Source organism: Rheinheimera mesophila (assembly GCF_000986865.1).
GTDB classification, from domain to species: Bacteria; Pseudomonadota; Gammaproteobacteria; order Enterobacterales; family Alteromonadaceae; genus Pararheinheimera; species Pararheinheimera mesophila.
Window position 1 is genome coordinate 1 of sequence record NZ_LAVS01000010.1, and the last position, 104,449, is coordinate 104,449.

Genomic DNA, 104,449 nt, shown 5'->3' on the forward strand with positions numbered 1-104,449 from the left:
TTCGGTCAAAACCGTCAGGTTTAAGCTTTTTGCCACCTGCGCTAGTTCCAGATATTCCAGGTCGTTCAGCACAGAGAGCATCAAAAGCACTGCATCTGAACCTTGTAAACGGCCAAGGTAAATCTGGTAGGGGTCGATAATAAAATCTTTATGCAGCAGAGGCTGATTGACTTTAGCCCGCACTTTGGCCAGGTAGTCGTAGTTGCCCTGAAAAAACTTTTCGTCGGTCAGCACCGAAATACAGTCGGCGTAGCGGCCATAAGCGGCGCAAATTTCGTCCAGATCAAAAGGGCTGCGGATTAAGCCTTTGGATGGCGAGGCTTTTTTACATTCCAAAATAAAACGTGGACCTTTTTGCTGCAGTGCTGTTAAAAAGTTACGCTGGCTGGGTTGCACCAGTGGCAGAAACTGTTCAAGCGGTAGCTGCTTTTTACGCTCAGCCACTTCCAGCTTTTTGTGGTCGATAATAGTGGATAACACATTAGCCATGACTAAGTTCCCTTAACTGCGTCAATGTCGAAAAAGCCTGTCCGGACGCTAAATGCTCTAGCACCGACTGGGTAAGTTGTTTTAAATCCTGCTGTTTTGGCAGGCCCTGGCTTATCGCCAGCATAGCGGCTACGTTGGCGGCGACTGCCTGATTGTGCGCCGGCTTGCCTTTGCCTTGCAAAATAGCCAGTGTGGCGGCAGCGTTATCGGCTGCTGTGCCCCCTCTTAATTGCTCCAGACTCAGTGTGGGTAAGCCAAAATCGGCTGGTGTCAGCTCAAAGTATTCAATAGCACCGTCGCCAGAAAAGGCGCTGACCTGAGTCACGCCGTGCAGGGCGATTTCATCACAACCACTGCCGTGCACCACCCAGGCTGCTTTTGCTCCAAGTTGCTGTAGCGCGTTCGCCATCACGGGAGTTAACGCCGCATCGTACACACCAAGCAATTGATAATCGGGTTTTGCCGGATTGATCAGCGGCCCAAGCAAGTTAAAGATGGTACGACTTTTCAGCGCTGTGCGCACGCCCATCGCATGCTTGATACCGGCATGATACAAAGGCGCGAATAAAAAGCTGCCATTGCTTTGGCATAACGCCTTGGCTGCTGTGGTTGGGCTCATTTGAATATTAATGCCCAACTGCTCCAGTAAGTCGGCAGAGCCAGACTGAGACGATACGCTTCTGTTGCCATGTTTGGCTACAGGCAACCCCATGCTGGCCGCGACTAAGGCGGCAGTGCTGGAAATGTTGATGGTATTAGCGCCATCGCCACCCGTGCCGCAGCAATCTATCGCACCCGCGACAGTGGCCGGAAAGGCAGTGGCTGCTTCACGCATGGCTTGGGCTGCACCTGCGATTTCATCCGCGGTTTCGCCACGCATTTTCAGCGCCACCAAAAGCGCCGTCAGTAGCACAGGCTCTACTTCACCGCGTACCACGGCACTGAAAAACGCATGGCTTTGCTCAAACGACAAAGCTTCACCTTTCAAGCTGTGTTGCACCAGACTTAAGATGGATGGGCTCATGCGGTGGCTCCTGCTTGCAGTGGGTTTTGCATTAAGTAATCCAGACTTTGTTTTAAAAGTGGTTTACCTAAGGTGGTCAGAATAGATTCCGGGTGGAACTGATAGCCCAGCGCCTTGTGCGCTTCGTGCACTATCGCCATAGGAATATGCTGATAAGCAGCGATAATCTGCAGGCAATCTGGTACTTCGGTGGCCATTAACGAGTGATAACGCGCCACCGGGAATTGTTTGGGTAAAGCGCCAAACACCGGATGGTCGTTCAGGCTGATAATGGAGGTTTTGCCATGCACCGTTTCACCGGCGCGACCGACCACACCGCCATAATGCTCGACCAATGCCTGATGGCCTAAACAGATGCCCAGCATCGGAAATTTGCCTGCACACAGGCTAATCAGCTCCGGCATCGAGCCAGCCTGTGACGGCGCTCCCGGGCCTGGCGATAACAACAGCACCACAGGTTGTTGTTCCTGTCGCATTTTCTCGAAAATAAACGAGGCAGGCACCGTATTGCGATACAGCTTCAGGCTAAAACCTAGCTGAGCCACTTCGTCCACCAGGTTGTAGCTGAACGAATCTAAATTATCTAACAGATACACAACACTCATGCTGATACCCCTTGTGCAGCAACTCCTGCAGATTGAATGGCATTAATCACCGCCTGCGCTTTGCTGCGGGTTTCATCGGCTTCGGCTTGGGCCACACTGTCGTACACCACACCAGCCCCAGCCTGAATGTAGGCCATACCGTTTTGGACATAAGCCGAGCGAATCACGATGCAACTGTCAAAATCACCATTGCCAGCCAAATAACCGACGGCGCCACCATAACTACCACGGCGTTTTTGCTCGACACCACGAATAAGCTCCGCCGCCCGCACTTTAGGAGCGCCAACTAAGGTGCCCATATTCATGCAGGCCTGATAGGCGTGCAAAGCGTCCAGCTCAGGTTTTAAGGTGCCGACCACGCGCGAGACCAAATGCATCACGTAGGAGTAACGGTCAACTTTTAATAGTTCTTTGACATAACGGCTGCCTGGTATGCTGATACGGGCCACATCGTTACGGGCTAAATCGACCAGCATTAAATGTTCGGCTTTCTCTTTTTCGTCCTGACGCAGTTCCAGTTCAATCCGGCTGTCTAAATCAGGGTCAATACTGCCATTGGCAGCAAAACCGCGACGACGTGTGCCGGCTATGGGGTAAATTTCGACCTGAGCTGTTTTGGCTTCATATTTCAGGGCAGATTCGGGCGAAGCACCAAATAAGCTGAAATTTCTGTCCTGCAGGTAAAACATGTAAGGGCTTGGATTTTGCTGCTTGAGTTTGGCATAAGCCGCTTGTGGATCAGGGCAGGGCAAACTAAAACAGCGTGATGGCACCACCTGAAATACATCGCCAGCCACTATGTTTTGTTTCAGGCTTTCGACCTGAGCCACAAAGTCGGCATCGCTGATATCCACCTTCACTTCAGCCTTTTCGACGGCTTGTGGTGCTGTGGGTTGAGCGCCTTGCTGCAATAACTGCTGTAGTTCAGACAAACGCTGGCCTATAACAAAATACTGCTGCTGGGCATTGTTGCCACAAAACACGTTGCCAATCAGCCGACTGGTACCCGTCTGATGATCGACCACTAACAGCGTTTCGGCCAGATAAAACAAATAATCCGGGCACTGGTTTTCAGCCGTTGGCACTTCTGACAAGTCTTCCACCATAGCCACTAAATCATAACCAATCACACCCCCTAAAAAGATGGCTAATGGCTCGTCGCTGTTGTTGTGCAACTGCTGTTGCAGCAAACGTAATACAGTCAATGAGTTTGGCAACAACAAACGGCTTTCTTCATCCAACAAGGGGTCGGCTTTGGCAAACTGCACCTGCAGCTCGCTGTCGGAGAGTTCAAGCTCTGCTTTGCCTTGCAGTAAAGACGCCAGATAAGGCAGCAGGGTTCTTCCGTTTTCTGTTAAGGCCTCGACGCTGACGCTTAAGGCGTTGCATTCAATACGTAGCGCGGCGTCTATCAGCATCAGGCTTTTTAAGCTGTTTTTACTGTCAATTTCTGCCGACTCCAATAACAACGCCATCTGCCCTTGATTGGTTAAGGCTCTGAAACTTTGCAGCGGATCAGGCTGCATAGTCAGGGGCTGACTGAAACTGGCCACTTGTCCTGTGGTGGTGGTGATCTGTTGTAAATTCATGGTGTTTCCTTAATGCAAAAAAAAGCCCGCAACAAGCGGGCTTTTTGGCTGAATTCGGACAATAGTAGTCCGGCCCGCTAAACAGGAAGTCGCCACCAGTGCCAACGTACTATTTGAGAATTCATCATGATTTTCCTGCTGTTAAATTTTTATTAGCTCCACCGAAAATTGCTTCTGCATTTTCGGTGTACCGTCCATTCATGCACATAAAATACAAAAGGCCCGCATCTTTCGAAACGGGCCTGGTTTTATAGCGAATACAACGCCTCCACACGCCCGTTAAGGAGTATGCCACCACCAGATGTGAGTTTGAGATGTTGTTTGAAATTGCATTGGCTATAAACCCATAGTTCATGTTGCTTTGAAACCATCGCTATAAAAACCCGAAATCAACCTCTCGTCAAGCCCTGTTTTGGTTATAACTGCAAATAAAAACGTATAAGCGGATGGAAGGCTGGAGTGATCTACTGTTTTCTAGGCTGAGAAAACCAAGCTCAGTGTGCTCTTTTATGGCACAATACGCATCGTTTATTCAGGTAGCCAGCTCCGATGAAGATTGATTTACACAGCCACACTTATTGCTCCGATGGCGTTTTAAGCCCAACCGAACTGGTGGAACGCGCCGTTAGCAAAGGCGTTGATGTGCTTGCCATTACCGACCATGACACTATTGCTGGTCTGGCTGAAGCCCGTGCTGCTATTGCTGAAAAACAGCTGCCTTTAACCCTGATCCCCGGTGTGGAAATTTCTACCCGCTGGTATGAGTTTGAAATTCATATTGTCGGTTTGCATATCAATACGGACTGTCCGGTGTTTTTACAGCATTTAGCTTCGCAGCAGCAACGTCGGGTTGAGCGGGCCGAAGAGATGGCCCGGCGTTTAGAGAAAAACAAAATTCCGGATGTACTGGAAAACGTATTAAAAATTGCCAATGGCGCAGCCTTAACCCGCACTCATTTTGCCCGTTATCTGGTGCAAATTGGCAAAGCCAGTTCGATGAATACTGTATTTAAAAAGTACTTAAGCCGTGGCAATACAGGTTATGTGCCAAATAACTGGGTGCCTATGCAGGAGGCGGTGCAGTGGATTTTAGCCGCAGGCGGTATTCCTGTGCTGGCGCATCCTTTGAAGTACAAGCTCAATGGCCGCTGGTTAACCCGTTTAGCTGACGAGTTTGCCGCAGCAGGTGGCAAAGCCATTGAGGTGGCATCCGCGCAGATGACGCCAGTGCAAAAACGCCAGGTCTGGATGCTGTGCCAGAAGTTTGGTTTAACCGCCTCTGCTGGTTCGGATTTTCATCAGGAGACGCCCTGGAATGAGCTCGGCCGTCAGTTGTATTTTACCGACGACGTGATCCCTGTCTGGTTTGACTGGAATTTACCAGCCAAAGAGAGTGCGGGGGTAAGCGCTTGAATTTCAGCCTGATTATTGCTATCTCTAATACAAAGTCAGAATAAAAAGAATCACTTATGAGCCAATTTTTTTATATTCATCCTGAAAATCCACAGCAACGTTTAATTAAACAGGCTGTGCATATTATCAAACAAGGTGGGGTGGTGATCTACCCAACCGACTCAGGGTATGCGCTGGGTTGTCATATCGGCGATAAAGCCGCGCTGGAGCGTATTTTACAAATCCGTCAGATGAGTACAGAGCATCACTTTACCCTGATGTGTCGCGATTTTTCTGAATTGTCTGTCTATGCCAAAGTCGAGAACAGCGCTTTTCGTTTAATCAAAAACCATACGCCTGGCGCTTACACTTTTATTTTGAAAGGCACTAAAGAAGTGCCTAAGCGTTTGCTCAATGAAAAGAAAAAGACTGTAGGTTTACGTATTCCGCAAAACAAAATTGCGCTGGCGCTACTTGAAGAGCTGGGTGAGCCTTTGATGTCGAGCTCTTTGGTGTTGCCAGGCAATGATTTTGCCGAATCCGACCCGGAAGAAATGCGCGATCAACTAGAGCGTCAGGTCGATTTAATTATCCACGGTGGCGTGATTGCGGAAAACCACACCACAGTGATTGATTTATCTGAGGATAGCCCCGTGCTGATCCGCCAGGGTGCGGGCGATAGCCGTGCTTTCATCTAACTTTGGGGTTGGGTGTTTAGCCAATGTCTGAGCCTTTAGCCGACAGCTATGCCAGCCTGACCATACAGCAGCCTTTACCGTTGGCATTTGTCCGTGGCGAGGCTGTGCTGGATAAGCCGGAAGATTTGTATATTCCGCCTGAAGCCCTGTCGGTGTTGCTGGAAAGTTTTGAAGGCCCGCTGGATTTTCTTTTGTATTTAATTCGTCGTCACCGTTTTGATATTGTTGATTTGCCGATCAACGAAATCACCCTGCAGTATATGGAATATATTGATTTAATGCAGGAGATGAACTTTGAACTGGCCGCCGAGTATTTGTTAATGGCCGCTATGTTGGCGGAAATTAAATCGCGTTTATTGTTGCCACAGCACGACCATAAATCCGATGAAGAACTGGACCCCCGTGCCGATTTAGTCCGGCGTTTGCAGGAATACGAAATTATCCGCAAAGCAGCGACAGACATAGATTTATTGCCACGTCAGGAGCGGGATTATTTTCCGGCCAAAGCGGGATTGGACGATAACTTCGAACCTTATGTAATTTTGCCTGACGTGTCTTTGCAGGAAATTCTGCTGGCACTCAAAGACATCGCCAAACGTGCCAAAGAGTTTCAGCATCACCAGATTAAAAAAGAGCACTTATCCACCCGTGAGCGCATGAGTAAAATTCTGGAGCTGCTTCAGGGCCGCTCTGAGTACCTTGAGTTTGCCGAATGTTTTGACTTAGCTGAAGGCAGGCAAGGAGTAGTGGTCAGCTTTTTAGCGATACTGGAGCTGGTGAAAGAAAAGCTGATACAAGTCATTCAGGTAGAAGCTTATGGTCAAATCCATATCAGATCTTCATAATAGCGACCTTATTTGAAGCGACAGGCAAAGGAGAGGGCATGGCGAAAAAAATTAACGAGCAACAACTGCTGCAGTTAGTCGAAGCCGCTATTTTTGCCTCTGATAAACCTTTGTCTGTCAGTGATTTACAAAGCACTGTGCTGGAAAGTTTTGAGTTAAGCCGAAAGCGGGTGCAACAGGCCTTAGCGCAATTGCAGCAGGATTATTTAGGCCGCGGCATTCAGTTGATTGAAACGGCCTCTGGTTTTCGCTTTCAAACCCGTGCTGATTTAAGTGAATATCTGGCGCTGTTGTGGCCGGAACGTTCACCGCGCTATTCCCGCGCTGTACTGGAAACGTTGGCGCTGATTGCCTATCGTCAGCCTATTACCCGTGGCGAAATTGAAGAAGTACGGGGGGTAACGGTCAGCAGTCAGATTATGCGTACTTTGCTCGACCGCGGTTGGGTCAAAGTGGTCGGGCATAAAGAAGTACCGGGTCGTCCTGGTTTGTACGCCACCACAGCCGCATTTTTAGATTATTTTGGCTTAAAGGATTTAAGCGATTTACCTGCTCTGGCCGAGTTTCAGACAACGCCGGATTTTTTTAACCCAGTCGTGATGACTGAAGAGATACATTAAATCATGAGTGAAAAACTACAGAAAGTGCTGGCGCGATCCGGTGTTGGATCCCGCCGCGAGATGGAAGAATACATCAGTGCTGGACGTGTGACTGTGGATGGCAAAGTGGCGCATTTAGGCGACCGCATTCATGCCAACCAACAAGTGCGGGTCGATGGTCATCCGGTGAAAATTGCCGCTGAAGCTGAGCAGGTGTGCAGGGTGATTGCCTATCATAAACCTGAAGGTGAAATTTGTTCCCGCACCGACCCTGAAGGTCGTCCTACTGTATTTGACCGCTTGCCCAAAATTAAAGACTCCCGCTGGATAGCCATAGGCCGTTTGGATATCAATACCAGCGGTTTATTGCTGTTTACCACAGACGGTGAACTGGCGAATCGTTTAATGCATCCAAAGTTTGAAGTGGAACGTGAATACGCAGTACGGGTGTTTGGTGATGTCAATGATGCGATGATCCAGAAACTGCGCACCGGAGTTGAGCTTGAAGACGGTAAAGCCAACTTCAAAAAAGTGAAGTCGATGGGCGGCGAGGGCATCAACCGCTGGTTCCATGTGGTGCTGACGGAAGGCCGTAACCGCGAAGTGCGCCGGATGTGGGAATCGCAGGGCGCTGTGGTGAGCCGGTTAATTCGTATCCGTTACGGTGATTTGTTACTGCCTAAACATTTACCAGCAGGTGGTTATGCTGAATACCCACTGGAAGAAGTAAACTATTTACGTAAATTGGTGCAGATGGCGCCAGAGACAACCAGTTTAATGAAACCGGAAGACCGCGATGAACGTCGCCGTCGTATGGCGGGCATTAAACGCGCAGTGCGTAAGCATCAAATTATGGTGCAGTCAGGTGTGAAGCCTGAGGTAGTCAAGGCCGAAAAAGCAGCGGCAGTTGACAAAGCCAAAGCGAAGAAGCCAAAACAAACCCAGAAAAAACGCACCCGTATCTGATTTTGTGCTGTTTCGGGTCAGGGAAACACTCTGACCCGAACTAAATTTCACCTTATTTCATTCAGTTAGCATTAATTTTTCTGGTCGGACATCAAAATGACATCTTTGATCGTCTAACTTAGCAGACATGTTAAGTAGCGAAGCCTGAGGAGAAGTAAGATGAATGTACTTGAGCTGAAATTAGGCATGGTGTGCCAAACCAAAAAAGGTGTGGGTGTGGTGAGCTGGATTGATGCACAGGACAGGGCTGTGTATTTGTCTGATCTGGATAATAAAGATCAGCATATAGCCGTCTCCTTTGATGATCTGCAGGACGAGCCTCAGTTGCATCAAAAAGCGGATATTTATTACTGAGCTTTATCTCCTTCTCTCCCTGAGCAAAACCCGTTGCAGTCGTCAACGGGTTTGTTGTTTATAGTAGCCGGCCTTGTTACTGTAACCCCGTCATTAGCCTCGAGAACTTTCAATGAAAACCATAGGTTTACTGGGCGGGATGAGTTGGGAGTCAACTATTCCTTATTACCGTCAGATCAATCAGCGCATTAAACAGCAACTGGGTGGTCTGCACAGCGCCAAACTCATTGTATACAGTGTCGATTTTGCCGAGATTGAAGCCTTACAACGCAGTGGCGATTGGGACAAAGCAGGTGAATTATTGGCAGAAGCGGCGGTGAAACTGCAAGCCGCCGGTGCTGAGTGTATAGTGCTTTGCACTAATACCATGCATAAGGTGGCTGCAGCTATTGAAGCTGCTGTGACTATTCCACTGTTGCATATTGCGGATGCAACAGCCGAAGCTATCCAGGCTGCTGGTCTTCACAAAGTCTCTTTATTAGGTACGCGCTTTACCATGGAGCAGGATTTTTATAAAAAGCGCCTGACAGATGGCTATGGTTTAACCGTGCTGGTGCCGGACGAAGACAGCAGAGCCTTAGTGCATCAGGTGATTTATCAGGAATTGTGTCTGGGCGTGGTGAAGGACAGCTCACGGCTGCAGTATCAGCAGATCATGGCAGATTTGGTGGCGCAAGGTGCTGAAGCTGTTATCCTGGGTTGCACTGAAATAACTTTGTTGGTCAGTGCTGAGGACTGCGCTGTGCCGTTATTTGATACGACTTTTCTGCATGCACAAAAGGCTGCAGACTTTGCCTTGGAATAGGAAAACCAATGATAGTGTATTTATACCTCGAGGTGGATTTATCGGATGACGATGCCGACTTAGAAGACGTAGCGCGGGACTGTGGTCATACCTTGAGTCATCCGCAGCTTTTGGATTGGGATTTATTAGGTGTAACCAACTGGCATGGTCATGCTTGCCTGGAGTTTCAACTGCAGATGAAAGCAACTGTTGCAGAGTCAGATCTGCATCAGTTGATCAGCGACATTCAGGTGCAAATTTCGCATCCGGCAGTATCCTCCAGCCGCACTATGCTGGTCAGTGATACGAGAGAAAGTTAGCTTTTTAAATCAATACGCTGGTGAATATTGTGCCACTGCTCCGGGAATTTACCCTGTAGCACATAAGAGAAGGCGATAAGCTCGGCGATAATAATATAGAGCTCTTTTGGGATATCCGTACCCAGCTCAATGCGTTGCAGTACTTTGACCAGCTCTTCATCTTCATGCACCAAGACCCCATGCTCTTTGGCGGTGGCAATAATGTCCTGTGCCAGTTCGCCATGGCCTTTGGCCACTATTTGGGGGGCATTTTTGCCATCGTAGGCCAAAGCGACAGCACTGGCGTCTAGGTCTATCGCATCGGAATTTTTCGTCACGTCTTTCATTGGTTCTACACCCGAATGGCCAGCAAGCTGGTGGTTTTTGGCATTAAGCTCTCCGGAATTTTGCCGAGCTGACAATGGGCTTCTTTCACATCAATGCCCTGAGCTTTGCATCTGTCTTTTAATAGTGGCAGGTATTTTTCTGCCAGCAGTTTTAGCATGCTGGTGTCGGTATACAACTGCAACGACAAGGACGAGCCGGATAACTTACTGATCGCCAACAATTGTCCCAACTGTTTTAAATCAAATTTCATCGACAACTGCCAGGCCGCAGACTTACCTTTGCCATTTTCCTGCTCTTCTTCCTGCTGGCTGATGGCGATCTGACAAAAGTCTGAGACTTGCTGGTTTTGGATCGGTAAGGTCAAGAAAATCTGCTGCAACGGATCTTTACTTTGTTGCTCCAAAGTCGCAAGCTGAGCGTGTTGCAAGGACGAGCTATGGCTGGAGAGCTGTTTCAGTAGTTGGCTACTTTGAGTCTGATCGAGCTGTGCCACAAAGTCTTTGAGCTTATGATCTTTATTCGGTCCCTTGTCATTTTGCGGCAAGGTCTGTCCTAAACGGCCTAATAATAGCTGAATAGCCACCGCCAAAGTACCGGCTGCCGTTTGTGGCATAGTGACGTTTTGCAGCGGGTTGAACTGCAACAGAGCCTGCAACTGAGCAGGCAGTTGCGCCAGATTAGTCAGCTTGCTGGCATCCGGCTGGCTTTGACGGACCAGTTGCAAAATAGCTTTGACTGCCGGCGGTAGCTCCGGAGTCTCCGCCAGATTATCCCACTCAGGGTCCAGCATAGGTAATAACTGCCGCCAGGCCTGATTCAAAGCGGCTGGTTCTAGCTGAGGTTTAATCAACCTTGCCGGGTCCAGTTGGGCTGCAGTCCCCTGATGGGATTCGGTTTTAGAGCTTTGTAGCTGAAACACTTTAGGTTGGGCGTCTATCAGTACGGTTTTTTGTTCCGGTATAGCTTTTAGCTGTAATTGCCCCTGAGGTGTGAGCTGGAGCTGATACTGTGGATCGGCCAGTTGTTGTTTGGTGGCTGCAGGTAAAGGCAACTGCTTTAACTCATTGATACTCAGCACTGTGCCTGAGAATGTCGTGGTCAACTGCGGCAATACCAGAGGCAAAATACGTTGCTGCACTGGTGCTGATAGCGAAATGATACTTTGTGGTGTTGAAGTGGGGGCTGGCATTTTTATCTGTGTTGCAGTGTGTCCCGCTGCCACCGGCTGATTTTTTGGCGATGGGGAGCTGGGCTGCATTTTAAGCGGCACCGTCAGCAGCTCCGATGCAGCTTTCGGATCCACAGTGGTTGGCAATAAGGCCGCTTTGGGCAGCATGAGACTGAGCTGTCCGGCTTTGAATTGCAGTGTGGCATCCAGCCACTGGCTGGCCGCTAAGCTTTGCAAGGCGGCTGGTAACGGCAACTGCACTTTCGTTTGTCCCACTTGCAACAGCAGTTGCTGGTCCTGGCGCTGAATTTGTACCTGCACCTGCACAACTTTCGCCAGATGAGTACTGGATTGTGTTTGCAGTTGTGTCGCAAGCTGAGTACTAAGTTGGGAGTGGGATGGTGTTGCAATGTGCGCACTGAGTTGGGTGAGCACTTGTTGCAACTGTGGCTGAGTCAGTTGCACAGGCATAGGCGGAGGGCCGTTTTGGCTTAGCTTGACTTGCAACTGGCCTGATAACGCCTGGGTCAATTGCACCATTAACTGGCCCTGCAGCGCAGGTAAATTCAGTTTTGCATCCTGGATCAGTACCATACCCGATGGGCTTTGCAGCTTTAACTGACCCATGCCATCTTTGCCAATATTTAGCAGCGCCTGATAGTTATGTTCCTCCACCAGCACAGCAGCAGGTACAGCCCCCTTGGTTTGGGCACTTAACGCGCTATCGAGAGTGATCTGGTTCACGTGAGTTTACATCCATTGGTTGGCATCAGGGCTCCGTTTTATTATATCGGCGCTGGTCGCTTTGATCTAAAACATTAATTTCTATAAAGCCCACTGTTTCAAGGTTATAGCGCATTCGTATTCTATTACCAATATGCTAAGATGCGGCGACTTTTTTTGGGAGTTTGCCCTTTGTCGATAATTTTGGCCGCCGAAGCATTAAGCTGTGTCCGCCAGGACAGAGTGTTATTTGAAAACTTGAGTTTTCAGTTAAGTGCAGGGCAAGTACTTTATATTCAAGGCAAAAACGGTGCCGGTAAAAGTTCGCTGTTGCGATTGCTGGCCGGTTTAACTTTGCCTGAAGACGGTCGGATTTTATTCCGTGGTAAACCGCTGAGCGAGCAAGCCGAGGTTTTTGCGGAGCATTTGCTGTTTATCGGCCACCACAGCGGTATTCACCCGCAACTGACGGCGTTGCAAAATTTAGCCTTTTGGGCGGCTATCTCTGAGCAGGCCGTGGCCGACCCCTACCAGTTGTTAGGTTCCTTAGGCCTGGCTGGTCTTGAAGATATTCCTTGTTTTATGCTCTCGGCTGGTCAGCAGCGCCGGGTTTCGTTAGCCCGCTTGTGGTTCAGCAGTCAACTTCTGTGGATATTGGATGAGCCTTTTACCTCTTTGGATCAACAACTCATCGCCAAACTAGAACAGCATTTTTTACAGCATCTTGCCAAGGGTGGGGTTATTGTATTGACCAGTCATCAGCATTTAGCCGCAGAGTATCCGGCGCTTCAGGCGATAGAACTGGAGTACAGATGGTGATGTGGCGTGCTTTAGTACAACGTGAGTTACAACTGTTAGGCCGGCAAAAAGCCGATTGGCTCAATCCATTGGTGTTTTTTTTACTGGTGCTGAGCCTGTTCCCATTGGGCATAGGCCCTGAACCTGGCATGTTAAAACAAATAGCGCCCGGACTGGTCTGGATAGCTGCGCTGTTAAGTGTGCTGTTATCCGCTGAACGCTTGTTTAAAGACGATTACCGTTACGGTGTGATTGAACAACTCGTGGCGCGTCGTCAGGGCTTATTCAGTTATGTTACGGCAAAAATTTGTTGTCACTGGTTATCGACCGGAGTGCCTTTAGTGCTGGTGTCTCCGCTGATCGCGGTGCTGTTAGGGCTGGACTGGCAAAGCTGGCAGGTTTTGTTGGTGACCCTATTGCTCGGTACGCCCGTATTAAGCTTACTGAGTGTGCTGGGGGCTGCACTGACTATGGCTGCTGATAAAGGCGGCATATTGCAGGCGCTGATTATTTTACCTTTGTATATTCCACTGCTGATTTTTGCCAGTGGTGCTATGGAAGCTGCAGCCACAGCCTTGCCTTACACAGGGCAGTTGGCTGTCTTGGTCGCCTTTTTATTATTTGCCTTAGCGCTGGTGCCTCTGGCCGTGCGTCAGGCACTTCGAATGAATGTGGGGTAGTATGTTCCGTTGGTTAGATCCTTACGCTAAACCTGAAACGCTGTACCATTTGTGTGGCCGTTGGTTACCTTATCTGATGACGCTTGCCATAGCCACTTTGCTGCTGGGAAATATCTGGGGGTTAGCGTTCAGTCCGCCGGATTACCAGCAAGGTGACAGTTACCGTATCATTTACATCCATGTGCCTTCGGCTATTTGGTCCATGGGAGCGTACAGCAGTATGGCTATTGCTGCTTTTATCGGTTTAGTCTGGCAAATCCGGGTTGCACAGTGGGCTGTCTTAGCGATAGCGCCCATCGGCGCTGTGTATACCGCCATCGCGTTGATTACCGGAGCCGCCTGGGGCAAGCCCATGTGGGGGACCTGGTGGGTCTGGGATGCGCGTTTAACCTCTGAGTTGGTGCTGTTGTTTCTTTATTTAGGTGTGATTGCGCTGTCAGGTGCATTTTCTGAAGCGGCTCGTGGCATTAAAGTGGCGTCTTTGCTGGCGATCGTTGGGGTCGTCAATCTGCCTATTATTCATTACTCAGTTGAGTGGTGGAACACCCTGCATCAGGGCGCGACCATCACCAAATTTGCCAAACCTTCGATTGACCCTTCAATGCTGTGGCCTTTACTGATTAGTCTGTTAGGTTTGGCTTTGCTATTGGCGGCTTTAACCTGCTTACGGTTGCGTAGTCAGATTTTAATTTTTGAACAGCACAGACCCTGGGTCCGGCAGTTGGTCGAGCAACAACACGAGGAGCAAAGCTAATGGCGTTTACATCCTGGGCAGACTTCTGGGCCATGGGCGGTTATGCACTTTTTGTTTGGTTATCTTTTGGCACAACCTACGGATTGTTGCTGGGCTTGTGGTGGTACAGCAAGCGACAACATCAACAGATACAACAACAAATCCGCGCCAAAGCAGCGCGGGAGCAACGGGTGCGGCAACATCAGGAGAGAGAGAAGTAGATGAATCCGAGACGTCAAAAACGCTTAGTGGCCGTGTTGGCCTTTGTGGTGTTGTTAGGTGGAGCCATTGGCGCCATGTTGTATGCATTGCAGCAAAATATTGACTTGTTTTACACCCCGAGCCAACTCATTGAAGGTTTGGGGGATGACAAAGTAAAACCTGAAATTGGTCAGCGTTTACGAATTGGTGGCATGGTGGTGAAAGGTTCGGTGCGTCGTGACCCGAATTCACTCAAAGTCAGCTTCGATTTAGTCGATACTGGTCCTCTGGTCACAGTCGAATATGAAGGTATATTGCCGGATTTATTCCGTGAAGGGCAGGGCATCGTCGCCCAAGGCGTGTTGGTGGATGAAAAAACCATTCTGGCCTCTGAGGTCCTGGCAAAGCATGACGAGGAATATATGCCGCCTGAAGTGGCTGAAGCCGTCAAAGGTATTAAGCATGTCGCGCCGAAAGATATGCCGTCTTATGGTCAGCCAAACACTGCTGAGCCTGAAACGGTAACGCCTGAACAGAGCAAAGCTGCAGGTCAACAACCATGATTGCAGAATACGGTCAACTGGCGCTGACCTTTGCGCTTTGTATTTCTCTGGCCTTGGCCATAGTGCCTTTGTATGGCAGCTTTAAAGGCCATCAAACAGCCTTGCAACTGGGTAATCCGCTGTCTTATGCCTTGTTTTTACTGACTGCCTTTTCGTTCTGGGCCTTGTCTTATGCTTTTTGGTCGAATGATTTTACTGTGGTCTATGTGGCGACCAACTCTAACTCCTTGTTGCCCTGGTATTACCGCCTGACCGCCGTTTGGGGTGGACATGAAGGCTCGATGCTGTTGTGGCTGTTGACCTTGTCGGGTTGGATTGCCGCTGTGGCGCTGTTTTCCCGCAGTTTGCCTCTGCAGTTTCAGGGCCGCATTTTAGGGGTAATGGGCTTAATAGCTGTAGGTTTTTATGCCTTTGTACTCTTTATGTCTAATCCCTTTATGCGCAGTCTGCCGTATTTCCCTGTCGATGGACGCGATCTAAATCCATTATTACAAGACTTTGGCATGATCATCCATCCGCCTATGCTGTACATGGGCTATGTCGGTTTTGCCGTGTCTTTTGCCTTTGCAATAGCGGCCTTGATGGGGGGCAAATTTGATAGCACCTGGGCGCGCTGGGCCAGACCCTGGACTCTGGCCGCCTGGATGTTCTTAACTCTTGGCATCATGCTTGGAAGCTGGTGGGCTTATGCAGAATTAGGCTGGGGCGGCTGGTGGTTTTGGGACCCGGTGGAAAACGCCTCTTTTATGCCCTGGTTAGTGGGTACTGCACTGATCCACTCTTTGGCTGTCACGGAGAAACGCGGCACCTTTAAATCCTGGACTGTGCTACTGGCTATCGCCGCTTTCTCGTTAAGTTTACTGGGCGCCTTTTTAGTGCGTTCCGGTGTATTGGTGTCCGTCCACTCATTTGCTGCCGATCCGGATCGTGGTTTGTATTTACTGGCGTTTTTACTGGTGGTGGTCGGTGGGTCATTGTTGCTCTATGCGCTTCGAATGCATTCAGTGCGCAGTCAAGCGCGTTATGAGTTGTTCTCCCGCGAGGTCCTGTTGTGGGGCAACAATATTTTCCTGCTGACCGCAACGCTGGTGGTGCTGCTGGGTACTTTATTCCCACTGGTGCACAAAGAGTTGGGTTTGGGCTCTATCTCTATCGGTGAGCCGTTTTTTAATCAGCTGTTTTATTATCTGGTGATCCCTTTTTCTCTGTTGCTTGGTCTGGGCCCCTGGGTTCGCTGGAAACAGCAGCACGTGCAACCTTTACTCAAGCCCATGAGTTTAGTGGCGATAGCAACTTTAATTCTGGCGCTGGGCACGCTGGCGGCGACACAAAGTGTTCAGGCCAATTTAGCCTTGTTAGGCCTGTTACTCGGTGCCTGGGTCGGGTCTTCCGCTATTTTTGAATTGTTGCAGCGCTTGCAGCAGTTTGGCTCGGTCAAACAGGGCCTCACTAAGCTTAACGCCAGCCATTTTGGCATGACGCTGGCGCATATTGGTTTTGCGGTGCTGGTGGTCGGTGTGGCGATGACCAAAACCTACAGCGTGGAAACTCAGGTCAGAATGAAAGCAGGTGATCAAGTCGAGCTGGCGGGTTATCAGTTCAGACTGGTTGAAGTGTATCCACTCAATGGCCCCAATTACACAGGTGAAGCGGCTGAGCTGGATGTGAGTTACCAGGGCGACTATGTCACTCACTTGCATGCAGAAAAACGTTTTTATACGGTGCAGCGTACTGTGATGACAGAAGCTGCTGTGCATGCCCGTTTAAGCCGGGATTTGTATGTGGCATTAGGAGAATCCCTGTCGAATGACAGTTGGGCATTGAGTTTGTATGTGAAGCCTTTTGTGCGCTGGATTTGGCTGGGCGGGTTATTAATGGCGCTGGGCGGTTTCATTGCGCTTTGTGATAAACGTTATCGTCGTGCCGCACCAAACAAAGTGACAGCAAAACAGCAGGAGCCTGCGGATGCGTAAATTGGCATTTTTTATCCCATTTGCACTTTTTATCAGCCTGTCGGTATTTTTGTTTCATGGGTTGTTCTCCAATCCGATGGAGCGGGAGTCTTCGGTGCTTAATCAGCCCTTACCTGCGTTTGCTTTGCCTGATTTACAACAGCCTGAGAAAATCTGGACTCCCGACAGTATCAAAGGCAAGCCAATGCTGCTGAATGTCTGGGGCACCTGGTGTGTGACCTGTAATGCCGAACTGGCTTATTTAACAGAACTGAGGGAGCAGGGGGTGATGATCGTCGGCTTGTATTATCAACAGCCTGCGGACGCTGCTTTTGGTGAGGTGTTTAACCTTGCCGCCTTGCAACAGGAAGTAGCATTAAAGCTGGAGCAACAGGGCAATCCGTATCAGTGGAATATTCTGGATAAAGACCGCACGCTGATTTTTGATTTAGGCGTGACCGGTGCTCCGGAAACCTTCTTAATCGATGCTCAGGGCGTGATTCGTTACCACCACATAGGGGATATCAATCCGCAGGTTTGGCAACAAAAGCTGGCTGCTGCTTACCAGAGTCTACAGGAGTAGGGTATGAGGTATTTTTTGATCAGCCTGCTGCTATTGACCGGGACAGTGCAGGCCACTGAAGTCCTGATCGAGTTCAAGGATCCACAGCAACAGGCCTTATTTAAAGAGCTGACTCAGGAATTGCGCTGTCCTAAATGTCAAAACCAAAATATTGCCGATTCAAATGCGGTGGTCGCAGTGGACATGCGGAACAAAACATTAGAACTGGTGCAGCAGGGACAAAATAAACAGCAGGTGCTGGAGTATATGAAAAGCCGTTATGGTGACTTCGTGCACTACCTGCCGCCAGTAAACAAGTTTACCTTGATTTTATGGGTGCTGCCGGTCGTGATGGTGGTTGGGCTTATGCTGTTATTACTGTTTCGCCGCAGGGTGCAGGCGCATTCTGGTGCTGCACCTGAGCTCAGCTCAACGCAGCCGCCTGAATTAGAACAGCAACTTGATCAACTGATTGAGCAGTACAGGAGAAAAAGCTGATGCTGATGTCGTTAAGTTTTGCCGCCGCCCTGATGCTGGTATTGACTCTGGTGCTGCTGCTGTTTTTTCGCCGTAGCGGGACTGAGGTGCAATTAAATCCAGTGGCGCAGTTTGAGGACAAATTACGGTTATTGTCTCAGGCCAGGGATAGTGGCGAATTGGCTGAGCAGGATTTTGCTGTGGCCGCAGCCGAGTTAAAAGCTCAATATCTGCAGGCAGAGCAAGCACAAAAAAGTACAACGAGTCCGGCGACGGGCTGGGCCATTGGCATCAGTTTGCTGGTCGCTGTGGCAACTGCTGTGCTTTACAGCCAGACCGGGCATTACACAGCACTGACAAACTGGCAGATAGCTCAGCAGCAGCTTCCTGCTTATGGGGAGCGGGCTCTACTGAATCAAGGCGAGCCGCTTAGTGACGAAGAAATTGAGTTGTTTGCTTTAGCTCTGCGGACAAAAATCAGCAAGGAAGGTGATGATGCGGTGGCCTGGTTTGTGATTGGCCGTATCTGGTTGTCCAAAGGCATGGTGGATGATGCCATTGAAGCTTTTGAAAAGGCATTGGCCCTGACACCAAACCGCGTCAATGTATTGATCAGCTACAGTCAGGCGTTATTGGTCAGTGGGGGCGATGAACATCTGGCCAAAGCGGCACTGAGCTTGTCCAAGGTACTGCAGCAGGAACCAGACAATACGGATGCACTGTCTATGCTGGCGATGGTGGCTGAAGAGCGGGGAGATAAAGAACAAGCCCGCCAGGCCTGGCAATTACTGCTACCCAAGCTGGAGAACACCGATCCACGTTATGCCTTGGTACAACAGAAGCTTGGACTGGCGCCAGCAGAACAGACCGTCGCTGCCAAGCACAACAGTGCAACTGCTGTGTCTGGTCGTCGCGTCCAGGTGCAGCTTAGCATTAGCCCAGAGTTGGCCGAGCAGTATAAAACAGGGACTCTATTTGTGTTTGCTAAAGCGGTGGATGGGCCGCCTTTGCCTCTGGCCGTGCAAAAGCTGGCTGTGTTTCAGGGGACTCAAACCATAGAGCTCAGTGAGGCACAGGCGATGCAACCGGGTTGGACCTTAGCTAATGCTGAACGTATTCAGATCAGTGCCCGTTTATCATTGTCGGGTCAGGTTCTGAATGATGAAAAGGGTCCACAAGTGCAGTCTGAAGTGCTGAGTTTTCAACAGTCAGAACTGAGCCTCAACTTGAGCCTCCAGCCTTAACGGCTGCTGAAAGTTCATAGAAAAAAATCGCAGAACTGTCGATTAATTAAGCAAAAGGCCAGGCTCTGGCCTTTTGCGGTCGCCTTCTGTCCCTTTGCCTCTTTTCATTTGCTGGCCAATACGCTATAACACGGCAACTTTGACACGTCTGTCCGGTGTTTGGGCCTGCGATCTTCGGCCTGCATCTGACGGTCAATAAGCGTTAACCATAATTACAATAAACCCACAATCTAGGATCACGTTATGAATCAACCGCCAGCTTCGGGGACTTTATTTGGTCATCCGAAAGGACTCTTCCTGCTTTTTTCCACGGAAATGTGGGAGCGTTTTTCCTACTACGGGATGCGTGCTTTACTTATTCTGACTTTAGTTGCAGCCACTGAATCCACTAACCCCGGTTTTGGTATGAGCAATGGCGATGCCTTGCTGTTGTATGGCTACTACACAGGTCTGGTGTATGCCGCCACCTTATTTGGTGGTCTGATCGCAGATAACCTGCTGGGGCAGCGTAAATCTATCATCTTAGGCGGTACCTTAATGGCCATAGGCCAGTACACTTTATTTGCTGCCACGCCTCACAGTATGTCGCTGTTTTATGTTGGTTTAGGCTTTATTATCGCCGGTAACGGTTTATTTAAGCCTAACATTTCAGCCATAGTGGGCGATTTGTATCCACAAGGTGACGCCCGTCGTGATGGTGGTTTTACCATTTTCTACATGGGGATAAACTTAGGTGCTTTTATCGCACCATTAGTCACGTCGTCTTTAGGCGAAAGTGATGCCTTTGGCTGGCGCTACGGTTATCTGGCTGCAGGTATTGGTATGACCTTATCCGTAGTGATCCAGTTATTGTTTGCACAAAAGTACTTAGGAGATTTAGGTAAAGTGCCGGGGCGTATTGCGTCGCGCAGTGCAGCCGGCACTCCGACGCCACTGACTAAGGTTGAATTTGATCGCCTGCGTGTGGTGTTATTCCTGTTTATTTTCGTCACTATGTTCTGGCTGGCTTTTGAACAGGCTGGTGGCTTGATGAGTTTATTTGCCTCTGAGCACACAGACCGGATGGTCGGTTCTTTCGAAGTACCAGCGGGCTGGTTCCAGTCGTTAAACCCATTGTTTATCCTGATGTTTGCCCCTGTGTTTGCCTGGTTATGGGTGAAACTCAATGCAATGAACAAACAGCCTGATGCGCCAATTAAGATTTTATTCGGCATGCTGTTAACCTCTATCGGTTTCCTGTTCCTGATCGTGGGCGTATTTGAAATGCAGGTGAACCCTTCTGCCAAATCCAGCATGATGTGGTTAACTTTGGCCTTTTTATTCCACACTTTAGGCGAGCTGTGTATTTCTCCTGTGGGCTTATCACTGATGACTAAACTGGCTCCGGTGAAACTGGCCTCACTCATCATGGGGGTCTGGTTCCTGATGCCTGCTGTGGCACACTATCTGGCAGGTTTTGTCGGTGCGTATTCTGACACCGCCGGTGATAATCCTGCTGTGGTTGAGTTTGCCGCATCTTTTGGTGTTCAGGCCGCGCACGCTGGTTTATTGGTGGTGTTTGGTGGTATAGCTGTCTCTCTGGTATTTTTTGCTGTGGTGCTGTGGATGTTATCCGGTACTTTAGTACGCTGGATGCATGGTGCGGAGCGTATGCAAAGCTAATTGATGCCGCATACAGAAAAGGGCCAGAGGGTGCAAACCACTGGCCTTTTTTTATTGTTTTAACAGGAGTAAACCAATGAAACTGATCCTGATACTCTGGGCTGCGCTGAGTTTCCAGCTCCAGGCAACGCCGCTGATTTGGCAGAAAAAAGCAGATTTATTGCAGGCTGTGCAGGAGATTTATCCGACGGTCTTTCAGGGAGAAATTTATGTGGCTGGCGGTTTAAGTTCCGAGCTGCCACAACAGCAAGGTCACATGACGGCAGCAGTACAGATCTACAATCCAAGCAAGGATCAATGGCGTTACGGCCCGTCCTTGCCAGAGGGGCGTCATCATGCTCAATTGGTTGCTGTGGCAGACGAGCTGTTTTTACTGGGCGGTTTTGTGCAATCAGAGTCAGGTTGGTGGAGCGCCAGTGCGGATGTGCTGCAACTGGATCAAAAAGCCGGACGCTGGGCTAAAGTGGCCGAATTGCCAGCGCCTATCAGCGAGACTGTGACCTGGGTACTGGATGGCAAGATCCATCTGATCTCGGGCCGCTCGCCAAGCAGCAGTGCCAATGGCCAGTGGGCGGATCAGCGTGATGTCAACAGCCATTGGGTGTTTGACCCTCAGAGCCTGAGTACCAGCCAGGCCGCAGCGCTTCCTGTTGCAAAAAATAGTGCGGCTGGTGTCAGTACGAAGGCGGGCGGCTATCTGCTTGGAGGCCGTCAGGTGAAAGGTGGTAACCAGGCACAGTTGCATTACTTTGACGCCAGAACCGCACAGTGGCGGACTTTAGCGGCTATGCCAAAAGCTCAGGCGGGTTTAGCTGCAGCCTGGCTTGGACCACAGCTTCTGGCTTTCGGTGGTGAGTTTTTTGAGCGCGGCGGTGGAGTCTTCAGTCAGGTCTGGTCTTATGAGGCAGATTCAGACCTCTGGCAGCAACGTGGTCAGATGCCGCTGCCACGCCATGGTTTGGGTGCCGTGACGCTGGATAATGCGATTTATCTGATAGGAGGCGCCACGGCGGCAGGATTAAAACAAACCAGCGCAACTGTGGATCGGGTATCCGGGCGTTAACACTGAAGGCCTGGCTTATTTCTGTTATTTTTTAGCATGATGCAAAGCTGAAGTCTAAGCTCAGTCGTAGTATCTGTGTCGGAAAAAAAGTAACGCAAGGAGTGAACAACGATGAAATACCCGCTGAATCTGCTGTTCGGTGTACTGATTGTCTGGCTTGGAGCCCTCATGACTCCGGCTTCAGCCTGCACCCGCCTGGTGTACCTTGGTCCCGAGAATAACGTATTAACGGGCCGCAGTATGGATTTTTCCATCGATATTCCGGCTAATTTATGGGTATTTCCCCGCGGTATGCAGCGCAATGGTCAGGTTGGACCTAACTCTATTTCATGGCGCTCGAAATATGGCAGTGTAGCAGCCAGTTCCTGGGATATTGCCACTCCGGATGGCATGAACGAAAAAGGTTTGGTGGCCAATCTGCTTTGGCTGGTGGCTTCTGAGTATCCTAAATTTGATTACCACGGTGACAAGCCGGGACTGACCATAGCGGCCTGGGCTCAGTATGCTTTGGATAATTTTGCAACGGTCGAGCAGGCCGTGACTTTCTTTCGCAAGGACAGCTTTGCCATCGTCTCTGATTTTATTCCTGGCACAGACAAATTCACTACAGTGCACTTATCATTGTCCGACGCCACAGGAGACAGCGCTATCTTTGAATACATAGGTGGCAAGCTGGTGATCCATCACAATAAAAAATATCAGGTGATGACCAACGATCCACCTTACGAGCAGCAACTGGCAGTGAAAAGTTATTGGGATTCAGTCTCAGGCCAAGCCTTTTTACCCGGAACTGCGCGCGCATCTGACCGTCTGGTCAGGGCCTGGCATTACCTGACCATGATCCCACAAACCACGGACGCGAAACTGGCTGTCGCCAGTGTGTTCAGCATAGTGCGTAATGTCTCTGTGCCTTATGGCATAGGCACAGCCGACCAGCCGCATTTGTCCAATACCAGATGGCGGGTTGTGGCTGATCAACGTAATCTGGTGTATTACTTTGAAAACGTCTTGTCGCCTAATGTGGTCTGGCTCGATTTTAACAAAATAGAGTTTAAACAAGGGGCTCAGGTTAAAAAACTCAATCTGGACAAAGGCCAGATTTATGCTGGCGAAAGCAGTGCTTTTTTGGTCAACGCTGAACCTTTCCAGTTTAAAGGCTTAGATCCGGCGGAGTAAAACGGTAACCAAGCATAAAAAAGGCCAGCTTAGCGCTGGCCTTGTTGCTTTAACCCGCTGTTTAAGGCAGGTATTCATCCAAATACTCTTCGTCTTCTTCTTTTTGCGGAGGGTTGCCATCGTAAATCTGGAACTCGACCCGTTGGAAATAAGCTTCCTTGATGAAAGCGTATGGATCCACAGACTCGTTCAGCAATTGCTCCATCGACATCAACCGCTCTCTGCCATCCAAGGCCGATACCGTGAAGCGGGTGATGGTCAGGTTAGAGTTTAATAAGCCCAGAGGGAAGTACAGGCCATCAACAACGCCGCCAACCAATCCGCGGGTGGTGGTAGGGCCCATAGCCGGAACCATCAGATAACCGCCATCACCGACCCCCCAGACTGCCAGAGTTTGATTAAAGTCCTCATCTTGTGCTTTGAGGTCAATCCGGGTTGCAACATCAAACAAACCGAACAAACCCAGGGTACTGTTCAGCACAAAGCGTCCGAGGCTAATAGCTGCACTACGTGGTTTGGCCTGAAGCAAGGCATTGACAAAGCTGGCTGGCTCATTCAGGTTATTCACCACATTGGCGATACCGGTTCGGGCGGGTTTAGGGACCACCGTCATATAGCCTACCGTTACGGGCCGCAGTATATAAGCATCCAGAATGTCATAGTTAAAATCCCAGATGTCCCTGTTTATGGACTCTAGGGGATCCCGCGGATCCTGATAGGTGGTTTGAGCTTGTTGCTCGTCTGCGGTTTTTTTACTGGCACAGCCAGTCAGTGCCATTAACAACAGGCACGCTATGAAAACAGGCTTCATGGGTAAGGCCATAAATTTGCATCCGTTAAGGGGAAATAACATATTGATTATTATACTGGTAAAGCATGACTCGGATCATCCGCTTTACAGCAATCATTTGTCTGAAATAGTTGAGAAAAGTTGCATCACGTGGTCGAACGGCTCGAAAAAACGCTAGCACAGTACCACAGGTAAGCCTGTGGCGAGCTGCTGTTGCTCTGCTGCGAAAATTTCTTTTTCAATACGCAACCAACTCTGGCAATAATCCCAGTCTGAACTTAGGGGTAACCAGTTCATGCCATCAAGCATACAGTTTAAGTTAAACAGAAAAGGATGTGCACCTTGCAGGCGCTCTATGCTGTAGGTTTCGCTGGCACTACTTAACAGCGCTATACCTCCAAAAGAGATCGCCCAGTTGGCAAAGGCCATCAGATCGATAGTGGCTGCTTGTTTTGGCTGTAGCTCATTGGCTTCAATGGCTTGTTGCAACAACAGATCCACCATTTGTGTCACTTCTTTCTCCAGCTCCTGCTGCACTGTTAAGCGCGCTGACGAGCTTTTTTCCTGCACCCAGGGAGATTTAGCTGTCAGCAAACAACTAAACAAAATAGGTTGCATTTTTGCAGACAACAAATAGGCCTGATGCAAAGCCAGCGCCTTTTCTCTGCTGCTGCCGGCAAACAATTGAGCTTTTTTAAACAAACTGATTTCATGACGTAAAGCCGAGTTACACAGTGCGGTGATCACATCTTCTTTACTGGAAAAATGATTGTAAATTGTGCCTTTGGAATAAGGACTGGCTGCAGTGAGTTTATCCATAGTCAAATTAGCGTAGCCTTCGGCTTTTACTAATTGATGGGCGATATGCAGCAATTCCTGCTCCCGATCTGCTATGGCTTGCTGTTTTTTGCTAAATCGCTGCTGCAAAGGGCAATTGCGCTGCTCTTTATTTGCAATATCACACAAAAACTTCAGCATTGAGTCAGTCCTGTTTGCTGCGCTAGAGCTGTTGCTTTGCTCTGGCCAGCGCTAAGTGCGGTCGGCACAGTGCGAAGGTCAGGGGTCTGGTTAGTAGCGGATAGGCTGCTAACAACAGCAGTATAGTGACGGTATGCTGCCAGGATTCCCACTGAGCTATAACCAAAAATAATGGGATCAGAATGGCCAGTTTAACTAAGTTCAGCAACAGCTTTTGTGGCGTAGGGATCTGTTCGGTGGCGGCCCGGATCACTTGCATCCGCTGTGCAAATTTCAGCCCTTTCAGTTCCGGAATAGAGTGACTACCAAAATACATCAAAGACTCCTTAAAAAAGCAGGCCCTGCCAAAACAGGGCCCGGTATACTGGTTTGGATCTCAGAAGGATTTGAGTTGGGCCACTACATCAGACAAGGACAGCATCAGCTTTTCACCGCTCAGGCGGTTCTTCAGCTCTACTTTCTGCTCATCCAGATTACGCTCGCCCACTATGATCTGATAAGGTACGCCTAGCAGCTCCATATCCGCAAACATCACACCCGGACGCTCTTTTCTGTCATCAAACAGCACTTCAAAACCAGCGTCAGTCAGCTCTTTGTAAAGCTGTTCTGCGGCATCCTGAATACGCACTGACTTGTGCATATTCATCGGCACTATCGCTACCTGAAACGGCGCTATCGCCACTGGCCATTTAATACCGTACTCGTCGTGATTTTGCTCAATAGCGGCAGCAACAATACGGGAGACACCCACACCATAACAACCCATGGTCATGATCTGGTGTTTGCCTTCTTCGTTCAGTACACCAGCTTTCATCGCCGCCGAATAACGCTCACCCAACTGGAAGATATGACCCACTTCAATACCACGACGGATCACTAACTTGCCCTGACCGCATGGGCTTGGATCGCCCTCGACCACGTTGCGTAGATCAGCCACCTGATAGGTCGTGATATCACGGTCAAAATTGACGCCAGTGAAGTGGAAACCGTCTTTGTTGGCACCTGTGACAAAATCTGCTAAATGCGCTGCTGCATGATCAACAATCACAGGAATAGTTAAACCGACAGGGCCTACTGATCCAGGTTTTGCACCTGTTATGGCCTGCACTTCATCTTCTGATGCAAATTGCAGTGGGGAGGCCACCAGCGGGTGTTTCTCCGCTTTGATTTCGTTTAATTCATGATCGCCACGCAGGACCAGCGCGACCAGCGTTTGAGGTGCTTTATCGTCGGCTTTACGGCCATACACAATTAAGGTTTTGGCGATAGCGGAGGCGTCAACTTTTAACAAGGCCGACACTTCGTCAATGGTCTTGGCGTTTGGTGTCGCTACTTCAGCTTTGGCCTGAGTTGCAGCCGGGCGTGTACCTTGAGGTGGCAGAGCTTCGGCTTTTTCGATATTGGCGGCGTAGTCGCTGCTGTCTGAAAATACAATGGCATCTTCACCTGAGGCAGCCAGTACATGGAATTCGTGTGACATGCTGCCACCTATGGCGCCTGTGTCGGCTAATACAGGCCGGAAATCTAAACCTAAGCGGGTGAAGATATTGCAATAGGCCTGATACATAGCGTCATAAGTTTGCTGCAAACTTTCCTGACTCAAGTGGAAGGAGTAGGCGTCTTTCATTAAAAATTCGCGCGCACGCATCACGCCAAAACGAGGACGACGTTCATCACGGAATTTAGTCTGAATTTGGTATAAGTTAATCGGCAGTTGTTTGTAGCTGCTGATTTCTTTGCGGACTAAATCGGTGATTACTTCTTCATGCGTTGGGCCAAGCACAAAATCACGCTGATGGCGGTCTTTAAACCGCAACAATTCAGCGTCCATTTTTTCCCAGCGACCAGATTCCTGCCATAGCTCGGCATGTTGTACCACCGGCATTAATACCTCAATAGCACCGGCTTTGTTCATCTCTTCGCGGACAATTTGCTCGACTTTGCGTAAAACCCGCAGGCCACTGGGCAACCAGGTGTACAAACCTGAGGCCAGACGACGCACCATACCGGCACGTAACATCAACTGATGGCTGATAATTTCGGCATCAGCCGGGGTTTCTTTCATCGTAGAGAGTAAATACTGACTTGTCCGCATAAATAAATAGTTCCGTGATTTTTAAGTTTAATTGCGCCTTACACTGGCCGCTCTATCCGAATACGTTTGCCGATAGTGTATCAAGGCTACTGGTTTGGCAGTAGCTTAATCTGATGTTTTATCCATTCAGTGGTCAGATTTTGCCCTGCAACCATGCCCCCTAAGCTGTACAGCTCGTTGTTGATCGTCACTAAAGAGCGTAAATCCATCACTGCAGTGGTGTTTTCAGCCTTGAGCCAATTTTTGTCGGCGATTGAATACACCCAGACTTGTGCGGAAGGTTCGGCCGGTGTACCGTTGTAACCTATACCGTTGTAGTTGTAGGCGGTTTCGCTGCCACCAATAAATACAATCAGGTCTTTGCCATCCTGTTTGATCGCCGCTGCTGCCATCCGGTAACGGGCTTTGCCTGTGGGGTGGGGAAGCTGTTGCCAACTGATGCGGTTGGCGTCAGTTTTATTGATTTCGCCTAACCAGCACTGGGCCTGGGTTTCATACTGTCGCGGCAAGGTTTGGTAACTGACTTTTACCCCATCACAAAGCAGCATATGCCGGCCGGATAAAGCGCCGGCCAGACCAAAGGTCGGAGTGCCCGGAAAAGGCGTAGCCTGACTCCATTTCTGAGTGAAGTTATCAAAGACCTGTACCAGATTGACATTGCCATCCTGCGACCAGCCGCTGGCCAGATAAATGTATCTGTTGTTGTAGGCCAAAGCCACGCTGTCATCGACAGCCACCGGCATATCCGGCAGCTTATTGTAAGCTTTGGTTACAGGACTGTAGCGATAGCCTTCGCTACTTGATACCTCGGTGCCATTGGCTGCTACTGTGTAACCGCCAAAGATAAAAAAGTGATTTTGTAACGACACACCTGAGCTTGCCAGTCGGCCACTCAAACGCTGGCGACTGGGCACGGCCGGGGCTTTTAGCCAGGTAGGTTCACCGACAGTCCATTGCCAGACTCTGTTATGCACATCGGCATGGGTCTTGCCCGCAGACAGTCCCATAAAGCTGGCGACATAAGTGCGACCCGCCACCGTGGTGCTCATCACCAGGTTGTTGCTGACCGCTTCAGGTAAAGAAGGCAACTCTGCCGCCGACAGCCATAAAGGCAGGCTAAGAGTCAGACCGAGGCTGAACTTCGTGATCCTGTTGTTTATGTTGAACATGCCTGATCTCTGTAACATGATTGTGTACTCCATTCACTGTCCATTTGATATTAAAGTGATACAGCGTCATGCCATAACTCTGTTGTTCCGCTTTTTGCTTTTTATAAGGAGGCCGCGGATCTTGTTTTAACACCTTTTCTATCAACACTGCTAATTCGGGCTGATCTTTTTGCCGCTGACAGAATTCCAGCACGGCAGGTTCGAAGCTGACGGTCATGTCGGTTTCAGGTGCTGCATCGGCAAAACCACCTGCTGCATCTGGTATCGCATCGGCGTAGGGCAGGTAAGGTTTAATGTCCAGTATTGGCGTACCGTCCAGCAGATCGACCCCTGACAGTTGAATAATCAACCGGCCCTGTGTACGCACCACGCCTTCGAGTTTTACGACAGAAAGGCCAATTGGGTTTGGTCGGAAAGTTGCCCGGGTTGCAAAAACTCCTTTTTTTTCATTGCCACCCAAACGTGGCGGCCGTACCAGCGGTGACCAACCTTTATCTGCGGTTTGATGAAATACAAACACCAACCATAAATGGCTAAAGGCCTCAATACCCCGGACTATCGCGTCATCGTCATAACCCGGCTCTAAAACCAGCTCAGCTTTGGCTTCAGCAATCAGACCAGGCTGCCGCGGGATAGCGAACTTTTGTTTGTAGGGCGAGCGGATGGTGCCCAGCACCTGCATTTGATAAGAGGGCATCAGTTCCTCAGAGAATATCTGGATAAAAAAAACAGCGGTCATTATGGCGGTGCAGGTAGTAAAGGACAAGCAGGGCGCTTTTCAGCGGGCCAGTGAAAATTGCTTTACAACAGGTTCAAAACTTGGGATTAATAGAGGCTACCGTCTGAAGTTACAACTCAGCGGCACACCACAAAGAGCGATTGCAATCGCCAGTGAGTACCAACCAAACCACCTAAATCCATGTTCTAAGCCTTGTACCGGCAGTTGCTGCCTGGTTGACTGCGCCATTGTGCTCCGCCACAGGCTAACTGTGTGGTGCCTGGCTGGCTGTCGCTGCAGCTTCGGGTCATTGTATGGTGTTTGCAGCAGCTTTGCTGTGTGTTTGTAAGAGTCTGACGAGAGCGTATGATGGAAAAGAAAGTTTTATTAATTGAATGCCCGGATTCAAAAGGTTTGATAGCCCAGATCACCAATATTTGCTACAAGCATCAGCTCAACATTATCCGCAATACGGAATATGTTGATCCGGACTCAGGCCAGTTTTTTATGCGGACCCAGTTGGAGGGGATTTTCAACGATAGCACGCTGATGTTGGATTTAGACCGGGCTTTACCTCAGGGGAGCAGCCGGCAATTGGTCGCGGCTGGGCGAAAAAAAGTGGTGATCCTGGTGACCAAAGAGGCGCATTGCCTCGGTGATATTTTAATGAAAGTTTATGACGGCTCGTTAAAACTGGATATAGCGGCTGTGGTGGGTAACCATCCTGATCTGCAAAGTCTGGCGGAAAAATTCGACATTCCCTACCACTTGGTCAGTCACCTGAATCTAAGTCGCGAGCAGCATGAAGCGGCGCTTCGGCAGGTGATAGACCCTTATCAGGCAGATTATTTAGTGCTGGCCAAGTTTATGCGGGTATTAAGTCCGGCTTTTGTTGCGCATTACAAAGAGCGCATCATCAATATTCACCATAGCTTTTTACCGGCTTTTATTGGGGCCAATCCCTATCATCAGGCGCATAAAAGAGGGGTGAAAATTATTGGGGCAACCGCCCATTTTGTCACGGACGATCTGGATGAAGGCCCAATTATCAAGCAGATGGTAACGCCAGTGGATCATACCTACAGCGCTATGGATATGGTAAAAGCCGGTCGGGATGTGGAAAAAAACGTGTTGAGTAAAGCCTTGCAACTGGTGCTGGAAGACCGGGTTTTTGTACATGGCAATAAAACAGTGATCCTATAAAAAATGATTGATATCAGTGTCTTGGTTCGTTTTTTTTCGAAAAACAAACTATGCTGATGTAAAAAACAACAAGGATAAGATGTTATGTCGGGTAAAAGGACAGTCGAATTCCGCTTTTTAGCTGAACCCACCCATGTCAACTTCGGCGGTAAAGTGCATGGTGGGATGGTGATGAAATGGATTGACCAAGTGGCATATGCCTGCGCCGCGGGGTGGAGCGGTTTGTATTGTGTCACTGTCTCTGTCGGGACTATACGTTTTCGTCGACCTATTCTGGTCGGGCATCAGGTGGAATTGATAGCCCGTATCGTCTACACCGGCACCAGCAGTATGCATGTGCTGGTGCAGGTGCGCTCAGGCGATACTAAAGGCGATGAGATGCTGGAAACCAATCACTGCATTATCAGTTTTGTGGCGTTGGATGCACAAGGCAATACCGCAGCAGTGCCCGCCTGGCATCCTCAGACCGCAGAAGATGAATTTTTGCAACAGTATGCGATGAAAACCAAAGCGTTTTCGCAGGAAGTTGAGCAGGATATGCTGAATTATTACCAGGAGAATAGCCAATGAAATTAGTCTGTTTCCTCACTCTGTTTCTTAGTTTTGCCTCTGTTGCGTCACCGCCTGCATTGCATCCGGAACTGGAGATGTTCCGGCCTTTTTTAGATAGCCACTGGGAGGGCGATTTAACAGAGCCGGGTAAAGAGAAAAAAATGATCGACAGGTCAGTCTGGAGCCGGGCGTTAAATGGTCAGGCGATTAAAACCCTACACTCTGTGAATGACGGTGACTATGGTGGTGAGACCATGATTTTCTGGGATCAAAAGCAGAAAAAAATTGCGTACTACTATTTTACCACCGCAGGTTTTTATACCCATGGCACTATGACCTACAATCCTGAAACAAAAAGTATCGAAGCCCTGGAAAACGTCGAAAACAATGCACAAGGCATTACGCAAGTGCGCTCGCATTCAGTACTGGACCCAACAGGCAGACTTCAGATCAGTTCCGAGTATTTGCAACATGGAAAATGGGTAAAAGGACACAGCGCCAGCTATAAACGAGTGCCCCGGACCGAAGTAAAGTTTCGCTAAGCGCGACTACTTCTCACTGATAAAATCTTCTACCGGCTCCAGTGCATAGATATCGTCAATCTGAGTGGCACTGGAGTGACTGACTCGTAAATCTTTAATGTGACCGTTACGCAGACTGTATACCCAGCCGTGTACCGTCAACTGCTGGCCCCGCTCCCAGGCATCCTGCACGAAACTGGTGTGACAGACATTACGCACCTGTTCCATCACGTTCAGCTCACACAAACGGTTGACACGTTGGCCGTCGTCCTCGAAGCTGTCCAGCTCTGCTCTGTGCAGCGCATAAACATCTTTGATATTGCGCAGCCAGTTATCGACAAATCCAATGCGTTGTTTGTTCATCGCAGCAGCCACGCCGCCACAGCCATAATGACCGCAGACAATAATATGTTTAATTTTCAGAATATCGATGGCGTATTGCAACACGGACAAACAATTGATGTCAGAGTGCAACACCATATTAGCCACATTGCGGTGAACAAACAGTTCACCCGGCAATAAGCCGACTATTTCATTGGCCGGAACCCTGCTGTCAGAGCAGCCTATCCATAAGTACTCCGGAGCCTGCTGCTCTGAGAGTTGCTTAAAAAAGCCCGGAGCTTCCTGCTCAACCCGCTCAGCCCATGCCCTGTTATTGGCAAATAAGTGTTTGATAGAACGCATTGAATCACCTTATAAAAAACTGCCGCTACGATAACAGATCTGAGTGTGGTGGGAACACCGACCAGCCATAGCGTGACCAGCTAGCCCAACCAACACATTCAGTAGCGGTAAATCTGTGTGGCTGCTTACTGAGGCTCAAGGTATGATAGAACAATAAGTTAAGATTTTTCTGAAGGAACCATAGTCGATGGTGAAGTTAAAAAAAGCAGTGATCCCAGTGGCAGGTTTAGGCACCCGAATGTTGCCAGCAACCAAAGCTATCCCAAAAGAGATGTTACCTGTAGTGGACAAGCCGTTAATCCAGTACGTGGTGGAAGAGGCGGCTGCAGCGGGCATCACAGAGATAGTGCTGGTGACCCATTCCAGTAAAAACTCGATAGAGAACCACTTTGATACCAGCTTTGAATTAGAAAACCAGTTAGAGAAGAGGGTAAAACGTTCTTTATTGGACGATGTCAGGTCTATCAACCCAAAAAATGTCACCGTTATTTCTGTGCGTCAGCCAGTGGCTTTAGGCCTGGGGCATGCGGTGTTATGCGCAGCTCCTGTGGTTGGCAATGAACCTTTTGCGGTGATTTTGCCAGATGTGTTAATTGATAAATATCACGCAGACGCACGTATTCATAATTTAAAAGCCATGATCCAGCGTTTTGAAACAACGGGCGCCAGCCAGATCATGGTTGAGCCCGTACCAGCGCTTGACGTCAATAAATACGGCATAGTGGATATATCAGGCGAAACTTTAGTGCAGGGCCAATCCGCTTTAATTCGTACCATGGTTGAAAAGCCGGAAATTGAAGATGCACCTTCGAATCTGGCTATTACCGGACGTTATGTATTGTCTGCCAAAGTATGGGATTTATTACGTCATACAGCTCCGGGCGCGGGTGGTGAAATTCAACTGACCGATGCTTTACATCATTTATTATTAATAGAACAGATAGAAGCTTATCATTTACAAGGCAAGTCACATGACTGTGGTAGTAAGATTGGTTATCTTAAAGCTGTAGTGGAATATGCACTTCAGGATAAAAAGCTAGCAGACGAGTTTCGTAACTATCTGAAAAATTTAAGCCTGTTAAAAGACTGATCAGGGGGCAATAGCGGCCTTTTTGACAGGGCATATTATTTTGTTGATTAAATAAGATTATATTTGCTCTTTAATTTGTAGAAATGATTCTGTAGTATCAGGTGTAGTATATATCCACGGGAGATTTTCATGTCATTGTTACTTGATAAAAAAGAACTGAAAAAAGCCGCAAAAGAAATCACTACCGTAAAGTTACATGAAGTGATTGAGATCTTAAATGCAGTATTGGCTGAACGACAAAAAGAAACAGAAGTATTATCTCAAATCCGTGCACTAGCCAAAGCCCAGGGCTTTACACTGGAGCAGTTGGGTTATCAACTGAATGCTGATGTAGTCGTCAGCCATGATGATGATTCAGAATCAAAAGGCAAACGTCCGGTTAAACCTAAATTTAAAACCATCAATAAAGAAAGCCAGTTTTTTTATGTGGATGCAGGTAAATTACACTTACTGAAAACGCATACGATGAAAAAGTCTTTAGTAGACCGTGGTATTAAAGTGGTGCCATTTCATAAAGTGGATGCCAAATACAGCAAGGACATTGAAGCATTATTGGCAGAAGCTGGTGCTCAGGCCATAGAAAACTTTAATAGCAAAGTGGACGTGTGGAACGCTTATGCTCAGGCCCATGGCGAAGAGATCCTGTCGAAGAAGTAATAGTCTCTGAACAAAAAAACCGCCAGTTTCAGCTAGGAAATGGCGGTTTTTTCTTTTTGTAGCCGTTATTTTTGCTGTGCATCCAGCGACTGGCCGTTCACGGCTTTGCTGTCATCACTCATTAAATACAGATACAGCGGCATGATTTGCTCTGCGGTCGGTAAACTCAGCTGATCTTCGCCAGGGTACGCTTTACTACGCATTTTAGTGCGGGTCGCTCCGGGATTAATCGCATTGACCCGCAGCGAGGTCCCTTCGTATTCTGCGGCCATTACCTGCATCAAGCCCTCGGTCGCAAATTTAGATACGGCATAACCTCCCCAGTAGGCTCTGCCCTGACGACCGACACCCGAGGACGTAAATACAATAGAAGCCTGGGGCGCCAGCTTTAATACCGGCACCAACGCCTGACTCATCAGCATGGCTGCCGTGACATTGACCTGAAGGATATCCTGCCAGGTAGGCAAATCCAGATGTTCAAACGGACTCAAGACGCCAAGCATACCTGCGTTGTGCAGCACACCATCGAGCTTGCCAAACTCAGCTTTAATAGTGGCGGCCATATCCTGATAGTGCCTGGCAGTAGCTCCTTTTAAGTCCAGTGGCACAATAGCGGGTTCAGGCCAGCCTGCTGCGACTATTTCATCGTAGACTGCGGTCAGTTTAGCGGTCGTCTTACCCAATAAAATCACTGTAGCGCCGTGTCGGGCGTAACAAAGTGCTGCCGCTTTACCTATGCCGTCACCGGCGCCTGTCACTAAAATAACTTTCTCTGCCAATGCCTGAGGGGCTGCTTGATAATTGAACATAAATAGGGGTCCCAGCCGTTTAAAAACGGCGGCAGCATACCTGCTCTGTATTAATTTTGCACCTTTCTTCAACAAGCTTGATTTTGAGCTAGCGAATTTTTTCTGATTGGGTTAAGTTTAACTGGTCGTAGCTGTTAAAAGCTAACATCACAAAAACGAATGACCTCTTTAGGTAACTATCGGGGCAGAATAAGAAAAATACAGGACACGGGGAGAAGATATGAACAAGCTTTTGCTTAGCTTTGCTGTTGCCAGTGCATTAGGTTTAGCCGGTTGCGGTGGCGAATCACTGGACGAAATTAAAGACGATACCCAAACAGGTGGTGAGGTTCAGATCCCTTTATCACGTGTGGTGTATGACCCTGCCAACGGTGTGTTATCACCACCTAACGATTTATTACTGCAAGGTACTACAGACGGTACTTTGTTTATGCCGGGTGAAAAAGATGCAGCAGGTGCTCACCTTGATGCACCAAATTATGCAGACCCGTCCACAGCCCTAGGTGCATTAGACGGCTGGTCTACTCAAAACCCATTTACTATAGCGCTGAACCTGAGCTCTGGCGTCACCTTAGATGCGGGCAGTGTGCAACAGGCAGGTTCTGTCTATTTGGTTGAAACCCTGATGGGTGACCCGGCATCCTCTGACGCAGATTGCCGTGCAGTTCCCCGTGGTGCGGCCTGTAAAGCGGTCGGCAGTCTGACCTTTGGTGAGGACTATATAACCCGTGCCAGTGGCAATAACATTGCGGTGATCCCGTTAAAGCCACTAAAACCAGCGACTACCTATATTCTGGTGTTTACTAATAATTTAAAAGACAGTGAAGGCCGCTCTGTTGCTCCTTCGACAACCTACGAGCTGGTGAAACAAGACATCACCACTAAACCGTTGGGCACCGCTGCTCAGTTAGCATTACAAGGCGTGATCAATAGTTTTGAAAATGCAGTGTCTGCAGAGTCTATCAATAAAGACGATATTATTTACACTGCAGCTATTACCACTCAGTCAACAGCTCCGGTGTTTGCAACGATCAAACAGTTAATGGCACCAAGCGCGTTAAATAACAATACTCCACCTTCAGTGCAGTTAACCAATACTGGTGCTGTGGTGTCCGATGTATTATTCCCGGGTCAAACAGTAGCTGACAGCCTGGCCGATCCACGTTTTATTTTTAAACTAGCCAAACTCTACACTGGTACTATCAACCTGCCTTACTATCTTGGTGCTGCAACGCCTGCCAATCCAACCGCGCCGTTAACCACGCGCTGGACAGCACGTTGTGACTCAGGGGCTATTATTGCCTCTTTAACTGATGCGCAAAAAACCGCGCTCGAAGCTGCTATTACCGATCCTGTACAGGCGGGTAATGATGCATTTTGTAAAGCAGCGTCCAATGGCGCTTTACGTGACTTTGGTTTAGATAAACAACGTCACCTGACCAAGTTTAACGTCATTCCTAAAGTAAACAGCACTCAGACCCTGGCTGTACAGGTGACAGTACCTGATGAAGTGCGTGGTGCCGCTTTAGGTTTAGTCAAACCTGCAGCAGGCTGGCCTGTGGTGATACTGCAACATGGTATTACCTCGAAGAAAGAAGATATGTTAGCTATCACAGGCGCATTGTCTGCCCGTGGTTTTGCCACCATTGCGATTGACCACCCATTACACGGTAGCCGTGGTTTTGGTGCGTTAAACGCCAGTAACGGCAATGCAACTGTCTACATGAACCTGTCCAACTTATTGGTAACCCGCGACAACTTACGGCAAAGTATCGCCGATATGCTGGGCTTGCGTTTAGGTCTGAACTTTACCAATCAGGCCGGATTGCTTAATGCTCAAGATGTCCAGTTCTTAGGCCATTCTTTAGGTGCGATTTCTGGTACTGCAATGGTGGCTTTAGCGAACAGCACCACGGGCAATGCCCAACTGGATGCCTTGTATAAAATTCAGTCTGCTACCCTGGCTATGCCTGGTGGCGCTGTGGCTAACTTCCTGCTTGAGTCCGCTTCTTTTGGTCCTACCATTAAAGCCAGCGTACTGTTAGGTGCTGGTGGTACTACTGCAGCGGCTTACACCGAGTTTGCGACAACAAATAGCTGTGGTACGGGTCAAAGTGCGCCTTACGCCGCTTGTTTTAACTCTTTTGTTGAAGCTCTGGCAGCCTCTAACCCGGCCGCTCTGGCCGCGTTGAATGCGTCTTTTGCATCTTTTGCGTTTGCGGCACAAACAGTGACGGATGCCGGTGACCCTAATAACTACGCATCTATGCTGGTGGCGTCTGAAACTCCAACCTATATGATTGAAGTCGTAGGCGATCAGGCTGAGCAATTACCGGACCAGGTGATCCCAAACCGTGCTGCTGGTATGCCTCTGGCTGGTACTGAACCGTTAGCCGCCTTATTGGGTGCATCAGCGGTAAATAACGTTGCTGGTACTTATCCTGTTACTGGTACCGCATTAAGCCGCTTTATTGCCGGTGGCCACAGTTCAATTCTGAGCCCTACAGCAAGCGCGGCGGCCACTGCTGAAATGCAGGGGCAGAGTGTCAGCTTCTTTATCAGCCGTGGTGCTGGTGTGGTTGTGACAAACGGCGCTGTCATGGCTCCGGCGAACTAAAGTTCAGCAGAATTGCAAAAGCCCGGCTCTGATGCCGGGCTTTTTTTTCCTGATGGCATCAAGCTACAATGCCTGCAGTTTTTCTTGAAAAGGACTGGACGTGGAATTTTTATATCAGTATGGGTTATTTCTAGCCAAAACCGCCACTGTGGTGGTTGCCATTGCGGTGATTATTGTTCTGATCGTGTCAGCAAAACACAAGGCAAAAAAAGGCGAACTGGAATTTAACGAGTTGTCAGAAGACTACCGCACTCTGACGGATGATTTACAGCAACAGCTATTGGATAAAAAAGCTTATAAAGCCTGGTCTAAACAGCAAAAACAGCAGGACGAGCCAAAACAGCGGCTTTTTGTACTGGATTTTAATGGCAGCATGGATGCCCATGAAGTCGAAGCTTTACGGGAAGAAGTCACCGCTGTGCTGGCTGTCGCGACAGCGATAGATGAAGTACTGATCCGGCTGGAGAGCCCGGGTGGGGTAGTGCATGGCTATGGTTTGGCGGCCTCGCAACTTGACAGAATTAAGCAGCAAAACATTCATCTGACTGTAGCTGTCGATAAAGTCGCTGCCAGTGGCGGTTACATGATGGCCTGTATTGCCGACCGGATTATAGCTGCACCTTTTGCTATCCTGGGTTCTATAGGCGTAGTTGCTCAGTTGCCGAACTTCCATAAATTGTTAAAGAAAAACCATATAGACGTTGAACAATTCACGGCAGGTGAATTTAAACGTACTGTGACTGTGTTTGCAGAAAATACCGACAAAGGCCGTGAAAAATTCCAACAGGAGCTGGAACAGACTCATGTCCTGTTTAAAAATTTTGTGCATAAACACAGACCTGCGCTGCACATCGATCAAGTGGCAACAGGTGAGCACTGGTTTGGTTATCAGGCGCTGGAATTAAAGCTGGTGGATCAGTTGCAAACCAGTGACGATTATTTAGTGCAGCAATTTCGCTGCAAAAAAGTTGTGCAGGTAAAGTATCAGATCAAACGTAAGCTGGCAGAGAAAGTGGGGTTAGCGGCCAGTACAGCCTTCACCAGCAGTTTGAACACCTTATCTAACCTGAGTTTCTGGCGTTAGCTATGCAATCTGAATTCTGGCTCCAGTGCTGGCAGCAACAACGTATTGGTTTTCATCAACAGGACATTCATCCGCTGCTGCCAGTTGTATTCTCCCAACTGAACTGGCAACCGTCAGGCGCCATTTTTGCGCCTTTATCTGGTAAAAGTCTGGACCTGTGGTGGTTGTCTCAGCACGGCAAGGTGTTAGGGGCAGAGCTTGCCGAACTGGCGTGTCAGCAGTTTTATCAGGAGCAAACTCAGTCATTTGTAGTCACAACACAAGGCCAGCACCAGAGGTTTAGTCATCCCGCTGTGGATATTTGGCAAGGCGACTATTTTGACCTGAAACCAGAGCAACTAGGTGATATAGGGCTGATTTATGACAGGGCTGCGTTGATCGCTTTACCTTTGCCCATGCGCATTGACTATGTAAATCAATTAAAACGTCTATGCCCTGGACCTGTTTCCTTGTTATTGCTCAGCTTAGAGTATCCACACCAGCAAATGTCTGGCCCGCCGTTTTCGGTGACAGAGTGTGAAGTCAGACAGTTGTTTGATTTCGCGGCCTCTGTTGAGCTGCTGGCGATCCGAAATCTGACCGGACGAGCTTTTGCGCAGCGCCAGTTTAATGTCAGTTATCTGATTGAGAAGGCATATTGGATCTGTTGGTGAGCGAAGACGATAAAAAACGCCGCATCAAGCGGCGTTTTAAGTCCATGGAGGAAGGATATGTCGCAACTGTCGGGAACGTTATTGCGACGATTTGCTTTATTAACTGTTTCTACCCGCGTCCGGATTGTTAAAACAAGCTTCATCAAACTGATTTTCGCTTTTGGCAACCAGACAAGAGACCATGGCATCCCCCGAGATATTCACCGCGGTTCGGGTCATATCTAATAAACGGTCGACACCTATGATCAGTGCGATACCTTCGACAGGTAAACCCACCTGTTGCAATACCATCGCCAGCATGATTAAACCCACACCCGGCACGCCAGCCGTGCCTATCGACGCTAATGTCGCCGTCAGGATCACCATCAGGTAATCCATAGTAGTTAACTCAATCTGAAACACCTGAGCAATAAAAACAGTAGCCACACCCTGCATAATAGCGGTTCCATCCATATTGATGGTGGCGCCTAAAGGGATAGTGAAGGAAGCGATATTGTTGCTGACTCCGAGTTTTTTGGTGGTGGTTTCCATATTGACAGCTAGCGTGGCATTGCTGCTTGACGTACTGAATGCAAACAAAGCTGCATCTTTCATTTTGCGGAAAAACATCAAAGGGCTTAAGCGGCCAAAGACTTTTAAGAAGGTGCCATAAACCACAAAACCGTGGAACACTAAAACAAACAACACAGTGGCAAAATACCAGACCAGGCTGCCCATATCTTTCATATCCAGGGTAGTGAATAACTTCGCCATCAGGAAAAATACCCCATAAGGGGCCAAAGCCATCATAAAGCCAACCAGCTTCATCACCACTTCATTTAAATCATTGAATAAATTGCGTACCCGCATTCCGGCTTCACCACTCATGGCAATAGCGAGGCCGAATAATACAGAAAACACTATGATTTGCAGCATTTCGCCTTTGGCCATAGCATCAACCGGATTACTTGGGAACATGTTGATAAATACTTCGGCAATAGAAGGTGCTGTTCCGGTCTGGAAGCTTGAATCTGCCACCATATTGACGCCAGCCCCCGGCGACACTAAAACCGCAAAGAAAATAGCCAGCGCTATGGCTATCGCTGTGGTTAAGGTAAATAAACCCATGGCTTTGGCCCCCAAACGTCCCAGCGTGTTTGGGTCACTTAACGAGCTGGTGCCGCAGACTAGCGAAACAAAAACCAAAGGCACAACCAGCATTTTTAAACTGGCAACAAAAATTTGTCCGCCGACATGAAATATACCGTCGACAAAAAATGCCCGCAGGCCCAGTTCTGCACCAAACAAACTTAAGGTGCGTTCGGCTTCGCCAGCCAACAGCAATTTAAACAATGCACCGACCAGAATACCCAGTGCCATGCCGATCAGAATACGTGGAGTCAGACCTAATTTCTTTTTTGCAGTCATTTTTTATCTTTTGTTTGCCCGAAAAATGCCGCTTAGCCTACCAGTTTGTGAGTCAAAAGAAAAACTGCAATGGACTGAATTATTTTACGTCTTGGCTTAGCCCGTTGTGCAGGCTTGGACTAAGCTAGAATAATTACAATAAGTTAGCGCATCGAAGGGAGAATCCAGATGCAGAAAATTCGCTGGTACCTGATCTGTACGGTTTTAGCCTTGATCAGTGCATGTGGCGGCGGTGGCGGTACCATCAGCGATGATGGCGGTGGTGGCGGAACTGCTGAAGTGATCAATATCAGCCTGGCGTTAACGAATGCCTCAGGTGCAGCCTCGTCTGAGCTCAGTAAAGCACAAGGCTTAACCTTAACTGCGACTTTATCCTCCTCCACCGGTCGTTCTATGGCCGGACAATTGGTAACCTTCAGTCTGAATGACGAGCTCTTGGCGGGTTTTAACAATGATGCAGGCACAGCTCAGACCAACACCAATGGTGTGGCAACTCTGGGGGTGCGTGTGGGCACCAAAAGTGGCGCGGGTACCATCACGGCGGCGCTGACCGGGGGCCAAACTGCAACGATCAGCTTTGTTTCGGCAGGTGATGCAGATGATGTAGAACCCGAAAAGCCTGTCGGGTCGCTGCGCCTGATCGCGGACAACCTGCAGTTAGGCTCAGGAGAAACGGCACAAGTGGCATTATCTGCCTTAGTGCTGGATACCAATAACATAGTACAGCCCGGTGTTGCTGTGCAGTTCAGTGCCAGCTCTGGAGAATTGCAGGTGCTAAGTGCAATGACCGAAGCTGATGGTGTTGCTAAAGCAAGCTTATCCAGTAGTGTAGATCCCTCGCTGCGCACTATCACTGTGACGGCGTCTGTCGGTGACAACATAGCGACGTTGGATATCAGTGTGGTGGGTACGTCACTCTTCATCAGTGCGCCTGGCTCTATGGTGTTAAACGATGAAGTGGCGATCACAGCGGATCTAACCGACTTTGATGGCAAAGGTATTGAGGGACAAAGCCTAACTGTCAGCTCCTCGTTAAATAATCCGATCACCAGCACTTCTCTGGTAACAGCCGGAAACAGCGGCAGAATAACCTTTCTCTATAAAGCTGTGACAGGAGGTACAGATGAAATTCGTGTTACGGGCCTGGGCGCCAGCGCCACTGCAACTATTCAAATTCAGCCAGACCAGTTCCGTTTTCTAACGACTGAAGCAGTGGAAGTTCCATTAGGTTCTGAGCAGTCCCTGACACTAGAGTGGCTGGTCAATAATTTACCTAACGCGAATAAAGTGCTGAACTTCACCACGACCCGAGGCACTGTGGGTGTGTTGAGTGGAAATTTGACTCAGGTCTCAGTTGATCAAACCACCAATGCACAGGGCGCAGCCACTGTCTTGGTCACCTCTGATTTTGCCGGTTTTGCCAATATAGCGGCTACTGAAGTTCGTCCCGGCGCTACAGATTTGTTGACCACCCAAACTCGAATTGAATTTATTGCTACCATGCCCAACAAGGTCGAGGTTCAGGCTTTCCCGGCGCAATTAGGGCCGGGAGAGCAGAGTGTGGTTCGTGCTGTGGTACGCGATCAGAACAACAATCCGGTGAAAAATCGCTCTGTCGCCTTCACACTCAATGGTGCGGCCGGAGGACAAATTAATCCTGCCACTGCAGTGACTGATTCACAGGGACTGGCCAGTACCGTATTGACGGCAGACAGTACGACAGGAGCAGCTACAGGGGCTAATTTGAATATACAGGCGACAGTGCTGAATTCAGCTCCTGTTATCAGCAGCACTGCTGCTGTTTCTGTTGGCAAACGCACTTTATTTTTCCGCTTCGGCACAGGCAACAACATACAGGAGCCATCCGCATCATTGTTCAGTAAAGAGTTCGCGGTGCTGGTCACAGACTCTTCAGGTAATCCGGTGGCAGGGCAGGATCTGAATGTCTCTGTCTTGCCTGTCAGTTACAATAAAGGGGTGTGGCAGCCAGTCCCGGATTTGATTGATTTTGAATACTGGGATGCCGTTGTGACATTAGCTGACAGCAATCCTGCCAGCCCCGGAATTGAAGCCTGTATCAGTGAGGATCTGAATAACAATGGCCTGATGGACCCGGGCGAAGATACCAACGGTGATGGCCAGTTAACTCCGGGCAATGTCGCCTCTGTGCCACGGACGGTGCAGGCCGACGAAAACGGTATAGCGACCTTTGATTTAACTTATCCGCGAGATATAGCCCCCTGGACCACGGTCTTGTTAACCGTATCAGGATTTGCTGATGGTTCTGAGAATGTAGTCAGCCAGGAATTTAGAACCATAGTTTCAGGCGCTTATGTGGCTGATGAGACATCAGGGCCAGCCAGAAATCCTTACGGCGAGGGCACTTCTTGTTCTGACACGCTGTAGCCTGTAAAAATGAGCTAAATAAAAAGGCGGAATTCAATCCGCCTTTTTGCTGTTACACACGAGTTTAGTTACGCTGGAACTGATACACCGACCCTAATTTTAAGATTTGAGTCAGTTCATCAAGAGCCTGGCGGCTTTCAATCAGCAACTGTGGGTCGGCTAAATCATCTTCACAGATCTGGTCGCGGTAATGTTTGTCCACCCACTGATTTAACCGGACAAATAAGCTGTCGTTCATCAGAACTGCAGGATTGACGGCCTGATGTTCAGCTTCGCTCATTGCCACGCGCAGGCGCAAACAGGCTGGGCCACCGCCATTTTGCATACTTTGTTTAACATCAAAATAATGCACCTGCCGAATGGGGGTGCCCCGTCCTGTCAGTTGTTCCAGATAAGCTGATACCGTATCGCTGTCCCGACACTCGGTCGGTGCAATAATCGCCATGTCGCCATTGGCTAAGGTCACCAGTTGGGTGTTAAACAGATAGGTTTTTACAGCCTCGGCCACTGACACTTCAGAGCTTTTTACTTCAATAAAGTGCAAGTCCGCAGCAGTACCAAACTTACGACGAATTTCATCCAGTTTAGCCTGAGTATCCACAAAAGCCTGTTCATGGAAAAACAGCACGTTTTGGTTTCCGACAGCAATCACGTCATTGTGAAATACACCCTGGTCTATCACATCCGGGTTTTGCTGCATCATCACAGCACCATGTTCAGACAAACCATGCAAACGGGCCACCGCTTCACAGGCTTCCAGCGTATGCCGGGCCGGGAAGCGTTTAGGTGCCGGCTTAGACGCATCAAAGGCATAACGGCCGTATACAAACAGCTCTACACCAGCCTGACCATAATCGCTGCACAAACGGGTATGATTGGCGGCACCTTCGTCGCCAAAGTGGTCGTTATCCGGCAAATGCTGGTGATGCGCAAAATACTTTTCATCACTGAACATCGCCTTAAGGATACGACCTGTGGTCAAAGGTTCCAATGAGCGGTGAAACTTATTGGTTAAGTTGGCAGGGGTAAAGTGAATTTTACCGTCTGCTGTATCTGCACTGGGTGAAATAGTTGCAGCGTTCGCTGTCCACATACTGGACGCTGAGCAGACGGCTTTCAGCACTGCCGGTGCTTGTTTGGCGGCTTTGCTGATCACGTCGCTGTCTGTGCCGGTAAAACCTAAACGTCTTAAGGTGTAGACATCAGGTCTTTCCTGTGGAGCCAATACCCCCTGTATCAGACCCAGCTCAGACAAAGACTTCATCTTCTGCAAGCCCTGTTTAGCCGCTTGTTTTGGGCTGGAGGTATTTTTGGCGTTATTAAGTGAGGCAACGTTACCGATGGATAATCCGGCATAGTTGTGCGTTGGCCCGACCAGGCCGTCAAAATTTGCTTCAAAGAACTTCATTTTTGCTTTATTCCTTCATTTTTTGGGAAGGGGCACTGCTTTTATTGTTATTGCGGCCGTTTTTTGTTTGCTTCATGTTCCCCTGCGTACTTCAAGCTACAGCGGTGTTGGCAGCGCTACTCACACCGGTCACATAGGCTAACTATGCTCCCGGAGATTCGCTCGCTTGCCGCCTGGCTGTAACTTCAATTACTTTGGGAGTATCCCTGCGTACTTCAAGCTACCGCGGTGTTGGCCGCGCTACTCGCACCGGTCACAGAAGTGAACTATGCTCCCGGAGATTCGCTCGCTTGCCGCCTGGCTGTAACTTCAATTACTTTGGGAGTATCCCTGCGTACTTCAAGCCACAGCAGTGTTGGCTGCGCTTTGACTACTTTATGCAAGGCCCGCTGTTTTATTCAGCGAAAAGTCACTAAATTGTGACCTTCTGGCATAATAATGAACTTATTCTCTTGTCACAACTTGAGTTTACGGATATACGTTAAAAAAGAAGTGCTCTGTGGCACGCTAAAAGGTCAGGGATCTCAATCATAAAATGGCGAAATCACTAGTCATAGTCGAATCACCAGCGAAAGCTAAAACCATTAATAAATACCTTGGAAATGACTTTATCGTTAAATCCAGCGTCGGTCATATCCGCGATCTGCCAACGAGCAGCAGCAAAGATAAAGTAAAAGAAGATAAAACCAAGCTCAGTAAAGAGCAAAAAGAGTACCAGGCTTTGGTTGAGCGTATGGGCATCGATCCGAACAACAACTGGCAGGCCCGTTATGAAATTTTGCCCGGCAAAGAAAAAGTCGTCAAAGAGCTGAAAGCGCTGGCTGAAAAAGCAGACACTGTTTATCTGGCAACGGACTTAGACCGGGAAGGGGAGGCGATCGCCTGGCACCTTCAGGAAATTATTGGCGGTGAGCATCAGAAGTTTAAGCGGGTGGTGTTTAACGAAATCACTCAAAACGCCATTAAAAATGCTTTTGTTGAACCCGGTGAAGTCAATCAGCACAGAGTCAATGCCCAGCAAGCCCGTCGCTTTTTAGACCGGGTGGTGGGTTTTATGGTCTCGCCATTGCTGTGGAAAAAAGTGGCCCGGGGTTTATCGGCAGGTCGGGTGCAATCTGTGGCTGTGCGTTTGGTGGTCGAGCGTGAGCGCGAGATTAAAGCTTTTGTGCCGGAAGAATACTGGACTGTGGCTGCTGACACCCAGACTACACTGGGCAGCAAATTGCAACTGGACGTGGCTAAACAGGCCGGAAAAGCCTTTCGACCTGAAAATAAAGCACAAACTGACGCTGCTGTAGCTTTACTGCAAAAAGCCAGTTACACAGTCACAGAGCGCGAAGACAAGCCATCGAGCAGCAAGGCTCAGGCGCCTTTTATCACCTCAACCTTACAGCAGGCTGCCAGTACTCGTTTAGGTTATGGTGTGAAAAAAACCATGATGCTGGCACAGCGTCTGTATGAGGCCGGTCACATTACCTATATGCGTACTGACTCGACCAACTTAAGTGTCGATGCATTAACGGCCTGCCGCTCTTACATTGAACAGAATTTTGGCGCTAAATACCTGCCAGAGCAACCACTTAGTTATGGCAGTAAAGCCAATGCCCAGGAAGCACACGAAGCCATTCGTCCTTCTGATGTATTTGTGCTAGCCAGCAGCCTGCAGGACATGGAAGCCGATGCCCGTAAGCTATACGAGCTGATTTGGCGTCAGTTTGTCGCCTGTCAGATGCCATCAGCTCAATACGATGTCACCACTATTACGGTCACAGCCGCTGATTTTGAATTAAAAGCCAAAGGCCGGGTATTACGTTTTGATGGCTGGACTAAAGTGCAGCCTGCACAAAAACGCAAAGACGAAGAAGAGCTGGAGCTACCGGATGTAAAACCGGGCGAAAGTCTTACCCTGGAACAGTTAGTCCCGGCTCAGCATTTTACTAAGCCACCAGCGCGCTTTAGCGAAGCCAGTTTAGTCAAAGAATTAGAAAAACGCGGCATTGGCCGTCCTTCGACCTACGCTGCCATTATTTCAACTATTCAGGAACGTGGTTATGTCAAAGTAGACAACCGCCGTTTTTATGCCGAAAAAATGGGTGAAATTGTCACAGACCGTTTAGTCGAAAACTTCAGCGATTTAATGAGTTACGACTTTACCGCTAATATGGAAGTCAGGCTGGATGATATAGCGCAGGGCGAGTTGCAGTGGAAAAAGGTTCTGGACCAATTCTACGGCGATTTTTCTCATCAGTTAAAAACAGCAGAAGCTGATCCTGAGCAGGGCGGTATGCGCACCAATCAGTTTGTGCTGACCGATATTGCCTGTCCGACTTGTGGCCGCCAGATGGGGATTCGTACCGCATCCACTGGGGTGTTTTTGGGCTGCTCAGGCTACAACCTGCCACCAAAAGAGCGCTGTACCACCACCATGAACCTGACGCCAGGCGATGATGTGGTGGAAGTGGCCGACGATGACGAATTAGAGACCGAAGTACTGCGTCATAAAAAGCGCTGTGCTAAATGCGGTACTGCGATGGATCATTACCTGATTGACGAGCAGCGTAAGCTTTACGTTTGTGGTAATAATCCGGGCTGTGACGGTTATCTGGTTGAATCCGGTGTATTTAAACTCAAAGGCTATGACGGTCCGCTGATCGAATGTGAAAAGTGTGGCAGCGATATGCAGCTTAAATCCGGCCGTTTTGGTAAGTATTTTGGCTGTACCAATGACGCCTGTAAAAATACCCGTAAGCTGCTGAAAAATGGCGAGGCGGCGCCGCCGAAAGAAGATCCGGTGCATTTGCCTGAGCTTAAATGTGAAAAATCAGACACTTATTTTGTGTTGCGTGACGGCGCTGCAGGTTTATTCCTCGCTGCAGCTACTTTCCCTAAATCCAGGGAAACCCGTGCGCCTTTGGTGTCTGAACTGGCGCGGTTTAAAGATCGGATTATGCCGAAGTTTCATTATCTGGCTGAAGCGCCTGCAACGGATGCCGCCGGAAATCCTGCCATCATCCGCTGGAGTCGTAAGACCAAACAGCAGTATGTGATGACGGAAAAAGACGGTAAAGCCACAGGCTGGTCGGCCTGGTATGAACATGGCCGCTGGGTCGTGACCAAAGAAAAATAAAAGTAATTTCAATGCATTAAAAGAGGCGCTTAGGCGCCTTTTTTAATGTCTGAGCACTCTACCCAAAGTAAGTGGAGTTACAGGGAGCGACCAGTGAGTGAGACCCCAGGAGCATCGTAGTCCTATGTGCAATTGGATTGAGGCAAAATGCGCACACAATGCCAAGTAGATATTTTCTCCATATGTCCGGGGCGAGAGCACACAGTTGACAAAGTGGCAGCTTCAGGCACGAACGGGATAGTTACCACTTACGTTTCGGCGCAAATAAGACATCCAAATCATTGTTCTCTTGCTCGGCTTTTTTCTGCCGGTCGCGCAGGTTACCTTCTTTGAGTTCAGTCGCAATATCTTCAAGTATCGTCATCACTTCACTTTTACGAGTGGTCACGTAGTCATCTGCATGAGCACAATTGGACAAAGTCGTTAGTGCCTTTTCATAACATTGCCGTGCTGAGCCCAACATGTTACCGGCGCGGGCCTGATTACCACGTTTGATCTGGCTTTCCACATTAATTCGCAGTTGCAGCATCTCAAGCCGCCTGTCTTCCTGTACTACGGTCTGAGTATCAATATTGCCGCGAGCATGCTCAGCCCGCAAAATTGTGCGTAATTTTTTAATGCCCTGGATCATACTGATAATTTGCTTGTCATTATCGGGCATGGTCAAACTTTCAACTGTCATATCGCCAGATGCGCTGTCGTTTAACCGGGCCTCCGTCTCGCTGATCCGTTTTTTCAGCTCTTTTGAGGCGGGTTCCAGTTCCAGCATGGCTTTGAGTGTGACCACTATACGTTTGAGCAGCATTTGGACTATGCCTTTGGTTATAGGCACATTGGCTGCATTGAGCAGAATGTCTTCTGTATCTTCCAGAAGTGATCTGAGTTTAGAAAACTCAGCGCGTTTGAGCGCTGCCAATCGCTCTTTGTGTTGCTGCACGGCGTTGACAATCACGGCGATAATCACCAATGCAACAACCAGTACAATGATAATGGTAAAAAGCATCCACACTCCGTTGACCCCAAAACAGTTTGGGACTTGTCTGTTAAAACTGTTTGTATGGCAGTTTTTAAAGTTTCGCTGTGTTTAACTCAGGATATCCGGGTCATATCAGGGCAGAAACAGGCTGAACATAGCGCCACCATACAAACCGCCATTGTTTAAGCGAATAAAACCTGTTTTACCATGATTTTTATGCGCTTTGGCTATTAACCCTGCAAAAAACAGGCCTAAACCTGTTCGACCTGCTGCTAAATTTAAATCTTTCATCAGGGTATCGGCATTGTCCAGCATAAATTCAGGATAGCCCGGACCATCATCGTGCAGTTCGATCGCTAACCCCTGTTCGGTTTGCTCTGCACGCAGGACCAGTTTACTTTTCGTATAACGCAATGCATTGATAAACATATCATTGAGCAGGTTGCTGATCAGGTCACTGTCAAAATACCAAAGCAACTCAGTGCTCGCCTGAATTTCAACCTGGATATTTTTCTGGGCGCTGTACATTTCATTTTTCAGCAGGATTTCTTCAAATAAATCACAGATATAATACTGATCAATTTGAAGGGGTAACTGATTTTTTTCGATACGGTACAACGACAGTAACTGTAATAAATTGATATTCAGCCGGTTCGCTTCGTAGTGAATACGGGACAACTCCTCGTGGCCATTACTATCCAGTTGTTGCTGCTGTTGTTGCAGGTTATCTATCGACTGGATCAATAGACACAATGAGTTTTTCATATCATGTGCGGCAGATGCCAGCACTGTTGCAAAGTCGATGGATGAGTCTGAACCTGACATACTGTCCCCGATGCTCCCGTTGTACCGCCATTGATGCACACACAGCAGTTTTTTTAGTTACTATTGGTTATATATTCCATTCAAATCAAAATAAGTTGGAATATCCAATCGAATATGTATAGTGTTTATATCATATGCCAAGAACGGATCACTGACACATGAAATTACAACAGCTGCGTTACATTGTTGAAGTTCTCAATCACAACCTGAATGTCTCCGCCACAGCAGAGAGTTTATACACTTCACAGCCTGGTATCAGTAAACAGGTGCGAATGCTGGAGGATGAACTTGGCATCCAGGTGTTTGGCCGCTCTGGTAAACATCTAACCCATGTTACACCCGCTGGCAGAGATGTTATTGAAATCGCTCAACAAATACTAGGAAAAGTTGAAAGCATCAAGGCCGTGGCCAAAGAGCATACCTTGCCTGATCAAGGCAAACTGAATATAGCCACAACTCATACGCAGGCCCGTTATGCGCTGCCTCCGGTGATCAGTGGTTTTATGAAGAAGTTTCCAAAAGTGTCGTTGCACATGCATCAGGGCACTCCATCACAAATAGCGGAAGCCGCCTCCCGTGGTGATGCTGATTTTGCAATAGCCACCGAAGCTATGCATTTGTTCAGCGATTTGGTGATGTTACCTTGTTATCACTGGAATCGCAGTGTGATAGTGCGTCACGACCATCCGCTGGCCAACTTAAACCGCAAAATAGCGGTAGAAGATGTGGCCGAACATCCGATAGTCACTTATGTGTTTGGTTTTACTGGCCGCTCCGAGCTGGATCGTGCTTTTGGTGAAAAAGGCTTAGAGCCCAAAATAGTCTTTACAGCCACAGACGCTGACGTGATAAAAACCTATGTGCGTTTAGGTTTAGGGGTGGGGGTGATTGCCTCCATGGCGATGGACAAAGAGGCGGATAAAGATTTGGTCTCCATTGATGCCAGTCACTTGTTTGCTGCCTCGACCACTAAGATTGGCTTTAGAAAAGGTACTTTCCTTCGTACTTACATGTATGACTTTATTGAGCGTTTCGCTCCCCATTTAACCCGGGAAGTGGTTGAAAAAGCCAATATGCTGCGCAATCAGGATGATATAGACAGAATGTTTGCCAAGTTTGAATTACCCGTCAAGTAGAGCAATAGTTTGCTGCTGAAGGGCCCGTCGGGCCCTTCCAGTTTCGTTGGTCTGAACCATAAAGCCTTGAACCACAAGGCAAGTTATTGCCACTGCATCTGATCATACCTTCCTCGCTGTATTCTTATCTCGATACGCTATCACTGTCTGTGCTTTAAATTTATTGTGGTGGACTTCCAGATGTTTACATGTCTGTTTTGGCTGGTTATGCTGCACGAAGCAGAACTAAACAGCGCAGCCCGTTTACACAAGCCGGGTCAATAGGTAGAGGTCATGATTGATTTAAAATTGCTGCGAACTTTACAGGCCTTACAGCAGACGGGCAGCTTAGTCGCTGCGGCTGAGCAGTTGTGCCTGACGCAGTCGGCATTGTCGCATCAGCTTAAAGAGGCCGAGTCTTATCTGGGGGCCGCGCTTTATTTGCGGAAAAGTCAGCCCGTGAGTTTTAGCAGCCAAGGCCAGATGCTATTAGAGTTAGCCGCACAAATATTGCCTTTGGTGGCGCAGGTGGAAATGCAGCTTAAAGGCAAAGCCCTAAAGCGTATCCGATTAGCCGTCGAGTGCCATGCCTGCTTTCATTGGTTGCTGCCAGCGGTTAAAGCTTTTGCCCGACTAGAACCAAACTATCCGGTTGAGTTTTCTGCTGAAATTGAACACAACGCGCTGGATGCGTTGTTAAGTGACGATCTGGACCTGGTGTTGACCACCGACTTGCGTGAACTGCAAGGCGTGTTTTTCGAAGCTTTATTTGAAATGGAATTGTGTCTGGGAGTAAGCGCTGATCATCCGCTGGTGCAACACCCTTTTGTAAAAGCACAGCAGCTCAAAGAGGAGACGTTATTGGGTTATCCATTGCCTTTGGACAGACAGGATTTATACCGTTATGTGTTGGCACCTGCTGGGTTAGAAGCCAAATTCAGAGCGGTAGCACAAAGTAGCCAGATTTTGCAGTTAATTGCCACCGGGCAGGGCGTTGCTTTGTTGCCACGTTGGCTGATGGAACCTTACCGGGCTCAGGGGCTGCTGGCGGTATTGCCGGTCGGTGAACAAGGTTTATTCCGGACTATGTATGCAGCCTGTCGACAGGGCCAGCATCAGGCGGGCCCACTGCAACAGTTGGTAGAACAAATCCGCCTGCATCAACCTTCGTAAATTAGCGGGTCTGTCGCGTTATTTAGCTCAAAAGCTTCCAGTCGTTCCTGACAGGAGCCACATTTACCGCAGGCCTTTTCGCGGCCATTGTAACAAGTCCAGGTTTTGCTGTAGTCCAGACCCATGGCTAAGCCATCCCGTAAAATTTCAATTTTGGTCTGGCTTAAGTAGGGGCTGACGATGTCCACAGGCTCGTAGTTGGCCACCTGACAGACATCATTCATTTTATGCACAAACTCAGGGCGGCAATCCGGATAAATAAAATGATCACCAGAGTGGGCGCCGTAATAGACGGCACGGGCGTTCAGGGAGACGGCATAACCTACAGCTAGCGACAATAAAATCATATTGCGGTTGGGAACCACGGTGGATTTCATATTATCAGCAGCATAATGACCTTCAGGCACCTGAATATCTTCATGAGTGCTGTCCGGCGCCATCAGGCTTGAGCCCGCCAGCAATTGATTGATCGCAGAAATATCCACTACTTTATGCGAGATGCCTAATTCCTCGCAGACGCTTTTAGCGCAGATCAATTCCTTGACATGGCGCTGACCATAGTTAAAAGACAGGGCATACACATGATGACCTTCAGCTATGGCTTTGTGCAGCACGGTAAATGAATCCATACCACCGGAATAGATCACAACAACTTTTTGCGGCATCTGTCGGGCTCTCTCGCTATAATAGGCAAAATTTCGGGCGCGCATTGTACTGTATCTGAGCCTGTAGCTAAAGGAAACCCCATAAAGTGTATAAAGTAAACGAGATTTTCGAGACCATTCAGGGTGAAGGCAGTTACACCGGCACTCCTGCTATTTTTCTGCGTTTACAAGGCTGTCCTGTTGGCTGTTCCTGGTGTGATACTAAACAAACCTGGGAGATCGACCCTGATTTACAGCTAAGTCCTGCTGCTATTTTAGAGAAAAAGGCCGACTCTGATCATTGGTGTAGCTTCACCGCAGCGGATCTGGTGCAACTTTTTGCCGATAAAGCTTACCGTGCCAAACATGTGGTGATCACCGGTGGCGAGCCCTGCATGTATGATTTAAGGCCATTGTGTGAATTGCTGCATCAGCACGGGTTTTCGACCCAAATTGAGACCAGTGGTACTTTTGAAATTCTGGTGCCGAACAGTACCTGGGTCACTGTTTCTCCAAAAGTGAACATGAAAGGCGGCTATCAGGTACTGCGCACAGCCTTGGAGCGAGCCAATGAAATTAAACATCCGGTGGCGATGGAAAAGCACATCGATGAGTTACTGGAACTGCTACAAGGCTTGGATCTCACTCAGACTTTAGTGTACCTGCAACCAATAAGCCAAAAGGCCAAGGCGACTCAATTGGCCATTGAATTCTGTAAACAATACAACTGGCGCTTAAGCGTGCAAGTGCATAAGTATCTGGGGATCAACTAGCTCATTTCTTCCAGGCTATCTTCCAGCCAAAGTGCTAAATCTTTGGCTGTGTCAGCTAAATCCTGTGTTAACCACTGACGTTTCAAATGCGGGGTCAGTGGCAACAGCTCCATCCAACGCGATACCAGCCAGCACAAGTTCTGATGATCAGGTTCTGGGTAAAGTCTGGCCAATTCCGGGTATTGCTTAAATACTAGCTGTAATTTCTGCCATAACTGTTGCTCTGCGGTGGCATTTTGTGCGCTCCAAAACGGAATTGGCGCCAGTTCTGCCACGTGCAGTTTGTCGGGCTCTTGCCATCTTTTTACGATTTGATAACGGCCTGTACCCTCGACAGTGATCCCCAGCAGACCATCCGGCAGTTGTTCAAAATCAACGATAGAAACCAGCGTCACTTCAGGGCAAATGCGATCCGGATGATGCTGGCTCACCAGCGGATTCAGGCTGGCCATTGCAAAAGGCCTTTTGCCACTGCTGGCTTCTTTCATCATTCGCAAATAACGTGGTTCAAACAAGCGCAAACGCATTCTGCCTTCAGGCAACAGCAGGGTATTTAGTGGAAATAAAGCTATTACAGGGTTCATAACCGCATGTCGTTAACTACTCTACGGTTATTTACGCTGCAACTGGAGATTCAGATTAGTCTTTGGCTGTTCTTATTGGATCATCTTTTAGTTTTGGGATTTTTAAACCCAGTTCTTTGCCTCTGTTGCGGGCGTAATAAGTACAGCCAACAAACATCAGGGCGCAAAACAGTAATTCAAGCACAGCCAGCAGAAACTCTGTGCCAGTACTGACCCATAAATGCGTCAGACTGTGGATCATATACAGCATCACAATAAAGTTCGCCCAGGCAAAAGTGTAAGCTTTTGCTCTGATGATGCCCCAGAGCGGCAACCACAGCGGTGTCCATAACAGAGCTAATAACACTTTGGCACTGCCGAGCTCTGGTGGCGCTAACCACAAAACCCAGAGTGGGATCAGGATAAAAAGGCCGGTAAAACCAATGCGGCCGAGCCACAAGTAAAGCCGGGTAGAGGGCGCCATAATCACGGTACTATTAGTCATAACGTGGTAAATCCGGAAGTTTTTAACGCAATAGCAGCCAAGGCTAAACGTTTGCCAAATTGAATTGCAAGTTGATGTTCATCTTTCGTTAACTGATTCGCTCCGGCCAAGCCACTGACATGGCTGGGTCCATAAGGAGTGCCCCCTGTTTGGGTATGATGCAGCTCAGGTTCACTGTAGGGCAAACCTAGGATCAGCATACCGTGATGTAACAAAGGTAACATCATGCTGAGTAAATTAGCCTCGTTACCGCCATGCATGCTGCCGGATGAGGTAAATACTCCCGCAGGCTTATCCATTAACGCTCCTTTGATCCACAGATTGCTGGTGCTGTCCCAAAATGCTTTAAGCGGAGCCGCCATATTGCCAAACCGGACCGGACTACCAAAAGCAAAGCCATCGGCCTCGAGCAAGTCTTGCTCTGTAAGCTGAGGGTGCAGACCAAACACAGAACCATCCAAAGCTGGCACAGTCCGAATATTTACCTCAGCACCGACTTGCTGCGCACCAATAGCGATCTTCTCCGCTAAAGCCGCAACCGATCCATGACGGGAATAATACACTATTAACAACTGCACCTTCATGCCAGCAATTCCAGCATTTTATCGGCTGGACGGGCAATGACGGCCTTGTCACCGACCTGCAGCACTGGTCGTTCCATCAGCTTCGGATACTGTACCAAAGCAGAAATCAGTTGTTGTTCCGACAAGGCCGGATCAGCAAGTCCCAGCGTTTTGTATTCTTCTTCCTTACTGCGAAGTAACTCACGGGCGGGAAGCGCAAGAGCGTTGAGTAAAGCGTACAGTTCTTGTGCAGACAACGGCTGCTCAAGATAATAACGCACAGTAAAAGCCTTGCCACTTTGTTCCAACAGGGCCAGAGCTTCGCGACTTTTTGAGCAGCGATTGTTATGGTAAAGCGTAATCATAGACAGAGCCTTGTTATTACAGTCTTTTCAGACGATTAAGTTCGGTTTGCCATTGTTTTTTCTTGGCTTCAATGCGTCTGTTTTCCAGGGTGTTATTTTTACCCACATGATTTAGCGCTTCGTTTAAATCATCAATAGCTTTAGGGTAAACCGCCATCTGATAATACAAATCGGCTCTGGCCTCGTAATAGCGGGCGTAGTCTTCCATTGCTTTGTATGTATCGGCCAACATTTCATAGGCCAGAAATATATCATTTCTGTAGTAGAGTAAATTTCTGAGTAAGTGCACCGCTAAGCGGTGGGCTTTTCCCTGAATGGCGGCGTTGGCGTAATTGAGCGTGATCACCTGATTGTTGGGTTTGAGCAGGTATTGTTGTTCCAGCATGCTCATGGCTTGTTCAGCTTTGCCTTGGGCTAGCAGGATATCGGTGTAAGCATCGATGTAAAACAGATTATCTGGTTCTTGCTGGCGTAGTTTATTGATAATTTGTTCCGCTTTCTCCACTTGTTTGTCATCAAAGTAGGTCAGGGCCAAACCATACTGATTGGCTTTGGTATTGCCACCCGGCTCTGCCAATTTTCGTAAAAAATAACTTTGCGCATCTTTAGTCTGGTAATGATAACGCGCCAGAACCCTGGCTTTGACCAGCGTGTAGTCCTGACTGTCAGCCACAAAACGTTTAGGGAATTGTTCAGCCCGCAGGCGTGAATCGGCGACCCGGGATTGTGACAGCGGGTGTGTGTACAGGAACGCAAGCTGGGTATTGGCAAAGCGACTTTTTTCCGCCAGTTTGTTAAAAAACTCTGGCACGGCATAAGGGTCGTAACCCGCATCTGCCATCAGTTGAATACCGATACGGTCTGCTTCTTGCTCGTTGCTGCGGGTAAAGTTAATAGCGCTTTGTTGGGCCAGCCCCTGAGAAGCCATAATACCAGCCATACCTGCTTCAGGATTCACTGTCGCCAGCAGGATAGAGCCGAGGATCCCCGCCATAGTCAAAGGACCATTTTCAGATCTGGCTTCGACAGAACGTGCGATGTGGCGCTGGGTGACGTGGGAAATTTCGTGCGCTATCACAGAGGCGAATTCACTTTCGCTGTCTGATACGGCGAGTGTACCTGTGTGGGAGACTATATTGCCGCCTAAGGTGGCGAAGGCGTTGATATTCTTATCATTAACCCAGTAAAAACGGAATGGGAATTTAACGTCCTGGGCTTTGGCGACCATTTGGTTGCCCATAGCGTTGAGGTATTCATCCATCAACGGATCGTACACCATGGGCAACTGGCCTTTAGTTTGACGCATCATCACGTCACCCAGTTGTTTTTCTTTATCAGGCGTTAAGGTCGAGAACGCATTACCACCGATATCAGGTAAGGCATTGTTTGCCTGAGTGGGGCTGCTCAGAACCAAACCAAGACTGAACAGGCTCACTGTAATGAATTGTGTTTTTACTGCAAATCGCTTCATTTATTTTTTGAACTCAGTCATACCGGCTTTAAACACGGGCAATTTTAATTCAGTTGGTCCGCATACCCCAGCTTTTTTTGATAAATCCATAACAGCAGCAACGACATAGCTATGCCAGGCATTGCAACCTGATAGGGTCAGGCAAGGATAAAGCAGAGTGTACAGTGGTTCTGTTCATTGTTGTTAAGCCACTGATTAATTTCATTGTCTTTGGCAGAAAAAATAGTGTGAAGTTCAACTTCATCTGGATTTTCCACCAAGTCAGAGCTTAGTGCTGTTGCACCAAGCTCTGGACGTGACTTAAAAATTCAGACTGAATCCTAACGAGACTGAACGGGGTAATGCCGGCTCAAAAGCACGTCCGTTGGCCTGATTGACGACGACAGCTCCGATATAATTTTTATCTGTCAGATTATCGACCCCCAGATAGTATCGCAGTTGCATGGCAGAGAATTGTGATTGTGCAACCAGTTTCAGGTGATAGACAGTGGCTGAGGGCGCGAAAAGCAGATTTTGATCGCTGGTCGCTATTTTACCGCGATACAAGGTATCAAACTGCAGCATCCAGTCACTGCTTTGCAACGGCATCCAACTGATTTGCCATTGTGCCTGTTGTTTGGCCACACCGGGCAGCAACTTTCCATCAAGATCGCCTTGTGTAAAGCGGGCATTGAGTTGAGTCAAGGTCCATTGGTGCTGCCAGGATGCAGAAGCAAACCACAAGGCGGACAACTCAACCCCTGTACGCTTTGTCTCGCTGGCATTGCGATAACTGGTTCGGCCACCACTGGATTGATCCACCACCAACTCGTTTTCACTTTCAACCAAAAACAGCGCCAGGCTGGAGCGCCAGTTCTCCTGCTGCCATTTATTCCCCAGCTCCCATTGCTGGTTCGTGCTCTCTTTAAGAGCGAGATTCAAACCTTCGCCATTGCTCTGATAGGCCATCTCGGTAAACGTCGGGGTTTCAAAACCACGGCCTGCACTGAGATACCAGGAGAGCTGCTCAGATTGGGCAAAGTTCAGTGCCAAAGCGGCTGAGGTGTTTGCAAAGGATGTGGAGCCGCTGTCATCGGGATTTTGTGCTGTGATATAAAAATCCGTGACGTCAAAATCCAGATCCGAATGGCGGATTCCACCACTTAATTGCCAGGCTGAGTCGAAATCCCAAACAAAACGACTGTAGAGATCTGCGGACTGCACCTCACCTTCTTCGTCACGGCGTAAGTCTCCCTGAACCCCCTGATTATTAACATAACCGCGACGCTCATCGGTGCTTTGCTCAAGCGCGCCACCCAAACTCAGACGAAGCTGGTCAAATTGCCAGCTATAGGCGGCGTCCAGTCCCTGATAAGGCCGGCTTAAATCCACCACACCACCGGCTGAGGTTGGAGCACTGCCATCAAAGCCTAAATACTGTCCCACATCACGCTGACCAAACCAGGCGGCCAGACGCCAGCTCTGATCCACACCTTGCTGCGACAGATTGATGCTCCACTGCTGTTGTTTGGTAAATTTACGGGTATCAAAGGCCAGGGCGTTGCTGGCGGTTTGGCGTGGGTTGCTCTGCCATTCCTGCAGGGTTAAACCTAGTGGATCCTGCAGCAACGGATCATAAGACCAGTCATAGCGCAGTTGCAGTTTCAGATCCTGCTCAAAAGCACTTTGCCATAACCATTGCGCTTGCTGTTTTTTCGCATCACTATGTGCACGTTGGCTTTGTAATTCGGCATTTTTTAGGCTGACAGAGCTGGCATGTTTGCCTTTTACCACTGAGGCAGAAAGCAACTGCTGACGGGCAAACTGACTATGGCTCAGTTGCACTGCTGCCGAGTTTTCTGTCGGCCAGCGGCTTTGCAGCGCGACGACGCCACCTGTTGCGTTACCATACAGCACCGCCAGAGGTCCGGTTAATACTTCTACTGATGCCAATTGATCCAGCAATACCGAACTGAACTGGCCCTGGCCATCCGGACTCGACAACGGAATTCCGTCCTGTAATAAACGCAGACCACGGATACCAAAACTGCTTCTGCTACCGAAGCCGCGAGCACTCAACCTAGTGTCCTGAGCGTAATTGGCTCTGCTGTCGGCCTGAATACCGGGGATATGCTGCAATAAAGTGGCAGCGTCAGTCTGCAAGGGTTGTAGTTCAAAGCTTTTGTAAAAACTACTGGCTGCACTGCCTAACCAGGGCGATTGTTGTCCCTGAGCCGTCACTACGATGATTTCAGCAGGGGTATGCTCCGTGCTGGGATTATCCGCTGCCAAGGTTGCTGCAGAAAAAAAACTGAGCGCAACGGCGCTCAGTTTAAAAGGTAAATAGTTCATGACAAGTCGTGACTCTTTATTGGGGTGATAAACGCAATAACTTACCGTCGTCTTCGTCAGTCAGCAGATAAACGGCACCATCAGGACCCGCCTGAACGTCCCGGATGCGGGCACCAATACGAATGCGTTCTTCGTGACTGACTTTATCGCCAGTCAGCTCTAAACGTACCAGTTGACCGAATTTGAGGGAGCCAATTAACAGGTTGTTTTGCCAGCCATTAATTTGTGTACCTGTGTAAAAACTCATGCCACTTGGCGCGATAGATGGCACCCAGTAGTGCAGCGGTTGTTCTAAACCTGCTTTGGTTTTTTGACCTATTACGCCCCCACCGTATTCTTCACCATACGTAATGACCGGCCAGCCGTAATTTTTACCTGCGGTAGCGATATTGATTTCATCGCCACCTTGTGGACCGTGCTCATGGGTCCATAAAGCGCCGGTTTGTGGATGTATGGCTGCACCTTGCAAGTTGCGATGACCATAAGACCAAATGTCTGCTTTAGCATCTGCGACCGTGGCAAAAGGATTCCCTGGTGCGGCAGAACCATCTTTGTTGACTTTGACTATTTTACCAAAGTGGCCAGAAAGCTTTTGGGCATCATCACGACGCGAACCACGGTCGCCCATAGTGATAAAAAGTTCTCCTGCCGGAGTAAAAGCCAAACGACCACCGTAGTGGTAGTTGCTATCAATGGCTTCAGCCTGACGGAAAATGACTTTGACCTGTTTTAAGGTCTGACCATCCAGAACAGCGCTGGCGACCGCAGTGGCGTTGGTACCGCCGTCCCGTGGCTCACTGAAACTAAAATAAATAGTTTTATTGGTAGCGAAATCAGGGTCCAATACCAGACCTAACAATCCACCCTGACCTTTGGCATGTACCGCAGGTAATCCCTGAATGGCTTCACTTTTTTCACCGGTTTTGCTGATATAGCGCATAAAGCCTGCTCGTTCAGTCACCAGTAATGAGCCGTCAGGCAGGAATTGCATAGCCCATGGATGGTTCAAACCAGACGACAGTGTTTGCATATCCAGGGTGGCTTTTTCAGTTTTAAGGGTTTCAGCCACCAGAGGCTGCGCGGCCAGACTTAAGCCTGCGATCAGGCTGAGCAGAGTAAGTTTATGCATACAACAGATCCTTTTTTTGAGCATGAATGAAAAAACTGAGCATAATGGATAGCAGAAAAAAGTACTAAAAATGCGGCTGGTATCCATTCTCACAGGACTAACGGAGACTAATCAGGGTTTTTCAGATAAGCCAGCACCAGCTCATGGTGATTGCTGGTTTTAAAGTCATCAAACACCTTACTGACGGTTCCATCCTGTTCAATCAGAAAACTGATGCGGTGGATGCCATCGTAAATTTTGCCCATAAACTTTTTTTCACCCCAGACGCCGAAAGCTTCTGCAACCTGGTGGTTTTCGTCACCTAACAAGGTAAAATTCAACTGCTCTTTTTGTTCAAACTTTGCTAAGCGGGCAGGGGCATCTGTACTAATTCCTACAACCCGGACATTAAAGTCCGCCAGTTGTGTTTTACTGTCGCGCAAACCACAGGCCTGTACTGTACAGCCTGGGGTCATGGCTTTGGGGTAAAAATACACCAAAACCCGACTTTTTTTCAGTAAGTCACTCAGTTGTACCAGTGTGCCGGTTTGATCAGGCAAACTAAAATCTGAGACCTGTTGTCCTGCGGTTAATCTGTTCATCGTTTTTCCTTTTAATTATGACTGTGCTTCAAAACGCCCGGTCAATTGAAGCTGGTCAAGCAGCGCAAAAAGCTCCTGCTTGATCTGATCCACCTGTGTACCTTCTGGCAGTTGTACCGTCATAGTGCAGTGGTTAACCAACTGTTGAGTCTGGGCATCGGTCAGGGTTTCAGTGCGCAGGGCGCCTATGTAAATCTGGTGATGGGCCAACAAGCTGGCGATAGCACCTAAGGTCCCCACTTTATCTTTACCTCTGTACTCCAACACATAGTGTGCACTGACTGTTGCAGTCGGCTTGGCAGATGTACGTTTGGTCATCGTCAGCAGATCAAGTTCATAGCCAAGGCCAGGCAACAAATGTTCAATCCGGCTGATGGCTACCGTATCACCGGATAACAACATAATAAAAGTGAACTCATTACCAAAAATAGCCATACGGCTATCCACTATATTGCAATTACAGTCGGTAACCAGACGTGCCAGGCGACTGACCAGTCCTGTTCTGTCCGCACCTATAGCAGTGACGACCAATTGTTGTGGCATGCTAAGTTGATGTCTCTGAATGAAAAACGGCTGCGAAGTTTAGCATATTTCGCGTAAATTTCACCTGTGTGACAGCCGCTTGCTTGTGTTTGTTGCCGGGCGTCATTACCATAGGCAGCCTGAAAATTTTGGAGCTTTGAGCATGTTTAGCGGAAGTATTGTTGCTTTAATCACCCCTATGGATCCGACCGGCGCTGTGGACTATGACAGCCTGAAACGATTAGTGGATTTTCATTTAAGCAATCAGACGGATGCTTTAGTCATTATGGGCACTACGGGTGAGTCCGTCACCTTAAGTTTTGCCGAACAACTGCAAGTACTCAAGGCTGTATTGGCTCAGGTGGATGGCCGCATTCCAGTCATTGCCGGCAATGGCTCAAATTCTACTGCGGATGCAGTAGAGAAAACCAAAATTTTATCTGCATTGCCTGTTGCAGGTTTTTTAACGGTAACGCCTTATTACAACAAACCGATGCAACAAGGTATGCTTGCGCATTATCAGGCTGTTGCTGGGGCTACAGACAAAGCCGTGATTTTATACAATGTACCGGGCCGCACCGGGGTAGATTTGCTGCCTGAGACAGTGGCAGAGCTGGCTAAAGTTCCAAATATTATTGGTATCAAGGAAGCGACTGGCTCGTTATCCCGTTTAGAGCAGTTACAGGCTTTATGTCCGGCCGATTTTTTATTATTCAGCGGTGACGATGCCACTTGCTGCGAATTTATGTTAAAAGGTGGCCACGGTGTTATCTCGGTGACGACCAACGTCGCCCCTGCGCTGATGTCGCAGATGGCAAAAGCGGCATTAGAGAAAAATACAGAATTGGCACAGCAGCTTGATCAGAAGTTACAAGGCTTACATCACCAGTTGTTTATTGAAGCCAATCCTATCCCCAGTAAATGGGCGCTGCTGAAAATGGGGTTAATTGCCGATGATATGGCCAGATTACCTTTAACCCGATTGGAACCAATTCATCAAAGCGCAATCGAACAAGCGCTGAAACAAGCCCAGATTAATGTGTAGGAGTTTTATAGTGCAGTATTGGATCCCGGCAAGCTTAGTTGCCTCATTGGTTATTTCTGGCTGTTCGCTGTTTCCCGAAGACGTGGCAGAGCAAAATACAGTGGAGGTGAAACCTGTCGCTGAATTAAAAGTACCGGATGGATTAACCGCGGCGAAAAAACCGGCACAGTATGACATTCCGCCGGCACCGAACGCGCCTGTCACTGAAGTTGAATTAAAATCCCCGATGCAGGTGTTGGCCCTGGCAACCAATAGCCGGGTGGAAGAGGAAGAGAAAGAAGCCCGGATCTGGTTTGAACGCTCAGAGTTTACCGGGGAGCTGCTACCTTACCTGCAGAAGAATGTGCTGGATTTTGGTCAGGAAAAACAAATTGAAATGACGCAAAAAGACCAGCAAGGACTGATTTTTGAAACGGGCTGGATCAGCCGGTTTGAAGAAGAAGGCTTTTGGTTATGGAAGGACATGGTCGAGAAAGAGCAAAGTCGCTTTCTTGTAGTGTTGGAGCCCAAGCCACATGGCCGTACTGTTGGTTTAAGGGTGCAGTTGCTCGAGCATCGCTTTATTGATAACACGGCCAAGCTGTCAGCTATTGCGCAAAAACGGGAGGAAGTGTACTTCCTGAATCGATTAGTGGATAAAGTGGCGACAGTAGAATTGGCTCAAATCAAGCTGAAAAAAGCGCAATCGCGTCAAATTACCTTGACCACTGGTTTTGATGAGCAAGGCAACCCGGCGATGATCACCGGGCAAACACTGGATACTGCCTGGGCTCAGTTGGAGTTGTTATTTGAACAAAACGGTTTTGTGGTCAACGATCTGGACAGAACCAAATACAGCTTCTTCCTGACGTATAGCGAGCCTGAGACTGGTTTCTGGGATTCGTTATGGGGTGACGAGGAGACCATAGTGCTTCCGTTAACTGCGGGCGATTATCAGGTAGTCTTAACGAAAGCTGAAGTCGGAACTATCCTGAGCTGGCGCGATGGAGAAGGCAAGGTGATGTCTGCTGAGCAAGTCAGCGCATTGCACCAGGCTTTGGTTCAGCTCATCAAAAAAGACAATATCGAGCTGTAACAGAGCAGCGCCGGCCCCGGGGGTTGGGCCTTGGTTCTGGTGCAGTAGAGAAAAACCACCTGCGGGTGGTTTTTGTTTTGCCAGAAAACAGCGGTATCACAGCCGTCAGTTGATGAAAACACTGCAGCCTAATTTAAATAAAGCTATGATTAGCCTCAATTTAATAACAATAAAGGACAGCCAATGCTGGATGTGCAAGATTATCTGAAAATTTTTATAGGTATTATTGCAATCTTAAATCCGTTAGGCGCTTTGCCTATGTATCTGTCCTTAACTGCGGATCACAGTGAGCAGGACAAAAAACAAGTGGCGATGACAGCCGCCAAAGCTGCCAGCGTGATTTTGCTGGTCACATTGTTTTTTGGTGAGTTTATCCTGAGTTTCTTTGGGATTTCGGTGAATTCATTTCGGGTAGGCGGTGGCATTTTGATTCTGCTGATGGCGATTTCGATGCTGAATGCACAAACCAGTGGAGCCAAGAGCACGGAAGCGGAACGACTGGAGGCGGCGAAAAAATCCTCTATTGCCGTCGTGCCTCTGGCTATGCCGATGTTGGCGGGGCCGGGAGCTATCAGCTCGGTCATTTTGTATGCCAACAGAGCTGACGGCTGGCTGCATTCTTTAATTATTTCAGCAGAAATTATTCTTGTTGGCATTCTTCTGGCGATCCTAATGCGCTTATCAGGTAAAATAGCCAACAGACTAGGACAAACCGGCATGAATATTATCACCCGGGTGATGGGACTCATTCTGGCTGCTATAGCTATTGAGTTTATTAGTCTGGGCCTCAAGGGGATTTTCCCGGTATTGGCAGGTTAACAGTGTGAGCAGGTGAAGGGCAAAAGATGCGATTACTTATTGCGGCGCTAAGTTTTGTTTTGGCTGTCAGTACTGCACAGGCAAAACAATTGACGGATTTGTATCAGGCTGAAGTTCCAGCAGGTCAACCCCAGGCCGTCTGGCAACAGCAGGCGCTGGCCCAGGTGCTGGTGAAAGTTACCGTTAACCCGGCTGTGGTTGAGCAGGGCGCTATTAAAGCTGAGCTGAAAAATGCCGGTAATTACATTAAAACTTTTGCTGCTGTCAGTTCTGAGCAGGGACCTGCATTGAAAGTCGGGTTGGATGAGCAAAAAATACAGCAGTTGTTAAGTCGGAACCAGATCGCTATTTGGGGAGCCAGACGTCCGGCAATAGTACTGTGGCCGGTCGAGCAAACCGCAGAAAACCGTGTATTTATGCAAGGATCCACTCATCCTGTATTGAGCCAACTGCTGCAACAGTCAAAAGCTATAGGTCTGCCGCTGGAGCTGCCAACAGCCAATGACAGCTTTACGCCGGTCTTGTCCCATGACGAGGTGTGGGCAGGGAACTGGCTGCTGATTGAACAGGCCAGTTTGGCATTTAATGCTGATCAAACTTTAATTTTACTTTTTGACCAGCCGACAACGGGTCAATACCGATTGACGTGGCAGGGGTATGAGCAGGATCAGTTGGTGAGCAATGAGCTGTTGGCTGGCTCACAGCAGGAACTCGCCACACTTTTCCTCAGTAGCCTGACTTCGCAGCTTGCCAGCAAGTTTGCTGTTCAGTTGGGCAGCCAGCAAGCTCAGATCGAGTTGGAACTGGACATCGAAGGCTTAACTAACTTTGTTGATCAGGTCAAAGTGCAACAAATGCTCGGTGCGATGCTGTCTGTTAAACAAGTGACAGTGAAAGAGCGCAAAGCTGACTTATTAAAGTTTAAAGTGCAACTGGCAGCAGACCGGGCGGCCTTTATTAACTCCTTGGCATTGGAGCGTCGATTGCAGTCGTTGCAAAGTACGCCACAACCTGGTGCCGCTGCTGACCGCAGTGCGACTGAAACTGCGCAAACGATTACAGGGACTGATGAACTCTTTGCTGAAATGGCGGCAGAGATGGCGGCAGAGCCCGCAGTGGAGTCTTCTGTTGCTGAGTCTGTGGTGCTGCGTTACAGGTATATTCCGAACTAATGACTCCGGTGCAATACACTTTGGCAGTCACACTGCCGGAAGATGAAACCCTTGATACCTTTTATGGGGCTGATACCAGCCCCGTGGTCGGATATATCAAACATTTTTTAACTACGCCGTTTGAACATCGACTGCCATTGTATTTATTTGGCGCCAGTGGCAGCGGTAAATCGCATTTACTCTACGCCGCTTGTGTGCAGGCTCAGGAGTTGGGGTTAACCAGTCAACTGTTAAGTCTGGAGGATTTCAGAGCCTGGAGCCCACGTATTCTGGATCAGTTGGAAGAACTGGATCTGGTTTGTCTGGATAATATTCAGGCGATTGCGGGCGATGTCAGCTGGCAAGTGGCGGTATTTGATTTATACAATCGTATGACAGAGCAGGGCAAAGCGCTGATTATTGTGGCCGATCAAGCGCCGACTGAACTGGGCATTACCTTGCCGGATTTGGTCTCACGCCTGCAGGCCTGCACCAGTTTTCAACTGCGGTTATTGGGCGATGAAGACAAACAAAAACTGCTGCAACAAAAAGCCCGTTTACGCGGCATGGAACTGCCGGATGAAGTGGCGCGGTTTTTATTAAACCGCCAACAACGTGACATCCGCGAACTGGTGCAAATTCTCGACGTACTGGATAAAGCCTCGTTAGTGCATCAGCGCAAACTGACCATTCCTTTTGTAAAAGATATGCTGAGCTTATCTCACTGATTTTGGGCTGTTCTTTGCAATGCAAATAAGCCTTCAAACAGAAAAAAAGCCTTATTTTACGCAAGCCCTGCGCGAAAAACTGGTGTATTATTGCCACCTTTTTATACGACATATCACCCCAAAGCCACAGACCTTGCAGCGAAACGCGCTGCAGTTTTGCTGTCGGAGGGAATTAACGCTGGTCTGAGGATAGCGATGAACTTAACCGCCATTTTAGAAGAAGCCTTACAGGCAGTCGCTGTAGCGAACGATATCAACGCACTGGAAGACGTGCGTGTGGCCTTTATGGGCAAAAAAGGCAGCATCACTGAACTGTTGAAGTCTTTAGGTGCGATGGATCCGGAAACCCGCAAAGTTGCTGGTCAACAAATCAATGACTTAAAACAGCAAGTGCAGGATGCGTTAAACAGCAAACGTGACCAGATGCAACAGGCTGAACTGGCAGAAAAACTGGCAAAAGAGCAGATTGATGTCACCTTGCCGGGCCGTACTATCGAAGCCGGTGGTCTGCATCCTGTTACCCGCACTATTCGCCGTATTGAAAGCTTTTTTGGTGAATTGGGGTTTGAAGTCAAACAGGGCCCGGAAATTGAAGATGATTTCCATAACTTCGACGCGCTGAATATTCCGGCACACCACCCGGCCCGGGCCGATCACGACACCTTTTACTTTAATCCGAAGCTGATGCTGCGTACTCAAACTTCGGGTGTGCAAATCCGCACTATGGAAACCGAACAGCCGCCGCTGCGGATTATTTCTCCGGGCCGTGTTTATCGTAATGACTACGACCAAACTCACACGCCGATGTTCCATCAGGTCGAAGGCTTGATGGTGGATAAAAACGTCAGCTTCACTGAACTCAAAGGTATTTTGCACGACTTTTTACAGAACTTCTTTGAAGAAGACCTGCAAATTCGTTTTCGTCCATCGTTTTTCCCTTTTACTGAACCTTCAGCAGAAGTGGACGTGATGGGCAAAAACGGCAAATGGCTGGAAGTCTTAGGCTGCGGTATGGTGCACCCTAATGTATTACGTTCTGTTGGCATAGACCCTGAAATCTACAGTGGTTTTGCTTTTGGTATGGGCGTTGAGCGTCTGACCATGTTGCGTTATGGCGTTACAGACCTTCGTTCATTCTTCGAAAACGATCTGCGTTTTCTAAAGCAATTCAGATAAGCGGGAGCAGATAATGAAATTCAGTGAATCCTGGTTACGCGAGTGGGTCAACCCGCAGTTATCGACCAATGAGTTAGCAGAACAAATTTCGATGGCCGGCCTGGAAGTCGACGGCATTGAGCCTGTAGCCGGTGAGTTTAGTGGTGTGGTGGTCGGTCATGTGGTCGAATGTGGCCGTCATCCGGAAGCCGACAAGTTACAAGTGACTAAAGTGGATATCGGCACTGGTGAGTTATTAGATATCGTCTGTGGTGCCGCTAACTGCCGTCAGGGCTTAAAAGTCGCAGTAGCGACAGTAGGCGCCGTATTACCGGGCGACTTTAAAATTAAAGCCGCCAAGTTACGTGGTCAACCATCCAACGGTATGCTCTGCTCTTTGTCTGAGCTGGGTATGGCCGAAAGTTCAGACGGTATTATTGAACTGCCAGCAGATGCGCCGCTGGGTCAGAACATTCGTCAGTACCTGACGCTGGACGACAATGCGATAGAAGTGGATTTAACGCCAAACCGCGCGGACTGTTTAGGCTTAAAAGGCTTAGCCCGTGAAGTGGGGGTGCTGAACAATCTGGATGTCTGTCAGCCCGAAATTACTCCTGTTATAGCGACAATAGCTGATAGCAAAGGCATCACATTGTCGGCACCACAGGCATGTCCACGTTATTTAGGCCGTGTTATTCGCAACATCAACACAGCGGCTGTCACGCCTTTGTGGATGGTAGAAAAATTACGCCGCTCTGGTATTCGTTCTATTGATGCTGTGGTGGATGTCACCAACTTCGTCTTGCTGGAACTGGGTCATCCGATGCACGCTTTTGATTTGGCCAAAATCGAAGGGGATATCGATGTGCGTATGGCCAAAGAAGGTGAAAAGCTCACTCTGTTAGACAGCAACGAAGTGACGTTAAAAGCCAATACGCTGGTGATTGCCGATAGCCAAAAAGCCTTGGCTATGGCCGGTATTTTTGGTGGTTTGCACAGTGGTGTCACCAAAGACAGCACCGATATTTTTCTGGAAAGTGCCTTCTTCTCGCCGGTAGAAATGGCAGGTGTTGCCCGTCAATACGGCTTGCACACCGATGCATCGCACCGCTATGAGCGTGGTGTCGACCCAGAGCTGCAACGCACAGCGATGGAGAGAGCCACAGCCTTGCTGTTAGCTATTGTTGGTGGTGAAGCGGGCCCTGTGGTGGAAGCGGTGTCAGAAGCGCATCTGCCAAAAGCGGCACAAATTAGCTTAAGCCGCACTAAGCTGGACCGTATTTTAGGTATTTCTATTGCCACAGAAACAGTGACTGAAATTTTCCAGCGCTTAGGGATGCAGGTTCAGGTGTCTGCTGATGTGTGGCAGGTGACAGTACCCAGCTACCGTTTTGACATCTCTATTCCGGAAGATTTAATCGAAGAAGTAGCGCGGGTTTATGGCTACAACAATATTCCTAATGTGGCACCACAAGCTGCGCTTGCGATGAGCAAACATCAGGAAAGCCGTATCTCTGTGCATAGCTTACGTGATCTTTTGGTGGCCCGTGGTTATCAGGAAGCTATTACCTATAGTTTTGTTGACCCTAAAGTGCAGGACGCCTTGTTCCCTGGTCAGGCGGCACTGGTACTGCCAAACCCAATTTCTGTGGACATGTCAGCGATGCGGCTAAACCTGTGGCCAGGGTTATTGCAGGCTGTGCAGTACAACCAGAACCGTCAGCAAAATCGGATTCGTTTGTTCGAATATGGTCTGAAGTTTATCCCGGATGCCAATGCTGAAGGGGGGGTACGTCAGGTGCCGGTGTTAGGGGGCGTGATTGTCGGAAGTTTCGGCAATGAACACTGGAGCATTGCCGAGCGGGCCGTTGATTTTTATGATGTAAAAGGTGATGTAGAAGCGCTGTTAAGCTGCACTTCAGCTACAGAGTGTTTTACTTTTGCCAAAGGTGAACACAGCGCCTTACATCCGGGCCAGACAGCGCTGTTGAACCGGGATGGTAAAGCTGTAGGTGTACTTGGCGCCTTGCATCCGGAAGCGGAACGTAAACTGGGTATAAAAGGCAAAGCCTTTTTATTTGAAATTGAGCTTGAAGCATTGGGTGATAAACACATTGTTTTAGCTCAGGAAACTTCAAAGTATCCGGCAAACCGTCGCGATTTAGCTATTGTTGTGAAATCTGATGTGCGTTTTTCAGATATCCTTGCTACTATTAGAAAAGTTGGCGGAAATCAATTAGTTGACCTAAAATTGTTTGACGTCTACACAGGGCAGGGTGTTGCACAGGGCCACAAGTCATTGGCTATAGCTTTAACCTTGCAGGACAAAGCGCGGACGCTTGAAGATAAAGATATCCAACAGGTTATCTCTTCTGTGGTCGAGGTGCTGAGCAAAGAGTTCAACGCAACGTTGAGGGATTAAGAATGGCGCTTACCAAAGCCGATTTAGCAGAACGTTTATTTACCAAGTTTGGCATCAGCAAGCGCGATGCAAAATTAATTGTCGAATCTTTTTTTGAAGAGATCCGCATTGCTTTGGAAGCAGGCGACCAGGTAAAACTGTCAGGTTTTGGTAACTTTGACCTTCGTGTGAAAAACCAGCGACCAGGCCGTAACCCAAAAACCGGTGAAGATATTCCTATCTCTGCCCGTTGTGTTGTGACGTTCAGACCCGGCCAAAAGTTAAAAAGCAGGGTTGAAGTAGGCACCGCCAAAAAATAATAGTCGCAGTTGTGGAAAAAGAGTGCTCCTGATGAGCACTCTTTTTTTTGCTTAATCGTTACTCATTTCAACAAATGTTCAATACAACAAAGTTGCAGGCTGAGCTGTTTCTTCTCGTCTATTGCTTGGGTATCAATTTTTACCAAAAATCACAAGTTTGAATTTAACTGCTCAAATGTAAAGAAAATATAATAAAAATATAATTTTAATATAAAGAGTTATTTCGCTGCCTTGCTAAGCTGGAGCCGCAGGATGCAATTTCACATCAGGGAATTCAAAATCTTTACCAAGGTACATATATGAAAAATAGAAACAAAGTACTGTTACTGGGAACTGCTGGTTGTTTTGCTTTATCCATCACTTCAGTGGCTGTCGCTGCAGCAGTGGATCAACCTGTGTTTATCACTGCTGCAGATGTTGCAGCCATCGACCCCAGTGATGACAGCACCAGCCGTTACATTGTGAAGTACAAAGACGGTGGTACAGGCAATTTACAAAACGCTACGTCTGCTGTTCCCGCATTTTCTCTGCAAAAAGCAGAAAGTTTTGCCCGGAAACACAAAACTAAAGTGGTCAAACATCTGGCGTCAGTCAAATCCAGTGTGCTGGAGTTAAATCCACGGCAGCTTAAAGCTATGGTATCTGATCCTGAAGTGGAGTACATCGAGGTTGACCAGAAACGTTATCTGTTTGATCTGATCACGCCTATGGCTCAAAGCACTCCTTATGGTATTCCTATGGTGCAAGCCAATCTGGTCAGCGATGCCAATGCCGCAAATACCAAGGTCTGTGTGATTGATACCGGCTACACCTTAAACCATCCGGATTTGCCTAATTCTGGCGTCAGCGGTTTTGCCTTCTCAGGCCATGGTAGCTGGTCTTCTGATGGCAACGGTCACGGTACCCATGTGGCTGGTACTATGGTTGCGCTGAACAATAATGATGGGGTGATTGGGGTATTACCATCAGCTCAGGCTGACGTGCATATAGTAAAAATATTCAATGATTCAGGAAACTGGACTTTCGCTTCTGATCTGATAGACGGGATCCAATCCTGTAAAGACGCCGGCGCCAAAGTTGTGAATATGAGTCTGGGTGGCAGCAGCTCCAGCCAAACTGAACAAACGGCGATGACCAATTTTTATAACAGCGGTATGTTATTGATTGCTGCTGCAGGGAATGCCGGTAACACCAGCTTGTCCTATCCGGCGTCTTACAATGCGGTTGTATCGGTGGCTGCGGTCGATTCGAATCGTAATCTGGCGAGCTTCTCTCAGCGCAACGCTCAGGTAGAATTAGCAGGGCCAGGCGTGGCTGTGAATTCAACCTGGAATAATGGTGGCTACAACAGCATCAGCGGCACCTCAATGGCGTCACCTCATGTCGCGGGGGTCGCGGCTCTGGTCTGGAGCAATCATCCACAATGTACTGCGCCGCAAATTCGCAGTGCGTTACAGGTTACAGCTCAGGACAGAGGTACTGCGGGGCGGGATAACTCATTTGGTTTTGGTATAGTTCAGGCCAAAGCTGCTGTAGATTACCTGACCGCCAATGGGTGTAGCGGTGGTGGCGGTGGCAATCCTCCTCCAGCAGGAGGCGAAACTTTCACTAATCTCAGTGCCAGTACTGGTAGCTGGTTACGTGGTTCGTACCAGATCCCCTCTGGTGTCAGTACCTTAACCTTCACTATTTCAGGTGGGACTGGTGATGCAGACTTGTACGTGCGGTACAACAGTCAGCCAACAGAAACTCAGTATAACTGCCGTCCCTATTTAAATGGTAATGCGGAGCAGTGCACCATCACTAATCCGCAGGCAGGCACCTGGCATGTTGGTATTAAGGCTTACACCAGTTTTAGCGGCTTGACGATGAGTTACTCCTACTAAGCGGGTTCGCTTTTTGCTTCTAAAAGCTGCGCCATCTGGCGTGGCTTTTTTTATGTTACTGTCCCGATACAAGGCTCTTCGTTGAGTTTTTCTTTGGTATTCAAAAATTTTTTGTTGCAGTGATCCAATGAAGCTGCTGATCTGTAAACAATTCTATTCATCTGCGTGATTTTTCTATGAGTATGACTATGAGTATCCAGATCGGTGTCAGCGCTTGTGTGCTCGGGCAAAAAGTGCGTTTTGATGCCGGCCACAAGGCCTCTGAATTCTGCACCAACACCCTTGGGCCTTTTGTTTCTTATGTTCCTGTCTGCCCAGAGCAGGCGATAGGATTAGGGGTGCCGCGTCCTGCCATTCGCTTGCAGCTAAATGCCCAACAGCAGGTGCGACTGGTCAATAGTAAAGATAGCAGCATTGACCATACCGACGCTATGTTGCAATTTACCGAAAAACTATTGCCGAAATTGCAGCAGTTGTCTGGTTATATTGTATGTGCCAAATCACCCAGCTGTGGTATGGAGCGGGTAAGACTGAATGACCAGAATGGTCATCAGTTAGGCAAGGTAGGTGTCGGAGTTTTTACCCAACAACTGATGCAAACCTATCCCTGGTTGCCGGTCGAAGAGGATGGCCGTTTACTTGACAGCAACTTAAGAGAGAATTTCGTGACCCGGATTTTCGCCTGTCATGACTATCAGCAAATGTTGCAATCCGGTTTTACCATCGGCAAATTAGTCGCCTTTCACAGCCGCTATAAATTTTTAGTGATGGCACATAGCCCAAAGGCGTATCGTGAGTTGGGGCGTTTAGTAGCGCAGGCAAAATTATTTGCGCCAGATGAATTAGCGCAGCGCTATTTGCTGGATTTAATGCAGGCGTTAAAACAACAGGCCACCCGTAAACAGCAGGCCAATGTGCTGATGCATTTGCAGGGCTTTTTTAAGAAGATGCTCAGCAGTAGTGCGAAGCAGGAATTACTCGGTCTGATCCATAAATACCGGCAGGGCCATTTACCTTTGCTGGCTCCTTTGACTTTGCTGCGCCACCATTTAGCTCAGCATCCGCATAGCTATTTGGCCGCACAACAATACCTGCAGCCTTTTCCTGACGAACTGGGGTTACGTGCCTGATGACTCATACCGCATTTTCTTTAGTCTGGCTGCGTAATGATTTACGCATTTACGATCATCAGGCGTTGTTTGAAGCCTGTCAGGCCGGCTTGCCCGTGGTTGCGCTTTTTATTGCCACAGCACAGAGCTGGCAGCAGCACGATATGGCTGCCATGAAACAGGATCTGATCCGTCGTCGTGTGCTACAGATGCAGACAGAACTTGCAGCACTGAATATCCCGCTGCTGGCTGTCGAAGGTAGTGATTACGCTGCAGTACCACAACTGATGCAACAGTTGGTCGATGCCGGAGCCTCGGCTTTGTATGCTCATACCGAGTATGAATTGCGTGAGAGGGTAAGGGATCAGAAGGTGAGCCGGGTTTTTGCCAACGCCGGCAAGCATTGCTATTGGTTTGACCGCAAAGCTGTTATGCCACCGGGCTCAATCCTGAGCAAAACCGGCGGAATTTATCAGGTTTTTACGCCCTTTAAAAAAAACTGGCTGGCGCATTTACGGCAGACTGGGGTGACGTGTTTTGCTAAACCCAAGGTCATGCCAAAGGTCAAACTGCACTTGCCTGAACTCCCCCTGATGGCGCTGGGAGACGGTAGTTCGCTGGCTTATGCAGTGGCTGAGTCAGAGGTCCTCGAACGTATGCGTCAGTTCTGTCGTGATAAAGTGGCGTATTATCAAACTGAACGCGATTTTCCGGCGTTAGATGGCACCTCTGGTTTGTCGGCCTACATCGCCATTGGCGTTATCTCCGCTCAGCAGTGCATCAGTCGACTCCAACTGGAGGCAGCCAACGACTGGGATAGAGAAAAATCAGGCGCTGCGGTTTGGTTGTCTGAGCTGGTGTGGCGTGATTTTTATCATCATATTCTCGTCGCGTTTCCCGAGTTGATTAAACACAAGGCATTTCAAAAAGATACTGACGCTATTATTTGGCCAAATAACAATGCCTTGTTTCACGCCTGGTGTGAGGGCAAAACAGGTTACCCTATCGTGGATGCGGCCATGCGTCAGTTGAACCAAACTGGCTGGATGCATAACAGGCTGCGTATGATAGTGGCCAGTTTTTTGGTCAAAGATCTGCATATTGACTGGCGCTGGGGCGAGCGATACTTCATGTCAAAGCTGATTGACGGCGACTTTGCTGCCAATAATGGTGGCTGGCAATGGGCGGCTTCTACCGGCACGGATGCTGCACCTTATTTTCGGATTTTTAATCCTGTGACTCAAAGTGAACGTTTTGACCCGGACGGCGTATTTATAAAACGTATGCTGCCGGAGCTTGCTGACTTGCCCAAAAAACAAATCCACTGGCCACATCCTTTGCCATTGTGGAGCCAGTACGTCAAACCAGTGGTCGATCACAGCAAAGCCCGGTTAAAAACCTTAGAGTTATTCCACACAGTTAAAAAACCGCAGGATGAAGGCGATCATGAGTGAGATAAACGCGACAGAACGGCTGGAACGTTTTTTAAATTTTTACAATAACTTAAGTCAAAGTAATTTAGACTCTCTGGTCGAACTCTATGCCAATAATGTGGAGTTTATCGATCCGGTGCACCATATGCTGGGACTTGAACAACTGCAGCAGTATTTCTCTCATGCCTATGCCCGTTTGAGCAGTTGTCATTTTGTAGCAACTTCAAAAATTGCTAATCAGGACCAAGGCTGTTTAAGCTGGGTGATGACCTTTACCCATGAAGCGATAGGCAATGGCAAGCCAATTTCTGTGCATGGCTGCTCTGTAGTGCACTGGAACAGCGAAGGCAAAATCGCCTATCACCGAGATTATTATGATTTAAACGAAATGGTGCTGGAGCATATTCCACTGCTGGGCTTTATAACTAAAAAAGTTAAACAAAAAATGGCAAACAACAGCACTACCCAAACAACCTGATGTTGTAGGGAGGCGGCAAGCAATCGAGGTCCCGGGAGCATAGAACTGCTATGTGACCGGGGCGAGTAAGCGCAGTCAACGAAGCTGCGGCTTTAAGTAGGAAGGGTAGAATGAAAATTGCAGTAATAGGCGGCGGTATCTCCGGCATGATTAGCTGGTATTTGTTACAGCGCCAGCATGAAGTTACTTTATTTGAGGCCGGCTCTTATCTGGGGGGGCATACAGCCACTGTAGATGTCCATGTTGAGGGCAAAGAGTACGCTATAGATACAGGTTTTATCGTATTTAATAACTGGACTTATCCACTCTTTAATAAGTTTTTAGCTGAGCTTAAGGTAGGGTCTCAGCCAACTCAAATGAGTTTCTCCGTAAAAAAAGCCGATACAGGTCTGGAATACAATGGCCACACTTTTTCGACTTTGTTTGCCCAGCGTCGTAATCTGTTTCGGCCTTCGTTCTGGCGTATGCTGTTGGACATTGTCAAATTTAATAAGCTGGGCAAGGCATTGCTTGAGCAAAATCACCCGGACCTGGACTTATTAATTGACGAATTTCTGGCTAAACACAACTTAGGCAAAGCACTGCGCAATGATTATTTACTGCCAATGGGAGCTGCTATCTGGTCTTCCGGTTTGGCTGATATGCCATCTTTTCCGCTGCGCTTTTTCCTGCAGTTTTTCAAAAATCATGGCTTACTGAATGTAACCGACCGTCCGCAGTGGTCAGTCATTAAGGGCGGTTCACGCGAGTATGTGCGGGCTTTATTAAAGGCGGTTAACCCAGACCAACTGAAACTTAACAGTCCGGTGCAAGCCGTCAGCCGCGATACGCATGGGGTAACACTGGAATTTGCGGATGGGCGTACTGAGCATTTTGATCAGGTCGTATTTGCCTGTCACAGCGACCAGGCCTTGGCGCTATTGAAAGATGCCAGCGATGCTGAGCGGCAGATCCTAGGTGGGATTGCTTATCAGAAAAACGAGGTGATTTTACATACGGACGAGCGCATTTTACCGCAGCGCAAAGCCGCCTGGGCCTCCTGGAATTATCATTTGACTGACGCAGCATCCAGCCATGCGACCTTGAGTTACAACATGAATATTCTGCAGGGCATTCAGGCGCCTGTCACTTTTGTGGTCACACTGAACCACAGCCATGCCATAGATCAGAGCAAAATTTTAAAACGTTTTGTTTATGATCATCCGGTGTTCAACCACTGCACCATTGCATCGCAGCAACGCCGTAGTGAAATTAATGGCGTGAACAACAGTTGGTTTTGTGGCGCGTACTGGTATAACGGCTTTCATGAAGACGGTGTACGAAGTGCGGTCGATATAGCCCGAGCCATGGGAGTGGAGTTTTGATCCCCACAGGTCATGCACTACTTACAGGTGAAGTCGGTCACAAGCGATATCTGCCTAAATTACACGGCTTTGACTATCAGGTGCATTACTTTTGGCTTGACCTGGATCAGCTCGACACTATCCCGGCCAAAGACTGGCTCTGGTCAACAGCCCGTTTTGCTGCGTGTAGCTATCGCCGCTCTGATTATTTGCCCGGCGCAGACAGTTTGGCCGAAGCAGTCAGGCTAAAAGTAGCCAGTTTAGGCGGCGCAGCGCCTATTGAGCGGGTTTGTATGCTAAGTCCGTTGGCAAACTGGGGCTATTACTTTAGTCCCTTGACCTTGTATTACTGTTTTGACGGCACACATCAGCTTATAGCACTACTGGCGGAAGTCAGTAACACTCCCTGGAATGAGCGTCATTATTACCTGGTGCCGGTCCAGAGCCAGGAAAAATCTCAGTATCAGCATGATAAAGCGTTTCATGTATCACCTTTTAACCCGATGGATATGCAATATCACTGGACAGTGGTTGCTAATTCAGAAAAACTGGAATTAGCCATCACTAATTTTAAAGATGGTGACAAGGTATTCAGTGCCTGGTTTTCGCTGCAGCCTCAAGCGCTGGAGAAAGCTGTGCTGCGGGCTTCACTGATCCGTCGTCCATGGCAAAACGTACAAGTGATGACACGAATTTATTGGCATGCACTCAAGTTGCTGCTCAAAGCAGTGCCTGTGTATGGCCACCCCAAGTCAAAGGAAACACCAAGATGACGGTTTCGATTACCGAACAATGCCCCTTCCAGAACTTAAGCTGGTTTGATAAAACCTGTCGTAAACTGGTGCTGAATCATTTAAGCCAGTTAAGTTATGGTGCAATTTTATTGGTCGAAGGGCAGGATAAAACTCTGTTAGGCGACGACAAGGGGGAATTGCAATGTACCCTGACGATTCTGGATCCGGATTTTTACCAGAAATTGATCTTCGCAGGCTCAGTGGGAGCGGGCGAGTCTTATATCCTCGGCCAGTGGCGCTGTGACAACTTAACCTTATTGGTGCAATTGTTTGCCCGTAATTCCGCGCTTTTAGACAAGCTGGAGTCGGCATGGGCCCGTATCAGCAAACCTGCACTTAAACTATTGGATTGGCGTAATCGCAATACCAAAGAGCAATCACGGAAAAATATCTCCGCGCATTACGATTTAGGTAATGCGATGTATCAGCTATTTTTAGATCCAAGCATGATGTACTCCAGTGCTGTGTATGAAACCCAGGAAAGCACACTGGAACAGGCGCAGCTTAACAAGCTGAAGTCTATATGCGACAAACTGCAGTTAAAACCTACCGACCATCTGATAGAAATCGGCACCGGCTGGGGCAGTATGGCGATTTATGCGGCGCGCAATTATGGTTGTAAAGTCACGACGACCACTATCTCCCGCGAGCAGCACGATTATGCCGCCGAAAAAATCCGCGAAGCTGGTCTTGAATCGCAGATCACGCTGTTGTTTCAGGATTATCGTGACTTAACTGGTCAATACGACAAGCTGGTCTCCATCGAGATGATCGAAGCCGTAGGAGATGAATTCCTCGATCAATACTTTGCCAAATGCTCCAGCCTGCTTAAAGACGATGGTTTGATGGTGCTGCAGGCTATTACCATCGCCGATCAGCGTTATCGTCACTATGTTAAAGAAGTCGACTTTATCAAACGCTATATTTTCCCTGGTGGTTGTTTACCCTCTATTCAGCGGATGAGCAATGCGGTGGCCAATTACACAGATCTCGTGTTACGCCAGGTGCAGGATATAGGCCTGGATTATGCCCGTACTCTGCAAGACTGGTGTCATAATTTTATGGCCGCCCGCGACAAGTTGCATCAGCTAGGATATGACGACCAGTTTATCCGGCTCTGGCATTTTTATCTGTGTTACTGCGAAGGCGGCTTTTTGGAGAGAGCAACCAGTGCTGTGCATTTAGTGTTTAGCAAACCGATGAACAGGGACAAAATCTAACTTTTCGTTGCTTAATAAAGCACGGTCGTTTATAACTTTCTACGGATTAATGTAGTAGAGTCTGTATGACGACCGTGACCATCTCACAGCCCCAAACTGATATCAGTGTGCTTCAGGCCCAGCTCCAGCTGTTACAGCAAGAAAACGCCAGATTAAGCTTAATTAATCAGTTTGCCATTGATCTGCATGAATTAACTGGCTCGGATGACATTCTTCAGTATGCGGCTAAACATGTTGTGGCAGGCTTAGGTTTTGTCGACTGTGCCATCTTTATTCTGGCCGACGACGGCGAGACTCTACAGCGTAAGGCTGCGTCGGGGACCCGGGATTTACCTTCGCACTTAGGTATCGCTGAGCTTAAACTTGGCCATGGTCTGGTCGGTTTTGCCGCCAGTATTAAACAGTCTGTGCTGGTGTCTGATACCCGGACTGATCCGCATTACCTTGCCGATTTAGTACCGAGTCTGTCAGAGCTGGTGGTGCCTATTCTGGATGGCGACGAGCTGCTTGGCGTTATCGACTGTGAACATTCGCACGCCAATTATTTCAGTGCGGAGCATCAGCACATTCTTGAAATTGTCGCATCTATTTTGGCCAGTAAGCTGCGTAAGTCGCAGATGCTGGCGAGACTAGAGTCTTCGGTCAGTAAACTTGAGTATGCGGAACGGTTACAAAAAGCCTTGTATGAAATCGCCTCGTTCTCCTACTTTGCTAACGACTTCTCCAGCTTTTACAAAAGACTGCATCAAATAGTCAATTCGCTGATTTATGCACCCAATTTCTTTATTGCGCTGTTTGATGATGAAACTCAGACTCTGCAGTTTCCATACTTTGCTGACACGGAAGATGAAATAGACCCCAATCAGGTGTATGGCTCAGATGTGTTGGCGCATAGTCTGACTGGTCATGTGTTTCGCTCGAAACAGCCTTTGCTGATTAGCCGTCAGCAAATGGCGGATTTTGACCGGGAACATCAGGTCCGCTCCTACGGCTCAGAACCTGAATCCTGGCTGGGAGTTCCTTTCCAGTCCAGTGACACTGTGCGTGGTGTGGTGGTGGTACAAAGCTACATCGCTCATATCCAATACAGTCAGCGTGATCTGGAGTTGATGATTTTTGTCTCCCAGCATATCTCCAACGCACTGGAACGGGTATTTTCAGAGAAACGTTTGCAGCATCAGGCGCTGCATGATGCATTAACCGCTTTGCCTAATCGTAGTTTATTGATGGACAGAATAGGCCAGGCATTTAAGCGGATGCAGCGTTTTCCTGCCAATCATTTAGCCGTGATGTATCTGGATCTCGATCGTTTTAAAACGGTCAACGACACCCTGGGGCATCAGGTCGGAGATGCCTTTTTGGTTCAGGTGGGGAGAGTGCTCAAACTCTGCATGCGACAGACTGATACCCTGGCTCGTTTAGGCGGGGATGAGTTTGCTGTGGTGCTGGAGGATGTCGCCAGTCTGGCCGATGTGACCGATGTTGCTCAGCGTATTATTCAGGCGCTACAGCAGCCGTTGTTGGTCGGAGAGCATATGCTGTTGACCTCCTGCAGTATCGGTATTGCGCTGGCGGGGGCTGTGGATCAACTCCAGTCGGCGGATGAGCTGATCCGTCGTGCTGATATTGCCATGTACCAGGCTAAACAGGATGGGCGTGGTGTCTATCGGATTTACTCTGCTGATATGAAAGTACAAGAGAGTCAGGAATTCAGATTAGATCTGGAGATCAAAGCGGCCTTGGCAAAACAGCATTTTATGCTGAATTATCAGCCAATTATCAGTCTGGACACGGACGATACCATAGGCTTTGAAGCCCTGATCCGCTGGACTCATCCAGGCCGCGGTGTGATCACCCCGGATGAGTTTATTCCCTATGCAGAAAAAAATGGCCTGATAGGTTTAATTGACCATTACGTGCTCAGACAAAGTATTGAACAGATCCGGCTTTGGCGGCAGGAGCACGCCACTGCGTTTTATATCAGTGTTAATGTGTCTGGACTGGCTTTCTCGGAGCCTGATTTTACCTGCGCCGTGATCGAAAAGCTGGCCGAAGCCAAAGTACCGGCCAGTTATCTGGCGATCGAAATTACCGAGCGGGCGCTGATAGAAAATATTGAACAGGCACGGCTGTGCTTAAAACAGTTGCGCCAGCATGGGGTGAGAGTGCTGTTGGATGATTTTGGCACAGGGTATTCCAGTTTAAGTTATCTGAACGAATTTAAGCTGGACGTGCTGAAAATAGATCGCTCTTTTATCGCCAATATGAAACCCCATATCAAAGACAATCCGGTGGTTAATACCGTGATTGCGCTGGCGAAAACACTGAATTTGAAAGTGGTGGCAGAAGGGGTAGAAACTAGTTTGCAACGCCAGTTGCTAAAAGAGTTAGGTTGTGACGCCGGACAAGGTTATTGGTTTGCTAAGGCTTTGCCCCCTGCGGATGCTATCAAATGGCTGCGTTAAATAACATGCCTATCTAAAGGGCAGGTCTTGTACCTGCCCGTCTAATGACAGCGCGCTGTCCATGAACGGGCCGGTGCAAGCCGCGGCCCCGACGAGGTACCCGTATCCGTTAAGATCCGATTTTAACCTGTCTGCATCACACCAGACGGATAGCCTCAGCTTCAATCACTATCTGACCAGCTTTGTACAAAGCACCGATAGCGGCTTTAAAAACTTTTTTGCTGACACCAAATTCGCTGTAAATTTGCTCCGGGCTGCTTTTATCCGACAGTGGCAAACTGCCGCCTTTTTGTTTTAACCGCTCTATAATCACGTCGGTAAAGGCCTGGGTTTTTGCATAACCAGGTTTATCCAGCAGTAAATCAATGCGTAAATCGTCCCGTACCTTCTGCACATAAGCTGTGCCTTTGTAGCCGATACGTAGTGGTTTAAACACCTGATTTTTATACAACAAGCCCCAATGCTGATGATCAACAACCACTTTGTAGCCCAGGTCGGTCTGGGAGGCGACATAAAATTGCACTTCATCGCCAGCCTGATAAGCAGGTCTGTCTTTGCCTATGTATCTGTCCAACTTGGCTGAGGCGACAATACGGTTACTTTTATCGACATAACAGTACACCAGATAATATTTATCCTGCTGCATCGGAATTTGTTGTTCGCTAAAAGGCACCAGTAAGTCTTTTTTCAGGCCCCAATTTAAAAAAGCACCCACCTTAGTCACGGCCACAGCTTTCAGTTGTGCCACTTGTCCGACCATCACATAAGGTTTTTCTGTGGTGGCTATGAGCTGATCTTCAGAATCCAGATATAAAAACACCTCCAGCACTGTGCCAATTTCAGTGCCAGCAGGCACATAGCGCTTCGGCAACAAAATATCGCCCCAGCTTAAGCCATCAAGGTAGACGCCAAACTCGACCTGTTTTTTCACCGCCAGTTTGTTCAGTTTGCCTAAAGCGAGTTGAGTCATATGATTACTCCGATGCCAGCAAGGCTGGGGTTGACTGTTGAATAAAGCGCGGTTGCAGCGGCACACTGTGAGCTGCGTTGCCAAACCAGATCTGGCCTTCGTTAATGGTGCATTGTAACTGCATGGTACGGTCGCATAGTTCAGCCAGTTGTGCCGTATCTGCCGGAGATACCGCCACTATCGTCAGGTTTCTTAACTGGCTTAAGGCTTTTTGCTCTGCGCTGTACCATTTATCGACTGCAGTACCACCGTAGGCGAGGAGCAATAACTGCTGGCTTTTATGGCTGGCACGGCGTAAGCGTCTCTCTTCCGGCAAACCCAGTTCAATCCAGAGTTGATAATCCCCAGTTAGATTTTGACGATACAAGGCCGCTTCGTCATCATCTGAAATGCCTTTGCCGAAGCTTAAATCCTCATGGGCACACAAAGCAAAAGCCAGCAGACGCAGCATCATACGCTCAGTGGTTTCAGAAGGGTGCTGGGCCAGTGTCAGGTGATAATCCTGATAATGGTGGCGCGACATATCAGCCACAGCCAGGCTTGCTTTATAAATGGTTGCCTTTAAGGCCATAACAAATCCGCAGAACAAATCAAAAGGGCGCTAGTGTACCTTGTTCGTTGCAATTATGCAGCTTGTGTGAATGCCGTTAAGCATGTAACTGATGATGCTGTTTTTGTCGTAAGGCGATACGGCTCCAGGCTTTTTCATGGAAAAAATAAGCGATAGTATTGATCGCTGGCTCTATGGTTGCCACTAAACCACCAACGAATAGATCGCCAGTGAGTAGATATGTGACGCTAAAAGCCACAGTAAAATGTAAGAGGGCAAAGGTCATAGTTTTTAGCATGGTAAAGCTCCATAGGCAGAATTTTTACTGAGCTTAGCCTGCCATGCTCTGGGTCGAAAACGAATTAATCCAATCGCTGCTATCGTTTTTTATGCACAACCGATCCTGAAGTTCTGTGTAACCGTACTGTGTGAACCAACAGGAGCATAAAATGAATTCACTCGAAGTTTTTTATGATGGTGGTTGCCCTTTGTGCCGGCGCGAGATTAACTACTTTCGTGCACTTAAAAGTAGGGTTCCTATTATCTGGCTGGATCTAACCGATCTGAATGCAGCTCTGCCAGCGGAGCTGGACAGATGCAGCGCACTTGCACGTATGCACGTGCGGGTCAACGGTCAAATCTATTACAAAGGCGCCGCCGCTTTTGCTATGCTCTGGTCGCAATTTGCCTATTGGCGTATGCTTGGACTTTTACTTAGAGTACCGCCGGTCACCTGGTGTGCAGACAGGTTATACAGCTTGTTTTTGAACATACGACCACGCTTGCAACGCTGGGTACAACAACAGGAGAAACCCTGATGGGGTTGGATTGCCGAGAGCTCTTGGATGTCAAAGAGTATGAGTTTTTGCTGAATTGGTTTATGCGCCAACAAAAGCAACATCAGTTAGCACAACTGGATGAGCCCTATAGCTATGATGGCTATTCGCTGTATGATCAAAAAGTAAATCAGCTGATTGCCGAAGCCACTATAGCTTTTGTGGAGAAGTTTCAACGCGAAGCTCCGCCTCTGGTGTTTACCAATCTATTTCATCTGGCAGAGCTTGAGTTACAAGGCAAACGCAACCGGCTAAGCAAAGCGCCGAAAACCTTGCAGTAATGATAAAAAACCACAGTGCTGTGGTTTTTTATCATGCTAGGGTGTTAGTGCTGTTGCACCCGTTTTAACGCATCAGTCAACTGCGGAATATCCAGTTTTTCATTCAGTGGTACCAGAGTTCCAGCCGACCAAACTCCATAACTGCCATCATCCCGCACCAGAATCATTTTATCTTTTTTAAAACTGACCATCTGATGCGGTAATAAATTCAGCTTCGGATAGGCCGACGGTTGAAACCAGTTATCTCCTGGCCAGTTGGTATGACAACCCAACTGAGCCAGCAGAGTAGGGATCAGATCCAGGTGTTGAGTGACAGTGTTGGACAACACCTGATGAAGTTCAGGCCAGCGGCTGTACAGCTTGGCCGGTGCCAGATCAAACTGGGATGCTGTGGCGTGGATGCTCAGTACGATAGCATTGTGTTCAGTGCCCAGTTGGGCTAATTCAGAGCCAAGATCACGACTGAATTTTATTTTGACTGCCGCAGTGGCTTGTTCTGTCAGCGGTAACCAGGGCAATAGTTGCTGATATTGTGCATCGCTGGCGCTGAGACTGAAGCTGCCAGCAGGCAACTGCTCCAGCCAGGCGGGGGGCTGTTGCAGCGCGCTGACCATCTCTTTATTTAACTGCATGCTGCCATAGACCAGATTCAGCAATGCGCTTTGAGTCTCAACCGGAGCAAAGTGTTGCTGCTGGGCTTTGAATTTGTTCTGCTCCAAAAGCGCCACATCATTGGCGGACAAGGCCGGCAGGATCACTACAGTGACAGGCTCTGCTGGTTGACTGACACATTGCAACGCTTCAGGCTCACGCCAGTTGGTTGGTCGTTGCAACTGTTCAGCTTTACTTTCTTTTAAGCTGGATAAATCCAGCAGATTGTATTTGGCTAAAAAGGTATTCGCCGTTGCCGGATAGGTAAAAGGCAGCACATTGTCTTGTTTCATGACATCCAAATCTAATTGTGCATCTGCCCAGATATGCAGGCTGTGGCTGGCGACAAAACAGCCTAAAAACAGATAAAGTGCGGGTTGGCCAACTCCGGAGGCTTGTAAACGTGGTACTTTTTTCCAGCAAAAGTTACTTAACACTAACTCTATCGCCAGTAATAACGCAAAGACAACAGAGGTGATCAGGATAAAATTACGCAGGTTGGTGACCACCTGTTGACGTAATAAATCAATGGTCTGTTCGCTGGATGCGCTGCCGACATGATAACCAAGCGCCTGATAGACATAAGCATCAAAAATCAGTGCGACCAGGCCGACAGTGGCCAGAACTGCCGCTATACCACGGACATGGCGCTGGTACGGAAAAATCAGAGTGACAGGAAATATGGTCAGAATAAAAAACAAAAAACATAAAAAAGCGGTGTGGCCCAGCCAGTTAGTCACCAGATAAACCCAGCCAGTCATGCTCTGTGGCAAAGGTTCCGCCCACCAATAGGCGGCGGTAATGACCAATGCCAACAGGATATTAAAAAAAGTAAACCAATGACCCCAGTTCAGCAAACGGTTTACTTTATTAACCAATGACAGGTTTTGTTCCAGCACCATAGCGTTATTGTTTCTTGCTGCTGACGGCGTCTTTTAACGCCTGACCAAATTGGCTGGCAACATCCAGACGTTGCGCAACTGGCACGCTGGTATTAATAATGTGGCTGATGGTATTGCCCAGGCACATCAGGCTCAGTTCAGTGGTTGCTTGTTCAGCGCGTAACTGCTCCAACAGAGTGTTGACGATCTTTTCAATTTGGTCGGTCGAATACTTTGATACAATGGGCATGAAGGTCTCTGCTCGAAATAAAATGGAACAGCGGGGAATACTAGCAGAATTAGCGAAGAACAGGAAAATATATGTCCGTTGATGTGTTGCATCTGGCAATAAATTTTATCGAAAGTACTGAAAGTGAACAATTGCAGGCGCAGTTTCGTCAGGAACTGGTGCCTGTGTCTCAATCTGTCGCACATTTAATTGAACAATTGCACCTGGCTTACAATGGCAAACCTGCCAAAGGTTACGCTACTTTTTCTGATGATTTACAAGACAGAATGGCTTTGCCCTTAGCGCAGTGGCAAGCGCAGGAGCGCAGTTTTCTCCAATTGGCTGAACAAGCTACCAGTCAGTTGGTGGTGCAACTGGTGCAGCACCAAATCCAGGAAACCGGCTACTTTATGCTGTGTCACTACCGTTATCTGGCGACGGAATATGTGTTGATCACTATGCTTGGCAGCAAAGATCACTTTAGTGTGACACCAGACTTATTACTTTCTACCGATCAGCATCTGGATATAGCCCGGATGCAACTGGCTGCCCGTATTGATTTAACCGAATACCAGACCAGCCCTGAGCAAAACAAATATATTTCGTTTATCCGCGGCCGGGCCGGGCGTAAAGTGGCTGACTTTTTCCTCGACTTTTTAGGCTGCGCCGAAGGTGTGGTTGCCAAAGAGCAAAGCAAAGTGGTGCTGGCTTGTGTTGAAGAGTATCTGTCCGCCTCGGATTACGATGCCAGCGAGAAATCGGCTGTGCGTAAGCAAGTCTACGACTACTGTGAAGAGCAAACTAAACAAGGCTTGGATGTGCATTTGCAGGAGCTGTCAGCGACTATCGACAGCAGTGATGCCAGAGCCTTTACGGATTACTGTGCAGAGCAGAATATTGAGGTGCCAGAGCAGTTTCCAGTGGATGTAAAAGAACTAAAAACCCTGGTGAAGTTTTCTGGTGCAGGTGGCGGTGTCAGCATCAGCTTTGAGCAAAAGCATTTAGGCGAACGGGTCCGCTACGATATGGACAAAGACCTGTTGATCATTCAAGGGGTACCACCGAATTTAAAAGATCAGTTGCAACGTTTCCTCAAAGGCTTCTCCAGCTTTGATCACAAAGGGTAAGCCTTAATCGCCACCACTGCCGCCGTCAGAGCCTGCGTCTGATGGGCTGTGATGGTCGGTATCCACCTGTTTTATGCGGCTGCCATCTGTGCCACTGGTGGCGGCTATGGTTCCGGTCACACCTCCATCTGAGGTTTTCTTCTGCTCTATCTTTTGTTTCAGGCTGTTCTGCCGGAGTTTTTTATTACGGCGTATCAGCCACAGATTAGCCAGCACCAGACCGAAAATGATCACCAGAGTCCACCAGAGTGTCATCGTCATTATTTACTCCTCACAAATAGTACAGACATAACGCCGATAAATCAGCGGAATAAACTCTAGCAGCAGTGTTTTGTCCGGTAAATCACTTTGAGCTATCGCCTCATACAACATGGCTTGATCAAAGGATGCCAGATAGTCTTGCGCCAGCGGGCGGTAACTTAAATGCCAGGCTTCTTTTGCAACTCCGCCCAGATCGCGCTGATAAGGCCGGAAAAAGCCAAAGCTTGCGGCATGTGCAGTTAACCACTGATCCAATGCATAAAAAGGTCCGCCGCGCTGATATTCAGCATCCAGTAACTGCACCTGATAATCGGCGGCAACAGCGGCTTTGTCAAACACATCCAGATCCGTGCCCCAATGATGGCGGCTGGCACCGGGTAAAGCTGAATAGAGTAAAATGGCTTCAATTTTAGCAAAGCCATCTAACTGATGGATATCGATTGGCTGCTGAGCCTTGTTATACACCGGGCGTTGTCCGGTGTATTTGGCGGTCCAAATCCGCGCTTGCTGCGCAAAAGAGCGGTAGGATGATAGCAGAGCCAGTTCTATGCCCTCTGCTGCGGCCGCCTGCTGCATCGTTAGATATGCAGCTTTGACCTCTGGCAATAAACGATGTTTTTGCTCCAGTTCAACCAGAGCTGTTTCGTCAAAGCCTGTCAACAGTTTTGCCCGACTCATTTGGCAACCAGTTGCTGCAAAATATGTTGGTACATATCGGCTAAAGGCTCTAAATCCGCGACTGCGACACATTCATTGATTTTATGAATAGTGCCATTGCACGGACCCAGCTCCAGTACCTGAGCACCTGTTGGCGCAATAAAACGACCGTCTGAGGTCCCTCCTGTGGTCTCCAGTGACGGTGTATAACCTTTGACGTGCTGCACCGCTTGCACAGCAGCAGCCACCAGTTCGCCACTGTCGGTCAGAAAAGGTAAACCATTGAGGATCCAGTCGATGCTGTAGTGCAACTGATGTTTATCTAAAATAGCCAGCACCCTTTGTTGCAATTGTTCGGCTGTCACTTCAGTACTGTAACGGAAATTGAAGGTTAGCTGCACATCACCCGGCACCACGTTGGTGGCACCAGTACCGGCGTGAATGTTGGAGATCTGAAAGCTGGTGGCCGGGAAATAGGCATTGCCCTGATCCCAGACGGTTTGTGCTAGTTCGGCCAAAGCCGGAGCGGCTTTATGAATAGGGTTATCCACCAGATGCGGATAAGCCACATGGCCTTGAACACCTTTGACTGTCAGATAACCCGTTAAGGAGCCACGACGGCCGTTTTTAATTACATCTCCCAGGTTTTTTGTGCTGGAGGGTTCACCCACTAAACACCAGGTAATTTTTTCATTGCGGCTTTCCAGTACTTCAATCACACGTTTGGTGCCATTGATAAAAGGACCTTCTTCGTCGCTGGTAATCAAAAAGGCGATGTCGCCGGTTAACTCAGGATGGGTGGCTAAAAAACGTTCTGTGGCCACCACCATAGCAGCCAGACTGCCTTTCATATCGGCCGCACCGCGGCCATACAGCATGCCATCGCGAATGTCTGGTTCAAAGGGGGAGCTGGTCCATTGCTCCAGCGGGCCTGTCGGCACTACATCAGTGTGACCGGCAAAACAAAACAAAGGTTTACCCTGACCGCGACGTGCCCATAAATTAAGGGTGTCCTCAAAAAACATCGACTCAATAGTAAAACCCAAAGCCTCCAACCGCTTGGCCATCAATTGCTGACAACCTGCATCTTCAGGGGTGACCGACTGGCGGCGGATCAAGTCTTTAGTTAAATCCAGTACTGCTGTGCTCATGCGGAAAGTCCAAATAATGTTTGATACTGTTGTTCTGAAAAACCAAGATGATAGATGCCATTGTGCTCCAGCACAGGTCGTTTGATCAGTGCGGGTTGGGCTAGCATTAACTGGACCGCTTTTTCTGCGGTCATGTCCTGCTTGTCCGCATCCGACAACGCTCTGTAGGTTGTGCCTTTGGTATTGAGCAGTTGCTGCCAGCTAAGTTGCTGCATAAATTCCGCTAACAATGCTCTGCTGATGCCATCCTGACGGTAATCGATATATTGATGACGCAGTTGCTGCTGCTCCAGATATTTGCGGGCTTTTTTTACCGTGTCACAATTTTTAATGCCATAAATGCGGGTCATAACGCTATACATCCTGAGTAGTTACCAATTGGATCGCCAATACATCATCCTGCAAGGCCTGATGATAACCTGTGCGGCAATGAATACGCTGAATTTTAGGGTGGGGGACCACACGTAAAAACAGACCAAAACTCTGATCCGGCTGGCTAAGCAGCGCTTTATCATAATGCAGCAGAGGCTGTCCGGCCTGGACATGCGCCTGCTCACCGACCAGCCAGTGGAACCCTACACCAAGTTTATCCTGACAATACAGTGGAAAATCCAGCACCAGCTTCAATCCACTTGGATGCGCAAACAGCAGATGCTGGCCCGTCTGATTTTTCCGGCTGAATGCACCACTGAACGGGCTATATAAAGTTGTGCCTCTTAACTCGAGCCAGAGTCCGTCGCCTTGTAAACCGCAAGACATTAGTGCGTCACGGCTGGCGCTACTGTGATGACTATAGGCATCCACCGGACTTTTGATCCTCAGTTTGAGTTGCGGATCCAGACTGGTATGCCAGTGCAACAGACTAAAAGGGCTGAACATGGGCAACAACATTGAATTGGGCATAGCAGGATAGTAACGAAAAAAAAACTATTTGGCGAAGCTTTCCTGTGGTGGGGGATTCGCCGGGTGGTCAGGCTGATTAGCAAGGCGCGGAACTTACTCAGGCGCTGCTGGTCTACTAAAACATGATAATTTCACTGTTTGAACATAAAAATGCCATGAAGCGCTGATAAATCCTAGTCGTTTTTGACCGCAAAACGGTCGGGGCCTTGTGTTTTCTTTATTATGGTTGTCCACAGAATCTGTGGATAACTTTGTGTGTTGTTATGTTTAACTGGTTTAAGCTATTGAAAATAAATATAAAAAACAAATGGCACAAAATTTGTTTAGTTTGTTCGTTCACAATTAGTTACGCAAAGGCAGGAAACTCATAGTTTTCATCTTCAATCTGAACATTTCACTGTAAAACTTTTGAGTCTGCTTTGTTGAAATCAGGTGAATTATTCTCCTGCGTTTGTCTGGATTGAGGAATATTTTCTCCACCAGGCTATTTTTGCTTTAGTTTCTGTCAAAGCTGGACGATAGTTGAGGTAGGGGGTAGACTCCGAACCGACGACTTTGTAGTAAAACACCGATGATGAAGAGGAGTGCCTGCGATGTCAGCTATGTTTTCGACACTCAAAGCTGGGCTGCAGTACAGCCGTGACTGGCCTGTGGTACCTCAATTAAATGCAGTTTTCCCTGAAAATAAAGTGATCCGCATGACTGTCTTTGCGCAAAAGACCTTTCCTGTTGTTGCGGTCGTGGGCGCTCTGGTGCAATTTAACCAGCTTGGAGCAGAGCAGTTGCCACTTATCCTGACCATGATGCTCTTTATTTTATCTATGCCGTTCCAGGGCTGGTATTGGCTTGGCAAACGCGCGCAGACCGAATTACCACCTGGCTTGAGCAGTTGGTACAGCGAAATTAAACAAAAAATGCAGGCGCAGGGGCTACAAACTCAAACTCCGCAACACAAGCTGCGTTATGCAGACTTGGCTTTACTGCTTAAACAAGCCTTCGGACAACTGGATAAAACCTTTTTACGTGATTGGCTCTGACCAACGCCAGCCAATGGCGCTGCAGCGCATCCCCGCCTTGTGATCTGGCATCGCCATGTAACAAGGCGTGACGTGCTTACTGCAGTGTCTGAGAGTGGCTTTACGCACTAAGATTTGCCGGATAAATAAATCCGCTGATAAAAGGTGTAGACCCAATGCGGCTTGTAGATCACCAACAACGTCATGGCCATGCCATTGAGCAATGCTTCCGGTAGAGCCGCCAGCGGAATAAAGATCAGATAGCCCTGATACAACTGTTCAGAGCTGTACTGATCTGCATGGATCCAAGCCTGCATCAGCATGTAGACCACCAGACCTAAAGCGGCATTAAGAAAAACAGCCACAAATAAATACACAAATAAGTGTCGCTGCAGATAGTAGAAACATAACAGATACACTGCATAGTTCAGCGTAAGCACCAACCAGCCGCACACTAAAGTCCAGAGCAAATCAGCCGCAGGCGCGTTGCTCACCAGCCATTGCAAGGCGATGACCAGCACAAAAAGCAGGGCACTTAAGCGTAAACCAAACATCAGTACTAAACTGGTCAGCGCCAGAAAATGAATGGATAAATGCTCCAGCACTGCGGCATCCGTTTGCCACATCAGCGCAAGCACACAGATGCTTGCCCCGGCCACGGGCCAGGGCACAGCTTTTTGCTGCAATTCTTGCCAGAAGCCGGGGTTTAGCAGCAAAGCGCCGATCACCAGCAAACAAAATGCAGCCAGCATCGGCTTAGCTCAAATCAAAGCTCGACCAGACCGGAGCATGGTCAGAAGGGCGCTCTAAAGCCCGCAGCTCATAATCTACATCACTTTCAGTGCACAAGGCTGCCAGAGGCGCGGTCGCCATTACCACATCAATGCGCAGTCCTCTGTTATCTTCAAATCCTTTAGAGCGGTAATCAAACCAGCTATATTTTCCAGTTGCATTCGGATGCAAAGCTCGGAAGGTGTCAACTAAGCCCCAGCTTTTTAACCGGGCTAACATATCGCGTTCCTCCGGCAAAAATGAGCATTTGCCCTCTTTTAACCAGCGTTTGGCGTTGGCTTCCCCTATTCCTATATCTGCGTCTTCAGGGGAAATGTTGATATCGCCAATCACAGCCAGGTAGTCGTCAGGGCTGTGGTGATTGAGCAAATATTGTTGCAGATCAGCATAAAACTTTTGTTTAGCCGGAAACTTGGTTTCGTGGCTACGATTTTCGCCTTGTGGGAAATAGCCATTTAACAAGGTCAGAGTTTTACCATTTTCCAAGGCAAATGTACCAATCAGCATACGGCGCTGCGCATCAGGCGCATCGGTCGGAAAACCATACAACATGGATAAGGCTGGCTTTTTACTCAGAATAGCCACACCATAATGGCCCTTTTGGCCAAAGTAATACAGCTGATAACCATATTTTTGCATCTCCTCAAGCGGAAATTCATCATCATGGACCTTGATTTCCTGCAAACCGACAAAATCAGGCGAATGTTTTGTCAATAAAGCTTCGATTTGGTGAGGTCTGGCGCGTAAGCCGTTTATATTAAAAGAGATAATTTTCATGATGAGATTCTGATCCAACTAAAAGTATAAGCGTCTGGGCTGCATACTAGCATTTTGTCGGTCTTGGGGTGAACTGCTGCTTGCTCAGTCGGCCAACAAACTTTAAGCTATGATTTTGCCCCGATGAGTCTGATGTTGTGAGCTCTGAGTTACCCGCCTATCAGTTAAAGTTTTCTGCCAAAAGGCGCAGCATTCAACTAAAAATTCAAGCAGGGCAACTTTGGGTCAGTGCACCCACAGGCTGTGATCCGCAATTCATTCAGCAGTTGATCCTGCAGAAAAAAGACTGGATAGACAAACATCTTCAGCAGCAATCACAGGAACGAACAGATTGGATCGCACAGCGCAGGCTGCCGTTATTCGGTGATACGCTAGCGCTAAAGATAGTTGAGGATTCGGTCAACCAGTTTAGCCTGGATGGCGACTGTTTATGGCTGCAACTGTCCCATCGCAATAAAGCGCAAAGCCAGCAAAAGTGGCTGGAAAAGCTGGTGACAGAGTTTTATCTACAGCAGGCTCAGCTTTGGTTTGAGCAGCAAGTACACCAAGACCAGCAGCGTATGCAGCTTCAATGCCGCTCGGTACGGGTTTGTAATTTCAAAGCGAAGTGGGGGAGCTGTGATTCCTCCGGAGTACTGAGTTTTAACTGGCGCTTAGTCATGGCTCCACAGTGGGTGGCCCGTTATGTGGTTGTGCATGAACTGGCGCATCTGGTGCATATGGATCACAGTAAAGCGTTCTGGACGCTAGTTGAGCGATTTAACAGTGATGCAGCTAAAGCCAGACTCTGGTTAAAACAAAACCAACACTGGATGAGGTTGTAAATTCCAGCCTTGATGATTTGACTCAAGAGTAAAAAAGAAAGCCGGCCACAGAGCCGGCAAAGTTTACTTCTAGGGAGAATGGAAACATCAAGTTTCTGTTCAGACTGGTTGTGACTAAAAAGATTCCGTGCTTTGACGGTTTTTTTTCGCTGTTCACTTTGCTTTGCAGTTTGTCTTCGCCAAATGCTGGTTTACTCTTCCCAGCACTGAGTGTTTTCTGTTTTAATTCGCTGCGGCTCAGCTTCTGTTGGAGCCGGATCACAAGCAAATTGGCCAGTCAGAGCCGATATTTTCTTTTCAGGACAACAGCATGACAAACCCTCTGCGTATACAACAGCTGATGAAGCTGGTGGATTTAACCCGTTTACAGGATCAGGACGATGCTCTGGCTATGCAGCAATGGCTGGAGCAGGATTTAGCCGGTGCTGCTGTATTACCAGCCGCTATCTGTGTTTATCCGCAGTACTTAACTCAGGTCAAAGACTTTTTACAGAAACAAAATTACGCGATAAAACTGGCGACAGTGGTCAATTTTCCAACCGGGTCTTTACCGCTGGAACAGGTTCTGCAACAAATCAGCACCGCATTGGCAGCGGGTGCGGATGAAATTGACTGTGTGCTGCCTTATCAAACCTTATTGTCCGGGCAGGTCCAACAAGTACGGCATTTCCTGGCGGCGGTACGTCAGGCGACAGCGGGTGTTTGTCTGAAAATTATTATCGAATCCGGTGAATTGGTGACTTGTCAGCAAATCAGTAAAGCGACGGAGTTAGTGGTGGAGTCTGGGGCTGATTTTGTTAAATCTTCCACAGGTAAAGTCAAAGTCGGAGTGACAGAGGAAGCCGCTCGTATCATGTTGGCCGTTCTGGCTGCCTCAGACCGGGCGGTAGGCTTTAAAGCGTCTGGTGGCGTAAGAACGGTAGAGTTTGCGCTAAAGCTGGTCAATCTGTTTGAAGAAGTGACCGGTGAGGTGGCCACTGCTCAAGGCATGCGTTTGGGAGCCAGCGCTTTGCTGAATGATTTAACTCAGCAACTGGATTACTAAACTCTGCGCTACAGCCGTTAAGAGCTGTCTTAACGGCTGTAGCGTTTTTCTTCTTTTAGCTTATTAAACTGCTGCAATAATTCCTGATGCCGCACTTTATGATGCTCTGGTAGTGGCATGTTGTCGACTATCCGGAAGGTTTTCCGGCATTTTTCTACCAACTCCAACGGCTTTTTCCGCTTGGGGTCGGCCATCATCTGTATCGCTGTTTGTATGAAGTTCAGTGCGCTGCCTGTATTCATAGGCGCAACTTCCAGAGCCTGCTCAAAACGAAGCAACGCCTGTTCGTAGTTACTCTCTTTGTAGAGCTGAATACCTTGCTTGTTCAACTCATTAAAGCTGGCCTGACGGCTTAGGGAGCGGTGTTGCTGTTCACTGAATAGTTTTTCCAGTATGGGGTCTATGGCGCCGGATACAGTTTGCAGCTTTTGTGTCAGAGCTGATGCCTGTTCAAATTCACCTATTTGATTTAGTAACAGCACCGCGTCTGCCGCACAATGAGGTATAGGAGGAGTTTCATCCGGATTTTCCGGATCCGGTTCCGGCTCTATTTGTGCTGTTACCCGATCTGAGACTGTGGCAAAGGTCTTTTTCGCCAGATACTGCTGACCACTTAACGATTCCAGGCGAGCCTGACACAAAGTTTCAAACAAATCGAAGTCGAAATCGCGAATCACAGTGTCTTCCCGTTTGGCTCTGTGAATGGCCATTAAGGCTTCCTGCTGATACTTGTTGCGCTGATTGAGTTCTTCAGAGCGTGACGCTGCATCGATCACAGTGCGGATATAGTTCAACAAATGCACCACTTCCTGCCGAGCAGCGCGGCGGGTAATTTCGTAAATTTGTTTACTGGCCTGAACCAGGCTGGCCAGGTCGTCCATATCCCTGGCTATATCCATCAGCAGATTTTGTCGGCTGACGGAAAAAGGCGAGATGACGATCGCCTGAGAAATCACCTCCATCGCTTCCGCCATTAAACCTTGCGCCATCAGGTTACGGGCTTTGAGATCAAAGGCTTCAGCAAAATATCTGTTCGTATCTATCGCCTCGTTACACAACTCCAGGCTTTCTTCATAACGCTCTTGCTCAAAACACAAACGGGCCTGAAGCAATAAAGCCCAGTTGGTTCGACTGAATGACAAGGTCTCAGACAACAGAGCTTCAGCTTCATCGTACTGTTTTAATTTTAAATGGGTTTCTGCCTGAATGCGGCCACATAACGAATGATAACGGCTGCCTTGTTGCCGCTCTTGTTTACAGGCTTCGATCACCAGTTCAGGCTGATCGTCAAACATGGCCTGATAAATCGGCGCCAGTTGTTTTTTCCGGTTTTGAATCTTAACCAGACGGGTCCGTAATACGCTTTGCGAAAAAGGTTTAATGATGTAATCGTCAGGTTCAGCTTCAATGGCTCCCACTACCATAGGAACCTGATTTTCACCCGTCACTATCATATACACAGCAGCAGGATGCAGTAGCTTTTTCTCACGTAAATCTTCTAATAGCTGACGGCCATTTTTGCCTGAGCCCAGGTTGTAATCGACAAACAACACGTCGTAAGAGCCATGCATACACTTCCACAACGCCTGCTCACCTGTCATCACAAAGGCGATATTGGTGGCGCCCATCGAATACAGTATGCCTTTGAGCAATAACTGGAAGGGACGTTGGTCATCAACAATAAGAACTCGAAGATTTTCGAGAGTTTTGTACGACATGCAGCAAACCTATCGATGTAATTATCGCAAGTGTTGATAATATGTTGGATTTTAGCAAGAAAAATTTAGTGGGTTCATCTGGAACTGCAGCGCAGGGAGAAAATGGTGGAGGGGGAAGGATTCGAACCTTCGAAGGCAGTGCCGGCAGATTTACAGTCTGATCCCTTTGGCCACTCGGGAACCCCTCCACAAGTGTGGTGCGCATCTTATCAAAAAACATTTTGATGTAAAGGAAATTACTCAACTTTTTTGTCTGACTGCCGATAAAGCAAACAATAGGATGTTTTTGTGCAGATTTTATGCTGATCAATGAATGGCAAACCGGTAGTAGGTTAAATGAGGCGATACACCAGCACAGGCGCAGTGATTTTTCACTGTGGCTGGCATTTTTATCACCCGCAGTGGACGAGTTCGCCCAGTTTTATACACCAGATAGCCAAACTGCCCGATTTCAGCCTGATGTGTATCAGCAGTTGGGGATCCAGCCTGCGCGGCCTTTTGCATTTTTACCTGAAGACGAAGTGCAGTTAAAACAGCAGGCGACGGCTTTTCAACAAGGTGGAGCTGTGGCTTTGCATTTGCTGCAATCTTTGCAGGGTGCGCCTTTGGTGATGGAGGACAATAAATACAAGCTGCCTGATGAGGTCAAATCTGGTTTAAGTTTGCACACAAAGCGTCACCTGCAACAACAAAAACCAGAGATGATGCAAGCCGATCCGACGGCGTTGTATGAGATTTTAAATCAACTGCACGCCTGAGTTAGCCTGCCTGGTTATGCTGACATTTTTTAAATTTGACACCGCTGCCACAAGGACAGGCATCATTACGCGATAAGCGGACCACCGGATGTTCTGTTAATACGCCACTGCAATACATCCACTGGCCATGCTCCAGCGCAAAATCTGAAATTTCATCCAGCAGCTCCAGCTTATCTGCGACCAGATACGAGGCCACAAAATGAACCTGATGCGCTGATAGTCCGGCTGAATCCAGTATTTTCAGTCCGATAAATCGCACAGCTTTGGCAAAAGCGGCGATGTCCGCCAGGCTATGTTCAGCGCGTACTGCTGAATGATAAGTGCGCAGAATATAACTGTAGCACTGCAAGTTGTGTTCATGATGACAATAAGCACTGTAGCGTGATCGCATCAGTTGTTCCGGAGTCTGAGCAAAGGCTTGACCAGCGATCAGTGGGGCACAACAGGCTGTAAAAGGCGTACCTGAACCGCAATAACATGAAAAAGACAAGACAGTTGACACTGGAGTACTCACTTTACTGTGGATGGTTCAATAAGCTATCCCGCGTCAAAGCTTTATTCAACTCAGCCGATGTTGCTAAACGCCTAGTGTAAGCAAAATGCCGCTCAGGGCCAAGCCAGTTGTGCTGCCAGCGCAGCAAACAACCGACGTCAGAGCTGATTTAGTGACTCACTGCCATACGTGGTTTTGTCGCTTGGTTTTGTGTTTTGTTACTGCAGAACTGATAAAAACAGGTTTGATGCTGCTCAGCCAATTGCTGATAATGCTGTAATGAGCTTTCACTGAACTGGTCCTGCCACACCACTACAGCGCTGCAGGTGCTGCTGCTTAATGCGTCAGACAATACGGTATGGATATTGCTGATTTGTTTTTGTTGGATCACCAATACTTTGGACATGTCTACATCAAAGCCTGTGAAGGTGGATTTGTCCGGTAGTTGATTGGGTGCCAATAACAACACCCAGCCTGATTGTTGTTGGTGCTGCTGGATAATAAACAACAATTCAGGCAACGCAAGCTGGCCGGCAGTGACCTGTAACTTCTGATAAAACGCAGTTGCGCCAGCTTTGTGCGCGCCTGAGCTTTGGCCAGAGGCAGAGTAAGAGTGAACTGCATTAGTTAAATTCAACATGACGATGCTCCAATACTGTTTGTATTTACAGTGTATGGATATACAGTAGTTTTCTGTTGTTTAAAAAGCAAGCTCTTTTTTTAAAGTTTTTGGCTGTTTTTTACGCTGCCTTTCGCATTAGTTTGTTACTCATTGTTTTGTATGGTTATTTTTTCAAAACGTTCGGCAGCTAATTGCTGTGCCTGCTGCTGATCCAGCGGTGTTAAATGTTTAGACAGTACTGTACAGGCCTGTTGTGCTGCACTGTCATGCTGTAAGGCCGCCAGAATAAACCAACTATAGGCAAAGACGGCCGACTTCGGCACACCGGCGCCTTTTAAATAGCAGTGACCTAACTGCACCTGAGCAGGCACATGGCCCTGATAAGCGGCGCGGCAGAGTAAAGTGGCGCTTTGATGCAGCTGTTGGCGGGCGGAATAGTCCTGCGCCTGCTGATACAAGGCTTCGGGGGTTGTGACTGATAGGACGTCTTTGTACTCTGCAACAGCCTTCTGTTGGGGTAAGTATGAGAATAGACCACCCGGCGATTGCAACATCAACTGCAATAGCTGTTGATGCTGTTTTAATCTGGCATCCACTTCGGCCAGCGTTAAATCATCCATACCGGTAAATTCCGGCGTTGTAAGCTGTGATGTCGTCATAAATACCTAATCCGATCCTAAAAAAGCGCGCTATTAGACCCAAGCCGCAGGAGCGGGTCAAGCGCATCGCTGTCTTTGTGCTGTTCTGCGTCAGATTTCTGACCATAACGCGGCACAAGTTCGCTGTTTCGCTCTGGTCTTGCGAAAACTGCGCCAGATTGTCTCGGTGATGTGGTCGCTGACGGATATCGTCATACGACTGTCACACAGCCTTTTTACACTTCGCATATTCAGGTTGTATGAGCGCGGCACCATGTGGACAGATGAAAGTTACAGGCAAGAACTGGTGAATATTTTACAGCAGCGTAAGTTACAGCCGCTGTTTCAGCCTGTACTGGATTTCAATACTGGCTCTGTCCAGGGATATGAAGCCTTGATCCGTGGGCCGTCTGACAGCCCGCTGCATTCTCCGTTGGTGTTATTTAAAGTCGCGCATCAATGCCAGTTATTACCGCAACTGGAAATGTTATGCCGCGAACTGAGTATCGCGGCTTTCGCTGCTGCTGGTGTGCAGGGCGATTTGTATCTTAACGTCAATCCATTGCTGCTGTTGTCTGATGATCATCCGTCGGGCTTGACACTGGCCTTGTTAAAAAAGTACCAGCTCAATCCAAGCCGGGTGGTGATTGAGCTGTCCGAGCAATATCAGGTAGATGATTCCACAGTATTAATTAACGCTGTGCATCATTACCGCGAACTGGGTTTCAGGATTGCCATTGATGATTTAGGCAGTGGTTTTTCCGGTTTAAAGCTCTGGTCTGAACTCAAACCTGATTTAATTAAAATTGACCGGTACTTTATCAGCCAGGTGCATGCCGATCCGACCAAAAAAGAATTTGTCCGCAGTATTATTGCGCTGGCGAAAAGTACCGGCTCGGCGGTGGTGGCTGAAGGCATTGAAACCCGGGAAGAGTTGCTGCTTTGTCAGGAACTTGGCGCGGATTATGGTCAGGGTTATTTATTGGGACGGCCTAATGCGGTGATGAGTGCAGTGGCCACGGGTAGTTATCAGCTCAATCCAAATCAGGGCAGCACGCCACCAAACTCCACCGAGCAGGTTGGGGCTTTATTATTGTCCGTGCCCGCAGTAGCCAGTATGACTACTGTCGCTCAGTTGTTTGATCTGTTCAGTAAACACCCGCAGTGGTCAAGCCTTGCCATAGTCGAAGACGATCAGCCGGTTGGCATAGTGCAAAAGTCGGTATTGTTTGAGCTGTTTTCCAGTCCTTATGGTCGGGCTTTGTACGAAAAGAAAACGGTTAAGGCTCTGATGGACCAGGATGTGGTGATAGTAGACGAACACTGTAGTCTGGATCAGTTGAGTCAACAGGTGACGGATCAGGACGACGAGGGCAGTTGGTATTTTATCGTGACCCGTCAGCAGAAGTACTTGGGCTTAGGTTCTGTCCGGGCCTTACTGAAACGGATCACCGAGAGCAAATTACAAAACGCGCGTTACGCGAATCCTTTAACCTTATTGCCCGGCAACGTGCCAATTTACCGGGAAATAGATGGGTTATTACAACGACGCAAAAGCTTTCATATCGCTTATTTTGATTTAAACGATTTTAAACCTTACAACGACACCTACGGCTACAGCAAAGGCGATTTAGTCATTCAACTGGTGGCTGAATTACTGACCAGCATAGCAGGAGCCGATGGCCATTTTGTTGGGCATGTTGGCGGTGACGATTTTGTGGTGATCTTTACCAGTGACAACTGGCAGCAGTTATGTCAGCAGGTATTAAATGAGTTCGCCGAGCGGGTACTGTTTTATTACGAGACGGCTCATGTTCAGGCTGGCGGCATCCGTAGTCAGAACCGCAGTGGCGAGCAGGTGTTTTACCCTTTACTCAGTCTGGCGGTTGGGGTAGTGTCACCGGACCCGAGGTTGTGTAGCTGTCATCATGATGTAGCGGCTTTGGCCAGTGATGCCAAAACACAGGCAAAAAAACCGCAGGGCAACTTTTTGTTTATCTCGCGCCGGCGTGGTCCGGGTCAACACCTTGTTATCAATGAGATGACTGGCTAGACCAATTTACCCCGTCCGCTGAGGTACACTGCAGCACTTTGATAGTCGTCAGGATGGGGATCGATGTTTTTACAGCAGTTTATTAGTGAACAGAACCAGCAAGTCAGTTTTAGCCGTCAGCAGGCCTGCCGTTTTGCCAAGGAAGTTGCCACAGACTTTAATCCTATCCACGACGCCGACAGTAAAAGGTTCTGTGTGCCCGGTGATTTGCTGTTTGCGCATATGGTCAGCAAACACGGTTTAGCACAGAAGTTACATTGCAGCTTTGCCGGTATGGTCAGCTCCGATGTACTGCTGCATTCAGAACAGCACGGCGATGAATGGCGTTTGTGTGATCAGCAGAACAAACATTATCTGATTTTGCGCCAACAGGGCGAAATCCATCATGACCTGGCCTATATCGAGTCGTTAGTGAAGGATTATGTGCGTTTCTCTGGTCAAAACTTCCCGCATATTTTACAGCCGTTGATGAAACAGCATCAGGTGATGATTAACGCACAGCGTCCGCTGGTGATTTACGAGAGTATGACATTGGAGTTTGATCGTTTCTCCACGACATCACCTGAACTGCGGTTAGCCCACAATGATTTAACTGTCGAGGGCAAACGTGGCCTAGCGCGTTTGGGTTTTGAGCTGGTCGAACATGGCGAAGTGATAGGCCGCGGTGAAAAACGGATGATCTTAAGCAACCTGCAGCCTTATGAAGAGTCTGTGATGCAGCAAATGGTCGACTTTTACAACGAGCGTAAAACTCAGTTTCAGTACGCCGTATAACTAAGGTGAACTGCTGCTTGGATTGCAGCAGCGCTTCTGCTAAGGTGCCGCCAAATAGTCATTTTTGTTGAGGTTGCCCATGTATTACATGATTTGTTCAGAAGATGTGCCAAACAGCCTGCCACTGCGTAAGCAAGTACGTGAACAGCATTTAGCCCGTTTACAGCAATTAAAAGCTCAGGATCGTTTATTAATTGCAGGCCCGTTGCCGGCAGTGGATCTGGAAGACCCGGCCGAAGCTGGTTTTACCGGATCATTGGTGGTCGCGCAGTTTGATTCGCTAGAGCAGGCACAAGCCTGGGCTGCTGCTGACCCTTATATAGCGGCTGGAGTGTATGCCAATTCGGTGGTCAAGCCATTTAAAAAGGTATTGCCATAGCCGTATTGAACCCAGGCCATAGACGTCAACATCTCTGGCCTGTGCAGGGATGTTTTATTGTGAGTCAGCGCTTTGGGAAGCGTGAGGCAGGGACCGGCAAACTGAACTGAAACTCTGCCAGTTGATAGCGTTGAACTATGCTGCTGAGCTCACCAGTGTCATATAAACGTTGCCAGGCGTTGGCCAGTTGCTCTAAACGCTCCGGGCTGAGCGTGTGGCGGTTAAAACCAAAATAAACAGGGCTTTGATACACCTCAAATAAAGCGTCTAAACCTGTGGTAGACGAGCCGGCTTGTTTTTTCCAATAGTGATAAGCCACTATATCTTCCAGTACGCCATGCACCCGGCCATTAAGCAGTAGCGCCTGTTTATCTTCATTACCGCGGATAAAGACAAAACCTGTGCGGTTTTTCGCGTCATTTAAAATGCTATCCAGTTCATCGCCATAATATGCGCCATTCAGTAAGGCAATAATGCCGGAGGTGCCGCTGTGTTTGAGTTGGGTCAGACTGGTTAAGCCCGGGAATGCCTCAGTTTTTCCTACCAGATAAATTACTTCCTGCTGATGAGGGCCGATAAAAGCAAACTGTTGACTGCGCTCCGTGTTGTAACTTAAGTGGCTGAGCACATCCAGCTCGCCTTGTTCGATCAGCTTTAACGAGCGTAACCAGGGGCTGTGGATAAATTCCACACTACAACCTACCTCTTTTGCCAGACGGTTTAGCAACTCTACATTCAAGCCACCCCAGCTATCCTGCTGCTGAATAATATAAGGCGCAAAGCTGGTTTCAATGCCCATCCGCAAAGTGCAGCCCTCAGAGCGCATACTCAGTAACAAAGCAAAGACGGCAGTTAACACAAGCTTCATAGCATAGGTCCGAAGTCAGCGCAGGCTTATTCAACTATATATGGCATAGCGACAGCTTGCCTGACAAATCATCCGGATTGCGGCAGCATTTTGCACTATCAGAGCACAGCCTACTGTGTTGTTGTAAAAGAAGGAACTCTGTTCTAGGCTTGGCTAGCATCGCGAGCAGGTGACCAAAGGCACTGACGGGAGCCGTCTGGTCTGAGTGTTCGCTGTTTTACCGCAAAGGAGATGTTGATGAACAGAAACAAAGAATGCAATCTGCGAAGGATGATTCTGTTGGCCTTGGTTGTGCTGGTGATCTCAGGCTGTACGGTAAAACTTATCGCCTCTTATGATGAAACCACGGATCACAATGTGACAGCCTTACAGCGCAAAGTGGAGACATTTTTAACTGAGCTGGAAACAAAAGAGGGGCTGCCAGAGTGCAGTTACCGCAATAATTCTGCGTTTTACACCGAAGCTAAGGTGGATTTGAGTGCCATTAAAGTTCGGGTCGATGCGATTCCTGGCAATGACATAACAGCAGAACAAATAGCATTACTGGGCAGCAGCTTGAATGATCTGGCCGCTTTGCATCAGTTAAAAGATAAAAACACAAAAACCGCGGGGATGCTGCAGTGTCTGAGCTCTGATGAGATCAAAGTGCTGCGCTTTGCATTCAATGCCAGTTTTACCGCCATATTAAAGCTGGAACTGGCGAAAAAACGTGGTGATGCCAATTAACTGAACAGGAACGCAGCGGATGAGTATGAATGTCAAAGAATTAGCGGAAAGCATGCTGAGCGCTATGCAAGGCGTGCTGTCGGAAAAATGGCCTGAAATTAAAGACTATGCTGAGGCCGAAGCGAAAAAATTAGCGCAGTCGCTGGTAATGATCGAAGCGCTAAACGCAGCAAATAAAATTGATGCCGAAGAGGCCGCGTTGCATTTGTCTATTCAAAAAAATGCCAGCCAGATGGTGCTGCTGACCATAAAGGGATTGGGCGTGTTAGCCGCTGAACAGAGCCTCAATGCCGCGCTGGAGGTCGTCAAAGAGACGGTGAATACGGCGTTGGGCTTTACTTTGATTTAAAGCCCACCCGGATTTTGTTGCAGTAGCACACCAGCACTGTGGCGCTGTACCGTTGCCGCTTCATTGGACAGCGTCTGCTTAACGCCTCATCGCCGCTAAATTCCCAAAAAACTTGATAGGCGTATGCAAGTCACTGTGGCAAAATCAGTTTTATTGCTGTCACAGCAAACGAGTCAACACAAACGGAGTATTGTCGCATTGCCACTTGAGCCTGGTTTTTTAGTGATCCATTCCAATCAGCTAGAGCAGTTGCGTGCGCTTTTGGTGCAGTTTTGTCAGCGCTATCCACTCTCTGCCTTAGAGCTTGAACAGGTGCTGGTACAAAGTAATGGTATAGCGCAGTGGCTGAAGCTGGCTTTTGCCGCCTCACCCGATGCAGCCGACCCCTATGAGCGAGGTTTGGGCATAGCGGCCGCTATGCAGGTGCAGTTGCCGGGCCGTTTTATCTGGAGCATGTATCAGTTGGCGCTGCCAGAGCAGCAACTGCCAGATTTATCGGTGTTTAGTAAAGACAGTTTACGCTGGCGTATTTTCCGTTTATTGCCTGCTTTAGTGGCGCAAGATGAATTTGAGCTGCTGCGCCGTTTTATCAGTGACGATCAAGATCAGCAAAAACGCGCACAGCTTGCGCTGAAACTGGCGGATTTATTTGACCAGTATCAGGTGTACCGCGCCGACTGGCTGGCCGATTGGGCCAAGGGGTTGTATCGCCTGGCGCAAATGGATGGCGACGCCAAAGCCATGCCGGATGATCAGCTATGGCAGGCCAAACTTTGGCAGGCAATTTTGGCCGAGTTACCTAAAGAGCAGCAGCAACAAAGCCGGTTTTCCTTGCATCAGACTTTTTTACGTGAGGTAAAAAGCTGGAAAAAAGCACCGAAAAATTTACCACGTCGGGTGATTATTTTTGGGATCTCGTCCTTGCCACAACAGATGTTGGAAGTGTTGTCGGCCTTAGCGCCTTATTGCCAGATTTTATTGGCGGTGCTGAACCCTTGTCAGTTGTATTGGGCTGATATTATTGCCGAAAAAGACAAAGTCAAAGCAGCACAAAAACGCCAGCCACAAAAGGCCGGTTTTTTACCTTTGGCCAGTGCCGAGCAGTTATCCGGTCAGGCCCAGCCTTTGCTGGCGGCCTGGGGCAAACAGGGGCGGGATTATATTCGCCTCTTGGATCAGTTTGACGAAACGGCCGCCCATAAAGAGCTGTTTGCCCATCAAAAAGTTGATTTATTTCAATCGCCTGACACCAGCCATTTATTAGGTCAGTTGCAGGACGATATTTTGCAGCTACGCTCCATCAGCGAAACCCAAAGCCAGTGGCCGGCTTTAACCCCTGAAGCGGCGCGCAGTATTAGCTTTCAAAAAGCCCATAGCCCACTTCGCGAAGTGGAAATTCTGCATGATCACCTGCTTCAGCTTTTTGCAGAGAACCCAGAGCTGGGCGCCAAAGATGTGATGGTGATGGTGCCGGACATCAACAGCTATGCGCCTTTAATTGAAGCTGTGTTTGGCAAAGTAGCACCGGGTGATTTGCGCTCTATCCCTTACAGTATTTCCGATCAACACAGCAAAAAACAGCAGCCTTTGTTGCAGGCGCTGGAGGTGTTGTTGAGTCCGGAGCAACAACGTTTAAACGCCAGTACTGTGTTCGATATGCTGGATATCAGTGCCTTACAGCAGCGTTTTGGCTTAAAAGCCGCGGCCTTACCCAAAATTAAGCAGTGGATTGAGGGGGCTGGTATTCGCTGGGGGCTGGATCAGCAGCATCGTCAGCAGTTGGGGTTGCGGCATAGTTTTGAGCAAAACAGTTGGCTTTTTGGTATCCGCCGTATGCTACTGGGGTATGTGGCAGGGGATACAGCGCCGTGGCAAGGTATAGCGCCTTATGCCGATGTAGCTGGTTTAGAGGCGGCCGAACTTGGTCCTGTGCTGGTACTGCTGCAAAAAATCGACGAGCTGTGGCAGCAATTGCCAGTAAAACGCAGTCCAACCGCCTGGTATCAGCTTTTTACTCAGTTGCTGCAGGACTTTTTTGCGCCGGATGAGCTGGAAAGCCAGCAACTGGTGCAGCAATTACAGCAGCAACTGCAAAGCTGGCTTGACAACACCACAGGCGCTGACCTTCACGAAGAATTGAGTGTACAGATTGCCCGCCAGGCCTTGTTAGAACCAGTGCAGGCCGGTGGTTTACAACAAC

Annotated in this window: 106 protein-coding genes, 1 tRNA gene and 1 pseudogene; 62 read left to right on the forward strand and 46 right to left on the reverse strand. The window is 48.4% G+C overall.

The features are described 5' to 3' along the window. From SD53_RS05700 to SD53_RS05715, 4 genes and pseudogenes are all read right to left on the reverse strand, one after another. A pseudogene (locus SD53_RS05700) lies at nucleotides 1-489 on the reverse strand (bifunctional indole-3-glycerol-phosphate synthase TrpC/phosphoribosylanthranilate isomerase TrpF); the annotation flags it as partial. Continuing rightward, nucleotides 482-1,513 (reverse strand): anthranilate phosphoribosyltransferase, encoded by a 1,032-nt coding sequence (gene trpD / locus SD53_RS05705; RefSeq protein WP_046519272.1) that lies wholly within the window; start codon nucleotides 1,511-1,513, stop codon nucleotides 482-484. The gene trpD and the pseudogene SD53_RS05700, both read right to left, overlap by 8 nt. Next, nucleotides 1,510-2,118: an aminodeoxychorismate/anthranilate synthase component II gene (locus SD53_RS05710; protein WP_046519273.1), complete on the reverse strand. Its 609-nt coding sequence runs from the start codon at nucleotides 2,116-2,118 to the stop codon at nucleotides 1,510-1,512. Before SD53_RS05710 ends, trpD begins: the two co-directional genes overlap by 4 nt. Continuing rightward, nucleotides 2,115-3,707: an anthranilate synthase component 1 gene (locus SD53_RS05715; protein WP_046519274.1), complete on the reverse strand. Its 1,593-nt coding sequence runs from the start codon at nucleotides 3,705-3,707 to the stop codon at nucleotides 2,115-2,117. Before SD53_RS05715 ends, SD53_RS05710 begins: the two co-directional genes overlap by 4 nt. Before the next feature lie 549 nt (nucleotides 3,708-4,256). Between SD53_RS05715 and SD53_RS05720 the strand changes: the two genes are divergently transcribed. From SD53_RS05720 to SD53_RS05755, 8 genes are all read left to right on the forward strand, one after another. Further along, nucleotides 4,257-5,120, forward strand: a complete 864-nt coding sequence (locus SD53_RS05720; protein WP_046519275.1) for a PHP domain-containing protein — start codon at nucleotides 4,257-4,259, stop codon at nucleotides 5,118-5,120. A 56-nt stretch (nucleotides 5,121-5,176) separates the two neighbouring features. Further along, nucleotides 5,177-5,797: an L-threonylcarbamoyladenylate synthase gene (locus SD53_RS05725; RefSeq protein WP_046519276.1), complete on the forward strand. Its 621-nt coding sequence runs from the start codon at nucleotides 5,177-5,179 to the stop codon at nucleotides 5,795-5,797. A 23-nt stretch (nucleotides 5,798-5,820) separates the two neighbouring features. Continuing rightward, on the forward strand, nucleotides 5,821-6,642 hold the full coding sequence (locus tag SD53_RS05730; protein ID WP_046519277.1) for a segregation and condensation protein A: 822 nt from the start codon (nucleotides 5,821-5,823) through the stop codon (nucleotides 6,640-6,642). A gap of 38 nt (nucleotides 6,643-6,680) precedes the next feature. Further along, nucleotides 6,681-7,262, forward strand: a complete 582-nt coding sequence (gene scpB / locus SD53_RS05735; protein WP_046519278.1) for an SMC-Scp complex subunit ScpB — start codon at nucleotides 6,681-6,683, stop codon at nucleotides 7,260-7,262. Between the two features lie 3 nt (nucleotides 7,263-7,265). After that, entirely contained in the window at nucleotides 7,266-8,207 is a 942-nt protein-coding gene (gene rluB / locus SD53_RS05740) for a 23S rRNA pseudouridine(2605) synthase RluB (RefSeq protein ID WP_046519279.1), read from the forward strand. 159 nt (nucleotides 8,208-8,366) lie between these two features. Continuing rightward, nucleotides 8,367-8,561, forward strand: a complete 195-nt coding sequence (locus SD53_RS05745) for a hypothetical protein (RefSeq protein WP_046519280.1) — start codon at nucleotides 8,367-8,369, stop codon at nucleotides 8,559-8,561. Nucleotides 8,562-8,673: 112 nt separating this feature from the next. Further along, nucleotides 8,674-9,366: an aspartate/glutamate racemase family protein gene (locus SD53_RS05750; RefSeq protein ID WP_046519281.1), complete on the forward strand. Its 693-nt coding sequence runs from the start codon at nucleotides 8,674-8,676 to the stop codon at nucleotides 9,364-9,366. An 8-nt stretch (nucleotides 9,367-9,374) separates the two neighbouring features. Then, entirely contained in the window at nucleotides 9,375-9,665 is a 291-nt protein-coding gene (locus SD53_RS05755) for a hypothetical protein (protein ID WP_046519282.1), read from the forward strand. Here the strand turns inward: SD53_RS05755 and SD53_RS05760 are convergent. Both SD53_RS05760 and SD53_RS17955 read right to left on the reverse strand, forming a co-directional pair. Further along, nucleotides 9,662-9,991, reverse strand: a complete 330-nt coding sequence (locus tag SD53_RS05760) for an EscU/YscU/HrcU family type III secretion system export apparatus switch protein (RefSeq protein ID WP_046519283.1) — start codon at nucleotides 9,989-9,991, stop codon at nucleotides 9,662-9,664. The two genes, SD53_RS05755 and SD53_RS05760, sit on opposite strands and share 4 nt — an antisense overlap. Before the next feature lie 5 nt (nucleotides 9,992-9,996). Then, nucleotides 9,997-11,904, reverse strand: coding sequence for a hypothetical protein (locus SD53_RS17955; RefSeq protein ID WP_052749271.1), 1,908 nt, complete (start codon nucleotides 11,902-11,904; stop codon nucleotides 9,997-9,999). Between the two features lie 171 nt (nucleotides 11,905-12,075). Between SD53_RS17955 and ccmA the strand changes: the two genes are divergently transcribed. The 12 genes from ccmA (at nucleotide 12,076) to SD53_RS05825 (ending at nucleotide 22,994) form a co-directional block, all read left to right on the forward strand. Continuing rightward, complete coding sequence (gene ccmA, locus SD53_RS05770; protein ID WP_206539903.1) at nucleotides 12,076-12,702, forward strand: cytochrome c biogenesis heme-transporting ATPase CcmA; 627 nt, start codon at nucleotides 12,076-12,078, stop codon at nucleotides 12,700-12,702. Next, nucleotides 12,696-13,361: a heme exporter protein CcmB gene (ccmB, locus tag SD53_RS05775; protein WP_046519285.1), complete on the forward strand. Its 666-nt coding sequence runs from the start codon at nucleotides 12,696-12,698 to the stop codon at nucleotides 13,359-13,361. Before ccmA ends, ccmB begins: the two co-directional genes overlap by 7 nt. Before the next feature lies 1 nt (nucleotide 13,362). Then, nucleotides 13,363-14,115 carry a heme ABC transporter permease gene (locus SD53_RS05780; RefSeq protein WP_046519359.1) on the forward strand — a complete coding sequence of 251 codons (753 nt, stop codon included), beginning with the start codon at nucleotides 13,363-13,365 and terminating at the stop codon, nucleotides 14,113-14,115. Continuing rightward, nucleotides 14,115-14,315 (forward strand): heme exporter protein CcmD, encoded by a 201-nt coding sequence (ccmD, locus tag SD53_RS05785; RefSeq protein ID WP_046519286.1) that lies wholly within the window; start codon nucleotides 14,115-14,117, stop codon nucleotides 14,313-14,315. Before SD53_RS05780 ends, ccmD begins: the two co-directional genes overlap by 1 nt. After that, nucleotides 14,316-14,858, forward strand: coding sequence for a cytochrome c maturation protein CcmE (ccmE, locus tag SD53_RS05790; RefSeq protein ID WP_082101792.1), 543 nt, complete (start codon nucleotides 14,316-14,318; stop codon nucleotides 14,856-14,858). Further along, entirely contained in the window at nucleotides 14,855-16,831 is a 1,977-nt protein-coding gene (locus tag SD53_RS05795) for a heme lyase CcmF/NrfE family subunit (protein ID WP_046519287.1), read from the forward strand. The genes ccmE and SD53_RS05795 overlap by 4 nt, the downstream gene beginning before the upstream one ends. Further along, on the forward strand, nucleotides 16,824-17,393 hold the full coding sequence (locus SD53_RS05800; protein WP_046519288.1) for a DsbE family thiol:disulfide interchange protein: 570 nt from the start codon (nucleotides 16,824-16,826) through the stop codon (nucleotides 17,391-17,393). Before SD53_RS05795 ends, SD53_RS05800 begins: the two co-directional genes overlap by 8 nt. A gap of 3 nt (nucleotides 17,394-17,396) precedes the next feature. Then, nucleotides 17,397-17,870 carry a cytochrome c-type biogenesis protein gene (locus tag SD53_RS05805; protein WP_046519289.1) on the forward strand — a complete coding sequence of 158 codons (474 nt, stop codon included), beginning with the start codon at nucleotides 17,397-17,399 and terminating at the stop codon, nucleotides 17,868-17,870. Next, complete coding sequence (gene ccmI, locus SD53_RS05810) at nucleotides 17,870-19,093, forward strand: c-type cytochrome biogenesis protein CcmI (protein WP_046519290.1); 1,224 nt, start codon at nucleotides 17,870-17,872, stop codon at nucleotides 19,091-19,093. The genes SD53_RS05805 and ccmI overlap by 1 nt, the downstream gene beginning before the upstream one ends. Before the next feature lie 243 nt (nucleotides 19,094-19,336). Then, a complete protein-coding gene (locus SD53_RS05815) occupies nucleotides 19,337-20,755 on the forward strand; it encodes a peptide MFS transporter (RefSeq protein WP_046519291.1) in 1,419 nt (472 codons plus the stop codon). 76 nt (nucleotides 20,756-20,831) lie between these two features. Then, complete coding sequence (locus SD53_RS05820) at nucleotides 20,832-21,818, forward strand: Kelch repeat-containing protein (RefSeq protein ID WP_046519292.1); 987 nt, start codon at nucleotides 20,832-20,834, stop codon at nucleotides 21,816-21,818. Between the two features lie 111 nt (nucleotides 21,819-21,929). Next, nucleotides 21,930-22,994, forward strand: a complete 1,065-nt coding sequence (locus SD53_RS05825; protein ID WP_046519293.1) for a linear amide C-N hydrolase — start codon at nucleotides 21,930-21,932, stop codon at nucleotides 22,992-22,994. Between the two features lie 61 nt (nucleotides 22,995-23,055). On the opposite strand, the gene SD53_RS05830 is transcribed toward SD53_RS05825, so the two are convergent. The 6 genes from SD53_RS05830 to tsaA all read right to left on the reverse strand — a co-directional run bounded on the left by SD53_RS05830 (nucleotide 23,056) and on the right by tsaA (nucleotide 28,765). Beyond that, a complete protein-coding gene (locus SD53_RS05830) occupies nucleotides 23,056-23,805 on the reverse strand; it encodes an MlaA family lipoprotein (protein ID WP_046519361.1) in 750 nt (249 codons plus the stop codon). Nucleotides 23,806-23,958: 153 nt separating this feature from the next. Beyond that, entirely contained in the window at nucleotides 23,959-24,762 is an 804-nt protein-coding gene (locus SD53_RS05835) for a TetR/AcrR family transcriptional regulator (RefSeq protein ID WP_046519294.1), read from the reverse strand. Nucleotides 24,763-24,784: 22 nt separating this feature from the next. Then, the gene (locus tag SD53_RS05840) at nucleotides 24,785-25,078 is read right to left on the reverse strand and encodes a DUF6170 family protein (protein WP_068226345.1); all 294 of its coding nucleotides are present in this window, start codon (nucleotides 25,076-25,078) and stop codon (nucleotides 24,785-24,787) included. A gap of 60 nt (nucleotides 25,079-25,138) precedes the next feature. After that, a complete protein-coding gene (locus SD53_RS05845; protein WP_046519296.1) occupies nucleotides 25,139-26,857 on the reverse strand; it encodes a proline--tRNA ligase in 1,719 nt (572 codons plus the stop codon). An 86-nt stretch (nucleotides 26,858-26,943) separates the two neighbouring features. Next, on the reverse strand, nucleotides 26,944-28,026 hold the full coding sequence (locus tag SD53_RS05850) for a Kelch repeat-containing protein (RefSeq protein ID WP_046519297.1): 1,083 nt from the start codon (nucleotides 28,024-28,026) through the stop codon (nucleotides 26,944-26,946). Further along, the gene (gene tsaA, locus SD53_RS05855) at nucleotides 27,974-28,765 is read right to left on the reverse strand and encodes a tRNA (N6-threonylcarbamoyladenosine(37)-N6)-methyltransferase TrmO (protein ID WP_366246843.1); all 792 of its coding nucleotides are present in this window, start codon (nucleotides 28,763-28,765) and stop codon (nucleotides 27,974-27,976) included. The genes SD53_RS05850 and tsaA overlap by 53 nt, the downstream gene beginning before the upstream one ends. A 348-nt stretch (nucleotides 28,766-29,113) precedes the next feature. On the opposite strand from tsaA, the gene purU reads away from it, so the two are divergent. From purU to SD53_RS05870, 3 genes are all read left to right on the forward strand, one after another. Continuing rightward, nucleotides 29,114-29,947: a formyltetrahydrofolate deformylase gene (gene purU / locus SD53_RS05860; protein WP_046519363.1), complete on the forward strand. Its 834-nt coding sequence runs from the start codon at nucleotides 29,114-29,116 to the stop codon at nucleotides 29,945-29,947. A gap of 84 nt (nucleotides 29,948-30,031) precedes the next feature. Further along, nucleotides 30,032-30,517, forward strand: a complete 486-nt coding sequence (locus SD53_RS05865) for an acyl-CoA thioesterase (RefSeq protein WP_046519298.1) — start codon at nucleotides 30,032-30,034, stop codon at nucleotides 30,515-30,517. After that, nucleotides 30,514-31,041, forward strand: a complete 528-nt coding sequence (locus SD53_RS05870) for a hypothetical protein (protein ID WP_046519299.1) — start codon at nucleotides 30,514-30,516, stop codon at nucleotides 31,039-31,041. Before SD53_RS05865 ends, SD53_RS05870 begins: the two co-directional genes overlap by 4 nt. A gap of 6 nt (nucleotides 31,042-31,047) precedes the next feature. Here the strand turns inward: SD53_RS05870 and can are convergent, their stop codons facing one another. After that, nucleotides 31,048-31,704, reverse strand: a complete 657-nt coding sequence (gene can / locus SD53_RS05875; protein ID WP_046519300.1) for a carbonate dehydratase — start codon at nucleotides 31,702-31,704, stop codon at nucleotides 31,048-31,050. Nucleotides 31,705-31,891: 187 nt separating this feature from the next. Here can and galU point away from each other — a divergent pair, with 187 nt between their 5' ends. Together galU and SD53_RS05885 are read left to right on the forward strand one after the other, a co-directional pair. Then, on the forward strand, nucleotides 31,892-32,794 hold the full coding sequence (gene galU, locus SD53_RS05880; protein WP_082101795.1) for a UTP--glucose-1-phosphate uridylyltransferase GalU: 903 nt from the start codon (nucleotides 31,892-31,894) through the stop codon (nucleotides 32,792-32,794). Between the two features lie 129 nt (nucleotides 32,795-32,923). Further along, nucleotides 32,924-33,451 carry an H-NS family histone-like protein gene (locus SD53_RS05885; RefSeq protein WP_046519301.1) on the forward strand — a complete coding sequence of 176 codons (528 nt, stop codon included), beginning with the start codon at nucleotides 32,924-32,926 and terminating at the stop codon, nucleotides 33,449-33,451. A 65-nt stretch (nucleotides 33,452-33,516) separates the two neighbouring features. On the opposite strand, the gene SD53_RS05890 is transcribed toward SD53_RS05885, so the two are convergent. Beyond that, nucleotides 33,517-34,260 carry a YciK family oxidoreductase gene (locus tag SD53_RS05890; RefSeq protein WP_046519302.1) on the reverse strand — a complete coding sequence of 248 codons (744 nt, stop codon included), beginning with the start codon at nucleotides 34,258-34,260 and terminating at the stop codon, nucleotides 33,517-33,519. A gap of 220 nt (nucleotides 34,261-34,480) precedes the next feature. On the opposite strand from SD53_RS05890, the gene SD53_RS05895 reads away from it, so the two are divergent. The 3 genes from SD53_RS05895 to SD53_RS05905 all read left to right on the forward strand — a co-directional run bounded on the left by SD53_RS05895 (nucleotide 34,481) and on the right by SD53_RS05905 (nucleotide 38,614). Continuing rightward, nucleotides 34,481-36,877, forward strand: coding sequence for a VolA/Pla-1 family phospholipase (locus SD53_RS05895; protein ID WP_046519303.1), 2,397 nt, complete (start codon nucleotides 34,481-34,483; stop codon nucleotides 36,875-36,877). Between the two features lie 94 nt (nucleotides 36,878-36,971). After that, nucleotides 36,972-37,961: a protease SohB gene (gene sohB, locus SD53_RS05900; protein WP_221621803.1), complete on the forward strand. Its 990-nt coding sequence runs from the start codon at nucleotides 36,972-36,974 to the stop codon at nucleotides 37,959-37,961. Nucleotides 37,962-37,963: 2 nt separating this feature from the next. Next, nucleotides 37,964-38,614 carry a thiopurine S-methyltransferase gene (locus SD53_RS05905; protein WP_046519305.1) on the forward strand — a complete coding sequence of 217 codons (651 nt, stop codon included), beginning with the start codon at nucleotides 37,964-37,966 and terminating at the stop codon, nucleotides 38,612-38,614. Nucleotides 38,615-38,713: 99 nt separating this feature from the next. Here the strand turns inward: SD53_RS05905 and SD53_RS05910 are convergent, their stop codons facing one another. Next, nucleotides 38,714-40,021 carry a dicarboxylate/amino acid:cation symporter gene (locus SD53_RS05910; protein WP_046519306.1) on the reverse strand — a complete coding sequence of 436 codons (1,308 nt, stop codon included), beginning with the start codon at nucleotides 40,019-40,021 and terminating at the stop codon, nucleotides 38,714-38,716. Nucleotides 40,022-40,189: 168 nt separating this feature from the next. On the opposite strand from SD53_RS05910, the gene SD53_RS05915 reads away from it, so the two are divergent. Next, nucleotides 40,190-42,427 (forward strand): Ig-like domain-containing protein, encoded by a 2,238-nt coding sequence (locus tag SD53_RS05915; RefSeq protein WP_046519307.1) that lies wholly within the window; start codon nucleotides 40,190-40,192, stop codon nucleotides 42,425-42,427. Nucleotides 42,428-42,491: 64 nt separating this feature from the next. Here the strand turns inward: SD53_RS05915 and astB are convergent, their stop codons facing one another. Continuing rightward, nucleotides 42,492-43,835 carry an N-succinylarginine dihydrolase gene (gene astB, locus SD53_RS05920; protein WP_046519308.1) on the reverse strand — a complete coding sequence of 448 codons (1,344 nt, stop codon included), beginning with the start codon at nucleotides 43,833-43,835 and terminating at the stop codon, nucleotides 42,492-42,494. A 535-nt stretch (nucleotides 43,836-44,370) separates the two neighbouring features. Here astB and topA point away from each other — a divergent pair. Next, nucleotides 44,371-46,962, forward strand: a complete 2,592-nt coding sequence (gene topA / locus SD53_RS05925) for a type I DNA topoisomerase (protein ID WP_046519309.1) — start codon at nucleotides 44,371-44,373, stop codon at nucleotides 46,960-46,962. 241 nt (nucleotides 46,963-47,203) lie between these two features. Here the strand turns inward: topA and SD53_RS05930 are convergent, their stop codons facing one another. Both SD53_RS05930 and SD53_RS05935 read right to left on the reverse strand, forming a co-directional pair. Beyond that, nucleotides 47,204-47,965: a hypothetical protein gene (locus SD53_RS05930; protein WP_046519310.1), complete on the reverse strand. Its 762-nt coding sequence runs from the start codon at nucleotides 47,963-47,965 to the stop codon at nucleotides 47,204-47,206. A 105-nt stretch (nucleotides 47,966-48,070) separates the two neighbouring features. Beyond that, on the reverse strand, nucleotides 48,071-48,763 hold the full coding sequence (locus SD53_RS05935; RefSeq protein ID WP_046519311.1) for a sensor histidine kinase: 693 nt from the start codon (nucleotides 48,761-48,763) through the stop codon (nucleotides 48,071-48,073). 158 nt (nucleotides 48,764-48,921) lie between these two features. Here SD53_RS05935 and cysB point away from each other — a divergent pair, with 158 nt between their 5' ends. Together cysB and SD53_RS05945 are read left to right on the forward strand one after the other, a co-directional pair. After that, nucleotides 48,922-49,899, forward strand: coding sequence for an HTH-type transcriptional regulator CysB (gene cysB, locus SD53_RS05940; RefSeq protein WP_046519312.1), 978 nt, complete (start codon nucleotides 48,922-48,924; stop codon nucleotides 49,897-49,899). A 273-nt stretch (nucleotides 49,900-50,172) separates the two neighbouring features. Then, complete coding sequence (locus SD53_RS05945; RefSeq protein WP_046519313.1) at nucleotides 50,173-51,051, forward strand: LysR substrate-binding domain-containing protein; 879 nt, start codon at nucleotides 50,173-50,175, stop codon at nucleotides 51,049-51,051. Here the strand turns inward: SD53_RS05945 and queC are convergent. Next, nucleotides 51,039-51,716 (reverse strand): 7-cyano-7-deazaguanine synthase QueC, encoded by a 678-nt coding sequence (queC, locus tag SD53_RS05950; RefSeq protein ID WP_046519365.1) that lies wholly within the window; start codon nucleotides 51,714-51,716, stop codon nucleotides 51,039-51,041. The genes SD53_RS05945 and queC overlap by 13 nt on opposite strands. Nucleotides 51,717-51,802: 86 nt before the next feature. On the opposite strand from queC, the gene queE reads away from it, so the two are divergent. Next, nucleotides 51,803-52,468, forward strand: coding sequence for a 7-carboxy-7-deazaguanine synthase QueE (queE, locus tag SD53_RS05955; protein WP_046519314.1), 666 nt, complete (start codon nucleotides 51,803-51,805; stop codon nucleotides 52,466-52,468). Here queE and SD53_RS05960 read toward each other — a convergent pair. The 9 genes from SD53_RS05960 to SD53_RS06000 form a co-directional block, all read right to left on the reverse strand. Then, nucleotides 52,465-53,052 carry an LON peptidase substrate-binding domain-containing protein gene (locus SD53_RS05960; protein WP_046519315.1) on the reverse strand — a complete coding sequence of 196 codons (588 nt, stop codon included), beginning with the start codon at nucleotides 53,050-53,052 and terminating at the stop codon, nucleotides 52,465-52,467. The two genes, queE and SD53_RS05960, sit on opposite strands and share 4 nt — an antisense overlap. A gap of 55 nt (nucleotides 53,053-53,107) precedes the next feature. Continuing rightward, nucleotides 53,108-53,536, reverse strand: a complete 429-nt coding sequence (locus SD53_RS05965) for a DUF2069 domain-containing protein (RefSeq protein WP_052749272.1) — start codon at nucleotides 53,534-53,536, stop codon at nucleotides 53,108-53,110. Next, nucleotides 53,533-54,120 carry an NAD(P)H:quinone oxidoreductase gene (gene wrbA, locus SD53_RS05970; protein ID WP_046519316.1) on the reverse strand — a complete coding sequence of 196 codons (588 nt, stop codon included), beginning with the start codon at nucleotides 54,118-54,120 and terminating at the stop codon, nucleotides 53,533-53,535. Before wrbA ends, SD53_RS05965 begins: the two co-directional genes overlap by 4 nt. Further along, the gene (arsC, locus tag SD53_RS05975; protein ID WP_206539904.1) at nucleotides 54,117-54,464 is read right to left on the reverse strand and encodes an arsenate reductase (glutaredoxin); all 348 of its coding nucleotides are present in this window, start codon (nucleotides 54,462-54,464) and stop codon (nucleotides 54,117-54,119) included. The genes wrbA and arsC overlap by 4 nt, the downstream gene beginning before the upstream one ends. 16 nt (nucleotides 54,465-54,480) lie before the next feature. Beyond that, nucleotides 54,481-55,935: a beta-barrel assembly-enhancing protease gene (bepA, locus tag SD53_RS05980; RefSeq protein WP_046519318.1), complete on the reverse strand. Its 1,455-nt coding sequence runs from the start codon at nucleotides 55,933-55,935 to the stop codon at nucleotides 54,481-54,483. 300 nt (nucleotides 55,936-56,235) lie between these two features. Further along, on the reverse strand, nucleotides 56,236-58,266 hold the full coding sequence (locus SD53_RS05985; RefSeq protein WP_052749273.1) for a TonB-dependent receptor family protein: 2,031 nt from the start codon (nucleotides 58,264-58,266) through the stop codon (nucleotides 56,236-56,238). Nucleotides 58,267-58,282: 16 nt separating this feature from the next. Further along, nucleotides 58,283-59,395, reverse strand: coding sequence for a PQQ-dependent sugar dehydrogenase (locus SD53_RS05990; protein ID WP_046519319.1), 1,113 nt, complete (start codon nucleotides 59,393-59,395; stop codon nucleotides 58,283-58,285). 107 nt (nucleotides 59,396-59,502) lie between these two features. After that, a complete protein-coding gene (bcp, locus tag SD53_RS05995; RefSeq protein WP_046519320.1) occupies nucleotides 59,503-59,976 on the reverse strand; it encodes a thioredoxin-dependent thiol peroxidase in 474 nt (157 codons plus the stop codon). Nucleotides 59,977-59,991: 15 nt separating this feature from the next. Beyond that, entirely contained in the window at nucleotides 59,992-60,519 is a 528-nt protein-coding gene (locus SD53_RS06000; protein WP_046519321.1) for a glycine cleavage system transcriptional repressor, read from the reverse strand. Between the two features lie 142 nt (nucleotides 60,520-60,661). Between SD53_RS06000 and dapA the strand changes: the two genes are divergently transcribed. From dapA to SD53_RS06080, 16 genes are all read left to right on the forward strand, one after another. Beyond that, the gene (gene dapA, locus SD53_RS06005; RefSeq protein ID WP_046519368.1) at nucleotides 60,662-61,543 is read left to right on the forward strand and encodes a 4-hydroxy-tetrahydrodipicolinate synthase; all 882 of its coding nucleotides are present in this window, start codon (nucleotides 60,662-60,664) and stop codon (nucleotides 61,541-61,543) included. A gap of 10 nt (nucleotides 61,544-61,553) precedes the next feature. Beyond that, nucleotides 61,554-62,618 (forward strand): NlpB/DapX family lipoprotein, encoded by a 1,065-nt coding sequence (gene bamC / locus SD53_RS06010; protein WP_052749274.1) that lies wholly within the window; start codon nucleotides 61,554-61,556, stop codon nucleotides 62,616-62,618. Nucleotides 62,619-62,801: 183 nt separating this feature from the next. Then, a complete protein-coding gene (locus SD53_RS06015; RefSeq protein ID WP_046519323.1) occupies nucleotides 62,802-63,437 on the forward strand; it encodes a YchE family NAAT transporter in 636 nt (211 codons plus the stop codon). A gap of 26 nt (nucleotides 63,438-63,463) precedes the next feature. Next, on the forward strand, nucleotides 63,464-64,609 hold the full coding sequence (locus SD53_RS06020) for a DUF2066 domain-containing protein (RefSeq protein ID WP_046519324.1): 1,146 nt from the start codon (nucleotides 63,464-63,466) through the stop codon (nucleotides 64,607-64,609). Further along, the gene (hda, locus tag SD53_RS06025; protein ID WP_046519325.1) at nucleotides 64,609-65,316 is read left to right on the forward strand and encodes a DnaA regulatory inactivator Hda; all 708 of its coding nucleotides are present in this window, start codon (nucleotides 64,609-64,611) and stop codon (nucleotides 65,314-65,316) included. The genes SD53_RS06020 and hda overlap by 1 nt, the downstream gene beginning before the upstream one ends. 195 nt (nucleotides 65,317-65,511) lie before the next feature. Beyond that, nucleotides 65,512-66,492 carry a phenylalanine--tRNA ligase subunit alpha gene (gene pheS, locus SD53_RS06030; protein WP_046519326.1) on the forward strand — a complete coding sequence of 327 codons (981 nt, stop codon included), beginning with the start codon at nucleotides 65,512-65,514 and terminating at the stop codon, nucleotides 66,490-66,492. Between the two features lie 13 nt (nucleotides 66,493-66,505). Then, nucleotides 66,506-68,893: a phenylalanine--tRNA ligase subunit beta gene (gene pheT / locus SD53_RS06035; protein ID WP_046519327.1), complete on the forward strand. Its 2,388-nt coding sequence runs from the start codon at nucleotides 66,506-66,508 to the stop codon at nucleotides 68,891-68,893. Nucleotides 68,894-68,895: 2 nt separating this feature from the next. Further along, the gene (gene ihfA / locus SD53_RS06040) at nucleotides 68,896-69,192 is read left to right on the forward strand and encodes an integration host factor subunit alpha (protein ID WP_008898181.1); all 297 of its coding nucleotides are present in this window, start codon (nucleotides 68,896-68,898) and stop codon (nucleotides 69,190-69,192) included. A gap of 299 nt (nucleotides 69,193-69,491) precedes the next feature. Beyond that, nucleotides 69,492-71,078: a S8 family serine peptidase gene (locus SD53_RS06045; protein ID WP_052749275.1), complete on the forward strand. Its 1,587-nt coding sequence runs from the start codon at nucleotides 69,492-69,494 to the stop codon at nucleotides 71,076-71,078. 188 nt (nucleotides 71,079-71,266) lie between these two features. Further along, nucleotides 71,267-72,208: a YbgA family protein gene (locus SD53_RS06050; RefSeq protein WP_046519370.1), complete on the forward strand. Its 942-nt coding sequence runs from the start codon at nucleotides 71,267-71,269 to the stop codon at nucleotides 72,206-72,208. Continuing rightward, a complete protein-coding gene (gene phrB, locus SD53_RS06055) occupies nucleotides 72,208-73,641 on the forward strand; it encodes a deoxyribodipyrimidine photo-lyase (protein ID WP_046519328.1) in 1,434 nt (477 codons plus the stop codon). Before SD53_RS06050 ends, phrB begins: the two co-directional genes overlap by 1 nt. Further along, nucleotides 73,634-74,098, forward strand: a complete 465-nt coding sequence (locus SD53_RS06060; protein ID WP_046519329.1) for a nuclear transport factor 2 family protein — start codon at nucleotides 73,634-73,636, stop codon at nucleotides 74,096-74,098. Before phrB ends, SD53_RS06060 begins: the two co-directional genes overlap by 8 nt. 110 nt (nucleotides 74,099-74,208) lie before the next feature. Then, entirely contained in the window at nucleotides 74,209-75,462 is a 1,254-nt protein-coding gene (locus SD53_RS06065) for an NAD(P)/FAD-dependent oxidoreductase (RefSeq protein WP_046519330.1), read from the forward strand. Further along, the gene (locus SD53_RS06070) at nucleotides 75,459-76,214 is read left to right on the forward strand and encodes a DUF1365 domain-containing protein (RefSeq protein WP_082101796.1); all 756 of its coding nucleotides are present in this window, start codon (nucleotides 75,459-75,461) and stop codon (nucleotides 76,212-76,214) included. Before SD53_RS06065 ends, SD53_RS06070 begins: the two co-directional genes overlap by 4 nt. Then, entirely contained in the window at nucleotides 76,211-77,455 is a 1,245-nt protein-coding gene (locus tag SD53_RS06075; RefSeq protein ID WP_046519331.1) for an SAM-dependent methyltransferase, read from the forward strand. Before SD53_RS06070 ends, SD53_RS06075 begins: the two co-directional genes overlap by 4 nt. A 65-nt stretch (nucleotides 77,456-77,520) precedes the next feature. After that, nucleotides 77,521-79,920 (forward strand): EAL domain-containing protein, encoded by a 2,400-nt coding sequence (locus SD53_RS06080; protein ID WP_046519332.1) that lies wholly within the window; start codon nucleotides 77,521-77,523, stop codon nucleotides 79,918-79,920. 136 nt (nucleotides 79,921-80,056) lie between these two features. Here SD53_RS06080 and SD53_RS06085 read toward each other — a convergent pair whose 3' ends face one another. The 3 genes from SD53_RS06085 to SD53_RS06095 all read right to left on the reverse strand — a co-directional run bounded on the left by SD53_RS06085 (nucleotide 80,057) and on the right by SD53_RS06095 (nucleotide 81,738). Continuing rightward, on the reverse strand, nucleotides 80,057-80,890 hold the full coding sequence (locus SD53_RS06085; RefSeq protein WP_046519333.1) for a CvfB family protein: 834 nt from the start codon (nucleotides 80,888-80,890) through the stop codon (nucleotides 80,057-80,059). 4 nt (nucleotides 80,891-80,894) lie between these two features. Continuing rightward, a complete protein-coding gene (locus SD53_RS06090) occupies nucleotides 80,895-81,461 on the reverse strand; it encodes a YaeQ family protein (RefSeq protein WP_046519334.1) in 567 nt (188 codons plus the stop codon). Nucleotides 81,462-81,537: 76 nt separating this feature from the next. Further along, entirely contained in the window at nucleotides 81,538-81,738 is a 201-nt protein-coding gene (locus SD53_RS06095) for a DUF2061 domain-containing protein (protein ID WP_046519335.1), read from the reverse strand. Between the two features lie 151 nt (nucleotides 81,739-81,889). Between SD53_RS06095 and SD53_RS06100 the strand changes: the two genes are divergently transcribed. Then, nucleotides 81,890-82,258 (forward strand): thiol-disulfide oxidoreductase DCC family protein, encoded by a 369-nt coding sequence (locus tag SD53_RS06100; RefSeq protein ID WP_046519336.1) that lies wholly within the window; start codon nucleotides 81,890-81,892, stop codon nucleotides 82,256-82,258. After that, nucleotides 82,258-82,557: a hypothetical protein gene (locus tag SD53_RS06105; RefSeq protein ID WP_082101797.1), complete on the forward strand. Its 300-nt coding sequence runs from the start codon at nucleotides 82,258-82,260 to the stop codon at nucleotides 82,555-82,557. The genes SD53_RS06100 and SD53_RS06105 overlap by 1 nt, the downstream gene beginning before the upstream one ends. A 44-nt stretch (nucleotides 82,558-82,601) precedes the next feature. On the opposite strand, the gene SD53_RS06110 is transcribed toward SD53_RS06105, so the two are convergent. Continuing rightward, a complete protein-coding gene (locus tag SD53_RS06110) occupies nucleotides 82,602-84,110 on the reverse strand; it encodes a DUF3413 domain-containing protein (protein WP_046519337.1) in 1,509 nt (502 codons plus the stop codon). A 4-nt stretch (nucleotides 84,111-84,114) separates the two neighbouring features. After that, nucleotides 84,115-84,339 carry a YejL family protein gene (locus SD53_RS06115; protein WP_046519338.1) on the reverse strand — a complete coding sequence of 75 codons (225 nt, stop codon included), beginning with the start codon at nucleotides 84,337-84,339 and terminating at the stop codon, nucleotides 84,115-84,117. 71 nt (nucleotides 84,340-84,410) lie between these two features. Here SD53_RS06115 and yejK point away from each other — a divergent pair, with 71 nt between their 5' ends. Beyond that, the gene (yejK, locus tag SD53_RS06120; RefSeq protein WP_046519339.1) at nucleotides 84,411-85,445 is read left to right on the forward strand and encodes a nucleoid-associated protein YejK; all 1,035 of its coding nucleotides are present in this window, start codon (nucleotides 84,411-84,413) and stop codon (nucleotides 85,443-85,445) included. A gap of 3 nt (nucleotides 85,446-85,448) precedes the next feature. Here yejK and SD53_RS06125 read toward each other — a convergent pair whose 3' ends face one another. The 5 genes from SD53_RS06125 to SD53_RS17960 are packed head-to-tail and all read right to left on the reverse strand — an operon-like array spanning nucleotide 85,449 to nucleotide 88,393. Next, entirely contained in the window at nucleotides 85,449-85,706 is a 258-nt protein-coding gene (locus SD53_RS06125; protein WP_046519340.1) for a hypothetical protein, read from the reverse strand. A gap of 3 nt (nucleotides 85,707-85,709) precedes the next feature. After that, a complete protein-coding gene (locus SD53_RS06130) occupies nucleotides 85,710-86,384 on the reverse strand; it encodes a M15 family metallopeptidase (protein WP_046519341.1) in 675 nt (224 codons plus the stop codon). Then, nucleotides 86,381-87,514, reverse strand: coding sequence for a succinyl-diaminopimelate desuccinylase (gene dapE, locus SD53_RS06135; protein ID WP_046519342.1), 1,134 nt, complete (start codon nucleotides 87,512-87,514; stop codon nucleotides 86,381-86,383). The genes SD53_RS06130 and dapE overlap by 4 nt, the downstream gene beginning before the upstream one ends. Next, complete coding sequence (locus SD53_RS06140) at nucleotides 87,511-87,864, reverse strand: ArsC family reductase (RefSeq protein ID WP_046519343.1); 354 nt, start codon at nucleotides 87,862-87,864, stop codon at nucleotides 87,511-87,513. Before SD53_RS06140 ends, dapE begins: the two co-directional genes overlap by 4 nt. Before the next feature lie 4 nt (nucleotides 87,865-87,868). Next, the gene (locus tag SD53_RS17960; protein ID WP_157850009.1) at nucleotides 87,869-88,393 is read right to left on the reverse strand and encodes a PTS glucose transporter subunit IIA; all 525 of its coding nucleotides are present in this window, start codon (nucleotides 88,391-88,393) and stop codon (nucleotides 87,869-87,871) included. 617 nt (nucleotides 88,394-89,010) lie between these two features. Here SD53_RS17960 and yfbV point away from each other — a divergent pair. Beyond that, complete coding sequence (gene yfbV / locus SD53_RS06150; RefSeq protein ID WP_046519344.1) at nucleotides 89,011-89,454, forward strand: terminus macrodomain insulation protein YfbV; 444 nt, start codon at nucleotides 89,011-89,013, stop codon at nucleotides 89,452-89,454. A 107-nt stretch (nucleotides 89,455-89,561) separates the two neighbouring features. On the opposite strand, the gene SD53_RS06155 is transcribed toward yfbV, so the two are convergent. Next, complete coding sequence (locus tag SD53_RS06155) at nucleotides 89,562-90,185, reverse strand: hypothetical protein (RefSeq protein ID WP_052749277.1); 624 nt, start codon at nucleotides 90,183-90,185, stop codon at nucleotides 89,562-89,564. Nucleotides 90,186-90,189: 4 nt separating this feature from the next. Then, nucleotides 90,190-91,002 (reverse strand): exodeoxyribonuclease III, encoded by an 813-nt coding sequence (xthA, locus tag SD53_RS06160; RefSeq protein WP_046519345.1) that lies wholly within the window; start codon nucleotides 91,000-91,002, stop codon nucleotides 90,190-90,192. Between the two features lie 137 nt (nucleotides 91,003-91,139). Here xthA and SD53_RS17965 point away from each other — a divergent pair, with 137 nt between their 5' ends. Continuing rightward, complete coding sequence (locus tag SD53_RS17965) at nucleotides 91,140-91,826, forward strand: M48 family metallopeptidase (RefSeq protein ID WP_052749278.1); 687 nt, start codon at nucleotides 91,140-91,142, stop codon at nucleotides 91,824-91,826. A 310-nt stretch (nucleotides 91,827-92,136) separates the two neighbouring features. After that, nucleotides 92,137-92,871, forward strand: a complete 735-nt coding sequence (gene deoC / locus SD53_RS06175; RefSeq protein WP_046519347.1) for a deoxyribose-phosphate aldolase — start codon at nucleotides 92,137-92,139, stop codon at nucleotides 92,869-92,871. A 29-nt stretch (nucleotides 92,872-92,900) separates the two neighbouring features. On the opposite strand, the gene SD53_RS06180 is transcribed toward deoC, so the two are convergent. Together SD53_RS06180 and SD53_RS06185 are read right to left on the reverse strand one after the other, a co-directional pair. Beyond that, entirely contained in the window at nucleotides 92,901-94,589 is a 1,689-nt protein-coding gene (locus SD53_RS06180; RefSeq protein WP_046519348.1) for a tetratricopeptide repeat-containing response regulator, read from the reverse strand. Nucleotides 94,590-94,692: 103 nt separating this feature from the next. Beyond that, nucleotides 94,693-94,777, reverse strand: a tRNA-Tyr gene (locus tag SD53_RS06185). A 111-nt stretch (nucleotides 94,778-94,888) separates the two neighbouring features. Here SD53_RS06185 and SD53_RS06190 point away from each other — a divergent pair. Then, entirely contained in the window at nucleotides 94,889-95,347 is a 459-nt protein-coding gene (locus SD53_RS06190) for a VC2046/SO_2500 family protein (protein ID WP_046519349.1), read from the forward strand. 1 nt (nucleotide 95,348) lies between these two features. On the opposite strand, the gene SD53_RS06195 is transcribed toward SD53_RS06190, so the two are convergent. From SD53_RS06195 to SD53_RS06205, 3 genes are all read right to left on the reverse strand, one after another. Beyond that, the gene (locus SD53_RS06195) at nucleotides 95,349-95,861 is read right to left on the reverse strand and encodes a YchJ family protein (protein ID WP_366246844.1); all 513 of its coding nucleotides are present in this window, start codon (nucleotides 95,859-95,861) and stop codon (nucleotides 95,349-95,351) included. Nucleotides 95,862-96,009: 148 nt separating this feature from the next. Further along, nucleotides 96,010-96,480 (reverse strand): cell division inhibitor SulA, encoded by a 471-nt coding sequence (locus SD53_RS06200; protein ID WP_046519350.1) that lies wholly within the window; start codon nucleotides 96,478-96,480, stop codon nucleotides 96,010-96,012. A 125-nt stretch (nucleotides 96,481-96,605) separates the two neighbouring features. Beyond that, nucleotides 96,606-97,121 (reverse strand): tetratricopeptide repeat protein, encoded by a 516-nt coding sequence (locus tag SD53_RS06205; RefSeq protein WP_125060818.1) that lies wholly within the window; start codon nucleotides 97,119-97,121, stop codon nucleotides 96,606-96,608. Nucleotides 97,122-97,374: 253 nt separating this feature from the next. On the opposite strand from SD53_RS06205, the gene SD53_RS06210 reads away from it, so the two are divergent. The 3 genes from SD53_RS06210 to SD53_RS06220 all read left to right on the forward strand — a co-directional run bounded on the left by SD53_RS06210 (nucleotide 97,375) and on the right by SD53_RS06220 (nucleotide 100,306). After that, the gene (locus tag SD53_RS06210) at nucleotides 97,375-99,153 is read left to right on the forward strand and encodes a GGDEF domain-containing protein (protein WP_046519352.1); all 1,779 of its coding nucleotides are present in this window, start codon (nucleotides 97,375-97,377) and stop codon (nucleotides 99,151-99,153) included. A gap of 63 nt (nucleotides 99,154-99,216) precedes the next feature. Then, nucleotides 99,217-99,927 (forward strand): DUF3581 family protein, encoded by a 711-nt coding sequence (locus SD53_RS06215; RefSeq protein WP_046519353.1) that lies wholly within the window; start codon nucleotides 99,217-99,219, stop codon nucleotides 99,925-99,927. Between the two features lie 79 nt (nucleotides 99,928-100,006). After that, complete coding sequence (locus SD53_RS06220) at nucleotides 100,007-100,306, forward strand: YciI family protein (RefSeq protein ID WP_046519354.1); 300 nt, start codon at nucleotides 100,007-100,009, stop codon at nucleotides 100,304-100,306. 64 nt (nucleotides 100,307-100,370) lie between these two features. On the opposite strand, the gene SD53_RS06225 is transcribed toward SD53_RS06220, so the two are convergent. Then, a complete protein-coding gene (locus tag SD53_RS06225) occupies nucleotides 100,371-101,174 on the reverse strand; it encodes a substrate-binding periplasmic protein (protein WP_046519355.1) in 804 nt (267 codons plus the stop codon). 237 nt (nucleotides 101,175-101,411) lie between these two features. Here SD53_RS06225 and SD53_RS06230 point away from each other — a divergent pair, with 237 nt between their 5' ends. The 3 genes from SD53_RS06230 to recC all read left to right on the forward strand — a co-directional run. Further along, a complete protein-coding gene (locus SD53_RS06230) occupies nucleotides 101,412-101,900 on the forward strand; it encodes a hypothetical protein (protein WP_046519356.1) in 489 nt (162 codons plus the stop codon). 19 nt (nucleotides 101,901-101,919) lie between these two features. Continuing rightward, the gene (locus SD53_RS06235; RefSeq protein ID WP_046519357.1) at nucleotides 101,920-102,249 is read left to right on the forward strand and encodes a hypothetical protein; all 330 of its coding nucleotides are present in this window, start codon (nucleotides 101,920-101,922) and stop codon (nucleotides 102,247-102,249) included. 135 nt (nucleotides 102,250-102,384) lie between these two features. Further along, a partial coding sequence (gene recC / locus SD53_RS06240; protein ID WP_162198666.1) for an exodeoxyribonuclease V subunit gamma occupies nucleotides 102,385-104,449 on the forward strand: 2,065 nt, incomplete at its 3' end.

What these genes read in the sequence shown, in the direction of transcription:
- SD53_RS06190 (WP_046519349.1), top strand. Translation starts at nt 94,889, where the DNA reads ATGCTGATCAATGAATGGCAAACCGGTAGTAGGTTAAATGAGGCGATA.
- SD53_RS05905 (WP_046519305.1), top strand. Translation starts at nt 37,964, where the DNA reads ATGCAATCTGAATTCTGGCTCCAGTGCTGGCAGCAACAACGTATTGGT.
- yejK (WP_046519339.1), top strand. Translation starts at nt 84,411, where the DNA reads ATGTCCGTTGATGTGTTGCATCTGGCAATAAATTTTATCGAAAGTACT.
- SD53_RS05820 (WP_046519292.1), top strand. Translation starts at nt 20,832, where the DNA reads ATGAAACTGATCCTGATACTCTGGGCTGCGCTGAGTTTCCAGCTCCAG.
- pheT (WP_046519327.1), top strand. Translation starts at nt 66,506, where the DNA reads ATGAAATTCAGTGAATCCTGGTTACGCGAGTGGGTCAACCCGCAGTTA.
- can (WP_046519300.1), bottom strand. Translation starts at nt 31,704, where the DNA reads ATGCGTTCTATCAAACACTTATTTGCCAATAACAGGGCATGGGCTGAG.
- arsC (WP_206539904.1), bottom strand. Translation starts at nt 54,464, where the DNA reads ATGATTACGCTTTACCATAACAATCGCTGCTCAAAAAGTCGCGAAGCT.
- SD53_RS06015 (WP_046519323.1), top strand. Translation starts at nt 62,802, where the DNA reads ATGCTGGATGTGCAAGATTATCTGAAAATTTTTATAGGTATTATTGCA.
- SD53_RS06230 (WP_046519356.1), top strand. Translation starts at nt 101,412, where the DNA reads ATGAACAGAAACAAAGAATGCAATCTGCGAAGGATGATTCTGTTGGCC.
- SD53_RS05990 (WP_046519319.1), bottom strand. Translation starts at nt 59,395, where the DNA reads ATGCATAAACTTACTCTGCTCAGCCTGATCGCAGGCTTAAGTCTGGCC.
- ccmE (WP_082101792.1), top strand. Translation starts at nt 14,316, where the DNA reads ATGAATCCGAGACGTCAAAAACGCTTAGTGGCCGTGTTGGCCTTTGTG.
- SD53_RS05800 (WP_046519288.1), top strand. Translation starts at nt 16,824, where the DNA reads ATGCGTAAATTGGCATTTTTTATCCCATTTGCACTTTTTATCAGCCTG.
- SD53_RS06075 (WP_046519331.1), top strand. Translation starts at nt 76,211, where the DNA reads ATGACGGTTTCGATTACCGAACAATGCCCCTTCCAGAACTTAAGCTGG.
- SD53_RS05715 (WP_046519274.1), bottom strand. Translation starts at nt 3,707, where the DNA reads ATGAATTTACAACAGATCACCACCACCACAGGACAAGTGGCCAGTTTC.
- SD53_RS05960 (WP_046519315.1), bottom strand. Translation starts at nt 53,052, where the DNA reads ATGAACCCTGTAATAGCTTTATTTCCACTAAATACCCTGCTGTTGCCT.
- SD53_RS06045 (WP_052749275.1), top strand. Translation starts at nt 69,492, where the DNA reads ATGAAAAATAGAAACAAAGTACTGTTACTGGGAACTGCTGGTTGTTTT.
- SD53_RS05760 (WP_046519283.1), bottom strand. Translation starts at nt 9,991, where the DNA reads ATGAAAGACGTGACGAAAAATTCCGATGCGATAGACCTAGACGCCAGT.
- SD53_RS06210 (WP_046519352.1), top strand. Translation starts at nt 97,375, where the DNA reads ATGTGGACAGATGAAAGTTACAGGCAAGAACTGGTGAATATTTTACAG.
- SD53_RS06105 (WP_082101797.1), top strand. Translation starts at nt 82,258, where the DNA reads ATGGGGTTGGATTGCCGAGAGCTCTTGGATGTCAAAGAGTATGAGTTT.
- SD53_RS06000 (WP_046519321.1), bottom strand. Translation starts at nt 60,519, where the DNA reads ATGCCACAACAATTGGTCGTCACTGCTATAGGTGCGGACAGAACAGGA.
- SD53_RS06125 (WP_046519340.1), bottom strand. Translation starts at nt 85,706, where the DNA reads ATGACGATGACACTCTGGTGGACTCTGGTGATCATTTTCGGTCTGGTG.
- SD53_RS05780 (WP_046519359.1), top strand. Translation starts at nt 13,363, where the DNA reads ATGTTCCGTTGGTTAGATCCTTACGCTAAACCTGAAACGCTGTACCAT.
- SD53_RS05745 (WP_046519280.1), top strand. Translation starts at nt 8,367, where the DNA reads ATGAATGTACTTGAGCTGAAATTAGGCATGGTGTGCCAAACCAAAAAA.
- yfbV (WP_046519344.1), top strand. Translation starts at nt 89,011, where the DNA reads ATGTCAGCTATGTTTTCGACACTCAAAGCTGGGCTGCAGTACAGCCGT.
- cysB (WP_046519312.1), top strand. Translation starts at nt 48,922, where the DNA reads ATGAAATTACAACAGCTGCGTTACATTGTTGAAGTTCTCAATCACAAC.
- bepA (WP_046519318.1), bottom strand. Translation starts at nt 55,935, where the DNA reads ATGAAGCGATTTGCAGTAAAAACACAATTCATTACAGTGAGCCTGTTC.
- SD53_RS17960 (WP_157850009.1), bottom strand. Translation starts at nt 88,393, where the DNA reads ATGTTCAGCCCTTTTAGTCTGTTGCACTGGCATACCAGTCTGGATCCG.
- queC (WP_046519365.1), bottom strand. Translation starts at nt 51,716, where the DNA reads ATGCCGCAAAAAGTTGTTGTGATCTATTCCGGTGGTATGGATTCATTT.
- pheS (WP_046519326.1), top strand. Translation starts at nt 65,512, where the DNA reads ATGAACTTAACCGCCATTTTAGAAGAAGCCTTACAGGCAGTCGCTGTA.
- SD53_RS05865 (WP_046519298.1), top strand. Translation starts at nt 30,032, where the DNA reads ATGTCGGGTAAAAGGACAGTCGAATTCCGCTTTTTAGCTGAACCCACC.
- SD53_RS06235 (WP_046519357.1), top strand. Translation starts at nt 101,920, where the DNA reads ATGAGTATGAATGTCAAAGAATTAGCGGAAAGCATGCTGAGCGCTATG.
- SD53_RS06095 (WP_046519335.1), bottom strand. Translation starts at nt 81,738, where the DNA reads ATGCTAAAAACTATGACCTTTGCCCTCTTACATTTTACTGTGGCTTTT.
- SD53_RS06050 (WP_046519370.1), top strand. Translation starts at nt 71,267, where the DNA reads ATGAGTATCCAGATCGGTGTCAGCGCTTGTGTGCTCGGGCAAAAAGTG.
- SD53_RS05890 (WP_046519302.1), bottom strand. Translation starts at nt 34,260, where the DNA reads ATGTTCAATTATCAAGCAGCCCCTCAGGCATTGGCAGAGAAAGTTATT.
- ccmB (WP_046519285.1), top strand. Translation starts at nt 12,696, where the DNA reads ATGGTGATGTGGCGTGCTTTAGTACAACGTGAGTTACAACTGTTAGGC.
- SD53_RS05885 (WP_046519301.1), top strand. Translation starts at nt 32,924, where the DNA reads ATGTCATTGTTACTTGATAAAAAAGAACTGAAAAAAGCCGCAAAAGAA.
- SD53_RS05895 (WP_046519303.1), top strand. Translation starts at nt 34,481, where the DNA reads ATGAACAAGCTTTTGCTTAGCTTTGCTGTTGCCAGTGCATTAGGTTTA.
- purU (WP_046519363.1), top strand. Translation starts at nt 29,114, where the DNA reads ATGGAAAAGAAAGTTTTATTAATTGAATGCCCGGATTCAAAAGGTTTG.
- SD53_RS05835 (WP_046519294.1), bottom strand. Translation starts at nt 24,762, where the DNA reads ATGCTGAAGTTTTTGTGTGATATTGCAAATAAAGAGCAGCGCAATTGC.
- SD53_RS05825 (WP_046519293.1), top strand. Translation starts at nt 21,930, where the DNA reads ATGAAATACCCGCTGAATCTGCTGTTCGGTGTACTGATTGTCTGGCTT.
- SD53_RS05850 (WP_046519297.1), bottom strand. Translation starts at nt 28,026, where the DNA reads ATGTTCAACATAAACAACAGGATCACGAAGTTCAGCCTCGGTCTGACT.
- phrB (WP_046519328.1), top strand. Translation starts at nt 72,208, where the DNA reads ATGACTCATACCGCATTTTCTTTAGTCTGGCTGCGTAATGATTTACGC.
- SD53_RS06215 (WP_046519353.1), top strand. Translation starts at nt 99,217, where the DNA reads ATGTTTTTACAGCAGTTTATTAGTGAACAGAACCAGCAAGTCAGTTTT.
- SD53_RS05755 (WP_046519282.1), top strand. Translation starts at nt 9,375, where the DNA reads ATGATAGTGTATTTATACCTCGAGGTGGATTTATCGGATGACGATGCC.
- SD53_RS05945 (WP_046519313.1), top strand. Translation starts at nt 50,173, where the DNA reads ATGATTGATTTAAAATTGCTGCGAACTTTACAGGCCTTACAGCAGACG.
- SD53_RS06090 (WP_046519334.1), bottom strand. Translation starts at nt 81,461, where the DNA reads ATGGCCTTAAAGGCAACCATTTATAAAGCAAGCCTGGCTGTGGCTGAT.
- ccmD (WP_046519286.1), top strand. Translation starts at nt 14,115, where the DNA reads ATGGCGTTTACATCCTGGGCAGACTTCTGGGCCATGGGCGGTTATGCA.
- scpB (WP_046519278.1), top strand. Translation starts at nt 6,681, where the DNA reads ATGGCGAAAAAAATTAACGAGCAACAACTGCTGCAGTTAGTCGAAGCC.
- tsaA (WP_366246843.1), bottom strand. Translation starts at nt 28,765, where the DNA reads ATGACCGCTGTTTTTTTTATCCAGATATTCTCTGAGGAACTGATGCCC.
- deoC (WP_046519347.1), top strand. Translation starts at nt 92,137, where the DNA reads ATGACAAACCCTCTGCGTATACAACAGCTGATGAAGCTGGTGGATTTA.
- SD53_RS05915 (WP_046519307.1), top strand. Translation starts at nt 40,190, where the DNA reads ATGCAGAAAATTCGCTGGTACCTGATCTGTACGGTTTTAGCCTTGATC.
- SD53_RS06225 (WP_046519355.1), bottom strand. Translation starts at nt 101,174, where the DNA reads ATGAAGCTTGTGTTAACTGCCGTCTTTGCTTTGTTACTGAGTATGCGC.
- SD53_RS06205 (WP_125060818.1), bottom strand. Translation starts at nt 97,121, where the DNA reads ATGACGACATCACAGCTTACAACGCCGGAATTTACCGGTATGGATGAT.
- SD53_RS06110 (WP_046519337.1), bottom strand. Translation starts at nt 84,110, where the DNA reads ATGGTGCTGGAACAAAACCTGTCATTGGTTAATAAAGTAAACCGTTTG.
- SD53_RS05830 (WP_046519361.1), bottom strand. Translation starts at nt 23,805, where the DNA reads ATGAAGCCTGTTTTCATAGCGTGCCTGTTGTTAATGGCACTGACTGGC.
- galU (WP_082101795.1), top strand. Translation starts at nt 31,892, where the DNA reads ATGGTGAAGTTAAAAAAAGCAGTGATCCCAGTGGCAGGTTTAGGCACC.
- SD53_RS06155 (WP_052749277.1), bottom strand. Translation starts at nt 90,185, where the DNA reads ATGCTGGCTGCATTTTGTTTGCTGGTGATCGGCGCTTTGCTGCTAAAC.
- rluB (WP_046519279.1), top strand. Translation starts at nt 7,266, where the DNA reads ATGAGTGAAAAACTACAGAAAGTGCTGGCGCGATCCGGTGTTGGATCC.
- SD53_RS05930 (WP_046519310.1), bottom strand. Translation starts at nt 47,965, where the DNA reads ATGCTTTTTACCATTATCATTGTACTGGTTGTTGCATTGGTGATTATC.
- SD53_RS06220 (WP_046519354.1), top strand. Translation starts at nt 100,007, where the DNA reads ATGTATTACATGATTTGTTCAGAAGATGTGCCAAACAGCCTGCCACTG.
- SD53_RS06100 (WP_046519336.1), top strand. Translation starts at nt 81,890, where the DNA reads ATGAATTCACTCGAAGTTTTTTATGATGGTGGTTGCCCTTTGTGCCGG.
- SD53_RS05845 (WP_046519296.1), bottom strand. Translation starts at nt 26,857, where the DNA reads ATGCGGACAAGTCAGTATTTACTCTCTACGATGAAAGAAACCCCGGCT.
- wrbA (WP_046519316.1), bottom strand. Translation starts at nt 54,120, where the DNA reads ATGAAGGTGCAGTTGTTAATAGTGTATTATTCCCGTCATGGATCGGTT.
- dapA (WP_046519368.1), top strand. Translation starts at nt 60,662, where the DNA reads ATGTTTAGCGGAAGTATTGTTGCTTTAATCACCCCTATGGATCCGACC.
- ihfA (WP_008898181.1), top strand. Translation starts at nt 68,896, where the DNA reads ATGGCGCTTACCAAAGCCGATTTAGCAGAACGTTTATTTACCAAGTTT.
- astB (WP_046519308.1), bottom strand. Translation starts at nt 43,835, where the DNA reads ATGAAGTTCTTTGAAGCAAATTTTGACGGCCTGGTCGGGCCAACGCAC.
- SD53_RS06200 (WP_046519350.1), bottom strand. Translation starts at nt 96,480, where the DNA reads ATGTTGAATTTAACTAATGCAGTTCACTCTTACTCTGCCTCTGGCCAA.
- SD53_RS06080 (WP_046519332.1), top strand. Translation starts at nt 77,521, where the DNA reads ATGACGACCGTGACCATCTCACAGCCCCAAACTGATATCAGTGTGCTT.
- dapE (WP_046519342.1), bottom strand. Translation starts at nt 87,514, where the DNA reads ATGAGCACAGCAGTACTGGATTTAACTAAAGACTTGATCCGCCGCCAG.
- xthA (WP_046519345.1), bottom strand. Translation starts at nt 91,002, where the DNA reads ATGAAAATTATCTCTTTTAATATAAACGGCTTACGCGCCAGACCTCAC.
- SD53_RS05795 (WP_046519287.1), top strand. Translation starts at nt 14,855, where the DNA reads ATGATTGCAGAATACGGTCAACTGGCGCTGACCTTTGCGCTTTGTATT.
- SD53_RS05720 (WP_046519275.1), top strand. Translation starts at nt 4,257, where the DNA reads ATGAAGATTGATTTACACAGCCACACTTATTGCTCCGATGGCGTTTTA.
- SD53_RS06065 (WP_046519330.1), top strand. Translation starts at nt 74,209, where the DNA reads ATGAAAATTGCAGTAATAGGCGGCGGTATCTCCGGCATGATTAGCTGG.
- SD53_RS06060 (WP_046519329.1), top strand. Translation starts at nt 73,634, where the DNA reads ATGAGTGAGATAAACGCGACAGAACGGCTGGAACGTTTTTTAAATTTT.
- topA (WP_046519309.1), top strand. Translation starts at nt 44,371, where the DNA reads ATGGCGAAATCACTAGTCATAGTCGAATCACCAGCGAAAGCTAAAACC.
- SD53_RS05725 (WP_046519276.1), top strand. Translation starts at nt 5,177, where the DNA reads ATGAGCCAATTTTTTTATATTCATCCTGAAAATCCACAGCAACGTTTA.
- ccmI (WP_046519290.1), top strand. Translation starts at nt 17,870, where the DNA reads ATGCTGATGTCGTTAAGTTTTGCCGCCGCCCTGATGCTGGTATTGACT.
- SD53_RS05730 (WP_046519277.1), top strand. Translation starts at nt 5,821, where the DNA reads ATGTCTGAGCCTTTAGCCGACAGCTATGCCAGCCTGACCATACAGCAG.
- SD53_RS05750 (WP_046519281.1), top strand. Translation starts at nt 8,674, where the DNA reads ATGAAAACCATAGGTTTACTGGGCGGGATGAGTTGGGAGTCAACTATT.
- hda (WP_046519325.1), top strand. Translation starts at nt 64,609, where the DNA reads ATGACTCCGGTGCAATACACTTTGGCAGTCACACTGCCGGAAGATGAA.
- SD53_RS05985 (WP_052749273.1), bottom strand. Translation starts at nt 58,266, where the DNA reads ATGAACTATTTACCTTTTAAACTGAGCGCCGTTGCGCTCAGTTTTTTT.
- SD53_RS06130 (WP_046519341.1), bottom strand. Translation starts at nt 86,384, where the DNA reads ATGAGTCGGGCAAAACTGTTGACAGGCTTTGACGAAACAGCTCTGGTT.
- trpD (WP_046519272.1), bottom strand. Translation starts at nt 1,513, where the DNA reads ATGAGCCCATCCATCTTAAGTCTGGTGCAACACAGCTTGAAAGGTGAA.
- SD53_RS05805 (WP_046519289.1), top strand. Translation starts at nt 17,397, where the DNA reads ATGAGGTATTTTTTGATCAGCCTGCTGCTATTGACCGGGACAGTGCAG.
- SD53_RS05870 (WP_046519299.1), top strand. Translation starts at nt 30,514, where the DNA reads ATGAAATTAGTCTGTTTCCTCACTCTGTTTCTTAGTTTTGCCTCTGTT.
- SD53_RS05935 (WP_046519311.1), bottom strand. Translation starts at nt 48,763, where the DNA reads ATGTCAGGTTCAGACTCATCCATCGACTTTGCAACAGTGCTGGCATCT.
- SD53_RS05910 (WP_046519306.1), bottom strand. Translation starts at nt 40,021, where the DNA reads ATGACTGCAAAAAAGAAATTAGGTCTGACTCCACGTATTCTGATCGGC.
- SD53_RS05840 (WP_068226345.1), bottom strand. Translation starts at nt 25,078, where the DNA reads ATGTATTTTGGTAGTCACTCTATTCCGGAACTGAAAGGGCTGAAATTT.
- SD53_RS06180 (WP_046519348.1), bottom strand. Translation starts at nt 94,589, where the DNA reads ATGTCGTACAAAACTCTCGAAAATCTTCGAGTTCTTATTGTTGATGAC.
- bcp (WP_046519320.1), bottom strand. Translation starts at nt 59,976, where the DNA reads ATGAACAGATTAACCGCAGGACAACAGGTCTCAGATTTTAGTTTGCCT.
- SD53_RS05965 (WP_052749272.1), bottom strand. Translation starts at nt 53,536, where the DNA reads ATGACTAATAGTACCGTGATTATGGCGCCCTCTACCCGGCTTTACTTG.
- SD53_RS06085 (WP_046519333.1), bottom strand. Translation starts at nt 80,890, where the DNA reads ATGACTCAACTCGCTTTAGGCAAACTGAACAAACTGGCGGTGAAAAAA.
- SD53_RS06115 (WP_046519338.1), bottom strand. Translation starts at nt 84,339, where the DNA reads ATGCCCATTGTATCAAAGTATTCGACCGACCAAATTGAAAAGATCGTC.
- SD53_RS06140 (WP_046519343.1), bottom strand. Translation starts at nt 87,864, where the DNA reads ATGACCCGCATTTATGGCATTAAAAATTGTGACACGGTAAAAAAAGCC.
- SD53_RS05710 (WP_046519273.1), bottom strand. Translation starts at nt 2,118, where the DNA reads ATGAGTGTTGTGTATCTGTTAGATAATTTAGATTCGTTCAGCTACAAC.
- SD53_RS06020 (WP_046519324.1), top strand. Translation starts at nt 63,464, where the DNA reads ATGCGATTACTTATTGCGGCGCTAAGTTTTGTTTTGGCTGTCAGTACT.
- SD53_RS05815 (WP_046519291.1), top strand. Translation starts at nt 19,337, where the DNA reads ATGAATCAACCGCCAGCTTCGGGGACTTTATTTGGTCATCCGAAAGGA.